This is a genomic window from Corallococcus sp. CA041A (genome assembly GCF_003612075.1).
Lineage (GTDB): Bacteria > Myxococcota > Myxococcia > Myxococcales > Myxococcaceae > Corallococcus > Corallococcus exiguus.
Window position 1 is genome coordinate 1 of record NZ_RAWF01000009.1, and the last position, 83,955, is coordinate 83,955.

At 68.0% G+C, this 83,955-nt stretch carries 82 protein-coding genes and 1 pseudogene; 21 read left to right on the forward strand and 62 right to left on the reverse strand.

Annotated features, from left to right (window positions below; genetic code table 11):
• Window positions 1–123 precede the first annotated feature (123 nt).
• Window positions 124–732 (reverse strand): TetR/AcrR family transcriptional regulator, encoded by a 609-nt coding sequence (locus D7V77_RS02810; RefSeq protein ID WP_120574733.1) that lies wholly within the window; start codon window positions 730–732, stop codon window positions 124–126.
• A 116-nt stretch (window positions 733–848) separates the two neighbouring features.
• Between D7V77_RS02810 and D7V77_RS02815 the strand changes: the two genes are divergently transcribed.
• Window positions 849–2,042 carry a macrolide family glycosyltransferase gene (locus D7V77_RS02815; protein WP_120574734.1) on the forward strand — a complete coding sequence of 398 codons (1,194 nt, stop codon included), beginning with the start codon at window positions 849–851 and terminating at the stop codon, window positions 2,040–2,042.
• Window positions 2,043–2,131: 89 nt separating this feature from the next.
• Here the strand turns inward: D7V77_RS02815 and D7V77_RS02820 are convergent, their stop codons facing one another.
• Window positions 2,132–5,632: an ELWxxDGT repeat protein gene (locus D7V77_RS02820; RefSeq protein ID WP_120574735.1), complete on the reverse strand. Its 3,501-nt coding sequence runs from the start codon at window positions 5,630–5,632 to the stop codon at window positions 2,132–2,134.
• A 111-nt stretch (window positions 5,633–5,743) separates the two neighbouring features.
• Window positions 5,744–6,523, reverse strand: coding sequence for a DUF1801 domain-containing protein (locus D7V77_RS02825; protein WP_120574736.1), 780 nt, complete (start codon window positions 6,521–6,523; stop codon window positions 5,744–5,746).
• Between the two features lie 138 nt (window positions 6,524–6,661).
• Between D7V77_RS02825 and D7V77_RS02830 the strand changes: the two genes are divergently transcribed.
• Both D7V77_RS02830 and D7V77_RS02835 read left to right on the forward strand, forming a co-directional pair.
• Window positions 6,662–7,030 (forward strand): hypothetical protein, encoded by a 369-nt coding sequence (locus D7V77_RS02830; protein WP_120574737.1) that lies wholly within the window; start codon window positions 6,662–6,664, stop codon window positions 7,028–7,030.
• A gap of 71 nt (window positions 7,031–7,101) precedes the next feature.
• The gene (locus tag D7V77_RS02835; RefSeq protein WP_120574738.1) at window positions 7,102–7,860 is read left to right on the forward strand and encodes a 2OG-Fe(II) oxygenase; all 759 of its coding nucleotides are present in this window, start codon (window positions 7,102–7,104) and stop codon (window positions 7,858–7,860) included.
• 14 nt (window positions 7,861–7,874) lie between these two features.
• Here the strand turns inward: D7V77_RS02835 and D7V77_RS02840 are convergent, their stop codons facing one another.
• Both D7V77_RS02840 and D7V77_RS02845 read right to left on the reverse strand, forming a co-directional pair.
• Complete coding sequence (locus D7V77_RS02840; RefSeq protein WP_120574739.1) at window positions 7,875–9,029, reverse strand: YgcG family protein; 1,155 nt, start codon at window positions 9,027–9,029, stop codon at window positions 7,875–7,877.
• Window positions 9,030–9,334: 305 nt separating this feature from the next.
• Window positions 9,335–10,024: a lecithin retinol acyltransferase family protein gene (locus tag D7V77_RS02845; protein ID WP_120574740.1), complete on the reverse strand. Its 690-nt coding sequence runs from the start codon at window positions 10,022–10,024 to the stop codon at window positions 9,335–9,337.
• 530 nt (window positions 10,025–10,554) lie between these two features.
• Between D7V77_RS02845 and D7V77_RS02850 the strand changes: the two genes are divergently transcribed.
• Window positions 10,555–11,943, forward strand: a complete 1,389-nt coding sequence (locus D7V77_RS02850) for a delta-60 repeat domain-containing protein (protein WP_158624287.1) — start codon at window positions 10,555–10,557, stop codon at window positions 11,941–11,943.
• Window positions 11,944–12,299: 356 nt separating this feature from the next.
• Here D7V77_RS02850 and D7V77_RS02860 read toward each other — a convergent pair whose 3' ends face one another.
• Window positions 12,300–13,430, reverse strand: coding sequence for a hypothetical protein (locus D7V77_RS02860; protein WP_120574742.1), 1,131 nt, complete (start codon window positions 13,428–13,430; stop codon window positions 12,300–12,302).
• Between the two features lie 121 nt (window positions 13,431–13,551).
• Here D7V77_RS02860 and D7V77_RS02865 point away from each other — a divergent pair, with 121 nt between their 5' ends.
• Window positions 13,552–14,487: a bestrophin family protein gene (locus D7V77_RS02865; protein WP_120574743.1), complete on the forward strand. Its 936-nt coding sequence runs from the start codon at window positions 13,552–13,554 to the stop codon at window positions 14,485–14,487.
• Between the two features lie 96 nt (window positions 14,488–14,583).
• Complete coding sequence (locus D7V77_RS02870) at window positions 14,584–15,324, forward strand: endonuclease/exonuclease/phosphatase family protein (protein WP_120574744.1); 741 nt, start codon at window positions 14,584–14,586, stop codon at window positions 15,322–15,324.
• Window positions 15,325–15,365: 41 nt separating this feature from the next.
• On the opposite strand, the gene D7V77_RS02875 is transcribed toward D7V77_RS02870, so the two are convergent.
• The gene (locus D7V77_RS02875) at window positions 15,366–16,955 is read right to left on the reverse strand and encodes an endo alpha-1,4 polygalactosaminidase (RefSeq protein WP_158624289.1); all 1,590 of its coding nucleotides are present in this window, start codon (window positions 16,953–16,955) and stop codon (window positions 15,366–15,368) included.
• Between the two features lie 148 nt (window positions 16,956–17,103).
• Here D7V77_RS02875 and D7V77_RS02880 point away from each other — a divergent pair, with 148 nt between their 5' ends.
• The 3 genes from D7V77_RS02880 to D7V77_RS02890 all read left to right on the forward strand — a co-directional run bounded on the left by D7V77_RS02880 (window position 17,104) and on the right by D7V77_RS02890 (window position 18,763).
• Complete coding sequence (locus D7V77_RS02880) at window positions 17,104–17,439, forward strand: metalloregulator ArsR/SmtB family transcription factor (RefSeq protein WP_120574746.1); 336 nt, start codon at window positions 17,104–17,106, stop codon at window positions 17,437–17,439.
• Window positions 17,440–17,444: 5 nt separating this feature from the next.
• Window positions 17,445–17,933: an SRPBCC family protein gene (locus tag D7V77_RS02885; protein WP_120574747.1), complete on the forward strand. Its 489-nt coding sequence runs from the start codon at window positions 17,445–17,447 to the stop codon at window positions 17,931–17,933.
• A gap of 146 nt (window positions 17,934–18,079) precedes the next feature.
• Window positions 18,080–18,763 carry a hypothetical protein gene (locus D7V77_RS02890; protein ID WP_120574748.1) on the forward strand — a complete coding sequence of 228 codons (684 nt, stop codon included), beginning with the start codon at window positions 18,080–18,082 and terminating at the stop codon, window positions 18,761–18,763.
• A gap of 3 nt (window positions 18,764–18,766) precedes the next feature.
• Here the strand turns inward: D7V77_RS02890 and D7V77_RS02895 are convergent, their stop codons facing one another.
• On the reverse strand, window positions 18,767–19,678 hold the full coding sequence (locus tag D7V77_RS02895) for a LysR family transcriptional regulator (protein WP_120574749.1): 912 nt from the start codon (window positions 19,676–19,678) through the stop codon (window positions 18,767–18,769).
• A 151-nt stretch (window positions 19,679–19,829) separates the two neighbouring features.
• Between D7V77_RS02895 and D7V77_RS02900 the strand changes: the two genes are divergently transcribed.
• Window positions 19,830–20,690 carry a haloalkane dehalogenase gene (locus D7V77_RS02900; protein WP_120574750.1) on the forward strand — a complete coding sequence of 287 codons (861 nt, stop codon included), beginning with the start codon at window positions 19,830–19,832 and terminating at the stop codon, window positions 20,688–20,690.
• 23 nt (window positions 20,691–20,713) lie between these two features.
• Here D7V77_RS02900 and D7V77_RS02905 read toward each other — a convergent pair whose 3' ends face one another.
• Window positions 20,714–23,314, reverse strand: a complete 2,601-nt coding sequence (locus D7V77_RS02905; protein ID WP_233596654.1) for a DEAD/DEAH box helicase — start codon at window positions 23,312–23,314, stop codon at window positions 20,714–20,716.
• An 884-nt stretch (window positions 23,315–24,198) separates the two neighbouring features.
• Here D7V77_RS02905 and D7V77_RS02910 point away from each other — a divergent pair.
• Both D7V77_RS02910 and D7V77_RS02915 read left to right on the forward strand, forming a co-directional pair.
• Window positions 24,199–24,399 (forward strand): hypothetical protein, encoded by a 201-nt coding sequence (locus D7V77_RS02910; protein ID WP_120574752.1) that lies wholly within the window; start codon window positions 24,199–24,201, stop codon window positions 24,397–24,399.
• Between the two features lie 188 nt (window positions 24,400–24,587).
• A complete protein-coding gene (locus tag D7V77_RS02915; RefSeq protein WP_120574753.1) occupies window positions 24,588–26,015 on the forward strand; it encodes a hypothetical protein in 1,428 nt (475 codons plus the stop codon).
• 2 nt (window positions 26,016–26,017) lie between these two features.
• Here D7V77_RS02915 and D7V77_RS02920 read toward each other — a convergent pair whose 3' ends face one another.
• From D7V77_RS02920 to D7V77_RS02960, 9 genes are read right to left on the reverse strand one after another with little or no spacing between them, the layout of a single operon-like run.
• A complete protein-coding gene (locus D7V77_RS02920; protein WP_199733725.1) occupies window positions 26,018–27,811 on the reverse strand; it encodes a Vps62-related protein in 1,794 nt (597 codons plus the stop codon).
• Window positions 27,812–27,856: 45 nt separating this feature from the next.
• Window positions 27,857–28,552 (reverse strand): pilin, encoded by a 696-nt coding sequence (locus D7V77_RS02925; RefSeq protein ID WP_120574754.1) that lies wholly within the window; start codon window positions 28,550–28,552, stop codon window positions 27,857–27,859.
• Window positions 28,521–30,131 (reverse strand): AMP-binding protein, encoded by a 1,611-nt coding sequence (locus tag D7V77_RS02930; protein WP_120574755.1) that lies wholly within the window; start codon window positions 30,129–30,131, stop codon window positions 28,521–28,523. The genes D7V77_RS02925 and D7V77_RS02930 overlap by 32 nt, the downstream gene beginning before the upstream one ends.
• Window positions 30,132–30,186: 55 nt before the next feature.
• Complete coding sequence (locus tag D7V77_RS02935; RefSeq protein ID WP_120574756.1) at window positions 30,187–30,960, reverse strand: enoyl-CoA hydratase family protein; 774 nt, start codon at window positions 30,958–30,960, stop codon at window positions 30,187–30,189.
• A complete protein-coding gene (locus D7V77_RS02940) occupies window positions 30,957–32,969 on the reverse strand; it encodes an acetyl-CoA carboxylase biotin carboxylase subunit (protein WP_120574757.1) in 2,013 nt (670 codons plus the stop codon). Before D7V77_RS02940 ends, D7V77_RS02935 begins: the two co-directional genes overlap by 4 nt.
• Window positions 32,970–32,980: 11 nt before the next feature.
• The gene (locus D7V77_RS02945) at window positions 32,981–34,597 is read right to left on the reverse strand and encodes an acyl-CoA carboxylase subunit beta (RefSeq protein WP_120574758.1); all 1,617 of its coding nucleotides are present in this window, start codon (window positions 34,595–34,597) and stop codon (window positions 32,981–32,983) included.
• 1 nt (window position 34,598) lies between these two features.
• Window positions 34,599–35,477, reverse strand: coding sequence for an SDR family oxidoreductase (locus tag D7V77_RS02950; protein ID WP_120574759.1), 879 nt, complete (start codon window positions 35,475–35,477; stop codon window positions 34,599–34,601).
• 11 nt (window positions 35,478–35,488) lie between these two features.
• Window positions 35,489–36,655: an acyl-CoA dehydrogenase family protein gene (locus D7V77_RS02955; RefSeq protein ID WP_120574760.1), complete on the reverse strand. Its 1,167-nt coding sequence runs from the start codon at window positions 36,653–36,655 to the stop codon at window positions 35,489–35,491.
• 36 nt (window positions 36,656–36,691) lie between these two features.
• On the reverse strand, window positions 36,692–38,386 hold the full coding sequence (locus tag D7V77_RS02960; protein ID WP_120574761.1) for an acyclic terpene utilization AtuA family protein: 1,695 nt from the start codon (window positions 38,384–38,386) through the stop codon (window positions 36,692–36,694).
• Window positions 38,387–38,482: 96 nt separating this feature from the next.
• Here D7V77_RS02960 and D7V77_RS02965 point away from each other — a divergent pair, with 96 nt between their 5' ends.
• Entirely contained in the window at window positions 38,483–39,115 is a 633-nt protein-coding gene (locus D7V77_RS02965; protein ID WP_120574762.1) for a TetR/AcrR family transcriptional regulator, read from the forward strand.
• Between the two features lie 30 nt (window positions 39,116–39,145).
• Here the strand turns inward: D7V77_RS02965 and D7V77_RS02970 are convergent, their stop codons facing one another.
• The 3 genes from D7V77_RS02970 to D7V77_RS02980 are packed head-to-tail and all read right to left on the reverse strand — an operon-like array spanning window position 39,146 to window position 41,523.
• A complete protein-coding gene (locus tag D7V77_RS02970) occupies window positions 39,146–39,922 on the reverse strand; it encodes a zinc-dependent metalloprotease (RefSeq protein ID WP_120574763.1) in 777 nt (258 codons plus the stop codon).
• 23 nt (window positions 39,923–39,945) lie between these two features.
• Window positions 39,946–40,746 carry a serine protease gene (locus D7V77_RS02975; RefSeq protein ID WP_120574764.1) on the reverse strand — a complete coding sequence of 267 codons (801 nt, stop codon included), beginning with the start codon at window positions 40,744–40,746 and terminating at the stop codon, window positions 39,946–39,948.
• Between the two features lie 3 nt (window positions 40,747–40,749).
• The gene (locus D7V77_RS02980; protein WP_120574765.1) at window positions 40,750–41,523 is read right to left on the reverse strand and encodes a zinc-dependent metalloprotease; all 774 of its coding nucleotides are present in this window, start codon (window positions 41,521–41,523) and stop codon (window positions 40,750–40,752) included.
• A gap of 375 nt (window positions 41,524–41,898) precedes the next feature.
• On the opposite strand from D7V77_RS02980, the gene D7V77_RS02985 reads away from it, so the two are divergent.
• Entirely contained in the window at window positions 41,899–43,080 is a 1,182-nt protein-coding gene (locus D7V77_RS02985) for a DUF6068 family protein (RefSeq protein ID WP_120574766.1), read from the forward strand.
• Window positions 43,081–43,095: 15 nt separating this feature from the next.
• Here the strand turns inward: D7V77_RS02985 and D7V77_RS02990 are convergent, their stop codons facing one another.
• From D7V77_RS02990 to D7V77_RS03010, 5 genes are all read right to left on the reverse strand, one after another.
• Complete coding sequence (locus D7V77_RS02990) at window positions 43,096–46,149, reverse strand: poly(A) polymerase (RefSeq protein ID WP_120574767.1); 3,054 nt, start codon at window positions 46,147–46,149, stop codon at window positions 43,096–43,098.
• Between the two features lie 114 nt (window positions 46,150–46,263).
• Window positions 46,264–47,658: an EH signature domain-containing protein gene (locus D7V77_RS02995; RefSeq protein WP_120574768.1), complete on the reverse strand. Its 1,395-nt coding sequence runs from the start codon at window positions 47,656–47,658 to the stop codon at window positions 46,264–46,266.
• 11 nt (window positions 47,659–47,669) lie between these two features.
• Window positions 47,670–48,404: a hypothetical protein gene (locus tag D7V77_RS03000; RefSeq protein WP_120574769.1), complete on the reverse strand. Its 735-nt coding sequence runs from the start codon at window positions 48,402–48,404 to the stop codon at window positions 47,670–47,672.
• Window positions 48,401–50,335 (reverse strand): hypothetical protein, encoded by a 1,935-nt coding sequence (locus D7V77_RS44540; RefSeq protein WP_233596655.1) that lies wholly within the window; start codon window positions 50,333–50,335, stop codon window positions 48,401–48,403. Before D7V77_RS44540 ends, D7V77_RS03000 begins: the two co-directional genes overlap by 4 nt.
• A 3-nt stretch (window positions 50,336–50,338) precedes the next feature.
• Window positions 50,339–52,675, reverse strand: a complete 2,337-nt coding sequence (locus D7V77_RS03010) for a DEAD/DEAH box helicase (protein WP_233596656.1) — start codon at window positions 52,673–52,675, stop codon at window positions 50,339–50,341.
• Between the two features lie 644 nt (window positions 52,676–53,319).
• Between D7V77_RS03010 and D7V77_RS03015 the strand changes: the two genes are divergently transcribed.
• A complete protein-coding gene (locus D7V77_RS03015) occupies window positions 53,320–55,113 on the forward strand; it encodes a hypothetical protein (protein ID WP_120574770.1) in 1,794 nt (597 codons plus the stop codon).
• A gap of 77 nt (window positions 55,114–55,190) precedes the next feature.
• On the forward strand, window positions 55,191–56,672 hold the full coding sequence (locus D7V77_RS03020) for a hypothetical protein (protein ID WP_120574771.1): 1,482 nt from the start codon (window positions 55,191–55,193) through the stop codon (window positions 56,670–56,672).
• Between the two features lie 10 nt (window positions 56,673–56,682).
• Here D7V77_RS03020 and D7V77_RS03025 read toward each other — a convergent pair whose 3' ends face one another.
• Entirely contained in the window at window positions 56,683–57,414 is a 732-nt protein-coding gene (locus D7V77_RS03025) for an NAD-dependent deacylase (RefSeq protein ID WP_120574772.1), read from the reverse strand.
• Window positions 57,415–57,486: 72 nt separating this feature from the next.
• On the opposite strand from D7V77_RS03025, the gene D7V77_RS03030 reads away from it, so the two are divergent.
• Entirely contained in the window at window positions 57,487–57,981 is a 495-nt protein-coding gene (locus tag D7V77_RS03030; protein ID WP_120574773.1) for a GAF domain-containing protein, read from the forward strand.
• Window positions 57,982–57,994: 13 nt separating this feature from the next.
• On the opposite strand, the gene D7V77_RS03035 is transcribed toward D7V77_RS03030, so the two are convergent.
• Window positions 57,995–58,912: a pseudouridine-5'-phosphate glycosidase gene (locus D7V77_RS03035; protein WP_120574774.1), complete on the reverse strand. Its 918-nt coding sequence runs from the start codon at window positions 58,910–58,912 to the stop codon at window positions 57,995–57,997.
• A gap of 191 nt (window positions 58,913–59,103) precedes the next feature.
• On the opposite strand from D7V77_RS03035, the gene D7V77_RS03040 reads away from it, so the two are divergent.
• Window positions 59,104–60,030 (forward strand): DMT family transporter, encoded by a 927-nt coding sequence (locus D7V77_RS03040; protein WP_120574775.1) that lies wholly within the window; start codon window positions 59,104–59,106, stop codon window positions 60,028–60,030.
• Window positions 60,031–60,036: 6 nt separating this feature from the next.
• On the opposite strand, the gene D7V77_RS03045 is transcribed toward D7V77_RS03040, so the two are convergent.
• From D7V77_RS03045 to D7V77_RS03055, 3 genes are all read right to left on the reverse strand, one after another.
• On the reverse strand, window positions 60,037–61,773 hold the full coding sequence (locus D7V77_RS03045; RefSeq protein WP_120574776.1) for an FHA domain-containing protein: 1,737 nt from the start codon (window positions 61,771–61,773) through the stop codon (window positions 60,037–60,039).
• Window positions 61,774–61,839: 66 nt separating this feature from the next.
• Window positions 61,840–63,015 (reverse strand): DUF2314 domain-containing protein, encoded by a 1,176-nt coding sequence (locus tag D7V77_RS03050; protein ID WP_120574777.1) that lies wholly within the window; start codon window positions 63,013–63,015, stop codon window positions 61,840–61,842.
• Entirely contained in the window at window positions 63,012–63,626 is a 615-nt protein-coding gene (locus D7V77_RS03055; protein WP_120574778.1) for a deoxynucleoside kinase, read from the reverse strand. Before D7V77_RS03055 ends, D7V77_RS03050 begins: the two co-directional genes overlap by 4 nt.
• Before the next feature lie 214 nt (window positions 63,627–63,840).
• Between D7V77_RS03055 and D7V77_RS03060 the strand changes: the two genes are divergently transcribed.
• The 3 genes from D7V77_RS03060 to D7V77_RS03070 all read left to right on the forward strand — a co-directional run bounded on the left by D7V77_RS03060 (window position 63,841) and on the right by D7V77_RS03070 (window position 66,721).
• On the forward strand, window positions 63,841–64,638 hold the full coding sequence (locus D7V77_RS03060) for a 1-acyl-sn-glycerol-3-phosphate acyltransferase (protein ID WP_120574794.1): 798 nt from the start codon (window positions 63,841–63,843) through the stop codon (window positions 64,636–64,638).
• Between the two features lie 25 nt (window positions 64,639–64,663).
• The gene (locus tag D7V77_RS03065; protein ID WP_217279238.1) at window positions 64,664–66,028 is read left to right on the forward strand and encodes a lipopolysaccharide assembly protein LapB; all 1,365 of its coding nucleotides are present in this window, start codon (window positions 64,664–64,666) and stop codon (window positions 66,026–66,028) included.
• Window positions 66,029–66,160: 132 nt separating this feature from the next.
• Window positions 66,161–66,721 carry a hypothetical protein gene (locus D7V77_RS03070; protein ID WP_120598105.1) on the forward strand — a complete coding sequence of 187 codons (561 nt, stop codon included), beginning with the start codon at window positions 66,161–66,163 and terminating at the stop codon, window positions 66,719–66,721.
• A 130-nt stretch (window positions 66,722–66,851) separates the two neighbouring features.
• On the opposite strand, the gene rplQ is transcribed toward D7V77_RS03070, so the two are convergent.
• From rplQ to tuf, 31 genes and pseudogenes are all read right to left on the reverse strand, one after another.
• Window positions 66,852–67,271, reverse strand: coding sequence for a 50S ribosomal protein L17 (gene rplQ, locus D7V77_RS03075; protein ID WP_014395887.1), 420 nt, complete (start codon window positions 67,269–67,271; stop codon window positions 66,852–66,854).
• A gap of 194 nt (window positions 67,272–67,465) precedes the next feature.
• Window positions 67,466–68,488: a DNA-directed RNA polymerase subunit alpha gene (locus tag D7V77_RS03080; RefSeq protein ID WP_120574781.1), complete on the reverse strand. Its 1,023-nt coding sequence runs from the start codon at window positions 68,486–68,488 to the stop codon at window positions 67,466–67,468.
• A 215-nt stretch (window positions 68,489–68,703) separates the two neighbouring features.
• On the reverse strand, window positions 68,704–69,330 hold the full coding sequence (gene rpsD / locus D7V77_RS03085; RefSeq protein ID WP_120574782.1) for a 30S ribosomal protein S4: 627 nt from the start codon (window positions 69,328–69,330) through the stop codon (window positions 68,704–68,706).
• 69 nt (window positions 69,331–69,399) lie between these two features.
• The gene (rpsK, locus tag D7V77_RS03090; RefSeq protein WP_014395884.1) at window positions 69,400–69,840 is read right to left on the reverse strand and encodes a 30S ribosomal protein S11; all 441 of its coding nucleotides are present in this window, start codon (window positions 69,838–69,840) and stop codon (window positions 69,400–69,402) included.
• 75 nt (window positions 69,841–69,915) lie between these two features.
• Window positions 69,916–70,299: a 30S ribosomal protein S13 gene (gene rpsM, locus D7V77_RS03095; RefSeq protein ID WP_014395883.1), complete on the reverse strand. Its 384-nt coding sequence runs from the start codon at window positions 70,297–70,299 to the stop codon at window positions 69,916–69,918.
• A 56-nt stretch (window positions 70,300–70,355) separates the two neighbouring features.
• Window positions 70,356–70,472, reverse strand: a complete 117-nt coding sequence (gene rpmJ, locus D7V77_RS03100; RefSeq protein ID WP_002633586.1) for a 50S ribosomal protein L36 — start codon at window positions 70,470–70,472, stop codon at window positions 70,356–70,358.
• A gap of 67 nt (window positions 70,473–70,539) precedes the next feature.
• The gene (gene infA / locus D7V77_RS03105) at window positions 70,540–70,758 is read right to left on the reverse strand and encodes a translation initiation factor IF-1 (RefSeq protein WP_002614803.1); all 219 of its coding nucleotides are present in this window, start codon (window positions 70,756–70,758) and stop codon (window positions 70,540–70,542) included.
• Between the two features lie 150 nt (window positions 70,759–70,908).
• A complete protein-coding gene (gene map, locus D7V77_RS03110; RefSeq protein WP_120574783.1) occupies window positions 70,909–71,667 on the reverse strand; it encodes a type I methionyl aminopeptidase in 759 nt (252 codons plus the stop codon).
• A gap of 101 nt (window positions 71,668–71,768) precedes the next feature.
• Window positions 71,769–72,419, reverse strand: coding sequence for an adenylate kinase (locus D7V77_RS03115; RefSeq protein ID WP_120574784.1), 651 nt, complete (start codon window positions 72,417–72,419; stop codon window positions 71,769–71,771).
• 90 nt (window positions 72,420–72,509) lie between these two features.
• The gene (secY, locus tag D7V77_RS03120; RefSeq protein ID WP_120574785.1) at window positions 72,510–73,856 is read right to left on the reverse strand and encodes a preprotein translocase subunit SecY; all 1,347 of its coding nucleotides are present in this window, start codon (window positions 73,854–73,856) and stop codon (window positions 72,510–72,512) included.
• A 134-nt stretch (window positions 73,857–73,990) separates the two neighbouring features.
• Window positions 73,991–74,518 carry a 50S ribosomal protein L15 gene (rplO, locus tag D7V77_RS03125; RefSeq protein WP_014395879.1) on the reverse strand — a complete coding sequence of 176 codons (528 nt, stop codon included), beginning with the start codon at window positions 74,516–74,518 and terminating at the stop codon, window positions 73,991–73,993.
• 16 nt (window positions 74,519–74,534) lie between these two features.
• Window positions 74,535–74,804, reverse strand: coding sequence for a 50S ribosomal protein L30 (rpmD, locus tag D7V77_RS03130; protein WP_120532358.1), 270 nt, complete (start codon window positions 74,802–74,804; stop codon window positions 74,535–74,537).
• Between the two features lie 2 nt (window positions 74,805–74,806).
• Entirely contained in the window at window positions 74,807–75,328 is a 522-nt protein-coding gene (gene rpsE, locus D7V77_RS03135; RefSeq protein ID WP_014395877.1) for a 30S ribosomal protein S5, read from the reverse strand.
• A gap of 22 nt (window positions 75,329–75,350) precedes the next feature.
• Complete coding sequence (rplR, locus tag D7V77_RS03140; RefSeq protein WP_120567151.1) at window positions 75,351–75,707, reverse strand: 50S ribosomal protein L18; 357 nt, start codon at window positions 75,705–75,707, stop codon at window positions 75,351–75,353.
• Between the two features lie 108 nt (window positions 75,708–75,815).
• A complete protein-coding gene (rplF, locus tag D7V77_RS03145) occupies window positions 75,816–76,382 on the reverse strand; it encodes a 50S ribosomal protein L6 (RefSeq protein WP_120574786.1) in 567 nt (188 codons plus the stop codon).
• A gap of 64 nt (window positions 76,383–76,446) precedes the next feature.
• On the reverse strand, window positions 76,447–76,845 hold the full coding sequence (gene rpsH / locus D7V77_RS03150) for a 30S ribosomal protein S8 (RefSeq protein ID WP_120552131.1): 399 nt from the start codon (window positions 76,843–76,845) through the stop codon (window positions 76,447–76,449).
• Between the two features lie 167 nt (window positions 76,846–77,012).
• Window positions 77,013–77,198 (reverse strand): type Z 30S ribosomal protein S14, encoded by a 186-nt coding sequence (locus D7V77_RS03155; protein ID WP_014395873.1) that lies wholly within the window; start codon window positions 77,196–77,198, stop codon window positions 77,013–77,015.
• A 24-nt stretch (window positions 77,199–77,222) separates the two neighbouring features.
• Entirely contained in the window at window positions 77,223–77,876 is a 654-nt protein-coding gene (gene rplE / locus D7V77_RS03160; protein ID WP_014395872.1) for a 50S ribosomal protein L5, read from the reverse strand.
• 176 nt (window positions 77,877–78,052) lie between these two features.
• Complete coding sequence (gene rplX, locus D7V77_RS03165; RefSeq protein WP_120574787.1) at window positions 78,053–78,382, reverse strand: 50S ribosomal protein L24; 330 nt, start codon at window positions 78,380–78,382, stop codon at window positions 78,053–78,055.
• 42 nt (window positions 78,383–78,424) lie between these two features.
• A complete protein-coding gene (gene rplN, locus D7V77_RS03170; RefSeq protein WP_014395870.1) occupies window positions 78,425–78,793 on the reverse strand; it encodes a 50S ribosomal protein L14 in 369 nt (122 codons plus the stop codon).
• 65 nt (window positions 78,794–78,858) lie between these two features.
• On the reverse strand, window positions 78,859–79,185 hold the full coding sequence (gene rpsQ, locus D7V77_RS03175) for a 30S ribosomal protein S17 (RefSeq protein ID WP_169821648.1): 327 nt from the start codon (window positions 79,183–79,185) through the stop codon (window positions 78,859–78,861).
• 83 nt (window positions 79,186–79,268) lie between these two features.
• Complete coding sequence (gene rpmC / locus D7V77_RS03180) at window positions 79,269–79,475, reverse strand: 50S ribosomal protein L29 (RefSeq protein ID WP_014395868.1); 207 nt, start codon at window positions 79,473–79,475, stop codon at window positions 79,269–79,271.
• Window positions 79,476–79,549: 74 nt separating this feature from the next.
• A complete protein-coding gene (gene rplP, locus D7V77_RS03185) occupies window positions 79,550–79,969 on the reverse strand; it encodes a 50S ribosomal protein L16 (protein ID WP_014395867.1) in 420 nt (139 codons plus the stop codon).
• Window positions 79,970–80,033: 64 nt separating this feature from the next.
• On the reverse strand, window positions 80,034–80,696 hold the full coding sequence (rpsC, locus tag D7V77_RS03190; RefSeq protein WP_120523546.1) for a 30S ribosomal protein S3: 663 nt from the start codon (window positions 80,694–80,696) through the stop codon (window positions 80,034–80,036).
• Window positions 80,697–80,737: 41 nt separating this feature from the next.
• Window positions 80,738–81,082 carry a 50S ribosomal protein L22 gene (rplV, locus tag D7V77_RS03195; protein ID WP_014395865.1) on the reverse strand — a complete coding sequence of 115 codons (345 nt, stop codon included), beginning with the start codon at window positions 81,080–81,082 and terminating at the stop codon, window positions 80,738–80,740.
• A gap of 35 nt (window positions 81,083–81,117) precedes the next feature.
• Window positions 81,118–81,405 carry a 30S ribosomal protein S19 gene (rpsS, locus tag D7V77_RS03200; protein WP_014395864.1) on the reverse strand — a complete coding sequence of 96 codons (288 nt, stop codon included), beginning with the start codon at window positions 81,403–81,405 and terminating at the stop codon, window positions 81,118–81,120.
• Window positions 81,406–81,418: 13 nt separating this feature from the next.
• Window positions 81,419–82,264, reverse strand: a complete 846-nt coding sequence (rplB, locus tag D7V77_RS03205; RefSeq protein WP_120574788.1) for a 50S ribosomal protein L2 — start codon at window positions 82,262–82,264, stop codon at window positions 81,419–81,421.
• A gap of 37 nt (window positions 82,265–82,301) precedes the next feature.
• Window positions 82,302–82,595, reverse strand: coding sequence for a 50S ribosomal protein L23 (locus D7V77_RS03210; protein WP_120574789.1), 294 nt, complete (start codon window positions 82,593–82,595; stop codon window positions 82,302–82,304).
• Window positions 82,592–83,215, reverse strand: a complete 624-nt coding sequence (rplD, locus tag D7V77_RS03215; protein WP_120574790.1) for a 50S ribosomal protein L4 — start codon at window positions 83,213–83,215, stop codon at window positions 82,592–82,594. The genes D7V77_RS03210 and rplD overlap by 4 nt, the downstream gene beginning before the upstream one ends.
• A gap of 51 nt (window positions 83,216–83,266) precedes the next feature.
• Complete coding sequence (gene rpsJ / locus D7V77_RS03220) at window positions 83,267–83,575, reverse strand: 30S ribosomal protein S10 (RefSeq protein ID WP_120574791.1); 309 nt, start codon at window positions 83,573–83,575, stop codon at window positions 83,267–83,269.
• A 195-nt stretch (window positions 83,576–83,770) separates the two neighbouring features.
• Window positions 83,771–83,955: pseudogene (gene tuf / locus D7V77_RS03225) on the reverse strand (elongation factor Tu); the annotation flags it as partial.

An 83,955-nucleotide genomic window follows, 5' to 3' on the forward strand; every position in this document is an offset into this window, starting at 1 on the left:
CTCGGCGCTGTGGCACCGTCACTTTGAGGTGGTTGCCGCTTCGGCTCATCCACCGCTCCTCCTGCCCTCCTGCAGGGCAGCGGTGGATGCTACCTCCCTAGGCAAAGATTTACCCCGGATGGCTTAGCGTCCCTTGGGCAGGGGCCGCAGCGCGGCGATGACCAGGTCCACCACGGTGTCTGCGTACGCGCTCGTGAGGGGCGCGGTGCGAAGCAGCCACCGATGGAAGAGCGGCCCGACGAGCAGCTCCACCGCGACGTCCAGGTCCACCCCCTTCGCGACCTGGCCTGCTTGCTGTGCCGAGCGCAGCCGCTCCTGGACCGCCCTCAAGTGGGGTCGCAGCACGGCCTCCACGAACTGCTGGGCCAGCGCGGGGTCCGACTGGGACTCGGCGGTGAGCGCCCGCGAGGGCAGGTCGAAGCGCGGATCCGTGAGCTCTTGCACCGTGGCGCGCAGCACCGCCCTCAGGTCGGACTTGAGGTTGCCCGTGTCCGGCAGCGCCGCGGGCTGGTTGCCGCCGCTCAGCTCCACGAAGGCGTCCAGCACCACCGCCCCCTTGGAGGGCCACCACCGGTAGATGGTCTGCTTGCCCACCCCCGCGCGCGCCGCGATCGCCTCGACCGTCAAACGCGCATAGCCCACCTCCCCAACGAGCTCGACGGCGGCCGTGAGGATGGCCTGGCGGGAGCGCTCACTGCGGCGGGACGGTTCCGGGGTCTTCGGGTCAGCCATCGGCCGCCAGCCTACCGCAAACGAGACGGACCGTCTCGTCTTGACATCCACCCACTTCCAGCGGACCTTCTCGAAACGAGACGGTTCGTCTCGCCAACTTCCGCCAGGAGAGTGCCATGTCTCGCCGTGCCCACATCGCGATGGTCAGCATCCCCGCCCATGGCCACGTCAATCCGAGCCTGGAGCTCATCCGGGAGCTGGTGTCCCGAGGCCACCGGGTGACGTACGCCAACGACGCGGCCTTCGCCGAGCCCATCAGCCGCACGGGCGCGGAACTGCGCCCCTACCGCTCCCTGCTCCCCCGCGAAGGGGCGCCGGATACATGCTGGCCCGACGACCTGATGGGACAGCTGGACATGTTCCTGGATGACGCCATGTCCATGCTTCCGCAGCTGCGCGCGGCCTACGAGCACGACCGGCCGGATCTCTTCCTCTACGACATCGGCTGTTCCACGGCGCGAATCCTCGGAGAGAACTGGGGCATTCCCGCGGTCCAGCTCTCACCCTCCTCCGTCGCCTGGGAAGGCTACGAGCAGGACATGGCCGCAATGGTGGAGATGCTGCGCACCGAGCCGCGCGCCGTGGCGCATTACCAGCGCTACTCCGCCTGGCTGAAGGAGTGCGGCGTTGCGGAGACCGACGCCATGCTCTTCGTCGGGAAGCCTGCGCGCGGGCTGGTGCTCATCCCACGCGCGCTCCAACCCCAGGCGGACCGGGTGGACCGCAAGCGCTTTACCTTCGTGGGGCCGTGCTTCGGGGATCGCTCGGCACAGGGCTCGTGGCAGCGTCCGCCAGGCGCCCGGAAGGTGCTGCTGGTGTCGCTCGGCTCGACCTTTACCCGCCAGCCCGCTTTCTACCGCGCATGCCTCGCTGCCGTTGGAGGGCTTCCCGGCTGGCACGTCGTGCTGCAGATCGGCAAGCACGTGGCGCTGGAGGACCTGGGAACAATCCCAGACAACGTGGAGGTCCACCGCTGGGTGCCACAGCTGGCGGTGCTCGAACAGGCGGATGCGTTCATCACCCATGCGGGCATGGGCGGCTCGCAGGAAGGCCTGTACTGCGGGGTGCCCATGATTGCCGTGCCTCAGGCGACGGACCAGTTCGCCAATGCCGACCAGCTCGTCGCGCTCGGTATCGCGAGGCGGCTCGACACGGATGACGCCACGCCCGACGCGCTCCGCTCCGCGCTGCTTCAGCTCACGGAGGACCCGGCCGTCGCGACCCGGCTCGCGGCCCTTCGGATGGAGCTGCGAGCGGAGGCTGGAGCCGCGCGCGCGGCGGAGCTGCTGGAGAAGGAGTTCCGCCTGTAGATGAACCCGGGGTTCCCATGCGACCTGAGCACGGGGGCCCCGGCCGGAACGGGCCAGGGCATCCCGGGTCCGCACCACTCGAATGGCGCTCAGGAGATGGAGCGCCGCCGGGCCGCCATCGCGCCGAGGAGCCCCAGCATCCCCCAGACAGCGCTCACGGGCACACCACTGCCCGCCGCGCATCCGCACCCCGTGCCACCTGGATCCGGGATGGGCGGCACACCCGCGTCTGGCTTCGTCCCCGCGTCCGACTCCGTCCCCGCGTCCGGCGTCTGCGGGCCAGCGTCCGGCTCCGTCCCTGCGTCCACCTCCGTCCCTGCGTCCACCTCCGTCCCTGCGTCGAACTCCATCCCTGCGTCCGGCTCCGTCCCCGCATCGAAGGGGGACGGCTTCACGTTCACCGACACCTGGAAGTCGCACGTGGCGCGGTTGCCCGCGGCGTCCTCGGCGGTGACGGTGACGGGCGTCGTCCCGGGCGGAAAGGTGCTGCCCGAAGCCCGGCTGTACGTCAGGACGGGCGAGGCCGTGACGAGATCCACGGCGATGGCGGGAGGAAACTCCACGGTGTTCCCAGCCTCGTCCTCGACGGTGACGGAGACGTCCTCCGGACACGTCAGCTGGGGCGCGGTGGTGTCGCGGACGAGCACATGGAAGGTACACGTGGCCGTGAGCCCCTCCTCATCCTGCGCCGTGACCGACACCTGGGTGTCGCCTGGCGGGAAGGTGCTGCCCGACTCGGGGCTGTACGTCACCTGCGGCGGGGCGGTGTCGTCCGAGGCCCGAGCCTCCGGCAGGCTCACGTCCGCGCCCGCGACACCGGTGGCCTCGGCGGTGACATCCTCGGGGCAGGTGACGGTCGGCGGTACGGGGCCGGTCACCGCCCGCAGGGGGATGAGCCAGGGCTCCAAGCCCGTCCAGCCGTCATTCGCGGAAAGGAAGATGCGGTTGCCGCTGCGCGTGAACATGCGCGGGCGCGAAGAGCCTGGCCCCGGCGCAATGTCCGTGATTCGCACGGTGCCCGCCTCCGTCCCGTCCGTCCTCCACACCTCGACACCGGACGCGGCATCCGCGGCGGCGAACAGCAACATGCCTTCGGGTTCGAGCGCGAGAAACGACATCGGGTCTCCGGTGCCCAGCAGGCCCGGCATGGGTCCCTTGACGCGCACGGTGCCCGCCTCGGTGCCATCGCTCTTCCACAGCACGGGGGCGCCTGAAGCGTCGGTGGCGGCGAAGTAGAGCGTCCCGCCCACGCGCGTCAGCAACATGGGCCCGGTGCCGCCATAACCCGGCACCAGCTCCTTCACCTTCACCGTGCCCTCGGGCGTCCCATCGCTCGTCCACAGCTCGTTGCCAGACATGCCGTCGTTCGCGGCGAAGTAGACCCTTCCGTTCAGGCCCACGAACGATGAGGGCTTGGAGCCATAGATGCCGGGCCAGAGGTCCTTCAACTGCGCGGTCCCCTCGGGCGTGCCGTCGCTCGTCCACAGCTCGGAGCCGTAGCTGTAGTCGAACGAGCGGAAGAAGAGCCGGTTCCCCACTGCGGTGAGCTGGTAGGCATCACGGCGCGTATCCGTGGCGAGCTGCTTCACCATCCACGTCCCCGCGTCCGTCCCGTCCGTGCGCCACAGCGCGGTGTAACGGATGAAGTACAGGACGCCACCCATCTGGACCGGCTCGGGGTTGACGCCGCTGGACAGGCCGTAGGGCCAGTCCTGCACCTTCACCGTGCCCTCGGAGGTGCCGTCGCTGCGCCAGAGGTCCACGCCGGACACGCCATCATGGGCCAGGAAATAGAGCATCCCCTGGTAGACCCCGAGCACGCTGCATTCACACCCCTCCGTCCCGGGGCGGATCTCCTTCACCATCACCGTGCCGGCCGCGGAGCCGTCGCTCCTCCACAGCTCATGGCCCGTGGCGGGCGTGTAGGCGAAGAAGAGGAGCGTCTCTCCGACCCGGGTGAGCACCACCGGCAACGAGGCATTCGAGCCCGGTGACACATCCTTGACCAGCACCGTGCCCTCGGGCGTGCCGTCGCTCTTCCACAGCTCGTTGCCGTGCACGCCATCATCCGCGGAGAAGAACACCGTGCCGCCCATGTCCGCGAAGCTCTGGGGAGTAGAGCCGACCGTCGAGGGGCCCCGGTACGTCAGCCGTACGGTGCCGGCCTCGGTGCCATCACTCGTCCACAGCTCCGAGCCCACCGCTGCGTCGAAGGCGAAGAAATAAAGGCGGCCCTCCAGCATCAGCATCTTGCTGGGTCCGCTTCCCTCGGAGCCCGGGTTGATGTCCTTCACCCGCCAGGTGCCGTCGGACGTGCCATCGGTCCGCCACAGCTCGATGCCGGACACGCCGTCATTCGCGACGAAGTAGAGGACCCCGTCCAGCACCACCCGGAAGTAGGACCAGGACAAGGAGGAGTACCCCCCGGGCCAGATGTCCTTCACCAGCACCGTGCCCCCGGGCGTACCATCGGTCCTCCACAGCTCGTACCCGATCCCTTTGCCCTCGGCGATGAAGAGGGTCACCCCGTTCAGCTCGATGAAGGACTGAGGGAAGCTGTTGTCCCACTCGTTGATGTCCTTGAGCAGCCCCGTGCCCTCGGGCGTCCCGTCGCTCTTCCACAGCTCGACCCCCTCGCCCTTCAGCCCATCGCTCCCGAAGTAGTACGTCCCGCCCACGACCCCTGGATCGTAGATGAACAGGCCACCGACCCCGGGGCGCGCGTCCGTAATGAGCACCGTGCCCCCGGGCGTGCCGTCGCTCTTCCACAGCTCGTTGCCGTGCACGCCATCATCCGCGGTGAAGAAGAGCGTCCCTTTCACATCCCTCAGGTTCGTGGGCTGGGAATGTCCCTCGCCGGGCTGGATGTCCTTCACCAGGACCGTGCCTTCGGGAGTGCCGTCGCTCTTCCAGAGCTCCCAGCCGTAGCCCGGCTCGTTCGCGGAGAAGAAGAGCGTCCCGCCCGAGACGGTGGGTTCCCCGATGGTGTCATAGATGGAGCCCTCGAAGGAGCGCACGAGCACGGTGCCCGCCTCGGTGCCATCGCTCTTCCACAGTTCGCTTGTGCGGATGAAGAACAGCTGGTGGCCCACGCGGGAGAGGAAGCTCGGCCCGCCGCTGTCGGGCCCCGGGGCGATGTCCTTGACCCGCCAGGTCCCCTCCGGGGTGCCGTCACTGCGCCACAGCTCGGCGCCGGAGTGGTCGGTGGCGGAGAAGTAGAGGATGCCGTCCATTTCCACGAAGTAGGCCAGGTTCGAACTGTTGGGCCCCGGCCGGATGTCCTTCACCAGGACCGTGCCCTCGGGGGTGCCATCGCTCTTCCAGAGCTCGCCCCCGTTGCTCAGGTCGGATGCGACATAGAAGAGCGTGCGGCCCACACGCAGGCCCTCGCCCCCGCTCTTTCCGTAGGTCGTGCCGGCCGTTCCCGCGTGGATGTCGCGCAGGAGCCGGGCCTGCCCCGCCGCGAGCGCCTGGGCGCGTGAGCTCTGCTTCTGGGACACTCCAGCCCCCGGACGCCCCGCGTCCGAGCACCCTCCCAGGCCCAACCACAGGACCACCAGGAGAGCCCCCCACTTCGTCACGGCCTGCATGTGAGTCCCCTCTTCCACCACCGGCCAGCCCCCCAGGGCGGCGTCTCGGCGGTGAGGGCTTGGAGGTACAGGGTGGGTGGACGCAACGTCAATCCCCCACCCCGGTGGCCTCTACGCAACCCGGGCAAGGATGTCCGACCAGCGCTCGCGCATGGCCTCGCGGGTCTCCGCGTCCGGGAGATTCTCCATCTGCACGAGCAGGGAGGCGCCCTTCGTCTTGGGCGTCACCGTGAACTGCAACGTCGCCGGCTTCGTCCAGCCTTCCGGCTGCCAGGTCATGCGAAGGCGCCGGCCTGAAATCACCGACCGGACCTCGCCACTCACGGAAGGGGCTCCGCGGCGCTTGGGGACCGAATAGGGCGTGCCGGCTTTGGGCTTCAGCGTCGCGCCCGCTCCCAGCCAGGCGTCCGCCCCGGTCGTCAGCCACTTCCACAGCGCGGGGGCCGTCATGGGCAGCGTGCGCACCACGCCCACCTGGAAGCCCTTGGCGGGAGACTTCTTCGCGGCTGCGGGCTTCTTCGCGCTCGCGGCGATCTCCGCGAGCCGCACCTGCACCAGCTTCTTCACCAGCTTCGCCGGGAGCGGTTCGTCCGGGGGAAAGGTAACGCCGCTCTTCGACGTGGTGTAGCCCTCCAGCTCCGACTTCAGCGCCGGCACCACGCTGCCGCTGCCGGGGTAGAAGCCGCAGTTGTTCTTGAAGAACGCGAAGCCCACCACGATGTCCCCGTGCACCTTGAAGGCGGGCATCTGGTAGCTGATGGTCTCGGTGGCCTTGGGGAGCAGCTTGCGTAGCTGCGTGCGCAAGGCGCTCAGGGTCTTCTCCGCCGCTGGATCGGATACGGCCGCCAGGTAGGCGTCAATCGTCTGGGGGACGCGAGTCGTCGTCGCCATGGTCTTCGGGCCTCCGGGGCGTTTCGTCCCGGTCGATGTGGAACGAGAATCTTGGACTGGAGGGGACGCTGTGGGTGTGTGGAATATGGCAACGCCAGGCAAGGGAGCGATGCTCCACGCCCGCTCCAAAGGGGTCCCATGAAGCTCGAGCGCCACGTCGGCGGACTGTCGCTTGCGCGCAAGGTGAACTACCTGCGCGCGCGCGGCTGGCACGAGGACACGGAAGGCTGGTCGAGCGAGCGTTTCCGCCCCGTCCCCATCGCTCGCGCCCTCCATCACCAGCTCACCGACGACCTCAGCCGGGCGCTGTGTCAAATGGGCTGGCAGGTGATGGGCTACTCCCCGCGAGGCTATGTCCAGATGCGCGACGGTGAACGGGGCCAGTCCTGCTCCCTGCCCAAGGCGCTGCGCCTCCAGGCCCGGCGGGAGCGTCGGCCCGTCGCCGAGCTGACGTATGCGTTGTTCCTCGCGGCACTCCTCGAGACCGAAGGCGACGCCCCCGGGTGAGGCCGGAAGAGACGTGCGTTTCGTGCGCATGGCATCATCGGCCGCCAGCACCCCCCCGAGGAAGAGGTCCCGTGAGCGTCGCAACCGTCGATGAAGGCCCGTTGCTGGGCCCGAGCTTCTTCCTCAGCCGGACGGCGCTCCGCTCGCTCGGGTTGGCGCATCGCGACACCTACGGCGCCGCCCGGCCCCACCCGCACGTCGTCATCGACGGCTTCCTGGGAGAGCGGCTGGCGACGGAGCTGGCCGGCGTCTTTCCAGGCGCGACCGGGGCCCCCTGGCTGCGCCGTGATCATCCGGAACAGGCGGCCCGCCTGGGACAGCTTCAGCGCAAGGCCTTCGAGGGCGTGCACGGCGCGCTCCGGCACCTGCTCGCGGAGTTCTCGGGCTTGTCGTTCCTCGACTTCCTGGAGACGATCACCGGCATCAAAGGACTCATCGCGGATCCGCACTTCCGGGGCGCCGGGCTGCACCTCACGCTGCGCGGGGGCCATCTGGCGCTCCACGCCGACTTCAACCGCGATCGCATGCGTGCGCTCACACGGCGGCTCACGGTGCTGTACTACTTGAACCCGGGCTGGGAGCCCGAATGGGGCGGCGACCTGGAGCTGTGGAACGCCGACCTCTCCCGGTGCGAGGCCCGCATTGCTCCGGTCCTGGATCGGCTGGTCGTGATGGCGCACGGCGACACCCACTGGCACGGCCACCCCGCCGCGCTGGCGTGCCCTGAAGGACGGGGCCGGGCCACGGTCGCGGCCTACTTCTACACGGCGGAGGAGTCCCCGGACGCGCCGGAGGCTCACAGCGCCCTCTGGGCGACACCGCGCCCCTGAGCGGCCGGGGGTCCCTACCAGCTCCCGCTGGAGCCGCCTCCCGACGAGCGCCCGCCTCCTGACGACGAGGAGCGGGAGGAACTCGAAGAACTGGAGGAGCTCGACGACGAGGGCCGGGTACGTCGGGGCGTGGAGTGGCGCGAGGTGGACACGAAGTCGCAGTGCCCACAGCGCACCGTCACCTCCACTTCGCCACCGTGGTCGTAGGTCGCGCTCCGCAGCGTGCGCGAGGTCTGCTTGCCCGTCACGTAGCTGCACCGCTTGCAGCGCTTGAAGCCCGAGAAGAACCGGCCGTAGCGCTCGACGCTCGCGTCCTCACACGGACTGCACCACCAGACGTCGTAGTCCACGGAGCCCAGCGCCTCCTCGGACCGCTGGCCCGCGTCCAGGTGGGCATCATCCTCGGCTTCGCCCAACCGCACCCGGAGGGTGCCGCACGTCCGGCACTTGCGCGGACGACGGCGGAGCCAGGCACTGCCCGCGAGCCCCGCCGCGCCAAGCACGCCCGCGGCGCCCGCGAAGAGGCCGACGTTCGGTGAAGAGGAGGACTCCTCCGCTGTGCTCACGTGTATCTGTGGAGTGCTCAGGAACGCCTCCCGGTCCCAGTCCGTGAGCTCGACGTCGTCACTGGCGGCGCTCGGGGCGTCGGCGGCGGCGACAGGGTTGTTGAGCCGCGAGTCCTCGATGAGCTCCTTCAGGCCTTTCGCGCCCCCGCGCACGGCCTCGTTCGGGTCGCCACGCTTGAAGGCAGGCACGATCTCCTCCGCCATCACCACGTCGCTGGCCACCTGGTCGTCGGGCTCATCGACCCCATCTCCGAGGATGATCTCCGCCTTGCGGTCCGCGTACGCGATGAAGAGCAGCGCGCCGTCGTCCCTTCCGGGATGACCGATGCCCCAGTGGTTGAAGAGCTCCAGCGCGAACTCATGCGAGCGCCTGGGCGACGTGGTGTCCACCATCACCACCATGAGCTGGCCAAGCCCGCGGTCGTTCAGCGACCGGGCCATCTCGTCGACCTCCGCCCTCACGGCTGGAGTGAGGACGTGGGACGGCGTGAGGTCCACCGTCCAGGAGCCCGCGGCGGGCCGGGGCACCCTTTCCACCGTGACGCCCAGGGCCGGAGTGCCGAGGGCGCAGAACAGGACCACGAAGCCCAGCCATGCACGCATGGCGCCGAATGTAACAGATGGCGCCATGCCCCGAAGGAACGACGCCTGCGCTGAAGCGCCAACCTGCGTCAGAGAAGGCCGGCAAGGCTCGGGCCTGGGCATCGCTACTCGAAGACTCAAAGCCAGCTGCGCCGAGCAACGTCGGCTGCCATCCATGACGTCCTCGCCCCAGGTTCTGATGGTGGTGTGTGCCGACGATGGCAGCTGCGGGCGCCTCGCTCCTCAACTGTCCTGATGAGCTGGTGGCCGCACGCCCCCCTTTGCGCGCCACCAGGGTACAGGGCTCGTTCCACGCGTCTTCTCAACTACGGCAGGTAATTGGAGGCAAAGAGGGTTCTTGACACTTCAATACCAAACACCTCAATGAGGTCCGGAACCTTGACCCAGCCCAGCAACCCCATCGCCGAGGTGGAAGCTTCAATCCTGGCGCGATAGACGGGCGAATCTGATTCGCCTCCATTCACAACAACAGTCTGCCCGGAAATCGCGACTCCGGACTTACACCAGACGGCAAAGTGCTGACAATTATTACCGAGAAAGGAGTAGTCACCCAAGCCGATTTTTTCGATGGCCCTGGCACAGGTCTCTTTCCCGTTATACACCCGCCGCCCGCAGACTTTTTTGGGAAATCTCAATGTCTGAAATTCCTCGGCATCACCGAGGAATTTCGACATGTTGGTCCGCATGACTCGGTTGTCTTCAGAGGTGTCACTTTCCTCCGAGGTGAAGTGAACCGTTTCATCACCACCGATATATACGCCGTAATGCCAAAAGCCTGTTCTTCCCACCCGAAGGATCGTTCCAGGGCGGAGCTTTCGGTCGGTGCTGACCTTATCCAGGTCTCGCAGGTGTGAATCCTGAAAAACATCGGTTTTGATGGAATTGGAGAACCGCTCGTGAACAGGCGTGTCCATGAGAACATCCACGACGTCCGTTACCAATGAGACAGGTGACGTCAACAGTTCAACCAGGGTGCTGGCCCAATCCTTCGCCATGGTCTGTCCTCACGGTCTTTCAGCTGCACGATAGAGAGCAGGCACCTGGTCCTATGACCGGGTGAAGTCTGCGGGTTGGTAATGGAACTTCGCTCGGGCCTTCGGCACGGTGCATCGCCAGCGAATCCGGAGTTGCTGGCGATTGGCCCACTTCTGCCATGCCTGGCGGCTGTGGGTACTGAGCCACAGCGGAAGTAGGCGTAGTCCCGACGTGCCTCACGCCCGGAGCGGGCGGGCGATGCTGGGCGTACCCATTCCAGCAGCGGCAGCCCGCCCATCAATCTCCACCCAGCCAAGTGCCCTCCGTTGAGACCCACGGAGTCATGAACGACCCTTGAGGCGATGCGAGTGACTGGCACAGCTGGGACTGCAGGAATCATCTTGAAATCCAATTCTCAAAAGTTAATATGAATGAGCAGGCTTCACGGCCCTTGGACTGTTTTGGTGAATCCAGACAGCCATGCGAACGCCGCTCCTGCATAACCCGTAGGCGTCCCAATGGAGTGTCTATGTCGAGAGGAACCGCGTCGTTGCTGGCAACGGCAGCCTTGTCCTTGTCCACGCCAGTGACGACCGCCTTCGCCGAGACGGCGAAGGCACCGCTGACCCTCCATGCGGGCGCTCCGTCCCGTGTCGTGGACCTGAGCGCTTCCGCCGATCTCGCGGGAAGCAGCCCTTCCCTGGCCTCCTTCGTCCCGCCGGGTGACTTCGATCCATCGTTCGGCGCGGGGGGCATCGCCCTCTACGAGCTCAGCGGCGCGACGCTGGGAACCGACTCGGTCCTGGTGCAGCCAGACGATCGGATCGTGGTCACCGGCAGCTTCCGGACGAACACGGGCTGTGGCGTGTACGCCGCCCGGTACAACGCCGATGGGACGGTCGACACAACCTTCGCGGGAGGCATGGGCCTGGTGACGACGACGCTCGCCTCGGGCTTATGCAATGCCAGTTCCGCGCGTGGGGCGCTGCAACCGGATGGGAAGATTGTCATTGCGTCCACGCGAGACCAGGGGGCGGCGACGGACTTCGCCTTGGTCCGCTATACGGCCAGCGGGGCTCCCGACACGACGTTCGGTTCGGGAGGATTGGTCATCTACAATTACGTGATGTTTGACCATGCCATCGATGTGGCCATCCAGCCGGACGGCCGGATCCTCCTGGCGGGGTCTTCCTCCAACAACACCAACCTGGACTTCGTGGTGGCCCGGTTCACGAGCACGGGCGCCCTGGACAGCACGTTCGGAGTCGGAGGCCGGGCAACCTACGATTTCCCCTCGGGCCGCAACGACTCGATGACGGACATGGCCCTGCAGCCGGACGGCAAGGTATTGGCCGTAGGGCTCACCTACGCGATAGGGGCGTCGCCGGACTTTGGCCTGGTGCGATTCACCGCCTCGGGGGCGCTCGACTCGTCCTTCGGAGGTGGAGGCGCTCTGAAGATCGACGTGTTCGGGAGCACCGACCAGGCCATGGCGGTGGCGGTGCAGACCGACGGCAAGATCCTGGTCGGGGGCAATGCCTACTATCCCTCGGGAAGCCAGTACTACATGGCGCTCCTCCGGCTGAACGCGAACGGCACCGCGTTCGACTCGACCTTCAACGGCAATGGGCAGGCCTACCTCAGCTTCGGTCCTACCAACAACATCATCTCCCGGCTGGCAGTCCAGGCGGACGGGAAGATCGTCGCGGGCGGCCACACGAGCCTCACCTCTCGCGGGAACAACTACGACGCGGCCCTGCTGCGGTTCCTCCCGACGGGACCTCTGGACTCCTCCTTCGCGGGCGGCGGTGGGTTCATGTACGAGGGCTTCGTGGACAGCCATGACCTGACCGGGGGCCTCGGCTTCCAGTCGGACGGGAAGCTCATCGCGGGTGGTCTCAGCGACAAATACATCCGGCTCTCCCGTCACGGGAACTGAGCCCTGAGCCGAGGCGCCCTCCGGCCCCAGCGCTCACCAGCCCGCGTTCCGTCCAGGGGCGCGGGCTCCGCAGTCCCATCGGTGGTGGTAGCGGTAAGGCTCTACCAGGAGGGTGGGCGTCAGGGACTCCGAGACAGACGGGAAGGCAACGGACGCGCCAAGATCTCTCGTCAGTGCCTGGGGACGCGGCGCATCCCCACGCTCGACAAGCCTCTCTGCGAAACGCAGGCATGGCAGAAGTGGGCCAATCGCCAGCAACTCCGGATTCGCTGGCGATTCACCGTGCCGAAGGCCCGAGCGAAGTTCCATTACCAACCCGCAGACTTCACCCGGTCATAGGATTAGCACGGCGGCCATCACTCAATCGTGGAGTTCGTCACCCGGATGGGCGTGTCCGAGTGGTTCGAGATCTGCGGATAGGTCACGTACCAGGAGCCGCCCTTGTTGTTCTGGATGACCGAGCGGTCGATGCGAATGTCGCCCGAGTGGTCATTGGTCACGAAGAAGATGGCGCTGCCGTGCGCGTTGACCTCGTTGTGTTCGATTCGCGTGCCACAGAGCGACAGCGTCATCGTGTTGCCGTCGTTGTAGATGGCCCCGCCGCTGCCACCACCCGGCGTGCCCGGCTGGGCGGGATTGGCGCCGTTTCCGATGGCCCGGTTGTGGGAGAAGAGGCTGTTGATGATCGTCCACGACACGCCAATGCTGCTGATGCCGCCGCCGTTGGAGCCGATCCCGCCGTAGCCCTCCTTGCCGCCGAAGGTCGTGTTCACCACGTAGACAGGCCGGTCGTCGTACTGGTCGAACACCCGCAGCGCCGCGCCTCCGACGTCCGGGCCGGTGTCCGCGCACAGGTTGTTGAAGAAGCGGGAGTTGAGGACCTTCACCCGCCCACCGCGCACCCAGACCGCGCCGCCGCCGTCGTACTCCTTCTCACTCTTGGAGCTGGCGTCCACGAAGGTGAGGTTCTGGATCGTCAGCCGCGGGTGGTCCTGGTCCTGGCAGTGAGAGGTCGTCCACACCTGGGCCTGGTCGCAGGTGTTCATGTAGAGGATGCGGTGCTTGCCCGCGCCACTGAGCGTCACCAGCCCCTTGCCGTCGATGACGATCTCCGGCCCCTTGTCATTGAAGACCTTCGCCGTCCGGTCCAGCGTGATGACGACGGGCTCCGGGCCGCAGTCGAAGGTGATGACCCCACCCTTCGCCACGGCATTGACGAAGGCGTCCGAGGTACAGCTGGCCGGCGTCCCCGTCCCGACGACGGTGGTGGGCCGGGACACATCCGCGAGCCCCGCCTCGGCAGGCACGGTGCACGTCGCCTCTGCGTTCGGGTTGCCGGCCGGGGGCCCATCCTTCGGGTTGGTCAGTGGGTTGGGAACGTCCACGCCCTCTTCGTCCGAGCAGCCAGCGGCGCACACCAGCGCGACCCCCACGGTCAGGGAGCGCAACGTGGACATGGGGAACCGGTGAAGTCTCTTCGGGTGCATTCAGCCTCCAGGAGGGAGTCAGTCTAGGGCGACGGCGCACCCGGGATGAACAAGGGTCATTCCCGGCGTCACAGCGAGGACCGCTTGCGGCAGTCGGGGATTTGGGGCACGAGACGCGCCTGTGATCGTCCGTCCCCGTCCTGGCTTCTTCAAGCTCCTGTTCGTCGTGCGCGGCACCATCCTCCCGCGCGTCCTTCCTCATGTGTTGGGGGTCGCGGCGCTCGCCACGTTGGTCGTCCTGACGCTCAAGCAGGGCTACATCCGGCTTCCCATCACCTCGCCCGCACCGCTGTCGCTGCTCGGCATCGCGCTCTCCATCTTCCTCGGCTTCCGCAACAACGCCTGTTACGACCGGTGGTGGGAGGGACGGAAGCAGTGGGGCGCGCTCATCATCGAGGTGCGCGCCTTCACCCACGCGACCATCGCGCTGCTGGACGACGGACGCGCCGAGCTGCCTGTCGTGGGACGGCAGGCGGCACGAAGACTGGTGCACCGCACCATCGCCTTCCCCTATGCGCTCGCCGCGCACCTTCGCTCGCAAGACGCCGGAGAGGCCATTGGCCGCCACCTGGAGGAGCCCGAGCGTTCGCGCGTCCTGGGCAGCGGCAACCGCCCGAATGCCCTCCTGCGCGAGCACCAGTTGGAGCTGGCCCGCCTGCTCCGTGAGGACCGCCTCACCGACATCACCTGGGCCGCCTTGAACGAACGGGTGCACTCCATGATGAGCATCTTCACCGCCTGCGAGCGCATCCGCCTCACGCCCCTGCCCTTCGCCTACACGGTGCTCCTGCACCGCACGGCCTACCTCTTCTGTCTGCTGCTGCCCTTCGGCCTCGCTGAGTCGATGGGTTGGTTCGCGCCGGTGCTCACAGCCATGATCGCCTACACGTTCTTCGGCCTGGACCTCCTGAGCGAGGAGCTGGAGGAGCCCTTCGGAGAAGCTCCCAACGATTTGCCCCTGCTCGCGATGTCCCGCACGGCGGAGATCAACATGCTGGAATCGCTGGGAGAGCCCCAGCCGGAGCCGCTGCGCCCCAAGGACTTCGTCCTCGGCTGACGGAAACATTTTTCGCGGTATTTTCAGCGAATACTGCTTTGGCTAGCTTCCCACGGAAGCGCCAGGAATGACCCTGGCGCGCATTCCGAGGGAACCATGCTCAAGCTCTTGTCGTCGGCCGTCCTCAGCCTGCTGCTGTCGCTGGGGCTCGTGCCCGCTCCATCCGAGGAGCCAGCACCGGCGGCGCTCGCCGCCACGACGACCACGGTCGCGACGCACAACACGTGGCACGGGCAGGCGAACACGAGGCCGCTCGCGGACATCATCGGCTGGCAGGAGGTGGACTCCGCGGAGGGCCACTCCAAGCTCGATGCGATGGATGCCTACGCCCACTTCCGGCCCGGTGACGGCCGGCTGGACGCGCGCAATTCCATCGCCATCTCCTGGCGCAAGAACAAGTTCGAGAAGACGGGCGACGGCTCCCGACTCACGCACGGCGGTGAGGCCAACGTGACGCCGTCGCGCTTCGTGAACTGGGTCGTGCTGAAGAACCTGGCGACCGGCGAGAAGCTGGCGTTCATCAACACCCACTACATCTCCGGCGCCTGGAACGGCGATCACCCGGAGCGTCAGGACCGCTGGCGGACGCACAACACCGTGGTGCGCGAGGTCGTCGCGGAGCTGCGCGGCCGGGGGCTGCCCGTCGTCCTGGTGGGGGACTTCAACCGCGCGCTGTCGCAGGACATCCCCGGGATGAACCACCTGAACACGGCGGGCGTCAGCGGCGTGCCCATTGATCAGATCTACGTCAGCGTGGGCATCGGCACCGGTCCCGCCGAGCGCCTGGAGAAGTACGGCTCCGACCACTTCGCCTACACCGCGACCGTCCAGTACTGAGGAGAAGGCCGGGGCGGGAGGACCGCCCCGGCCCGCCCGCGCTACCAGCAGGTGAACTGGAGGTTGTCGTACCGGACCGACGCGGTGCTGAAGACCAGGGTGCGCATGTCACCCTGGGCGAGGCCGCTCTCACCGCAGGCGCAGGTCGCCCCGGTGCCCGTGCACGACGTCCAGTTGGTGATGTCACCGCCCGAGTCCTTGCGGTACTCGGCGTTGAAGACCGCCTTGTTCTTGTTCGTGAACCAGGTCTTGTACGCGCCGCACTCGTTGAACCTCTGGCACTCCTCGTTGATGGCGAAGTCGAAGGAGTCCGCGAGCGCGGGGACCTGGTCCACGTCATTCTTGAGCGCGATGCCCAGGCACAGGGAGTGGGCGGTGGTGGCCAGCCAGCGGTTGTAGTCGAGCTGGTTCGCCGCCGTCAGGCCCCAGCAGGCCTGGTCGGTGCAGCTGATTTCATCGTCGTGCGAATATCCGTCGATGTTGTCCGGCTCCACCGCGTCGCAGCCCTTGTTCTTCGCCAGCTGCATGCGCGACGTCATCACCGTCCGCACCGCCTGCTTGCGGTGGTCCAACCACCACTCACAGCCGCCACCGGCCGTGCACCAGTCGCCCATGATGTGCACGGACTGCGCGCAGTTCTCCCCGGGGGTGCAGTACGTGTCCTGCGGGAACTGGTTCGCGTCTTCCCGCCAGTCCTCATAGGAGCCCGCGCTGAAGTAGCAGACCACCTTCTTGCCGGCGGTCTTGTACTCCTGGATCTTCGCGGTGCTCGTATTGAAGAGGTCCACGACGTAGACCTGGGCGTTGAGGTTGGTGGGAATGGCGTTGTGCTCCAGGTCCCACATCCAGGTGGTGCCCTTGGGGAAGGCCGCCACCGTGCAGGAGGAAGCCTCACCACAGACGTTCGGAGTGCCGCCACCGCCGCACGTCTGAGGACTCTGGCAGGCGCCACAGCTCGCGACCGTGCGGGCCTGTCCACAGTTGTCGGTGCCGCTCGCCTGACCGCAGCTCGTGCCCTGCCGCGCGCAGAAGGCCGCGTCCGTTTCAGCGGTGCACGTCGTGGAGATGTCCCACGCCACCTGGAGCCGGAGGCTGTCCAGCTGCGCCGCGTCCGTCCCCGCGCCCTTGATGATGCGCGCGCGGATCTCCCCGGTGCTCGACACGAAGTTCGACGCGACCTCGGTGGTGGGGAGCGCGAGCGTCAGGGCCGGCGTCCACACCCAGTCACCGCGCCCCTGTGAGTTGGCGATGCTGACCCAGCTGGAGGTGGAGAACCTGTACAGCTGCCACTGGTAGTAGGACGCGGCGACGCCGGGCCCCTGGTACTTCGTCAGCAGGCTGAGCTGGGTGACCTGGGCCGGAGTGGGCGCGGCCTGGGTGAGGCTGGAGAGATTGAAGGACAGAGAGCCCGTGTAGCTGGGGCTGAACTCGATGTACTGCGCATAGCAGTCCGCGTACGCGCCCACCGTGCAGTTCGCGCTGTTCGTCTTGAGCACGGCCATGCCGCCGCTCTTGCCCGACGCGTCCGTGTTCGCCTGCGTGCTCGCGGAAGCGAAGTCGATGACCTCCGAGCCCGGCAGCGCCTGCTGTTGAGCCTCCGGCTCCCGCACGTCGTCCGCCTCCAATGGCATGCATCCAGGTGTCAGCAAGGCAAGGCAGGGGAACAGCCAGGCACTCCAGTTCGACATTGCGCCTCCAGGGGTTTGGGCCCGGCTATCACAAAAGGCCACTTCATCACTTAGCTCTTGCACTAAGTGTCTGAAGACGTTACTTAGCCTCGTGGAAAAGCATCCGGAAACGCTGAATGGAATTTTCCAGGCGCTCGCGGATCCGACCCGCCGGGCGGTGATTGCGCGTCTGGGAAAGGGCCCCGCCAGCATCAGCGACCTGGCGAAGCCCTTCGACATGGCCTTGCCGTCCTTCATGAAGCACATCCACTTCCTGGAGGGCAGCGGGCTCATCCGCACGCACAAGGAAGGGCGTGTGCGGACGTGCGCACTGGAGAAGAAGTCCTTCGCCGCCGTGGAGTCGTGGCTGTCCGCTCAGCGGGCCCTCTGGGAAGCCCGCACGGACCGGCTCGAGCAGTTCGTCACCGCCGCATCACCCAAGGAGTGAGTCGAATGTCCCCTGCCCTGAATCCCGAGCTCGACCTGAGCATCTCGCGCATCATCAAGGCGCCGCGCGCTGTCGTCTGGAAGGCCTGGACGGACCCTGCCAGCTTCGAGCAGTGGTGGGTGCCCGCGCCGTCGCGGTGCAAGGTGTTGGAGATGGACCTGCGGCCCGGCGGCGCGCTGGTGACGCACTTCAGCGAGACGGCCACCAGCGACTTCGGGCCTCACCTCAGCGCGTGCTTCCTCGCCGTCGACTCGCTCGAGCGCATCGTGTTCACGAACGTGATGGTCGCCGGCTGGCGGCCCGCGGACGTGTCCGGCATGCCGCTCATGACCGCCATCATCACGCTGAAGGATCATCCGCAGGGCACCGACTACAACGCCCACGTGATGCACAAGAACAGCGCGGACAGAAACATGCACCATGACCTGGGCTTCCACGAAGGCTGGGGCACCGTCACGGCGCAGCTCGCGGCGATCGCCGAACGGCGCGTGTGACACCTGTGTCCGGCATCCGCGGGCGCGAGCTCTGACAACCTTGTCGTGCGCGGGCGCGAAGGCACTCTGAGCGGGCCTCAGCCACGCGGGTGGAACGACCCTTGCTCCAGCAAGGGCCCGTCCCCACTCGCAGCAGGAGGCATGCGTTGAACAAGGCGATGCTGATTCCGGTGCTCCTTCTCCTCACCGCGACCCAGGCCCAGGCCGTGGAGCCGCCGGGGCCGCGGTCCTCCGTGGGAGAGCGGCCCGCGCACGCGCTCTGGATCTCGCCGCTGGTGACGGGTTCCCTCCTGCTGACGGGGCCACTCGTGGGCGGCACGCTCCACGTGGCGCTCCCTGTCGGCACGAACCTCCAGCTGTCGGACCAGACCGACCTGGTCATTGAAGTCACGCCCCGGTACGCGCGCCGCCGCTGCACGGATGACATCGGCAACTGCGGCACGGGCCGGGCGCTCACGGTCTCCACGGGCGTGGCCTGGACGCCGTGGCCCCGCGCACGGGGCGACGGCTTCTTCCTCCAGCCCAAGCTGAGCGGCATGGTGAGCAACGAGAAGGACCGGCCCGACGCCGACAAGGGGCAGCCCGCCAATCGAAGCACGACGGGAGGCCAGCTCACCCTGGGCCTGGACCTGGGCTACCGGAAGACGTTCGCACGCACGAACTTCTATCTCGCCGCGGTGTTCGGCGCGGCCGTGGGCTACAGCTGGAACCAGCAGCGCAAGGAGCTGGACCTCGGCGGCCAGTACAGCCTGCCGTGGGGTGATACGCGCAGGAACGGGCGCATCGTGGACATCAACATGGACATCCTGCGGGTGGGCTTCAGCTTCTGATGCTCACGCGTCCAGGACCGCACGCCGGACCAACTGGCGGAAGTACCGCGCCGCCGGGTCCGCATGCGTGCGGTCGTGCCAGCACAGGGCCATCTTGACGGTGTGCGCGGGGACCGGCGCGTTGACGCAGCGAACGCCCAGGCGAGTTCCCTGCGCCGCGACGAGTGACTCCGGCAACGTCGCGACGAGGTCGGTCGCGGCCGCGATCGCCGCCGCCGTCAGGAACGAGGGCACCGTCATGGCGACCTCGCGGCGGATGCCCGCGCGTGCGTACGCGGCGCCAACGAGGTCCCGGAAGCCCTTACCAGGGACCATCTCCACGCCCACGTGACGGAGCGCGCCGAGCGCACGCGCGGACAGACGCTTCGCGAGCCCGGGGTGGTCGTCGCGGGCCACGAGGACGGTGCGTTCGTCCAGCAGCGGTTCGACGTGCAGGCCCGCGCCCCGTCCGGCGAGGCCGATGTGCAGGTCGACCTGTGACGAGGTCAGGTCCCCGAGCGCCACGAGCGAAGCGATGCCGACCACGGCGAGGCGTGCGTTCGGCATCTCTCCAGCCATCCGGGCGGCGATTCGCGGTCCCCATGTGACCTGCCCCGCATCGGCGACGGCGAGCGTGAAGGTGCGCGTGCAGCGGGCCGGCTCGAAGGGGGCCTCTTGCAGCCCGGACTCCAGTTCGCGCAGGCCTCGGGCGATGGCGGGGGCCAGCGCGAGCGCGCGGGGCGTGGGGACGATGCCACGGCCCTTGCGCGTGACCAGCGGGTCGCCCAACGCGGACCTGAGGCGCGCCAGGCTGTTGCTGATGGCGGAGGGCGTGACGTGGAGCCGCTCGGCCGCGCGCACCACGCTGCGCTCGGTGAGGACGGTGTGGAGCACCAGGAGGAGGTTGAGGTCGAGTGCGGCGGTCGAAATGCTCACGGTTGGTGAGCCTAGACCTCACGAACCATCACTACCAGGGAGGTGTCCCCTTCCCCATCATGGGTGCATGCACAGACTGCTCGGCTGTCTCGTCGCGGGCGTGCTCATCGCATGCCACACCTCTCCGCAGCTTCCTTCCCGGAGCACGCCCATGCCCATGGTTCACCAGGTCCAGGTCCTGGATTCGTTCATCTCCTACCGCGAGGCCGGGACGGGCTCGCCCATCGTGTTCCTTCACGGCAACCCCACGTCCTCACACGTGTGGCGGAACGTCATTCCGCCGCTCGCCGGCCGGGGCCGTTGCCTCGCGCCCGACCTCATCGGCATGGGGGATTCGGGCAAGCCGGACATCCCCTACCGGTTCGCGGACCACGCGAGGTACCTCGATGCGTGGTTCGACGCGCTCGACCTGCGGGACGTGGTGCTCGTCGGCTACGACTGGGGCGGTGTGCTGGCCCTGGATTGGGCGCGGCGGCATCCGGACCGCGTGCGGGGCGTAGCCGTGTTCGAGACGTTCCTCCGCCCCATGCGCTGGAGCGACTGGCCTCCCCAGGGCGAGCAGCTGTTCCGCGCCCTGCGCACGCCAGGGGTCGGTGAGCAGCTCGTGCTCGAACAGAACGCGTTCCTCGAGAAGTCCTTCGCGAATGGGGTCCAGCGTGGCCTCGCGGAGGGTGATCGGGCCGTCTACCAGGCCCCCTATCCAGACGCGGCGTCGCGGCGCCCGGTGCTGCAGTGGCCTCGGGAGATTCCAATCGATGGTGAGCCCGCCGACGTCGCCGCGGTCATCGAACGCTATGACGCGTGGCTCGCGCAGCCGTCCGTGAAGCCGGTGCTCCTGCTGACGTTCGGCGACACGGGGCTCAACGCTCCGAGCATCATCGAGTGGGCACGAGCCAATCTCCGGTCCCTCGAAATCGTCCCACTCCGTCGCGCGGGGCACCATGCGCCGGAAGACGCGCCGGAGGACATCGTGCGCGCACTCCAGGCCTGGATGGACCGCTCCGCGTGGTGAGCAACCCGGGCCCGTGCGCCAGGTCAGCGCCTCCGCCTGCCGCCTCCCCGCCTTCCTCCGTACGTTGAGCCCTTGCCATGATGATGGCCCCGGTTGCCCCCACGCTCCGGGTCCTGCACCTGGGGCCGACGCTCGCGGGTGGCCTCGGCGATTTCGTCTGGCATCCAGGGTCGGTCAAGCAGCTCCTGGAGCTCCAGAAGCGAGCGGGCCTGGAGCACACCCCGCCGGCCACGAGCCACGCTGAAGCGCCGGGAGCGGTCGAGCACCGGCAGCTCCTCTTCCACCAGGGTGCGGGCGAGCTTCTCCGGCAGGTGCAGCCGCACCACGCCCCGCAGGGCCCCGTCCGACAGCTCCTCCACGTCGTACTCCAGCGGCACCGCCTGCTCGCGGACCTCCACGTTGTCCGGGAGCGCCAGGAGTGCCCGGCGCGTCGCGGGCGGCACGAGCGCGTCCAGGTCCAGCCGCAGCGGGCGCTCCCGGAAGTCATCGAGCGTGTCCACGCCATCGAGCTGCGCCTCGTAGAGCGCGGTGAGCTCCGGGAACCCGAGCGGCGCGGTCATTCCTCCCGAGCGCCGCCACAGCTCGCGCACCTCGGCGATGGCGACCCGGTGCCGGTCCACCGCGGGATGCGGCGCCTCGCCCCGCGCCAGTGCCTCCGCGAGCGCGTGCCGGGCCGCCGTGGCCAGCTCCGGCCCCCAGGCGCGCAGCACGTCCACTTCCTGCTCCAGCGTGAAGCCGAAGTAGTCCAGCCGCTTGACGAGCACGACCGAGCGGAAGCGCACGTCATACACGGGCGCCACCGCGTGACGTTGGGCGTAGCGGCGCAGCAGCGACTGGGGCAGCTGGGTGCCTTCGATGGCGCCCTGCGACTCGCCGTTGCGGTCGGCGAAGTAGCGCAGCGTGCCCGCCACCGCGCCCAGGTTGCCGCACACGCTCGTCTTCGACACGCGTGTGAGCTCACCCCAGGCCGTGCGCTCGTCGATGACCAGGTCGAAGGGCATGAAGCGCGCGAGCAGGTCGCAGAAGCGATGGTGGATGCTGGGGCTCGCGAAGGGCATGCGCGCGGGCAACGCCAGCCCCACGCTCCGGTACACGCTCGCCATCGCGAGCGCCGCGTCCTCCAGGGCCTTCACCAGCACGCCTCTCCCCTCCGCCCACGCCGCGAGCTTCTCCGGGTCGAAGACGTGGCGCGGCAGCCCCTGCACCTCCCCCACCGTGCCCGCCACCCGGAAGGCCTCGGCGTACAGGTTGTACGCGGTCAGGTGGTCACTGCCCTGCACGAGCACCTCTTCCAGATTCCGCTCCTCGCGCGTCATCCGGTGCAGGGACTCCACCGCGCTGCACACCGCGAGGAACGGCAGCAGCGCGTCCTCCGCGTTGACGATGAGCTCCGCCCACGGACGCTCCACGGGCAGGGCCTCCACCGCCCGGCCATAGGCGGACAATCGCCCGTCCGCGTCCACGATGCCGCGCGCCTCCAGCTTCGCGAGCGCCCTCCGATAGGCGGCGCGGTCCAACGGCACGGGCAGGTCCAGCTCATCCGCCCGCACGCCCAGCGCCGCCGCGGTGAGCGCCACCCGCTCCGGCTCGCCCGCGAGCTGGAACTCAGGCTCGGTGGGCCGCAGCGAGGCGAAGTGGATCAGCCGGTCGCTGAGGATGAAGACACGCCCGCCCGCCACGCGCCCGTGCACGCGCCCAGCCATCTGCAGCAGCTCGTTGTTGCCCAGGTGCACGCGGGTGAGCACGTTGCGGCCGCCCTCCACCACGTTCGTGAAGCGCAGGTCGTCGATGACGACGGTGTCGAGGCCCGGCACGTTGAGCGCGCTCTGCCCCGCCGCCGTCATCGTGAGCACGAACGGCCGGGGCGCCGTGCCCTCCAGGAAGGGGCGGATGGCGCGCAGCGGCTCGCCGCCGTGGTAGTGCGCCGCATGGACATCGGATGAGCGGGCGCGCACGTGGGCCGCCGCCTCCTCCACTCCGGCGCGCGTGGCCAGGAACACGCCTACGCCGCGCCCCTGCCGCTGCACGTCCTGGAGGAAGGCGTCGTCGAGGAAGGACAGCGGCTTGCGGCGCTCGACCTCCACCTGGGCCGCCTTGCCCGGGTCGAAGGTGGACACCTGGAGCACGTCCGCGCTGTCCAGGTAGCGCGCGTAGAAGGCCGGGTCCACCGTGGCGGACAGCCAGATGAAGCGGCAGCCCACGCGCTTGCCCAGGGCCAGGCACAGCTCCAGCTCCGCGGAGGTCTGGTGGATCTCATCCACGATGAGCGTGTCCTCACGCCGGATGGCGCCGCCCTGGAACCAGCGCCGCGCGATGCCGGTGGTGACGATGGCTACGTCCGCGAGCGGCGTCTCCGCGGTGGCCTCCCGCTCGCGGTTGACCACCGCCACCCGAAGGGGCCGCCGGCCCGTGAGCTCCTCCGCGATGGGGCGGATGGCGAGCGTCTTGCCCGTGCCGGTGCCCGCGACAATGCCGAACCCCTGCCCGCTCCGAGCCAGCGCGAGGAGGCGCTCACCGTGGTGCTCTTCCAGGTACGTGCGCAGCTCCAGCCCGAGCGCCAGCTCGATGGTCTCGCACGCGGCGCGCGTGGGCGCGATGATCACCACCCGCCCGCGAGGGAGCATCGTGGAGGAGGAAGCATCAGCGGGAGGTGGCAGGTAACGGTCGGTGGGCGTGCGCACGAAGGCCAGTGATACGCACGGGAGGTGTCCCGGGGAAGCGTTAGATGCGTCCGGGACCGGTCAGAAGGAGGCAGGCAGCCGCGCACGCCAGGGCTTCAGGCATCACACGGACGCCTGGCCCCATGGCAATGCCCTCAACCCACATGAGAGCCCAGGACGCGAATCGCGCGTCCCCGGCGCGTCAGGGTCAGCGGCTCATGTCGCCTCCACCCGAGCCCGAGCCACCCGAGCCCGAGCCACCCGAGCCCGAGCCGCCTGAGCTCGAACCACTCCCACCGGGCCCACAATCACCCGAGCTGCCAGTGCTTGAGCCGCCGCTCGTACCACCTCCGCTAGACGTACCGCCGGTGGTGGAGCTGCCGCCCGTGCTGGAACCACCCGTCCCCTGGTTCGTCCCTGCACCTGATCCGCCAACGTCGCCAGAGCCCGTCTCGGCTCCCTCCGTTTCCTTGGAGCTTCCGACGTTCGTCCTGCCTCCGATTCCTGGCTCCATCGTTCCGGAGCCACCCGTGCCGATCCCCTCACTTTTCGTGGTCTTGCACCCCGCGCCAACGAGCAGCGCCGACACGAGCGTTCCCAGCAGTACCGCCTTGAATGCCTTCATTGCATGCACCTCCCTCACCGGCCCGGGGGAAGGTCGAGAAACAGCTCCTCGGGAGCCACTGACCTTGGGGATGGGTGCGAGGTCGGGAAGGCACACCTCGGATGAGACGGGGAGGCTTCATCGAAGGGGCGTAGGCACCGGCTCCCGGCCCGTGGTGTCAAGCCTCGTCCAATCGAGGACTCGTCTCTAGAATGGACGGGCCGTTCAACCCGGGAGGTCGTACATGCGCAAGGGAATCGCGAAGTTCGTGTTCATGATGGGCGTCGTGGCTGGTGGCGCCGTCGGGGCGCTGATGCCCACCAACTCCGAGGCCATTGGCCTCTGCTCCAACATCTGCATGAACGAAGACTGCTCGTGCTTCCGCCAGTGTGGCGGCGCGGGCGGTGGGCAGTGCGTGTGTTCGGCCGAAACCATCTGCCAGTAGGCCGCAGCGGAGGAACCGCGGCCGGGCCCATCACGGGGCCCGGACGTACCCGCCTCGCCCGGTTACAAACGGCCAGAGCCCCGCATGAAAACAGCGAAGGCCGTGCACCGCCACGCCCTGTCGCGAGAACTCACCGAAGCAACTTCTCGCGCGGCATCCGGCCGGGCACCTGGGTAGCATGCGCGGCCATGAGCCTGTGCCAGAATGAGTTCGTCTCCCGCGCGGAGGCCGTGCGCGCCCGGCTCGAAGGCGCCGTCCTCGAAGCGCTCTCCCATCACGGTGAGCCTTCGGTCTCGGACCTCGCCGCTGTCTTTCGGAAGGACGCGCAGCGGTCTCCGTCCCAGGTCGCGGAGGCGCTATGTCCCGGCCCCCTGTCGCCCATCGGCTTCGCGGCCCTGGTGATGCGCGAGCTGCTGGCGCCCGAGGACTCGGTGCTCGAAGGGACCCTCTCCGAGGTCCGGGTCATCACGGGCAACGCGCGGGCCGCCGGCTTGCTGCGTGTCACCGCGCCCCTCGTCGTCCTCGGGGACCTGGAGGTGGCGGGCGTGCTGGAGGACTGCGGACCGGATTCGACGGTGGTGGTCGTGGGCCGTTGCACGGCATGGGGGCTCCAGACGTCTGGGAACTTCCTGGTGCTCGGCGACCTCGTGGTCCGGGACGCCATCCAGGGCATCTACAACGACGACAGCCTCGTCGTGGCGGGTGACCTCACCACGCGCTTCCTCGACGAGAACGATCACGACGTCACCTGCTACGGCGAGACCCACACCGAGCAGCACCTGGAGAACGGCCGCCCCGGCGAGGAGGCCGCCTCGCTCGCGTCCACCTTCCTGCGCCCCGAGCTGTGGAACCTCGATCTGGGGGAGATCCACCACAACGCCTTGTTCAAGCGCATCCACGAGGGCGAGCCCGTCTTCACGGACACGCTCCAGCCCCAGCAGGTCCGCGAGCCGGATGAACCCACCGCCGAGGAGCTCGAAGGCCTGGACATCGCAGGCATCGCGGCCCAGGCGTCGAAGAACGCGCGCGCGAGGGACGTCGTCTACGCCCAGCGCAAGACGGGCGAGGTGTGGCTGATGCGTCCAAGCAGCCTGCCCCTGCACATCTTCGACGGGAAGCAGTTCCTCGGACAGGGGACGCCCCCGGAGCTCGACGTGAAGCAGCGGGCTTCGGAGCGCGTCACCTTCTGGCGCAAGCGGGGCGACCTCTTCATTGAGATCGAACGCTTCGGCGCCATCGTGCAGTTCCACGCGGGACTCAACAACGGGTCGATGCGCACGTTCCGCTTCGCCTTCGAGACCTCCGACGCCGCCGCACAGGAGGTGCGGCGGCTGGAGGCCCGCTACGAAGGAGACTTCCTGCGCGTCACGACCGTGGTTCCCGGCCGGGGCCCGCTCGAACGGGAGTTCGCGAAGTACGGCGGACCGAAGAACGAGTACACGTCGGCCATCGTGGACGGCACCACGCTGGTCACCCGCGACGACGAGCGCCAGGACTTCGATGACGAGGCCTCCGCCCTGAGCGCCCTCGATGATTGGATCGCCGAGAAGCGCCAGGCGGGGTTCGACCTGAAGATCCTGGAGTGGAAGCCCTTCGGCCTCCTGGGCAGACGCTAGGACTACTCCAGGAGCATGTACTCCGGCTGGTACACCGACCGGTTCCGCAGCGGCGAGGGACCGCCGCTGTTCACGCAGTAGCCGGTCGGATTGTCGCAGCCGGACTCGGGGTTGCCCCAGTACGCCGTGAGGTTCATCCAGGCGAGCGACCCCGTGTACGTCCCCGCCGGCTGCCAGGGAATGACCACCACGTTGTTCCAGGTGTCCCACGCGAGCCCGGCGCCGGTGTCGTCCGCCAGGAAGTCGCCGTTGAAGATGGTTTCGTAGATGTGCCGCGCGGCGTCCGGGTAGAGGCCATGCGAGCCATTGGCGGAGAACACCTCCGGATGCCAGCCGGTGAGGAACACGGCCTTGTCGCCGAAGGTGAAGGTCTGCCCGTTCGCGTGCTGGCTCAGGTAGACCTGCGCGGGGCGCCCGTCGATGAAGCGCACGGTGAGGTGCTCCCAGTCCCCCACGTGGTTTCCGAAGGTGGAGTAGCCGCCCACGCAGCCCCAGGGCGAATACCAGCCAATGCACACGCGCTTGCCATTGTTGTAGGGATAGAAATTCCAATACAGCACGTCCGTCACGTTCGTCGGCAGACCGCCCTGGGTGCGCGTGATGACCTGCGCGTAGACGGGCACCGGCGTCTGGTTGGGGCGCTGGCCGTCCAGGAACTGCGGATCCGTGCAGGAGTCACAACCCAGCGCCTGGTTCGTCACCAGGTGGCCGTTCTCCTCGTGGACGTTGGCCAGGTGGAACTGCGTGGAGGACGGGAAGTAGGCCTCGTCCGGATGCAGCCACACGCGCGGCGCGAACGCAGCGACCGTCTGCGAGTCCACGGGCAGCCCCCGCAGCTCCGCGTTGGACGTGGCGCTCTTGTTGAGGACCCAGTAGCGGTTGCCGCCCGTGTCGCCGTGGCTGGGGCGGGAGATGAAGGTGGACGCGGGCAGGCCGCGGTGGTCGCGCGCCGCCGCCTGCCACACGCCGATGTCGTCGTCCGCGCCGGAGCCCCTGTCGTCCCACACCCAGGCGGGATTGGCGGGCAGCACGTATTCGCTCCGCACGCAGCGGATGAGGTCCGTGGAGGGCTTGGAGTAGCCCAGCACCGCGACGTGGCCCAGACAGGTGTAGCCCGCGGGCGCGACCGGCTCCCAGAAGGAGACGTCGTGCGTTCCACCGGAGCCGGAGTCGTCCCAGATCCAGTTGTAGTTGGACGGACGCGCGAGCAGGTCGCCCTCCCCGCGAACCACGAACGTCGTCGCGGGCGCCTGTCCCCGGTTCGGCATGGCCACGTCGCCCAGCGAGAAGAAGCCCGGCGTCTGGGAGAGGTCCGGGCGCAAGATGGCGATGTCGTTCGTCGCGCCGGTGCCGTGATCGTCGTAGACCCAGCTGAAGCGGCTCGTGGGCCGGACCTCCAGGGCCTTGGGATGGCGCAGCACCCCGGAGTCCGACGCCAGGGTGAACTCGGCGCTCTGGCCCGACAGCGCGGTCGCGGCGACGAGCTGGTAGCTGCCCGGGGCCAGCGTGACGACCAGGCGCGAGTTCGTGCCGCCACCGCCGTTGTTGTCCTGCGCGAGGATGGTGCCGTTCGCATCCAGCAGGTACAGCCAGGCATCCGCGGACGACGTCAGCGTGAACGTCACCGGGTTGCTGGACGTCTGTGAATCCAGCAGGAACACCCGGTTGCCCGGACTGGAGGGGCTCTGTCCTCCCGAGCCCTGCCAGAAGCCGTAGACGGTGTTCGCGTGGGCTGCGTTCGCCACGAGCGAAGACGTGGCGAACGCGACGAGGGATAGGAATCGCCGGAGGACCATGGATACCTGGGGAAGGAGGGAACCCAGGACCCTACTCCGGGACTGCTATTGCCGGACGTCGTTCACGTGGTTGTACGGGGTGCCCAGCTCGATGGTTTCACCGTTGGCGGCCGTGCGATTGACGGTGGAGATGCTCCACACGTCCAGCGTGTCATCGTTGTCCACGTTGCCCACGCACGCGGCCGTCACGACGCAGTCGGGACACGTCCCCTCCACGCCGGGCTTCACGCCCGCCTGAGCCAGGGCCGCCTGGATTTCAGCCGGATCGATCGCGGGGAAGGCCGCCCCCACGGGGATGACTTCCTCCGGCATCCGCAGCAGATAGGCATAGCGATTGCGCGGTCCCGGCTCGATGCCCATCGCATCGAGGCTGACCAGGGGCTGCTCGTCCACCATGCTCACCCTCGCCGCGGTGAAGACCGCCTTCAGGTTGACCTTGCACTCCGCCTGCTTCGAGCGCGCCTGGAACCTGATGAAGTTGGGGATGGTGATGGCGGCCACGATGCCAATGACGAAGGGCCCCAGTCCCGCCACGATGAGGGCCGCGATGGCGAGCCCCCTGCGCCCGGCATGCTCCGGATTGCCTGTCTTCACCATCGCCATGATGGCCAGCACGAGGCCCACGGGCCACAGGAAGACCACGCACAGGCTCGTGATGGCGAAGCCCAGTGCGACTCCAGGCAGGACGGTCTTCTTCGGCGCGGCGGACTCAGGGGGTCTGTGGGTCGTCACGCCCCGCATCGTAGTGCCGGGCGTACTGCTGACGGAGCACGAACTTCTGGGCCTTGCCCGTGCTGGTCTGCGGCATGACCGGGAGCAGGACGATGGCCTTCGGCACCTCGAACCCACCCAGGTGCTGGCGGCAGTGGGCGTTGATCTCCGCCTCCGTGGCGGAAACGCCGGGCTTGAGCACGACGAAGCCCGTCACCGCCTCCGCCCAGCGTGAGTGCGGCAGACCCACCACCGCGACCTGAAGCACGGCGGGGTGACGCAGGAGGACCTCCTCGACCTTGATGGACGGGACGTTCTCTCCGCCTGTCTTGATCATGTCCTTCTTGCGGTCCACGAAGAGGAGCTGGCCGTCGGCGTCGAACATGCCCAGGTCGCCGGTGTGGTGCCAACCGAAGGCGCTCGCCCGCGCGGTCGCCTCCGGGTCCTTGTAGTAGCCGAGCATCACGTTGGGCCCGCGGTGGACGATCTCCCCCACCTCGCCGCGCCCGAGCAGCCGGCCCTCGTCGTCCATGATGGCCGTCTCGTTCGTCACGACCGAGTCGCCCCAGTACGAGCCGAACCGCTTGAGCTGCTGCTCCGGCTTGAACATGGTCGTCGCCGGGTACATCTCCGTCTGCCCTGATGCGAGCGCGAAGCCGCCCGGGCAGAAGTGCTCGATGAGCTCCACGAGCATCGTGCGCGCCATGGGCGCCATCACGTAGAGGCACAGGCGCAGGCTGGACAGCTTCGTGGCCGGACGCGCCGGGTGCGCCAGCATCGCGCCGTACATCACCGGCAGGCCCAGCAGGAACGTGATGCCGCGCCGTTCAATGGTCGCGAGCATCGCGCCCGGGTCGAAGGCCCGCCGCACGACGACCGTCGCCCCGGCCAGCAGGAGCGTCATCACGATGGCGTGCTGCGCGCAGTGGAACATCGGGAGCACGCAGATGGTCGAGTCCGACGGGCGCATGCCCAGCTCGAACAGGTTCCCACTCAGCGCCGCCTGCACCGACGCATGCGAATGCATGACGCCCTTCTGCTGGCCGGTGGTGCCGCTGGTGTACATGATCTGCGCGAGCTGGCCGCTCTGGATGTCCACCTCCGGCAGCGTGCCGCGCTGCCCCTTCAGCGTGTCCAGGAACGCGACCGCGTCCCCGCCCGGCGCCGCCTGCCCTTCCGGCACGCAGACGATGACGCGGGTGCCCAGCGCATCGAGCATCGCCCGCAGCCCGGGCTTCGCGAGGAGCTCGGCGTCGACGACGGCGTGCGTCGCCTCGGCGTGTTCGACGATGTACTGGACGGCCTCCACGGAGAGGCCGGTGTTGATGGGCACCCAGACGAGCCCTGACTTGTAGATGCCCACGAACGCGGTGAGCATCTGCGCGGAATTGCCGCAGAGCATCGCGATGCGCGCACCCTGGGGCAGGCCCTGTGCGAGCAGGTAGTGCGCGAACGCGTTCGAGCGCCGGTCGAGCTCCGCGTAGGAGAACTCGAGGTCCCCGTCGACGAGCGCCGTCCGCTCCGGCCAGCGCAACGCCGACCGGTGGACGATGTCTCCCAGCGAGACGCGGCTGATGCGCGGGGCCTGAGGTGCCTGGATCGCGGACATCGTGTGCTCCATTCCGCCCGTTCGGGCGTCGGGTCGAACCGGGTGCTCCCGCAGCCTATTTCGGCGCGGCCCACGCGGGAGGCCGGCGCTCCAGGAAGGCGAGCATCCCCTCCTGGGCCTCCTCGGAGGCGAACAGCCGGCCGGAGAGCGCGACCATCTCCGCACCCCCGACATCGATGCGCGCGCGCAGGCCAGAGGCCACCAGTTGCTTGGTCTCGCGCAGGCCCTGCGGAGACGACACCCGGAACGTCTCCAGGATCTGCTCGACGGCGCCATCCAGTGACGCGTCCGGCACGGCGGAGGTGATGAGCCCGATGCGCGCGGCTTCGGCCGCGTCGAACGCCTCACCGGTGAGGAAGTAGCGGCTCGCCGCCCGGCTGGTCAGGTGCGGCAGGGTGGTGAGGGAGATGACCGCGGGCGTCACGCCAATGCGCGCCTCCGTGAAGGCGAACTTCACGGACTCCGCGACGACCGCCACGTCGCACGCGCCCACGATGCCGATGCCGCCCGCCCTCACCTGCCCCGCCACCTTCGCGACGACAGGCTGGGGCAGCGTCACGATCGTGCGCAGCACGTCGAGCAGCACGCCCGGCGCCTTCGCGGCGCCTCCGTCCGCCATCTCCGAGAGGTCCGCCCCCGCGCAGAACGCGGGGCCGGTGGCCGCGAGGACGACCGCGCGCACGCTCGAGTCGGCGCCCACGGCGTTCAGCCGCTCCAGCAGCTGCGTGACGAGCGCCCGCGAAAGCGCGTTGCGGTTGCGCGGCGAATCGAGCGTCAGGGTCGCGACGCCACGAGAGACTTCGTACCGGACGAGCGGTGCTTCACTCATGCTGCCTCCTTCGCTGCGGGGGAGACGACCGCGACGACATGCCGTGCCGGCACCTGCGCCCCGACCGTGACGTTCACCGCCGTGACCACGCCATCCGTGGGTGCGATGAGGGACGACTCCATCTTCATCGCTTCGAGCACCACCAGCACGTCGCCCTTCTTCACGGTCGCGCCGACTTCGGTGCTCACCCGGATGATGCGGCCATCCATGGGCGCCCGCAGGCGGCCGTCGCTGGCGCGCTCGCGTTCGGAGGGCAGCCGGAAGGAGACGTCGCGCAGCTGGCGCGTGATGCCGTCCAGCGAGCACCACAGCGTGCCACCCGCCCGGCGGTAGCGGACCGCGCGACGGCGGCCCGCCACCTCCACCTCCGCGCGTTCGGCACCGAGGCCGCGCAGGGAGAGCGCGAACGAGGTATCACCGACGCGGACCTCGTAGGCCTCCGGAGCGACGGGGCGCACCGAGGCGCGGAACTCCGAAGCACCGTCATGCAGGCTGACCGGCACCGGCAGGGCATAGGAGCTGCTCCAGCCGGTGAGCGTCGCGTCGAAGCCCCCCTTCCGCGCGAGCGCCTGCGCGTCGTCGTGGAAGAGCAAAGCGGCCAGGATGGCCTGGTCCTCCAGGGAGGCCTTCCCGAGCTCTTGCAGCATCTCCGGCGGCGTGTGCGCGCCGACGAAGCCCGTGTCGTACCGGCCGGAGCGGAACGCCTCATGCTCGAGGACGTGCTGGATGAACGCACTGTTCGTCGTGACGCCGAACACCGTCAGCTCGCGCAGCGCCGCGGCCAGTCGCTCACGCGCCGTCTCGCGGTCCGGTCCGTATGCGATGAGCTTCGCCTGCATGGAGTCATAGAACGGCGTGATGTCCTGCCCCTCGCGCACGCCATGATCCACGCGGACGCCCTCCCCCGACGGCGGCTCCCATGCGAGGAGCCGGCCCGTCTGGGGGAGGAAGCCCCTGGCCGGATCCTCCGCGCACAGGCGCGCCTCGATGGCATGTCCGCGCCAGGTGATCTCCGGCTGCGTCAGCGGGAGCGGCTCGCCGTCCGCGACGCGCAGCTGCCACTCGACCAGGTCGAGTCCGGTGATGAGCTCCGTCACCGGGTGCTCCACCTGGAGGCGCGTGTTCATCTCCATGAAGAAGAAATCGCCGTTCGGAGCCAGGAGGAATTCGATGGTCCCCGCGCCGCGATACCCGATGGCGCGGATGGCCTGCACCGCCACGGACCCCATGCGCTCGCGCAGTTCGGGCGTGACGGCCGGAGACGGGCTCTCTTCAATCACCTTCTGGTGCCGGCGCTGAACGGAGCAGTCGCGCTCGCCCAGGTGCACCGCGTTGCCATGCGCGTCCGCGAAGACCTGCACCTCCACGTGACGCGCGCCTTCAATGGCCCGCTCCAGGATGAGCTCGCCGCTGCCAAACGCGTTCGTCGCCTCCGAGCGCGCCGAGCGGATGGCGTCGAGCAGCGCGCCCGGCTCGCGGACGAGCCGCATGCCACGCCCGCCACCACCCGCCGCTGCCTTCACCATGATGGGGAACCCGACGCGCTGCCCCTCACGGACCAGGGCCTCGTCTTCGAGTGACTCGCCAGGGCGCGCCGCCTCATAGCCGGGGATACAGGGCACGTCCGCTGCCTGCATGCGCAGCTTCGCCTGCCGCTTGTTCCCCATCAGCTCGATGGCTTCCGCGGGCGGCCCGACGAAGACGAAGCCAGCCTCCGCGCACGCGCGCGCGAAGTCCTCGTTCTCCGACAGGAAGCCGTACCCGGGATGGATGGCATCCGCGCCGGAGGCCTTCGCCGCGGCGAGGACCCGCTCGATGGAGAGATAGGACTCCCTCGCGGGCGGAGGCCCCAGGTGCATGGCCTCGTCGGCGAGCCGCACGTGAGGGGCATCGCGGTCCGCGTCGGAGAAGACCGCGACCGTGCGCAGTCCGAGGCGGCGACATGTGCGCAGCACGCGCACGGCGATCTCACCCCGGTTCGCCACCAGCACCTTGTGGATGCGTTTCATGATTCTCCTCGCTACAGCCGGGCGACGCCGAAGGAGTTGGGCGACAGCGTGCGGCGCGAAGCCTCGTCGCACGTGGCCAGGATGAACCCGAGCACCCGCCGCGTGTCCCGGGGGTCGATGACGCCGTCGTCGAACAGCCGCGCGCTGCATTGGAAGGCGTCCGACTCGCGGTCGAACTGCTCGATGAGTGGCTTCGCCATCCCGTCCAGGAACTCCTGGTCAGGCGGCAGCCCCGCGCGCCGGGCCTTCTCCGTGGCGACGATGGTGAGCACCTTCGCCGCCTGCTCGCCGCCCATCACGGCCGTGCGCGCGTTGGGCCAGGCGAAGATGAAGCGAGGGTGGAACGCGCGGCCGCACATGCCGTAGTTGCCCGCGCCGAAGGCACCGCCCAGCAGCAGCGTCATCTGCGGCACGGTCGCGTTGGCCACGGCCTGAAGCATCTTCGCGCCGTGCTTCACGATGCCGCCCTGCTCCGACTGCGTGCCCACCATGTAGCCCGTGGTGTTCTGCAGGTAGATGATGGGTGTGCGCGCCTGGCAGCAGAGCTGGATGAACTGCCCCGCCTTCGTCGCGCCCTTCGCGGTGATGGGCCCGTTGTTGCCGATGAGGCCCACCGCCCGGCCCTCGATGCGCGCCCAGCCGCAGACGGTGAGCGCGTCGTAGTCGTCCTTGAACGGCGAGAAGTCCGATCCATCCACGAGCCGCGCAATCACCTCGCGGCAGTCGTAGGGCTTGCGGTGGTCCATGGGCACGACACCGCACAGCTCCTCCACCGCGTAGCGGGGCGGCTCGAAGGCGGGACGCGCGGACGCCAGCAGGGCGTCATTCCACCCGAGCGACGCGACAATCTCCCGCGCGATGCGGATGCCATCGGCGTCGTCCTCGGCGAGGTGGTCGGAGGTGCCGGCCACGGTGGTGTGCATCTCCGCGCCACCCAGGTCCTCGTCCGTGGCGACCTCGCCCGTGGCCGCGAGCAGCAGCGGCGGTCCAGCGAGGAACACCTTCGCCTTGCCGCGCACCATGACGACGTGGTCGGACAGGCCCGGGATGTACGCGCCGCCCGCGGTGCTCGAACCGTGGACGACGGTGACCTGGGGGATGCCGGCCGCGGACAGCTTCGCCTGGTTGTAGAAGGTCTCTCCGCCCGGGATGAAGATCTCCTGCTGGTAGAGCAGGTTCGCCCCGCCGCTCTCCACGAGCGACACCACGGGCAGCCGGTTCTGCAGGGCAATCTCCTGCGCACGCAGCGCCTTCTGGACACCCCAGGGCGTCGCCGTGCCGCCCTTCACGGCGGAGTTGCTCACGAACACCAGGCAGCGCACGCCGGACACGAAGCCAATGCCGATGATGGTGTTCCCACCGGCCAGCGAGCCGTCGCTGTCGTCGTGGTGCTTGTAGCCACAGAGCGTGGAGAGCTCCAGGAAGGGCGAACCCCGGTCGAGCAGCAGCGCCAGGCGCTCACGCGGGAGCAGCTGCCCGCGCTGCTTGAACTTGTCCCGGGCCAGCTGTTCGGTGTCGCGCGACTTCTGCTCGATGGCGCGCAGCTCCGCGACGCGGGAGAGCATCTCCTGGCGCTGCGTGGTGAAGGTGGCGGAGGCCGGTTCGACCTGGGAGATGAGCGTGGGCACGTCACTTCTCCTTCGGGCCGTCGAGGATGGCGGGCCCCTTGGCCAGATGGAACCCGTCGTAGGGCTTCGAGTTGGAGTGCTCCGACAGCGGGAACGCCTTGGTGTTGCAGGACGCGCCGCCGTCGATGCGGATGACCTCGCCGGTGATGAACGCCGCCACGTCGGAGAGCAGGAACACGATGGCGCCGCTCACCTCCGCCTCGGTGGCCAGCCGGTGCAGGGGCACCTGCTTGCGCAGGAAGGGGATCATCTCGCGGACGAAGGGGTCCTCGTAGGTGTCCAGGCCGCTGGAGGCCACCCAGCCGGGCGCGACGGCGTTCACTCGAACGCCGGAGGCGGCCCACTCGACGGCGGCCGTCTGCGTCAGGTTGAACATGCCGGCGCGCGCCGCGCCCGAGTGCCCCATGCCCGGCATGCCGTTCCAGGCATCCGCGAGCATGTTCACGATGGCGCCGCCGTGCTCGCTCATGGACTGGGTGAACACCTCGCGCGCGACCAGGAAGCCGCCGGTGAGGTTCGTGGAGACGACCGCCTCGAAGCCCTTCTTGGAGATCTGCGACAGCGGCGACGGGAACTGCCCGCCAGCGTTGTTCACGAGCCCGTGGATGCGGCCGTGCTTCTGGACGACGGCGGCGACCATGTCGCGCACCGCGGCCTCGTCCCGGATGTCCACGGCGTGCTGCGTGGACGCGTGGCCCTCGGCGGAGAGCTCGCCAGCGACCTTCTCGAGCTTCTCCGTCTTGCGGCCCACGAGGACGATGTGCGCGCCGAGCGACGCCAGCTCATGCGCGGTGCACCGGCCAATGCCACTGCCGGCGCCGGTGACGATGATGGTGCGGCCCGCGAAGGAGTTCGGGGCGAAGACTGAACGGTATCCCATCGTATTGCTCCTCAGCCGCGCACCTTGCGGGGCAGCGTTCCCATGGCCTTGCTGATGATTCCGAGCATCACCTCGTCGGCGCCGCCGCCGATGGACCCCAGACGCAGGTCCCGGTAGGCGCGGGCGACGGGGTTGTCCCAGGTGAAGCCCATGCCGCCCCAGTACTGGAGGCAGCCATCGACGAGCTCGCGAGCAAGCCGGCCCGACTTGAGCTTGCACATCGAGGCGAGCTTCACGACCTCCGGGTCGTCCTTGTTCTCGATGTACATGGCGACGGTCCGGTAGATGAGCGCCCGGAGCGACTCCACCTCCGTCTGCAACTCAGCGAGCCGGAAGTGCACGCTCTGGTTGTCGAGGATGGACTGGCCAAAGGCCTTGCGCTGGCGCGTGTACTCCGCCGTCTGCGCGATGAGCCGGTCGAAGGTGACCAGCGTGCTCGCCGACACGAACAGCCGTTCCTCCTGGAACTGCTGCATCTGCATCGCGAAGCCGCGCCCCTCGTCGCCAATGCGGAAGCGCGCCGGGACGCGCACGCCGTCGAAGAAGAGCTGCGCCGTGTCTGACGCCCACATGCCGAGCTTGCGGATCTTCGACCGCGTGATGCCGGGGCTGTCCATGGGCACGATGATGAGCGACTTGTTCGCGTGCGCGGGCCCGTCACCCGTGTTGGCGAGCAGGCAGATCCAGTCCGCCTGCATGCCGTTGGTGATCCACATCTTGCTGCCGTCGATGACGTAGTCGTCGCCATCGCGGCGCGCGGTGGTCGTCACGCTCGCCACGTCGGAGCCGGCACCGGGCTCGCTCACCGCGATGGAGCAGACGCGCTCGCCTGTGAGCGTGGGCGCCAGGAACTCCCGTCGCAGCGCATCACTGCCGAAGCGCGCGAGCGCGGGCGTCGCCATGTCCGTCACGACGCCGATGGCCATGGGCAGCGCGCCGCAGGTGCAATGGCCCAGCTCCTCCGCGAAGGCGACGGAGAACGACGCGTCCAGCCCCAGCCCGCCGAACTCCGTGGGCTTGGTGATGCCGAGCAGCCCGAGCTCGCCCAGCTTCTTGAAGACCTCTCGCGCCGGGAAGATCTCCGCCGCCTCCCAGGCGTCAATGTGCGGGTTCAGCTCCTGTTCCACGAACTTGCGGACGGTCTGGCGGATGGCGCGGTGTTCCTGGGTCTGCTGCATGGGCTTCCTCGGTGGGCTCGGGCGCGTGCGAAGGCGCTACAGAAGCGATTCAGGGACGTCGACATGGCGCGAGCGCAGCCACTCGCCGAGCGCCTTGGCCTGTTGATCGAAACGGGTGGAGGACGAGACACCTTCGCCGAGCAGGCCCTCGATGACGAAGTTCAGGGCGCGCAGGTTCGGCAGCACGTGCCGCTGGACCTTGAGCTCCCGCGCCTCCGGAAGCAGCTTGCGCAGCTGCTCCTCCGTGAGCGTGTGCACCAGCCAGCTCCAGGCCTCGTCGGTGCGGACCCAGACGCCGATGTTCGCGTCTCCGCCCTTGTCTCCGCTGCGAGCCAGGGCCACCTGGCCGAGCGGCACACGCCGGGTGGGGCCCGCCAGCAGCGGCGCGGGCAGCGACGGCGCGGGGACGGCTTCGAGCCCCCGCGTCTCCTTCGTCGGCAGCACGTCGATGCGCCGGCCATCCGGGAGCACCGCGACGTGCGGCACCTTGCGCGCATCCACATACGCCGGCGTGTAGACGCCGAAGGGCGAAGCATCACCGGGCAGCGAGGGGAGGAAGAAGCCGGGGTAGCTGGACAAGGCGAGCTCCACCACGGCGCCGCTGAAGGCACGGCCGGCGACCTTGGGGTCGGCATCCTTCACGGTGACCCGCAGCGTCGCCGACGCCTGCTCCTCGCTCGGAGCGTCGGCGTGGTCGGTGCGCGCGAGCGTGTAGAGGACTTCGGCGGGCCGGGGCTCGAGCGTCGCGTCGAGTTGGGCGCGCACGAGCGCGGCCTTCTCCTCGATGTCGAGGCCGACGAGCATGAACTGGGCCTCGCTGCGGAAGCCGCCGAGCCGGTTCAGACACACCTTCACGTCCGGAGGAGGCGGCTCACCGCGCACGCCAGACAGGCGCACCCGGTCCGTGCCGTCGGCGTCCACCACGATGGTGTCGAAGCGCGCCGTCGCGTCCGGGCCTGCGTAGCGGGCACCGCCAATCTCATAGACGAGCTGGGCCTTCACGGTGTCGACGGTGACGGCGCCGCCGGTGTACGGATGCTTGGTGATGATGCTGGACCCGTCCGCGAAGATCTCCGCGAGCGGGAAGCCGGGACGGCGCGCGTCGAGTTCACCGAAGCGCGCGAAGTTGCCGCCGGTCGCCTGGGCTCCGCACTCCAGGACGTGGCCCGCGACCATGGCGCCAGCAATGCGGTCCCAATCGTCGCGCTTCCATCCAAAATGGGCGGCCGCGGGACCGACGACGAGCGATGCGTCCGTCACACGCCCCGTGACGACGATGTCCGCGCCCGCTTCCAGGCACGCGGCGATGCCCCAGCCACCGAGGTACGCATTCGCGGTGAGGGGCTGCTCGAAGCCCAGCTCGTCCGCGCGTCCGACGAGGTCATCGCCTTCGACGTGCGCGACGCTGACGGTCAACCCAAGCTTCGTGGCGAGCGTGCGCAGGTCGTTCGCGAGCCCCTCCGGGTTGAGGCCACCGGCGTTGGCGACGATGCGGACCTTGCGCTCCACCGCGAGGCCGAGCGTCTCCTCCAACTGGCGCAGGAACGTCTTCGCGTACCCACTGGACGGGTTCTTCAGCCGATCCCTGCCCAGAATGAGCATGGTCAGCTCCGCCAGGTAGTCGCCGGTGAGGACGTCCAGCGGGCCGCCCTCCAGCATCTCCCGGAACGCGGAGAAGCGGTCGCCGTAGAAGCCGGATGCATTGCCGATACGCAGCGAACGCGCGTCCATCGCACCTCCAGAACCAGGGAGCGGCGAGTCTGTCCCCCACGTCCAAATAAAGCAATCACGATTGCTTTTTTCTTCCCGTCGCAACACTGTGGCCGCATGAGCGGCACGGCGAGCGGAACGACACGGCAGGAGCAGGAGCGCAGCCGGGTGACGCGGCAGAAGCTGATGACGGCCGCCATCGAAGTGCTGGTGGAGAAGGGCTGGGCGGGGGCGACCATGGGCGCCATCGCCGAGCGCGCGGGAGTGTCACGCGGCGCCTGCCAGCACCACTTCCCGACGCGCGCGGCCCTGGTCGCGGCCGCCGTCGAGCACGTCTTCCGCCAGCAGGTCGAAGAGCTGGTGCGGCGCGCGAAGGGCCTGCCGGAGAGCCGGCGGCGCGTCGAGCCGCTGCTGAACCTGCTCCACGACGTCTACGCCGGCCCGCTCTTCACCGCCGCGACGCACCTCTGGGTGGCGGCCGTGGCGGATGAAGAGCTGAAGGCCATCCTGCTGCCGTTGGAGACGCACGTCGGCCGTGAAGTACACCGGCTCACCGTCGAGCTGCTGGGGCTCGATGAGCGCGACCGCGACGTCCGCGACGCCGTGCGTGCGACGCTGGACCTCCTCCGCGGACTGGCGTTGGCGAACCTGCTCCACGACGACACGGCCCGGCGCCGCAAGGTGTTGGCCCACTGGGCGCGGACGCTCGAAGCGCAGCTCACGCCCAAGCGCGCGACGCAGGCGGACTGAGCCTGGTCGCGCGCCGGACTCTCGCCAGACTCAGCAGCGGTAGAGGTACGTCAGCGCGGTGATGTCCGTGCTGGTGAACTCACCGGTCGGGTTCGCCGGGAGGCAGGCGTTGAAGATGGACCCGTTCACGTAGGACGTGGAGGGCGTGCCAGGGATGAGGATGGCGCCCACGCCCGCCGTGCCCTCGCTGCCGCCCGTGCCGCAGCTGATGACCTGGGAGTAGTAGTCCGAGTGGCGCATGCCGACCGCGTGCCCCAGTTCGTGGGTCATGATGTGCTCGACCGTGTCGAGCGGCGAGGTGTTCCACCCCGTGCCGATGTTGATGGTCCCGTAGGGAAGGCCGCCGGAGGGGTAGCCCGAGCTGTAGACCATGCCCGCCGCGGTCGCCGCGGTGATGTTCGCGTTGCAGCCGGTGGTCGGGCCCCGCACCATCGTGAAGCAGAGACCCAGGGCGTTGTAGTTCTGGATGGCCAGGTCCAGGCCCTGGCTGAGGCGGCTGTAGGTGTTGAACGCGGACGTAGGGTTGATGCAGATCTTCCTCACGACCGCTTTGTTGATGACGTTCGTCGTCCGGTACTGCTCCTCGCTGTCCCCACCGGACTGGAGCATCTCGCGGGACGCTTCGACGCTCACCTGCGCGTCGCCGCCCACGTAGACGGACTCGTCCACGACCTTGATGTCGCGGGCCTGGAACCCCGCCTCGATCAGGTTGGAGATGGTCTCCTGGTGCTCTGGCCCCAGGTCGGTCCCACAGCCGGACAGCAACGCACCACAGCCCACCACGAGCACTGCCGCACTCTTGAACATGGTCGTCTCCCCTCGGTCTGGCTTCAGCGCGCGACGATGTCGGCGTCCACCAGGTACGGGGACGCAGCGACAATCGCTTCCATCGTCCAACCCCGGTTGGCGCCACGGCCGGTCGCGTCGCAATCGCCGTCGGTGTGGACGCCCACCAGGTGGCCCTGACGGTTGATCACGCCCGCGCCGGAGCTTCCGACCAGGGTGTCCAGGTCCACGTAGTAGACCAGTGAGTCGCAGGCATCCAGGTAGTCGCCTTCGGCGATGACCTTGGGCTTGCCCCGGGGATGCTGGATGATGGCCAGCCGCTCGCTGGGAACGGCTGAAAGCAGGACCGGCGTCACCTGGGGAATCACGTCCAGTTTGATGAGCGCGTAGTCGGGTTCGAGCGACTGCTCGATGACAGTGCCCTCGGTGATGAGCGGGTCTCCGTCAGCCTGCTCCTCGAAGTTGAAGACGAGCAGCGGCCGGTCACCGAGAGAGGCACAATGTCCCGCCGTCACCACCACGGGACCCGCGCTCGCTTCAATCAATGTTCCGGTGCAGCGCCCGTCAATCAGGACGACCGCGTCCTCGACCGTCTGCGCGACGTCCGCGAACTCGCCCTGGTAGCTGTTGATGGGAGTGAAGTTCTCGGTCGGGCCACACTGCGTCTGGCCGCGAACCTCCGGAGGCTGGCGCACCCGCGACGCCGCGGGGCTCTCACACACCACCGGATGGGACTCCGCGGGCACCTCTTCCTTTCCACAGGCCGTAAGGCCCAGGAGGATGAAGGTGCCCGCGAGGATGCGACCCCTCGGACTCATGAAGGACTCAAGGGGTCGCAACGCCATTGCTTAGTAGATGGCGTTCAGCGCCGTGATGTCGGAGCTGGTCCACTCGCCCGTCTCCGTCGAGCGGAAGCAGGAGTTCATGATGGAGCCGCCGACCGTCGCGGTGCTCGGCGTGCCGCTGATGAGGATGGCGCCCACGCCCGCCGTGCCCTCGTTGCTGGCGGCGCCGCCGCAGCTGATGGCGCGGTTGTAGTAGTCCGAGTGACGGAAGCCGACGCAGTGGCCGAGCTCGTGCGTGATGACGTGCTCGTTCACGTCCACGCTGTAGGTGTTCAGGCTGGTGCCGATGTTGATGGTGCCGTAGGGCTTGCCGCCCGACGGGAAGCCCGCGGAGCCGCCGGCGCCGGAGGTCACCGTCGCGGTGATGTTCGCGCTGCAGCCCGTGGAGGGGCCACGCACCATCGTGAAGCTCAGGCCGCGCTGGTTGTAGTTCTGGATGGCCAGATCCAGGCCCTGGCTCAGGCGGGTGTAGCTGTTGAACGTGGACGTGGGGTTGATGCAGATCTTCGTCACGCTCGAAGCGACGACGTTCGTCGTGCGGTACTGCTCCTGGGTCTCCTTGGCCGCGGGCTGGAGCATCTCGCGGGACGCCTCCAGGGTGACGTGCGCGTCACGGCCCACGTACACCTGACCCTCGGCGACCATGATGTCGTCCGCGGGGAAACCGGCCTCGACCAGGTTGGAGACGATCTCCTGGTTCTCGGTCTCCAGGTCGGTACCGCAGCCAGACAGCATCGCACCACAGCTCGCCACGAGGACTGCCGCCTTCTTGAACATTCGTCGTTCCTCTGGTTCGGGGGAGATCCGCTGCCGCCTGACCTTCCCGTCAGCCGCGGACAGCTTGCCCAGCCACTGAGCAACTGCCGGGCCAGCCGCGCTCCAGAGGGAATAACCCGGTTTTGTTGAATTGCTTGGAGCGCCAGCACTCCAGCTTCCAAGAATGTGAGCGTAACGTCACGTGACGCTTTCAATTCCAAGTGGCTGTTGTGACAGAGTTTTTACTCGTCACCCTGGGATTCACTGATTTTCGGACACGGGTGACTTCTTATCGGTCACCCTCCCCAGGGTCGCATTTACTCCCACTATTCCGGAAATCCTCACTGAACGTGCGATAGCTGCGAATTGAATCCACTCCCGGTATTTCCCGTCCCCATGACCATGCGCCCTTCCCTTCCCCTTGCCGCGCTGTTGGGTGCGGCCCTGTCGTTCCTCCCCGGCTGCGAGAGCACGAAGTCGAGCGGCCCTTCCGCATCCGACACGCGAGCCGACAATGCGGCGTCCGTGCAGGCCGCCGAGGCCTGGTCGCGCGCACGCGTGGGAGACCGCGTCACCTATTCCTTCAGTGCGACGCGGGGTCCCGAGCCTCGCGGTGGCGGCACCGCGCGCACGGTCCAGGGACAGCTGACGCTGGAAGTGGTGGCCGTGCAGCAACCCTGGGTCTGGGTGCGCGCGGCCTACAGCGATGAGGGCGGCAAGCCACTGCCCCAGGCGAAGCTGGCGAAGGATCTGATCATCCCCGTGCGCGCGGACATGACACGCGCGCTCGACGTGCCGCACGGAGGCACGGCCACCGCGGAGGTCGCCTCCAGCGCGGGACGCAACTGGGAGGCCGTGCGCTACGTCACCGACCAGCGCTCCTTCGATGGTCCCCTGCGCACGCGCGTGTATGCCAATGCGCCGGGCCCGCTGTACCTCGCCCGTGGCCTGATTGAAGGGAGCACGGAGTCCGCCGGCTTCCGCGTGCCGGGGGGATACCAGCTGAAGCTCAAAGAGGTCCGTGAGGGCTCGGCCGATGCCAGCGCCCCGGTGCCCGCGCTGGAGCGGCCCCTGGGCCCGGGCGCGTACTACGAGCGATACGTGGACGTGGGTCCTGGCCCCGGAGTGCAGCGCGTGTGCTTCACCGCGGAGCGCGGTTACCTCCTGCGCACCGAGGGCCCCGTCGACGCCAATGCAGCCCCCTGCTCCGACTTCTCCCAGGCCGAGCCGGAGCCCCTGGAGGAGCTGCTGATGGGCATCCCCTCGGAGGTGGTGTTCACGGAGGACTGGCCGCCCGCCGCGGCGGCCAACGGCGCCCGGGGCACGTTCAGCGCGGAGGGCCACAATGTTCCCGCGCTCATCACCCAGAGCAGCGAGGACGTCGAAGGCACCCAGCGCGCCTTCTCCGAGACCTACGCGGCCGACCCGTGGGCGCCGGGGCTCGCGGGCCTGCCGTATGAAGCGCGCTTCCAGCCGCTCGCCAACACCACCGAGCGAGTGGTGCCGGGCGGCAAGAACGAGCCCGAGGGCGGCACGAAGATCGTGCGCTGGGGCTCGTGGCTCGCGGGACAGAAGTAACGCGGGTGACACGCGTCACGGAGCGGGAGTGTCGCTCCGTGCGCTGTCATTGCCACGCACCCATTCGACCTGGAGCACCGCGCCAGATGGGCGGTGAGTCCATTCCTGGAAGGACGCGCGGAACGCCTCCACGGCCGCGAACAACGGACTGGACGGATGCCAGGACAACGCAGCCGCGTCCCGTGCTTCACGCACCTCCAGACCGATGAGCAGCGCTCCTGAAGCCTGTGCGGGTTGCAGCGGACGAACGGAGAGACGGCGGTCTCCTTCCAGCCGATACACCAGGGCCGTGACGTGTCCGAGGATCCACCCCGCGACGACCTCCCGGTCCTCGGCGGTGGGCGCGTCGACGGACAGGCGCAACATGACTGGTGGGGTCTCATTGGCGCCCAGAGGCTGGAAAAGCGTCGCCCAGGCGGAAGGCGTGCGTGAGGCCCGGGCCTTGGCCACGAGCTCGCGAGCACGGAGCAGTTCCTCCCGGATGACGCGGTAGGTGGATCGCGACACGTTGCGCGCGGTGTTTCGAGCAGGGAGCGCGGGGGCGATGACGGGCAGGAGATCGCGCTTTCCTTCAGGCCGGTAGCGCGCGGTTTCGGGCGTGAGCGTCACGGGTTGCGGCCACGGCCAGGAGGCGAAGGTGCCGAAGAAGTGCGCGAGCAGCGCCGCGTCGGACCGCATGGCCTCCGGAGTCGCGCGGGTGCAGGCCCAGGCCGCGAGCAGCGTCCACGACAACCCACCGAGATAGCCCAGCGCGTGTGAGTAGATGCCCCGGGCCCTGGCCCAGTCCTTCACCGCGAGCATCAAGGTCTGGAACCGCGCGGTCCGCTCGGCGTCACGAGCAACGGCGTTCATCAGGCCCAATGTATCGGCCAGGCCCAACACAGCGCGGAGGCCCGCGGGGTCGAGCCGCTCGCCGTGCTGCTCAAGCAGCGTCAGGGGGGCCTCCGGGGGCACGCCCTCCGGACGGCTCGCATAGGCCAGGTCGAAGCTCACGCCTCCGAGTGATAGCTTCACCAGCGGGATGGCGGCGTCCGCCACATAGCGGGCCGTGCCCGGTGCCAGTTCCTGGAGGAGCGCTCGCGCGAAGTCATCGCGGGGCAGGATCGCCGGTCCGATGGCGACCGCGTCCACGTCACTGCCCGCGCCATCCGTGCCCAGGAGATAGGAGCCATACGGATGCAACGTGGCGCCGATCCGTTCGCAATGCTGACGCAGTTGAGCCACCGCCGCGGTCCTGGCGGCGTGTCCTTCGTGTGACTCGGCGGCGCCGATGGAGGCCAGAGCATCGCGCAGCGGAGCGTCTTCGTACTCCGGGATTGCGCGGGGCGCCTGTGCCAGGGGAATGCGCCGGATGACCTCGAAGGGAGTGTCACCCTTCCTCCGGATGAGGCAGAGCTCGCCCACGCGGAACTTCAGCGGCCGCCATGCGCGCTGCCACTCGCCGAGCATGCGGATGATGTCCGCGGAGAGCGGAAGCTGTCCCACGGAGAGATGGGGCGTGAAGCCACCGTGAGCGGACGAGGCGCATTCGGGAAGGGCCGCCACGAGCTTCGCGTGCAGGGCCGCCAGCGCGTCGGAGGGCTGGTCGTCAGGGCGGAGCCACGCTGTCGCATTGGCGCGGTGCTCGAAGTGGCCGAACGTGGAGAGCGTCACGTCGAAGGGTTCGACGCCCTGAAGGGCATCCAAGAGGATGGCTTCCGCCGTCTCGAAGTCCTCTTCCGGAACGAAGGGATACAGCAGCGTGATGTGAGGCATCCACCGCTGGAACTTCGCGTCGTGCTTCTTGCGCAGCGCCTGGATGGGGCCCCAGACGTCGTCAGGAGGGATGAGTACCAGGGCCGTGTGATGGACCAGCGCCGTGGAGGGCGCCTCGCGAGACTCGATAGCCTTACGGCGCAGGACACAGCGCAGGCCGAAGTGATCCGAAGCGAAGAGGGCCTGTCCGATGGGCCCGGGCGGTCCCGCCAGGGGCGCTTCGCCGAAGAGTTCCACGGACTCAGGAGCGAGCCGGCCCGAAGGAGACACCACCAGCACCCGGTCCAACCGCCGGAGCGTTCCCGAGACGGTGGTGAGCGCCGCCAGGCTGTTCAACCGAGGGTTGAATGTCTCCCCCGCTTCCGAAGGTCTCAGCGAGGACCACGCATCCACGAAACCAGCGCGCGCGAAGGACTCTGCTTCCGGCGCACCGTCGCCAAAGTTGAAGTCACCGGCCAGCACCAGGTCCGGGGCCTCGGTCTCGCTCGTGGAGCCGAGCACGCGGGCCCACTCAAGGAGGGCCTCGACCTGGACGGCGCGCGCGGAGGCTCCGGACGCATCCCGGTCGCTCGTCAGGTGCGGAGTGGCCACCCACAGCGTTCCGTCCGACAGGTGCAGTTCGGCGGCGATGATGCGCTTGTCGCGGGAGAAGACGCGCTGCCACAAAGAGGCGAACGGCACGCGCGATAGGAGCACCTGTCCGTAGGGCGTCACGGTCTGCGCGCCGGGACCATCAGACATCCAGAAGTGTTCGCGCACCCAGGGTTCGGAGAGCAGGGCTTTGAGGAACGACGGGGTGACTTCCTGGAGCGCGATGACGTCCGCGTCGGTCTCACGGAGCAGCGCGAGCGCCGCCGGGATCCTGCGTTCGGTCGCCAGCAACTGCGCGTCGTACAGGTCGAAGAGGACGTTGAAGGTGGCGACGGTGAGCGGCGCCGCGGCGGGAGGCGCGTTGCCCGGCTCACGAGAGGCCTGGGTCCACGATCCAGCGCGCGCGTCGTACCGCCATGCGGGCAAGGGCGTGAACCCAGGCACCGTGACGGGCTGGGGTGGCGCGGTCTCTTCCGCGGGCCGGGTATTGCTCAGCAGATCGATGCGCGCCTTGCGGTCCCACACCACCAGGGTCCCGCGCTTGAAGTACCAGACGCGGTGCCACGGAATCTCGCCGTCGGGGACGAACGCCTCGAAGGGCATCTCCTCCAGCGCGCCGCGGTGAGCGTCGTAACCGACGACGAACTCGCGGGCGTCATGCCGCGAGTCCCACCGGATCCGGTGATACACCTCGCGGCTGGTCGTGAAGCGTTCCTGGGACATGGCGGGGCTCGTGGCGAAGGGTACTGGAAGGCACGCCAAGATGGGCCGCGCACGCGCCGCGTTGACGCGACGGCGTGAGTCCGCCTGACAGGCACCATCACAAGGTCCGGCGGCTCAGCGCACGTTGCGTTTCACACGGCGGTCCTTCGCGATTCCCAGATCCAGGAGTGCCTGCTCGAACCGGAGTTGCCACCCGGGCGTATGGACCAACCGTAGCGCCCCCTTGTGTTTGAGATGGCCTGCCTGTTCAACGGCCTTGCGCCTCAGCACCTGGGTCGACTCTCCATGCTCGTAAATGTAGGTGGCGTTTCCAGTCCTTGAGAACTCCACCGCCACGTGCCTCTCGAAGGACAACTCGAACGCGCTGGTATCGCCCTGTGGAAGCCGCTTCGCCCGTCGGAACGCGGCTTGCTGTTCGACGGGCAGCGTCGCGACCCTCGAGTGCAGGGCGTCATACGTCACGGAGTCGAGCCAGCAGGTCGTCCGGCGGATGGACCCCAGGTAGTTCAACCAGAACTTCCGCCGGTCCTGCTCGTGCATCGCGCGCTCGAAGAAGAACTCCAGGTCCTGCTGGATGAGCGCAGTCAGGAACTCATCGAACGCCGGCTTCCCCAACGCACGTACGGCCTGCCACGCCTGGGTCAAGGTCGTCAGCCGGGGATCCCCGAAGACACTGTCCCTGGCGATCAACCGTTCCTCAAGCCGCCCCCGCACGTCAGACGAAACCTGGCCATTCCCCCAGCACGCCAAGGTGGCGGCGACCACCGCGACACGGGCCTCCAGCGGAGCCGAGACCGCGACCTCATCCGTGTTGTTGTGCGGCATCCACGACCGCCCCAGGGGCGCATCCACGAGGAACTTCAATCCCTCCGCCACGTCCTGCCGGGCCTGAAGCCTCCGCAGCAGGTACTTCGCGATGACGTGCCCCGCGTAGGAGTTCCCAGGCTTGAGACCGGCGTTCTTGAGCATCTCGACCACATCCACCAGGGGATGGGCCAGCCAATGCTTCGCGAGCGTGCCCGGCCCATCAGGGCCCAGTGCCTCTTCGACGGCCATGGGAAGCGCCCACCGCAAGGCGCTCTTCGCCAGGGGACGCTGGCCCACCAGCTTCGCCCAGTCGCGCTGAGAAGCGGCGTCCTCGGATGAGCTCCAGTCACGGAGGCGCTGCCGCACCAGCCGGGGCAGAGTTTCCGGGCTCTGGTCGAGGAACCAGGCCATGCGCTCCGGGCCCACCTCACGCCATAGACCCGGCACCGCGCGTCGCTCCCGGCGGGTCAGACTGGCGAAGTCCTGCGCATGCAGCTTCTTGAGCACCGCCGGGACGTCCAGCGTCTGCCGCATCCTGACGAGGCGATCGGGCTCACGGTCATCCGCACGCTGCTGGGCTGTCTCCACGCGAAGGAAGAGCTGCTGCATTCCCTCTTCCACCTGCTGCTGGAATGTCCCGAGCCCGGCCAGGACGACCTTCTGCCGTTCGCCTATCTCATCAAGCCAGTCGTCCAGTCCCATGGAGCCCCCCGCTACAATCGCAAGTCGCCGCGAACGCGAAGCACGAGCCGGCGGTTGGACGGCTCACTCCCGACGGTTCCAGTCCGGGGCGCGGTCTGACCTCGTCCCGAAACCACGAAGTTCGCATCCAGGCAGTCGCGCTCGTAGCCAGCGTCCTTGAGCTGGTCCCGCACCGTGAAGAACACCTCCTGCGCCCGAGACGCACTGGCCCGGACGTTGTTCTCGAAGCTGAAACGGGCAATCCCGTTGCGCACGCCGCACTCGCCGCTCGTTCCCAGGAATGGGCGGTCGTCCGTGTGGCCTTCGAGGATGATGGACGGCTCGGCTCCGGCGTCACGCATGGCATCCACGGCCACGCAGACCCGATGGATGAGGGGAACCGCGCCTTGCTGAAACTGCTCCACGTACGCAGGAGGTGTGCGGCACTCTCCCAGACCGAACTGGAGGTTCTTGAATTCGATCTCCAGCGCGTTCACGCCGCCGTCCAGCCCACTCAGCGCGATGAAACCGCCGTCCAGGTCCGCGTTCAGGACGACAAGGTCCTCCCGCAGCGACACCAGCGAGGCCTGCACCCCATCCTTCTGGGAGTCCACCTTGCCGATGGCGACCTCCTTGTCCCGGATGGCCTCCTCGCGCTGCTTGCGCGCTTCGAGGATGAAGATGACGGCCAGGAGCAGGAAGACCACCGCGACGCCCGCCATCAGGTCCGCGAGCGACCTGTCACTGCTTTCGCCCGAGGAACTCATCGCCGCGCCACCTGCGGCCTCAAGGACTCCTTGAGCTGCTGCACTGTCTCCGTGAGATCATCCACGCCCTGGACGAGCTCTCCGGAAGAGCGATCCACCACGGAGTCGAGCCGGCGCATGACCTCCGTCCACTGGCTGCTCAGGATCTGGGCCTGTCGGCTGACGGAGTCCTCATAGGTCTTGGTCAAGGCATTGAGCACCGGGCCCACCCGGTCCACGGCCTCGCGTTGAGCAATGAGGAGCGTCTGCTCCTGCTTCACGACGCTCGATCGCTCCTGGGACAGTCGCTGGAAGGCATTGGCCGTATCAATCAACCGCTGAGCCACTTCATCCATCTTCGCGGAGACCACGCCCGCCTTGTGATGGGACTCCCCCACGCCTCGGGAGGCGGCAGCCAGCTTGTCCGCAGTGTCACTCATCTGCTTCGTCAAGGTGCGAAGTCCGTCCTGCGTCTCCCTCATGACCCTGACGAACTCCTGCGACTGGGCCTGGAACTGCCCCATGTCCGATTCGGAGCGGACGCGGAGTTCCTCCATCTGATTGCGAAGGGCTCCGGACTGCTGCACGGAGTTCGACTGCATGTTCAGGGAGGCCTGAGCCGCGAGGCGAACCATCTCGCTGGAGCTCTCCCGCATCCCGGTGAGCACGTCCTTGAAACTGCTCACGATGTTGGAACCGCTGCCCTCCAGCCTGTCCCGGACGCCGTCGAAGCTCCCCACCAGCTCGGACACCTTCTCGCCCAGCGCCTCGACGGCGCGCTGGTTCTCGCTGCCCCACTGCCGCGCATGGCTGCCCAGGCTCTGCGTCATCACCTCGAACTGTTGCTCCAGCCGAGGCAGGACCTCCACGAGTCCCGCCATCTGGCGAGCCATGTCCTGGGACTGGGTATGGAAGCCACCGGACACGGTGTCGCGAAGCTGTTCGAGGATCCGCCCCAGGTCATGTTCCTGCTGTCCCGCGAGCGCCTGCTGGATGGCGTCCAGATGCGCGCGAACGCCGGCCATCTCCAATTGCAGGGCCGCCGTGAAGCCCATCGAGATGGAGCGCTGGAGGTCCGTCGCGATGTCGCGAACCGCCTTCTCGACGGAGCCCAACTGCCGCGTGATGACGTCCCCGACCTGCTCCTTCATCATCGTCCCGAAGTTCTTCTGGACCTCTGTCCCGATGTCCTGGAGGGACACCTCCACGCTCTCCAGGTGGGACAGTCGGTCGGAGAGGTCCTTGCGGGTCTGGACGATTTCCGTCTTCAGCGCGCCCAGTGCATCCCGGCGGGCCGCAGCCAGGGAGATCTCGTGCGCGTCCAGGGTGAGCGTGATGCGCTCGAAGCTCGCGCGCATCGCATCCAGCCGCATCAGGAGCCGTCGCTCGGAGGAGAAAGCGAACGCCTGGAAGAAGAGCGTTCCCAGCAGGCCCGCCGCGGAGATGAAGAATTTGGCGCCCATCTTGCCAATGGCTTGAGAGAGCAGGTCCGTCTGCGAAGCACCTCCCGCGCCCGTGCTCGTCAGGGCCGCCTGGACCGGCCCCACCAGCACGACACCCAGCAACCCGAAGGTCATGACCAGGGCGATGCCCGTCAGGTTCCTTCCAATCCCATGCCCCATGGAGTGCCGGAACAAGGCGCGGCAAGTCTCACGCAGCTCTCGCGAGGGCGACGAGCGCATGAGGACGGGACCTGGAAGCTCCTGCTTCCCCGGAGGAAAGACGAGCTGCTCACGGACGGCCCGCCACAGCGCGCGGCTCTCGTCCCGCGCGCCTGGCTCATCACGCCGCCCCGCCAGCAGGTCCCCCAGGTGGACCTCCACGTCCTGGATGGCCTGCGCCAACCGCTTCCTCCGCCATGCCACGGAGCCGAGCGATACGAGCGTCAATGACACGATGATCAGCAGCGGGATCCGCAGGGACTCATCCTGCAAGACCGACAGGTCGAACATGGTTCAGCCCTCCCCCTCTTGAAACACGCCCGCGAGTTGCTGGGCCTCTTCTGGAGCAGGCGCCAGGAAGTCGCGGGCCAGCGAGCGCTTGCGCTCGACGAGTTCGTGGAGCCGCATGTCGAACCCCGCTTCCGCGCGGCCCTGCCGGTGCAGCAGCGGGTAGTAGACGTGGACGGGCCGGAACTGACCGATGCGGTGGGCCCGGTCCGTGGCCTGGTCCTCCTTGGCGGGATTCCACCAGCGCCCGTAATGAATGACGTGGTTCGCGGCGACGATGTTGAGCCCCGCGCCCGCGGCAAGAGGACTCAAGAGAAGGACCTGGAACCCCCTGGCTTGCGAGAACGTCTGGATGGACTCCAGCGCCACGCGGCGGTTCTCCGGCTCTCCATTGATGATGGGGACGGACGTCAGCCGGAACCGCTCTTTGATGAGTCCCGACAGGAGCTCTTGCATGGCGCGGGAGAGGACGAACACGAGGGCCTTCTCCGCGCTCCCGTTGCTCGCCCTCCCCGCCACCTGTTCCAGCAGGTCCAGGCAGAGGCGCGTCTTCGGACTCTCCCGGAGCGCGGTCGCCGCGTTCATCCCCCGCGCGTCCGTCAACAGCGCGGGGTGCTGGTAGAGCTTCTGGAGCGCCGCGAGTGCCCAGAATGCTCCGCGCTTCGAAGCCTGCCGGGCGATGAGCCGCTCCTGCTCTTCCTGAAGCGCCGTCATCTCGACGGCATGACGCTGGTAGCGCTTCTCCGGAAGGTCCTTGAGGGCATCCGCCTTCTCGCGGCGCATGAGGGTGCTGTCGTTGGACGGGTACCGCAACCGGGTCCGGAGCGTGGCGGCCCCCTGCTCGCCGCCGTGTTCCTCACGGAAGGAGGTACGCGGACCGAAGACCCTTGGCGCACGGCTCTGGATCGCATCGTAGATGGCCCAGACATCGAACAACTCGTTTTCGACCGGCGTGCCCGTGAGCGCGACGGCGAAGGAGCGCTTGAGCGCCCTGGCGGCGCGCGAACGCAACGTGTCCGGGTTCTTGAGGTTGTGCGCCTCGTCGAAGACGACAACGTCGAAATCCACCTTCAACAACGAGCGCTGGTAGGCCCCCAGCGTTTCGTAGTTGGTGAGGATCAACCGCTGCTGCGCGAGGAACTCGGTGTTGAGCCCGTCCCCGCGCTTGATGGCCCGGAGTTCCGCCCCATGAAGGATGAAGGGCGTCCGCCAGAGGTCCTCCTGGAAGAAGCGGGCGAGTTCCTGCTTCCAGTTGTCGAGCAGGATGGTCGGGCAGACCACGAGCTGGGGCCGCTCCATTCCCCCCGCCGTAAGCAGCCTCAAGGTCATGAAGCACGCGACCTGCAGGGTCTTGCCCAATCCCATGTCGTCCGCGAGCAGGACGCCAGGGGACCCCATCTGGGCGTGCCGCCACAGCCACGCCAGGCCCTCTTCCTGATGCGGCTTGAGGGCCACTCCAGCCTGGAAGGCACCGCGCAACTGCTCCCAGGGAACGGGAGGCGGCTCGGGTGACCGCTTCCCACCTTCCGCGGGAGTCGCCACGTCCCGAACGATGGCGCCAACCTTGCCTCCGGGCCGAGTCGCGCCAACAGCCACCTCCGTGCCGTCACCCTCTTCCGAAGAGGGCTCCAACAGGTTGAGCGCGATCCGGAGCTGGCGGCCCAGTGCTTCGCTCGGCACCAGTTGCTGTCCCCCTACCGTCAGCGAGCTGGGACTCTTCTCCGCCAGCGCGGCATCGTTCTTCTGGAGGACTTCCAGCGCCTCCTCGCGCGAGTTCAACTGGATCCGCAGAAGCTCCTCATCGACGTGGAGGGTCACCGCGAAGCCTTCAGGCGCGGTGGTCGGCTCGAACCAGTCGAGCCCCGTCGCTTCACGCCCCTCTCCGGGCTGTCGCCCGCGCAGGACTTCGAACCCCGCGACCCGGGGTGAGTACTGCGAGAGGTCCAGGCTGGAATCGAGGTTCCGCCCCTCCGGAATCAGGAGCGAGGGGTCGTGCATCTCCCGCGTCACATCGACGGACAATCGCTTCTGCAGGGGCCGGGTCCGCGCCAGGACCTCATCGGTGCCTTCAGGAAGCAGCAAGGGTCGCCGGCTGTCGTTCCCCGCGATGCCTCCAGGCCGCACCGAGGCGAGAGGAAACGAGGCCTGGGTTCCATCCTCGAAGACAGCGAAGGGCTGCAAGGAGACGAGCTCCGTGGCTTCGGGATCGGACTCCCAGCGCAATCCCAGCCGGGCCACTGGGCGAGGCTCGAAGGTCTTCAGAAAACCAGAGGGGCTGAACTGGATCCGGTTCCCGAGCAGCCCGGTGACGTCCTCCAGCAGGCCCCGCAGCCGGATGACCACCGCCAGTTGCTCCTGCGCGGATGCATGGGTCGCGCTGCGCGCTTCGGAGCAAGCCCAGGCGGCAGTGGGCGTCAGAGGGAGAGGCGCTCCCTCCTGAGGGGTCATCACCCAGGGGAAGACACTCCCCGTCACGAGGACAGGCTCATCGTCGACCCGGACCTTGTACTGAGCCCTCGCGCCACCGGGAATGCCCACGACGTCCCAGCGAATGGACTGTGTCTCAAGTCCAAGCAGATCCATCAGCAGATGCTGCAAGGAGACCCATTCCTCGCGCAGACACCCGCGCTCCTCGTCGTCCGCGCCCCCATCGCTCGGGCGCCCCAATGCAAGCCATTGCTCCCGGGAGAAGCACAGACGTTGCGGGTCACCCCACCCTTTCGACCTCCACTCGTCCCAGCGAAGCTGGACGCGGGAGGACAGCTCCGGGGCAAGAGCGGTCAACGCGATGCACAGCCGGTCGTCTTCAATGGACCAGCGTGGGTTCTGAGCGCGAGAGCTTGAGTTCACGGGGAAGGCCCTCCGCGGGAAGTAGCCTGCCCGGGCTCCGCCGAACCATTACCCGTACGGGTTATTGCGTGCCTTCACGGCATGAGGCAGGCCTGAAGGCGCCGATTGAGTCCCCTGTTTCCGATATACGGCGCCCCATGAGTGAATGGGGACAGGTGACGCTCTTCCGGACGAACGATCTCGACGCGCTGGGACGTGTCATCCGAGATATCTGCCTGACGGAAGGGCTTGTGGCGGTGCCCTATGTGCGGCGCAAGCGCGAGACATGGGACCGGATGGAGTACGGAACCGGCGCTACCTCCGACCGGTGGTCCCTCGCGCTCGGGGCCGGCCTTGGAGGCTGGTCCGTCGTCAAGACGGCTCCGTTGGAACTGCTCGCGGAACCCGGTGCCTCGGGCGAGCACAGGCTGGGTGTCATCGCGCGCAGGCTCGGGTGCGAAGCCCTGCACGTCTCTCTGTATGACGGCACGGCGATGGTGATCGTTCAGGCTGCGCCGACGGGCGAAGTCGTGCTGTCCGGATACTCGATGGACGGTGCAAGATTCCACGGCGTCGAAATCGAGGAGCAGCGTCTTGAGCCCAGGATTGAGGGCCCTGGCATTCCACCTTCCGTTCAGGAAGCACTTGAGCACTTCCTCTCCGATGGCTTTGACGAGTTGATCGAAAAGCTCGCCGGACAGCGCTGGGTCGATGTTTCGCTGAAGCTCGTCGACGGCGAAGAGATCCCGTCAGCACGCGTACTGTCATTCATGCGCCACGCGCTCGAAAAGAAGCCTCCGCTCCGGGTGAAGCTCTCGGTGGAGGAGCATCCACTCGGCACGCGCTACGTGCTCGATGAGGGCGTATGGCTCACCAGCGGCAGCATTGAGGCGGCCACCTCAGCGTTGGGCGCCGCGTTCGTTGATAAGGTCGCTCGCTGGCTTGAGGTTCCTGTGGCGCTTGAACCCGGCGTGCCACGCTCCTTGTTCTGCGTACGTGCGCCTCCGAGCGAGTACACCCAGCGCGCAGGCGTCGAGACGGAGCTGATTTCTCTCGGCGACGACGGAGGAAGCGAGTTCCTTCTGCACGCCTCGCGCGGCCTTGGTAGCGCGGAGATCGAGGAGCGCAGTCCCCATCAGCGACGACACCTTGTCGCACGACTCACCCGCGCCCTCGTGGGTGCGCGTGCGAACAACAACGCGGTGTACCGAGACTTCGACCGCGTGTTCGATGAACCGACAACGCATGCAGTGGGCGCATTCGCGGGCGAGCGGCTCATCACGGCATGGTGGCGGCGGGGACGTTCAGCAGTTGCGATTGAAGGTCGCGGCATCTTCGAGTTGCCAGGGCTTTGCACCGCCATCGCCGGTACTGCGCGACAGTTCGCACTTGCGCTCGCCACCCCCATGGTCAGCAATGGAAATTCCCAGGGCTACGGACAGGAGGACCGCTCGGTCATTGTCGTCATCGACGTAGACACGGGCGCAGTACGCGAGGTGCTCCACAGCGACGAGCACCTGACCTTCGGCTTCACACGACTGTTCTTCGCGGGCGAGGTGCTCGGCGTTCGTGCGGAACGGGAAGGTGAGCCCACCGTCGTGATGATTGAAGGCGAGGCCCGGACGGAGTCGCCAGGTGATTTCAGGGAGTGGATGCGAAACGCGATGCAGCCGCCCCTTGGCGTTGACGGTCTCTATTCATCGTATGAACTGCCGATGCTCTGGGCCGGACCGGATGCTGTCGTCGTGGTCGACGAGCACGCACGTGAACCAAGGCACGCGGAGACAGGGGCGGCCCTTGCCGTGCTTGACCTGAGAACCCGGGAGCAGCGCCCTTTCTGTGACGCGGCGGGCCTCGAACCTGTCGCGTGCTCCGCGAGCGGCGCACGGTGCCTCGCGCAAATCGACACGCGCAGACTCTTCGTCGGGCATCGCGCGGGACGCGACGAGTAGGCCTTTAGCGGGCAGCAAGCTCGCGACACACGCTGGCCCGTGTCTTGCCATGAAGCCCTCATGGAGGAAGACACGGAATGGGTATTCGCGCAGGCGTGGTGGGGGCGGGGTTGGTGTTCATGTCTTTGCTATCGGTGGGTTGCAGCGACCAATCCCCGACAATCGATCCGCAGGAGGGGCCCGTCACGGATCCGTCCGATGGAAACGAAGTTCCCTCGCTCCCCCCTCCGGGTTCCCTTCCGGACGCCGGCACGCCCCCTCCGGATGAAGATGGCGGGACACCCGATGCCGGCGAAACTCCCGACGCGGGGACGCCGCCGGATCCCGATGCCGGCACCGGCGAGACGCCCGACGCAGGGCCCTGGCCCACGGACGCGGTGCTCGACTACACGCGCTCGTTCGGCGCCGGCACTCCCCAGAGCGTCGGCGTTGATGAAGGCCTCAACCTCTGGCTCCTCGACGGCCGCCGCATCGGAGTGCTGCGCCCGGGCGACACCCGGCCGACGTGGAGTTCAAACGTCGGGCAGGCGGCGGAGCCGTTCGGCCCGGACACGCTCGCGACGGGCTCCACCGTCATCTGCGGCGGTGAAGCCGGACGCGCATACGTGGGCTATTCCGCCAACGAGATGAAGCGTGCCGAAGGCATCGAGCAACGCACGTACATCCCCTGGAGGGGCGAGGCGGGCTACTCCGCCGAACGCTTCGCCGAGTACCGGAAGGGAGACCTCGACGCGGTCCGCCTCCAGACTGACGGCAGCGTCAAACTCGAGGAGCATCTCTGGCGCACCACCGGCGCGTCGAACGCGGGCCGCGAGGCGGGCATCCACAACACCAATGACTTCCACTACGAGGAGGACCGCTCCGTCCTCAACTGCGCTCGCGTGACTCGTGGCCGCGACCGCGGCGACCTCTACATCACCACCAACCACGGCGTGACGCGCGTCCAGGGGCTCACCTACAACAGCCACCGCCACCCGGGCTGGTACCTCTTCGAGGACGGCTCGGAATGGGGCTCGCTGCAGTGCCCCTACATGCACGGCCTGGGCATCGGGCAGAACGGTGACGTGCTCGTCGCCAACGAGCAGATGGTCGGCGTGCTCGTGCCCAGCCCCAAGCTGGAGGATTGGGACCGCGAGCAGACCTGGGAAGGCCCCACGCCCTGGTCGTTCAAGAGCTACAACGACGCGCTCAACGGTCAGGCCACCGACGACTACTGGCGCGCCTTCGAGCAGGTCCGCTCGGGCCGCTACTATCTGGGCAGCGAGCAGTACGGCGTCTGGGCGATGACGCCGAAGAACCGCTCCACGGGAAGCTGGTCGAAGCTGGCGGGGCTGCCGACCAACCGCATCCGCTCGCTCAAGGCGACGGACGACGGCGCGCTCTACATCGGCACGGACGGCGCCGGCCTCTGGCGGCTGGAAGCGGATGGCACCACGCTGGCCCAGGTGCGAGACGTGTCCGGCCAGCGCGTGCTGCAGATGGTCTACGAGCCCACCGTGACGCCGAGCATGCTGCTCGTCCTCACCGACAAGGGGCTCACGGTCCTCCGGGGACCGTAAGCCCGGGCCCTCAGGCGAGCTTCGCCAGGGTGGGCAGCACCTGTCCGCTCTGTCCCTGGACGAAGTGGTGGAAGCGCTCCGTGTTCGCGGCGGACTCGTAGTTCACGAGCCACGTGTCCCCGCGCACGGAGCGCACCTCGTCCACGATGCCCGCCGCGGGCCACACCGCGCCGGACGTGCCCGCGGCCAGGAACACCAGCCGCGTGCCGTCGTTGCGCGTGATGAACTCGCCAATGCGCGCCAGGTCCTTGGGGTCCAGCATCTCCCCGAACCAGACGATGTCCGGCCGCAGCCGGCCCCCGCAGCCGTCGCACTTCGGCACCGTGCCCGACGGGTGCACGGAGGTGTCGGCGAAGGGCGCACGCTGGCAGTCCGCGCACTTCGTGCGGAAGAGGTTGCCGTGCATGTCCACCACGCGCTGGCTGCCCGCCTTGGTGTGCAGGCCGTCCACGTTCTGCGTGGCCAGGAGGAAGCGGTCACCCAGGTGCTGCTCCCAGCGCACCAGCGCGTCGTGGCCCGGGTTGGGCTTCACGTCCGCCGCCCCCGTCCGGCGCTGCGAGTAGAAACGCCAGACAAGCGCGGGGTTCGCCTCGAAGCCCTGCGGGGACGCCACCGCCTCCACGGGGTGGTTCTCCCACAGCCCGTTCATGCCCCGGAAGGTGGGCACCCCGCTCTCCGCGGAGACTCCGGCACCGGTGAGCACGAGCAGGCGGGTTTTCGAATCCAGGACGAGCGGTTCCACACGACCTCCAGTGCCAGCCGGCACGAGGGTTGTTAGAAGGGGCGAGACTGAATTCCTGACAGAGGACCCATCATGGCCGAAGTCACCCTGGATCTGCGCGGTCAGCCCAAGACCGAGGCATACGCCGAGCTGAAGACCCACGCGCTCGCCATCCTCGAAGGCGTGGATGACGACATCTGCGCGATGGCGACGATGAGCAGCCTGCTGCACAACGCCTTCGGCCACCTGTGGACGGGCTTCTACCGGGTGGTGACGCCCGGGAAGCTGCTGCGCGTGGGCCCCTACCAGGGGACGCTCGGGTGCCTGGAGATCACCTTCGGCAAGGGCGTGTGCGGCACGTCCGCGGCGAAGGGCGAGACGGTGGTGGTGCCGGACGTGCACGCCTTCCCGGGCCACATCACCTGCGACGGCCGCTCCGCGTCGGAAATCGTGGTGCCGGTGTACGGGCGCAACCGCGAGCTGCTCGCCGTGCTCGACATCGACTCCGAGCACAAGAACACCTTCGACGACGTGGACCGCGCGGCGCTGGAGGACCTGATGTCCTGGTTCCAGCACCGCACGGCCTGATTCCGCGCGGCGTTCAGCGCTTCGAGAGACGGGCGTAGGCCACGGCCAGCGCCCCCGCGAAGCGCGCGTTGTTCTCCAGGAGCGCCAGGTTCGTCTTGAGGGTCTTGCCCCCGGTACGCTTCGCCATCTCGCCCAGGAGGAACGGCGTCACGGCCTTGCCGCGCACGCCCTGCCGGTCCGCGTCCGCCAGCGCCGACGCGATGTGCAGCTCCACGTCGTTGCGAGGCAGCGCGGCCTCCACCGGAGGCGGCACGGTGTAGAGCACGCCGCCCTGCCCCAGCATCTCGAAGCGAGCGTGAGCGATGCGCGCGGCGGCCTCCGCGTCGTCCGCGCGGTGCTCCAGGGAGAGGCCGGACTCGCGGCTGTAGAAGGACGGCAGCTCGTTCGTGCCCACGCCGATGACGGGCACGCCCGCGGTCTCCAACAGCTCCATCGTCTTGGGCAGGTCCAACACGGACTTGGCCCCCGCGCACACCACGGCGACGGGGTAGCGAGACAAGGCCGCGATGTCCTGCGAGATGTCCCAGTGCTCGGAAGCGCCCCGGTGCACGCCGCCGATGCCACCGGTGGAGAAGACGCGGATGCCCGCCGCCGCGGCCAGCTCACACGTGGCGCTCACGGTCGTGCCGCCGCTGGCCCGGGTGGCCACCGCCACGGCAAGGTCACGCGAACCCACCTTGAGGAGCTTCTCCTTTCCCTCGGCCAGGCGGCGCAGCGTGGCGTCCTCCAGGCCAATCCACACCTCGCCGTCCACGAGCGCGATGGGCGCGGGCACGGCGCCGGCGCGGCGGATGGCCTCCTCGCACGCGCGAGCGGCAGCCAGGTTGTCAGGGTACGGAAGGCCCTGCGCGACAACGCTCGTCTCCAGTGCCACCAGCGGCTGCCCGGAGTCCTTCGCGCGCCGCACCTCGTCCGAATAGCGGAAGTCCATGGGCGGGCATTTACGCCACGGCCGGGGCGGACGGACAAGCACGGGCGTGGGGAAACGTCGGCGTGACATCGCCACACCCGGCCCGGAGCACCGCGCGTGCGTGTCACCTGACAGGGAAGCGCGCGGACGCGGGTGTTCGTTGCAGCCCCGTCGGTTGCATCTGGACTCGCGCCGCCCTATGCCCCGCCGCCGTGAGCACCTCGTCGCCCGCGGTCGCAGCGCCTGCCCGTCTCCTCTCCGCCTCCGACCTGGCGATGATCGCCGTCGTGGTCGTCTGGGGGACGAACTACACCCTGGTGAAGGACGCGCTGGAGGGCATGCCGGCGCGGGCCTTCATGTCGCTGCGCTTCGGGCTCGCCGCGCTCGCGATGGGGCTCGTGTTGCTGGCGGTGGAAGGCCACAAGCCGATGCCGTGGAAGACGTTCCTGCGGCTCACCGCGCTGGGGTTCGTGGGCAACACGCTGTACCAGCTGTGCTTCATCGAAGGCCTCTCGCGCACCACGGCGGCCAACAGCGGCATGCTCACTGCGGTGAGCCCGGTGGTGACGGCGGCGCTTGGCGCGGCGCTGGGCATCGAACGGCTGCGACGCCCCGTCGTCGCGGGGCTCTCGCTCGCGGTGGTGGGCACGCTGCTCGTCGTGGGCGCGCGAGGCCCGAACCTGGGCGCGGAGACATGGACAGGTGATGCGCTGATTGTCGGCAGCTCGCTGTGCTGGTCCATCTACACGGTGGGCACACGCGCCGTGGGAGAAGGCATCTCCGCGCTGCGCGTCACCGCCATCACCATGCTCACGGGCGCCCCTGGGGTCGTGCTGGCCGGCGCGTCCCAGGTCGTCGCGATGGACGCGTCGCGAGTGAGTGCCGCGGGCTGGGTGGCGCTTGTGTACTCGGCGCTGGTGCCGCTGGTGCTCGCGTACTTCGTGTGGTTCCGCAGCGTGCAGCAGGTGGGCACCAACCGCACGACGCTCTACGGCACCGGCATCCCCGTGGTCGCCGCCCTCACCGCCTGGGTCGTCCGCGGTGAACGCCCCACCCTGTTCCAGATGCTCGGCGCGGCGCTCATCCTCACGGGCGTGTTGATCAGCCGCCGCAAGGACAGCACCATCACCAAGGCCTGACCGCGCTCAGCCGCGAGTCCCCCGCTCCAGCGTCAGCCCGTACTCCTCCATCTTCCGGTCGAGTGTGGGCCGGCTGATGCCCAGCAACTCCGCCGCGCGGACCTTCTTCCATCCGGACTCGCGAAGCGCCTCCGCGATGGCGTCGCGCTCCAGACGGGCCACCTGCTCCTGCAACGTGCGAGGCGCCTGCCCCACCGCGCCCTCGCGCACCTCCGGAGGCAGCTGCGGGATGCCCACATGGCCCGCCGCGTACACGCGTCCCAGCCGCTCCGCGACCAACTCCAACTCGCGCACGTTCTGCGGCCACGGATACTCCGCCAGCAGACGCCGGGCCTCGGGTCCCAGCACCGGCGCTTCCCGCCCGCCCTGCCGGGCACCGCGCAGCGCGAAGTGCTCCAGCAGCACCGGCACGTCCCCCCGCCGCTCGCGAAGGGGCGGGACCTCCAGCTCGAAGCCCGTAAGCCCCCGGGCCAGCGCCGCGTCGAACTCTCCCCGGGACGCGAGCCGCGACACCGGCGAGCCACTGGTGGCGACGATGCGCACGTCCACGGGCTCCTCTCCGCCCTGCCGCGCCGGAGCCGCGCGCCGGGCCAGCATCCGCGCCAGGCGCTCCGCCGCCGGCCGGGGAAGCGCCTCCACGTGGCGCAAGAGCAGCGTGCCCGCGTCCGCGCGTAGCACCGCGGACGTCACCGGAGGCTGGCCGGGCGCACCCGCTCGGCCGAAGAGCGCCACCTCCACCGCCTCCAGGGACTGCCGGCACTCCACCGTCACCCACGGCCCCAGCGCACGAGGGGACTTCCCATGGAGGAAGTGCGCCAGCAGCGCCTTGCCCGTGCCCGGCTCGCCATGCAGCACCACCGGGGCGGCACTGCCCGCCGCCCGCCGAGCCTCCTCCACCACGCCCCGGAACGCCCGCGACGTCCCCAGCGGCGTCACCCACGGCGTCTCCGCGGCCTCCGCCTCGCCGCGAGAGCGCACCGCCGTGTAGGCCTCGCCGCCCAGCCGCCCCAGCGACGCGAGCAACTGGCCCTCGCCCTCGGTGAACGGCGACGCCTCGCGCTCCACGTACAGCACGCCAAAGGGCATCCCGCCCGAAGCCACCAGCGGCGAGCACAGCGCCGTGTCCGTCCGCCCCAATTCCTTGCGCTCCAGCGCCGCCTGAACCAGCGCGCGAGGAACCTCCACGGACGCCGCGCCGGACACCGCCGCCGTGCGAAGCCCCTCCGGCCCACTCAGCAGCGCCGCGGCGCGGTCCGCGTTGAGCGCGTGCGCCATCTCCTCCGATAGCCGCCGCAGCACCATGGCCTCGCTGGTGGCCCCCAGCAGCGCCGTCCCCGCCGAGTACATCGCCGCGGCCGCGCCCACGTGCGGCAGCACCTCTTCGATGGGCACGTGCGCCGGCTCCGGAACGACCACGCCGGAGGGCTCGTCGACGATGGACACCGGCGGCGGCTCGTACACCGCGATGGTGGCGCCCACGCGCATCCGGTCACCCGGCCGCAGCACCGCCTCTTCCTGGAGCGCCAGCCGCTGCCCGTTGAGGAGCGTGCCATTGGTGGAGCCCAGGTCGCGCAGCCGCACCTGTCCCGCGACGGTGTCCAGGAACAGCTGCGCGTGGCGGCGCGACACCTGGTCGTCTTCCAGCGGGATGTCGCAGGAGGGACTGCGGCCGAGGGTCAGCTGGGAGACGACCTCGTACCGGCGCCCCGCTGACGGGCCTGTGAGCAGCAGCAATGCCGGCATGCGGACGGGCAGCCTAGCAGCGCCCCTCGGGGCGCCCGCAAGACGCGTCGGGTTGGACGCGCAGCGCTACATGGGACGTTCGGCGTTCAAAAGAGCGCGCAGCTCGGACTCGTTGAGCGCGCGGCCCTCTCGGGCGATGGCCAGGGCGTTGATCTGCTTCTCCTCCACCTCCACGTGGGCCCCCTTGCGCCACTCCGTGGTGTGCACCGCACCGTCCACCAGCCGGCCCACGACGGAGCCCTCGTCCCGGGCCACCGCCTCCAGCCACAGGTTCTCCACCACCACCTCGCCCTCCGGGTGTGTCTCGAAGGGGGCCCGCACCAGGAACGTGAGGGGCTCCATCAACCCCTTACGCTGGAAGCGCGCCAGGAACGCGGGCAACAGCGCCTGCGCCTCCTCGTGCATGGCCTGGGTCTGCTCGGCCGGCTCCTTGGCGAAGCGCTCCCGGTACGTCGACAGGAGCTCCGCCGTGTTGTGCCGGCCCAGGGGCGACACCACCGTGAGGAACAGCCCCTCGTGGCCATCGAAGGCATCCAGCGGCACGCCCAGCAGGTTCGCGCGGGCCTCCTCCGACGGCACCAGGGTGAAGCTCTGGCCCTCGCTGGTGGCCACCTCCGAGCGCAGCGCCGGCCCCTGCGCGAACGCCAGGTCCGTGCACAGCTCGTGGAGGAAGCTCTCCGCGGCCAGCAGGTCGCCCTCGCCCAGGTGGAAGATCTCCACGTCGCGCGCGCCGAACTTCTCCATCCCGTGCGAGTGCACCCACAGCGGCGTGTCCCCTTCCGCCAGTTCGATGGCGTGCAGGTGCACGTGGTCGCGGATGTCGAAGTCCAACTCGGTGATCTCGACCACGTCCTCGGGCTCGTGCAGCTTGAACGCCGTCAGGTCCACGAGCACGCCCGGCGCCTGCTCCATCAGCGTGCGCACGGTCCACAGCGCCTCGAAGACGGGCAGCGTGGGCTGCGCGCCGCCCGGCTCCAGGAGGAACGCGAAGCAAGCCTGCGACTTCTCCACGCGCGCGAAGGCCTCCGGGCTGCCGCTGAACAGCTCCTGGGGGACGCGAGGACGGCCGTCGCTCAGGGGCTTGAGCACCACCTTCACCTCCGAGCCGTCCGCACGCACGGTGAAGCCCCAGTCGCCCTCGTGCGGCACGAACTCCACCTCGTCCGTCGCGAACGCCGCGCGCAGCGCGTCCAGGGCTGGCGGCACGGACTGCTCGGTGGCCAGGACGTAGACCTCCTTCACAAGTGCTTCTCTATCTGTCGGAAGAGGTCCACGCGGTCCACCAGGTTGGTGAGGTAGTCCAGCTTGTCCGTCCCCAGCACCAGCACCGGTGACAGCGAATAGCCCTCGAACCACTCCTCGTAGAGGGCGTTGAGGCGCTTCAGGTAGGCGGTCGGGATGTCCTTCTCCATGGTCCGCCCGCGCAGGCGGATGCGCTCCTTCAGGGTGATCACCGGGCAGCGCAGGTAGATCATCAGGTCGGGCGGCCGGAGCGACTGGGAGATGGTCTGGTACAGCTCCCAGTAGGTGGACCAGTCGCGCTTGTCGATGAGCCGCTGCCGGTGGAGGTTCTTGGCGAAGATTTCCGCGTCCTCATAGAGGGTCCGGTCCTGGAGCACGGTGCCCGGCGTGCGCTCCAGTTCCCGGTGCAGGCGGAACTTGTGCGTCAGGAAGAAGAGCTGTGAGCGGAACGCCCACGTCTTCATGTCCTTGTAGAAATCCGCGAGATAGGGGTTCTGGTCATTGGGCTCGAAGGACGGCGTGAGGCCGTACTTCCGGCACAGGAAGGACGTGAGCTCCGTCTTTCCGGCTCCGATGTTGCCCGCGATGGCGATGAGCTTTTTCCTGGCCACGCCACCCTTGCTTGTAACCCCAGCGAGCGGCATTCACCAGAAACAATGGCGGGGGGAGCCATGGTAGATAAAGTGCATGCCCCCGCCCCGTTCCGCACGTCCAGGAGCCCGTGCCGGCGCCCGCGCCGCGCCGCCTGGCTACCCGACCGGTGAGCGGCACCCCCAGGGCCCTTCCGGCGCTCAGGCCCCCCGGTAGGAGGAAAGGCGACGCATGTTGCGCAAGCTGTGGTGCATCCTGGTGGTCACGGTGTGGTCCCCGATCTGCTTCACCCTCGCATGCCTCGCGATGCTGGTGACGCTCAACCCGTCGCGCTCGGTATGGGTCGCCCGATGGATCTGGTCGCCCGTGCTCCTGTGGGCCGGTGGCGCGAAGCTGGAGGTCATTGGCGGGGAGAACGTGGACCCGAAGCGGCCCACCATCTACGTCGGCAACCACATGTCCACACTCGACATCCCGGCCCACTTCTTCGCCGTGCCGGTGGACTTCCGTTTCGTCGCCAAGTCGCAGCTGCGCTTCGTGCCGTTCATCGGCTGGTACCTCTGGCTCGCGGGCCACGTCTTCATCAACCGCGGAGACCGTTCGTCCGCCATCGCGTCGCTTGAAAAAGCCGCCCGGAAGATCCGCGCGGGCACCAGCATCTTCCTGTACCCGGAGGGCACCCGCTCCCCGGACGGCCGCGTGCTGCCCTTCAAGAAGGGCCCCTTCGCGCTCGCGCTCAAGGCCCGCGTGCCCATCTGCCCCGTCACCATCGAGGGCACCGACAACGTGATGCCCAAGAACTCGTGGAACATCTCCCCGGGTCCGGTGCGCGTGAAGATTGGCCGCCCCATCGACACCAGCGGCTTCGCGGACAACGACCGCGAGGGCCTGGCCCGCGCAGTGCGCGAACAGATCATCGCCGACAGCCTCTCCCTGGGCGGCAAGGGCGGTGACCCGGACACCGCCGTCGCCGCGCCGAACCGCGAGGGCGTCGCGCAGCTTCCCTCCTCCGTCACCTCCCAGGCCTCCTGAGCTCCCCGTGCCCCAGACGCTTCCCTTGAACCGCCTCCGCACGCTCCGCTGGCCCGCCGCCCTCCTGGGGCTGGGGCTGCTCGCCACCGGCTGCGGCCATGGCCAGTCACAGGCCCCCGCGCTGTCTCCCCAGGCCCAGGCGCGCGCCTACCTGGACGGCAACCAGCCGGATGAGGCGGGGAAGCTCCTGCGGGAGCTGCACGCGCGCACGCCGGACGACGTAGACGTGGCCCGCGCCCTCACCGAGGCCCAGGTGAAGGCCGGCCGCGCGGACGCCTGGGCGGAGGAGCTGCGCCAGGCCATCGCGAAGAACGAGCGCGCGGTGGACCAGTACATGCTGGGCCTGACGCTCTTCTCCCGGGCCCGGGACGCGGGTGCCCCCACCGTGGCCGCCTTCGAGCGCGCCATCGCGCTGTCTCCCACCACCGCGGAGTTCCATTACCGCCTGGGCGTGGCGCGCCTGGAGTCGGAGCAGTACGCCGCCGCCCTGGGCCCGCTGCGCAAGGCCGTGGAGATGGCCCCGGAGCGCGCGGGCTGGAAGCTGCCCCTGGCCAAGGCCCTGGCCCGCACGGGCGACACGGCGGGCGCCGTGGAGGCCCTGGGCACCGTCGTGCGCGGCAGCCCTACCCCCGCAGAGGTTGCCACCGCACGGGCGCTGATGAACCCGCTGGCGGACCCGTTCCAGAACTTCCCCAAGGCGGCGGAGGCGAAGCTCGAGGAGGGCATGCGCTACCTGCACGAGCTGGACGCGCCCCAGCACGCCCTCATCGCCTTCGAGGAGATCCTCCACGACTACCCGGACCTGGCCGTGGTGCACGCCCTCCTGGGGCTGGCCTACCAGCGCCTGGATGACGCCGGCCGCGCCGTGGACGAGTTCAAGCAGGCCATCGAGCGCGCCCCCCAGGACGGCAAGAACCAGCTCTACCTGGGGGAGCTGTACCTGTCGCGCCAGCGCACGGAAGCGGCGCGCACCGCCTTCGAGAAGGCCGCGGCGCTCAACCCGCTGCTGGACCTGGCCTGGTTCCGCCTGGGCGACATGCGCCTGGAGGCCCGGGACCTGGACACCGCGAAGGAGGCCTTCCAGGTGGCCGTGACGCTGGCGCCGGACTCGGCGGCCGCGCGCGGCAAGCTGTCGCTCGTGTACCAGTTGCAGGGGGACTACGCGGCCGCGCAGCGCGAGCTGAAGGCCGTGGCGGACAAGGACCCGGAGAACACCGAGTTCGCCCTGCGCCTGGGCCTGCTCTACACCGAGGAGGCCCAGAAGGCCCGCCGTCCCGAGGACCGCCAGAAGGCCGCGAACGAAGCGGAGCGCTGGCTGGGGAAGGTGCTGGAGACCCAGCCCGACAACGCGGTGGCCAGCAAGGCGCTGCAGGTGCTCAAGGGCCAGTAGCCACCGGCGCACCGGCCCCTCTACACTCCGCCTCCGATGAGCGACGCGCGCAAACCCGCCCCTCCCAGCACCCCGCCGCCCCGGACGCCGTCCAATCCCGGCACCCAGCCTCGTGCGGCCACGAGCCCTGGCATGCGCGCCGTGAGCGCCGCCCGCATGGCCCCGCTGGAGAAGGCGAAGCCGGAAGGCCCCCTGGGCAAGCGCGTTGCCGCGGAGACGTCCAACGTCGTCCTCAACGCCTTCTCCATCCTGAAGGAGCAGTTCGCGGACTTCCGCGCGAGCAACCGCTTCTTCAAGTACAAGGCCGGCATCGTCGCGGGCTGGCTCGTTCTGTCCGTCGCCAGCTTCGGCATCGCGTGCCCGGGCAGATCCCTGGACACCGGTGACATGGACGCGCGCCTGGTGCTCAGCGACAAGCTGGACCGGCCCTCCGTCACCATCTGGAACGAGAGCAAGGACGTCTGGCGCGACGTCATCATCACCGTGAACAACGAGTACAAGGCGGTGGTGGCGGAGGTGCAGCCCGGCAACTTCGTCACCATCACGCCCAAACAGCTCCTGGGGAAGACCGGCGGCGCCGCGCCCGCGGACCTGCGCTTCCAGGCGCTGACGATGAAGAGCGCGGATGACAAGGCCGACCTCACGCCTTCCCTCCAGGAGGAGTGGCAGCGCCTCCTCGCGCCGAAGAAGTAGCCCGCCGCGGGGCGCGCCCCTCCAGACGCCGGAAACACGAAGGGCGCCCTCCTGAAGCAGGAAGGCGCCCTCGGTGCTTCTTCAGCCCGTCCGGGCCTCACTCACGTGAGACCCGGGCACGGGGAACGGCTCAACCCTCGGACTTCGCCTCGGCGGGAGCCTCGGTCGTCTCAGCGGCGGCCGGGGCCTTCGCGGGACGGTCCACCAGCTCGATGAGGGCCATCTCCGCGGCGTCGCCCCGGCGGAAGCCCAGGCGCACGATGCGGGTGTAGCCACCCGGACGGGACGCGTAACGCTCCTTGTACTCGCTGAACACCTTCTGGAGGACCGTGCGGTCCTTCACGGTGCGGGCAGCAAGGCGCACGTTGGACAGGCCACCGCGCTTGGCGAGCGTGATGATGCGCTCGGCCAGCGGACGGACTTCCTTCGCCTTGGGAACGGTGGTGCGGATGGCCCCGTGCTCCAGCAGGGACGTGACCATGTTGTTCAGCATCGCGAGACGGTGGCTCGTGGTGCGGTGCAGCTTCCTTTGTCCGACCTTGTGGCGCATGCGCGTGCTCCGGGGTCTCTTCTTGAGAACCCCACCACTCCGGCCGTATCAGGTACCGGGTGGGAAGGACGGCCCCGACACCGGGGGCCGCCGTTGAATCGGGCCCTGTGTACCACAGGGCCCCCTGCCTTCGCGCCACCGTGAAGCCGTGTCGGTGGGATGCCAAGGCAGGTGCTTCAGGAAACAACGACGCTTCAGGCCTTGGGGGCCGCGGGAGCCGGCGCGTTCTTCGGCGGCCAGTTCTCCAGCTTCATGCCCAGGGACAGACCCATCTCCGCGAGGATCTCCTTGATCTCCTTCAGAGACTTGCGGCCGAAGTTCTTCGTCTTGAGCATCTCCGCCTCGGTGCGCTGGACCAGGTCACCGATGGACTTGATGTTCGCCTGCTGCAGGCAGTTGGCCGAACGCACCGACAGCTCCAGCTCGTCCACCGAGCGGAACAGGTTCTCGTTGAGCTTGGCCTCTTCCTTCGGCGCCTCGGCGACGACCGGCTCCTCGGTCTCGTCGAAGTTCACGAACACCGTGAGCTGCTCCTTGATGATCTTCGCCGCGTACGCCACCGCGTCCTGCGGCACCACGGAGCCGTCCGTCCAGACCTCGAGCGACAGCTTGTCGAAGTCCGTGACCTGACCGACGCGCGCGTTGGTGACCTGGTAGTTCACCTTGCGGATGGGCGAGAAGAGCGAGTCGATGGGGATGGTCCCGATGGGCGCGCCCGCCACCTTGTTCGTGGACGCCGGCACGTAGCCACGGCCGCGGCGGCACATCAACTCCATGCGCACCTTGCCACCCTCGGACACGGTGCAGATGTGGTGACCCGGGTTCAGGATTTCGACGTCCTGGTCCGCGATGAGGTCGCCCGCCTTCACTTCCTTGGGGCCTTCCACCTCGATGCGCAGCGTCTTCGTCTCGTTCGTGTGCATCCGGAGGAGGACCTCCTTCAGGTTCAACACGACGTCCGTGACGTCCTCGGCCACCTCGGGGATGGTCGTGAACTCGTGGTCCACGCCCTCAATCTTCACGGAGGTGATGGCCGCGCCCTGCAGCGACGACAACAGCACCCGCCGCAGCGAGTTGCCCAGCGTCGTCCCGAAGCCGCGCTCCAGCGGCTCCGCCACGAACTTGCCGTACGTGGGGCTCAGCGAGTCCTGGTCCACTTCCATGCGGCGCGGCTTGATGAGGTCGCGCCAGTTCTTCGCAACAAACGTGTCGGCCATGGGGACTGCTCCTCTGGTCGTGCGCCATCACCCACTTCCCCGCCAGATTGACGGGAGGACGGGCACGCGGGGGGGACTGCTAACAACCTCGCCCGGCGCGCGCAGAACGCGGCCTCCAGGCGAAACGACAGGCGACAAAGCGACAACGCCCCGGCCTTGTCGGCCAGGGCGCCCACCGCGGGAGGGGCCCACCGAAGCGGGCCCTGCATCCCTGCTTACTTCGAGTACAGTTCGACGATGAGCTGCTCCTGGATGGGCATGGTCAGGTCCTCGCGGTTCGGGACCGTCTTGACCGTGCCCTTGAACGACTTCTTGTCCAGGTCAATCCACTGGGGAACGCCACGGCGGTCCACCGTCTCCAGCGCCTCGGAGATGCGGAGCACCTTGCGGCTCTTCTCCACCACTTCCACTGCGCTGCCCGGCTTCACGGAGAACGACGGGATGTTCACCCGGCGGCCGTTGACCTGGAAGTGACCGTGACGCACCAGCTGGCGCGCCTCGTTGCGCGTGTCCGCGAAACCCATGCGGAACACCACGTTGTCCAGGCGGAGCTCCAGCTGCTGCAGCAGGTTCTCACCCGTCTTGCCCTTGGCCGCGGACGCGCGGTGGTAGTACCCGCGGAACTGGTTCTCGAGCAGGCCGTACATGCGCTTGACCTTCTGCTTCTCGCGCAGCTGCACGCCGTAGCCGGAGAACTTCACGCGGCCCTGGCCGTGCTGACCGGGGGGATAGGGGCGGCGCTCGATGGCGCACTTGTCCGTGTAGCAACGGTCGCCCTTGAGGTACATCTTCAGGTTCTCGCGCCGGCAGATACGGCAGGCGCTCGCGGTATAACGAGCCACGGAAACTCTCCTTGCAGATGGTCTGGAGCCGGGCCCGCCGCGAGGCGGGTCCCCGGCCCGAAGCGGTAATTAGACGCGGCGGCGCTTGGGCTGACGGCAGCCGTTGTGCGGGATGGGCGTCACGTCGCGGATGAGGCTGATCTTCAGGCCGGCGGCGGCCAGCGCGCGCAGCGCCGACTCACGGCCCGCGCCCGGACCCTTCACGAACACCGTCACGGTCTTCAGGCCGTGCTCCATCGCCTTCGCCGCGGCGTCGCCAGCGGCCACCTGCGCCGCGAACGGCGTGGACTTGCGGCTGCCCTTGAAGCCGCGCGCCCCGGCCGACGACCAGGAGATCACGTTCCCGGACACGTCCGTGATCGTGATGATGGTGTTGTTGAACGTGGACTGGATGTGGACCACGCCGTTGAGGATGTTCTTCTTACCCTTGCGCTTGCTCTTCTTCGCCGCAGGGGTCTCGCCACCCTCGGCACCGGCCGGCGCGGCGGCGGTATTGATCTCGTCAGCCATGTGAATCGCTGCTCCTGGGAGTAGGTGATCAACGCCCGCGCCTCACACGAAGCGAGGCAGCGGGCGCCAGAGGGTTTAGCGGGCCGGAGCGGCCGGCTTCGCGCGAACGATGCCGCGCTTGGGACCCTTGCGGGTGCGCGCGTTGGTGTGGGTGCGCTGGCCGCGGACCGGAAGACCCTTGCGGTGACGCAGACCCCGGTAGCAACCCAGGTCCATCAGCCGCTTGATGTTCATGGTCACCTCGCGCCGGAGGTCACCCTCGACCTTGTAGTTGGCCTCGATGATCTCGCGGATCTTTCGAGCCTGGTCCTCGGTGAGGTCCTTGGTCCGGGTGGTGAGATCGATGCCCGCCGCCTCGATGATGTCGTGCGCGGTCTTGTTACCGATCCCGTAGATGTACTGAAGCGAGATCACCGCACGCTTGTTGGGCGGCAGATCGATGCCGGCGATACGAGCCATCTTCGGTCTTCCTTGTTGTGGAGTTGGTCTGAGGCTGAAGAGTCCCTGGGGACTCTCTAGCCCTGGCGCTGCTTGTGCCGGGGGTTGGAAGCGCAGATGACGCGCACGATGCCCTTACGGCGAACAACCTTGCACTTGTCGCAGATCTTCTTGACGGACGCCCGAACCTTCATGGAGCGAACTTCCTTCCTTCAGCGGAGAAAAGCACAACAGCCGGTCCGCACAGGCGGCCGGCGCGAATTACTTGGCCCGGTACGTGATCCGTCCACGGGTCAGGTCATACGGCGACAACTCGACCTTCACCTTGTCGCCCGGAAGGATACGGATGAAGTGCATCCGCATCTTACCCGAGATGTGCGCGAGCACCTTGTGGCCGTTGTCCAGCACCACGCGGAACATCGCGTTCGGTAGGGGCTCCATAACGGTCCCCTCGACTTCGATGGAATCATCCTTCGGCAAGCGTCAACCTTCTTCCCGGACCACGAACCTTCTGGAAGCGCGGCGGGATAACACTTTGGTCCGTAAGTAGCAAGCGCCGCGCGATCTGAAATCTGGACCTCTATCAACACCTTCTGACATCACCCTATTTCACCCTGTGGCCGGGGGCCCTCATCGACGCCGGGTCAGCACTTCCGGCCCCCGCTCTGAGATCAGGATGGTGTGCTCGAAGTGGGCGGACAACTTGCCGTCCACAGTGACGGCCGTCCACTCGTCCTCCAGGACCTCCACGTCGGGCGTCCCCTGGTTCACCATTGGTTCCACAGCCAGGACCATGCCTGGCCGCAGCTTCATCCCTGACCCCGCCTGCCCGTAGTTGGGCACCTGCGGCGGCTCGTGCAGCTTCCGGCCAATCCCGTGCCCCGTGAAGTCCCGGACCACGGAGAACCCCCGCGCCTCCACGTGGTTCTGCACCGCGTGACCAATGTCGCCAATCCGGTTGCCCGGCTGCATCGCCTGGATGGCCTTCTCCAGGGACTGCCGGGTAACGTCCACCAGGGCCTGGGCCTCTGGCGTCACCTTCCCTACCGGCACCGTCCGCGCGGAGTCCCCGAAGAAGCCGCGGTAGACCACCCCGAAGTCCAGCTTCATCAGGTCCCCCGCCACCAACCGCCGCTTCCGGTTGGGGATGCCATGGACGACCTCCTGGTTCACGGAGGCGCAGAGGACACCCGGAAAGCCGTGGTAGCCCTTGAACGCCGACCGGGCGCCCTTCTTGGCGATGAGCTGCTCCGCCAGGGCGTCCAAATCCCAGGTGGAGACACCGGGGGCCACTGCCTTCTCCAGTTCGTCCAGGATCTCACAGACGATCCGCCCCGCTTCCCGCATCAGGGCAATCTCATCCGGGCTCTTGATCTCCACCGGGTTCATGCGCCCCTTTCCCTACCAGCCCGCTGCTCTGTCGGGAACCCATGAACGGTGGGGCGGCAGTCCAGACCGGCCCTGCCCTCGCCTCACTGGCTGCCCCAGGCTCAGGCAGGACGGCCAGCGGCCTTCTTGATCTCCTCGTAGATGCCCTCCGGAGACCCGACGCCGTCCACGCTCTTGAGCAGCCCCTTCTTCGCGTAGAAGTTCTTCAGAGGGGACGTCTCGGCGTCGTACTTCTGCAGGCGCTTCTCGATGACCTCCGGCGTGTCATCCGGACGCTGCACGAGCTCCGTGCTGCACTTGTCGCACAGGCCCGCGCGCTTCGGCGGGCTCTGGGTGACGTGGAAGACGGACCCGTCATTGGGGCACACGCGCCGGCCGGAGCCACGCTCGACCAGCGTCGAGTGAGGGACCTCGAGCGACACGACCGCGTTCAGCTGCTTGCCCAACCGCTCCAGCATCCGGTCCAGCGCGTCCGCCTGTCCCGGGGTGCGGGGAAAGCCGTCAAGCACGAAGCCCTGGGCTACGTCCGGCTCCTTCAGCCGCTCCTCCACGATGCCGATGACGACGTCGTCCGGGACGTACTGCCCCGCGGCCATCAGCGGCCCGGCCACCTTGCCCAGCGGCGTGCCATCCTTCACGGCCTTGCGCAGGATGTCGCCGGTGGAGATCTGCGGGATCTGGAAGTCCGCGTAGAGCTTCTTCGCCTGGGTTCCCTTCCCGGCGTTCGGCGGCCCCAAGAGGATGAGGTTCATGTCGCTCCTTTGTACCTACGTCCACCCTTGAACGACGAGGCGCCCCTCCCCACCATTGGGGAGAGGCGCCCGGAACACAACCGACCGCTGTCAGGCCGCCACGCGAACCCGGCCGCGGATGCGCGGACCGCGCGGACCCGCGAAGCCTTCGTAGTTGCGGCTGATGAGGTGGCCCTCAATCTGCTGCACCGTGTCCAGCGCCACGCCCACCACGATGAGGAGCGCCGTGCCGCCGAAGGTGAACTGCACCCCGAGCACGCTGCTGATGACGGACGGAATCACGCAGATGATGGCCAGGTAGATGGCGCCACCGAACGTGAGGCGGTTGAGCGTGCGCTCAATGAACTCCGCCGTCTGACGGCCCGGGCGGATGCCGGGGATGTAGCCACCCTGCTTCTTGATGTTGTCCGCCACGTCATCCGGCCGGAAGGTGAGCGCCGTGTAGAAGTAGGAGAAGAACACCACCAGCAGCACGAACAGGCCGTTGTAGACCCAGAGGTTGCCCTCGATGCTGCGCTGGAAGCCCTGCAGGAAGGGGAACCACGCGCCCAGCGTCGCCGGGAAGGACAGCACCGCGCCGGCGAAGATGGGGGGAATCACGCCCGAGGCGTTCACCTTCATGGGGAAGTACGTGGCCTGGCCCGCGAACATGCGACGGCCCGCCATGCGCTTGGCGTACTGGATGGGCACCCGACGCATGCCCCGCTCCACATAGACCACCACGCCGATGATGAGGAGCATGAAGAAGAGCAGGCCCAGCACCGCGGCCACGTTCACCACTTCCTGCGACGTCAGGTCCAGCAGCGTCTTCGCGCCGGGCAGCACGCGCGCCACGATGCCCGCGAAGATGATGAGCGAGATGCCGTTGCCGATGCCGCGCTCGGTGATGCGCTCGCCCAGCCACATGATGAAGGCCGTGCCCGCCGTGAGGCTGACCACCGTCATGAAGGTGAACCAGAGGTTGTCGTTGGGTACCACCACCTGGTTGAAGCCGCCCTGCCCCGCGTCGGAGCGGCCCAGCGAGGCCAGCCACCGCGAGATGCCCACGCCCTGCACGATGGACAGCGCGATGGTTCCGTAGCGCGTGTACTGGTTGATCTTCTGGCGGCCCGCGGCGCCTTCCTTCTGCAGGCGCTCCAGGCTGGGCACCACCACCGCCAAGAGCTGGATGATGATGGAGGCGCTCACGTACGGCATGATGCCCAGGCCGAAGATGGACATCTGCTCCAGCGCGCCGCCGGAGAAGAGGTTGAACAGCGACACGAGGCCGCCCGATTGTTTCTGGGCGTCCATGAACGCGTTCATCGCAGAGCGGTCCACGCCCGGCGTGTTGATGAAGATGCCGATGCGGTAGACGGACAGCAGCACGAGCGTGTACGCAAGCCGGCTGCGCAGCTCCGCGATGCGGAAGACGTTGGCGAAGGCGTTCAGGGCCACGGTAATGCCATCCTCTTCAAGAGGTTCTGCCAGCAACAACAAACGCCCCTCTCCGGTTCCGGAAAGGGGCGCGGAAGCCTACACAAGGCTGGGGGCGCGCACCACATCACTGTGATGCGCGCCGCCGGTCACGCCTACGCCCGGGGCTGGCGAGGAGCCTTGACGCCCTTGCCAGCGTGGGCCTTGGCGGCCGACTCCGGCTTGTGCGCCACCAGGGGAAGCTCCTCCACGGAGCCGCCCGCCTTCTCGATGTTCTCGCGAGCCGCCGCGGACACCTTGTTCACCTTGACGGTGAGCTTCTTGGCGAGCTCGCCGTGGGCCAGGACCTTCACGCCATCATAACGGCCCTTGACCAGGCCCGCCTGCTTCAGCGCGGCCTCGTCCACCGTGGCGCCAGCGTCGAACGTGTGCTCCAGGTCGCCCAGGTTCACCACCGCGTAGGTGGTGCGGTTGGGCGGGTTGAAGCCGAACTTCGGCAGGCGGCGCTGCAGCGGGCTCTGGCCGCCTTCGAAGCCCTCGAACCGCATGTTGCCGGAGCGGGCCTTCTGGCCCTTGCCGCCGCGGCCGGCCGTCTTGCCCAGGCCGCTACCCTGGCCACGGCCCACGCGCTTCTTGCGGTGCCAGGAGCCCTCAGGGCGCTTCAGATTGGTCAGGATGCTCATGTTGGATCCTCAGTTCTCAGGCCTTGGCCTTGGCGGCCAGGCGCTCCAGGGCGCGGTCCCGGGCGACAATCTTCCGGGGCTTGCGGCGCTTGGGCGCCGGGGCCTCCTGGCTGACCGTCTCCAGGGAGACCAGGTGCTTTACCTTGAACACCATGCCGCGCACCGCCGGGGTGTCCTTCAACAGCCGCTCGTCGCCGAACTTCTTCAGACCGAGGCCCTTGATGGTGGCCAGCATGTCCTCGGAAGACCCCGAGAAGCTCTTCGTCAGCTTAACCTTGAGCGCCATGACTAGCCCCTCGCCTCGCCCGCGAGCTTCTGGGTCTCGACGTCCTTGCCACGCAGCCGCGCGACCTGCTCGGCGCTGCGCAGCAGCTTCAGGCCCGCCACCGTGGCCTTCAGCACGTTGTGCGGATTCCGCGAACCCTGGCTCTTGGTCAGGATGTTGCGGATGCCCGCCGCCTCCAGCACCGCGCGCACCGCACCACCGGCGATGACGCCCGTACCTTCGGAGGCCGGCTTCAGGAGCACCCAGCCGGCACCAAAGTGCCCCAGGATCTCGTGCGGGATGGTGTGGCCCATGCGGGGAACGCGGAACAGGTTCTTCTTCGCGTTCTCGCCACCCTTGCGGATGGCCTCGGGGACTTCGTTGGCCTTGCCCAGGCCCACGCCCACGTGCCCGTTGCCATCGCCCACCACGACAAGCGCGGCGAACGAGAACCGGCGGCCACCCTTCACCACCTTGGCCACGCGGTTGATGTTCACCACGCGGTCGGTCAGGTCCAGATCGTTCGGATTGATCGGAGTTGCCACTTGAGGAATTCCTTTCTGGTACCTAGAACTTCAGGCCGGCCTCGCGCGCGGCGTCAGCCACGGCGGCGATGCGCCCATGGTAAGGGAAGCCGTTGCGGTCGAACACCACCGCATCGACGTTGGCGGCCTTGCACTTCTCCGCGATGAGGGAGCCCACGCGCTTCGCGTCGGCCTTCTTGTCGCCCTCGTCCTTGCCCTTCAACTCCTTGGACAGGGACGACGCGAACGCCAGCGTGCGGCCGGTGGAGTCGTCCACCACCTGCGCGTAGATGTGCTTGAGGCTCTTGTAGACCGACAGCCGCGGACGCTCCGTGGTTCCGGAGAGCTTCTTGCGGATGCGGTTCTTCCTCTTGAGGCGCTGCTCGACAGTCTTGGACATGGCTGCTTCCTTTTCCGTCCGGCGGCGATGCGGCCTTCCGCCGCCGGATGATTCCGCCAGACCTCAAGGCCCGACGGGGTTGAATGCTCGGCGAAGACGCGGCGACGACTAGGTCGTACCGGTCTTGCCCTCCTTGCGACGGATGCGCTCCTCGGCGTACTTGATGCCCTTGCCCTTATAGGGCTCCGGCGGACGCAGCGAGCGGATGTTCACCGCCGTGGCGCCCAGGGCTTCCTTGTCCGCCGAGCGGAGCGTCAGCCCCACCGTGGGAAGGCTGTCCTCGGTGCGGGAGGTCTTGTCGACTTCCGCCGTCACACCCTCCGGCAGGTTGAACACCACCGGGTGGGAGTAACCGAGCGAGAAGTGAATGGCCTTGCCCTTCACTTCCGCGCGGAAACCGACGCCACGGATGTCCAGACGCCTCTCGAAGCCTGCGGACACGCCCTTCGCCGCGTTGGCGAGGATGGTCCGCGTCAGGCCGTGCAGGCTGCGGGCCTCACGCGAGTCATCCTCGCGCTGCACCGTCACCTGGCCGTCCTTGACCTCCACCTTCACCTTGGCGGGGAGCTTGACGGACAGCTTGCCCTTGGGGCCTTCGAAGTTGACCTGCTGGTTGGCGACATTGACCTTCGTCTTGTCACCAAGCTTGATCGCCAGTTTTCCAATCCGACTCATGATTGCCTCGTGCTGTCGTCGCCCGGGGCGCGCTCCTCGCGGGGCGCTTCACCCAGGCTCCTGGCTAGTAGACCGTGCAGAGCAGCTCGCCGCCGACCTTCTGCTTCCGGGCCTCGGTGTCCACCAGGATGCCGCGCGAGGTGGAGAGGATGGAGATGCCCATGCCGCCGAGCACCGGCTGGATGTCGCGCACCGCGACGTAACGACGCAGGCCGGGCTTCGACACGCGGCGAATGCCGGTGATGGCCGGGCTGCGGTCCGGGCCGTACTTCAGCTGGACGGTGATCTCGTTCTGGGGCGCGACCTCGTGGATGGCGAAATCCCCGATGTAGCCCTCGTCCTTGAGGACCTTGACGATCTCCACCTTGAGCTTCGAGTGGGGGATGACGACCTTGTCGTGCCGCGCACGCGAGGCGTTGCGCAGGCGGGTCAGCATGTCGCCGACGGGATCATTGACCGGCATGAAGCACCTTCAAGCAAAGCAGCGGTCCCCATGGGACACACCGCGTTCGCGGCCACCGCGCCTGCCGGGCCCATCCCGGGGGTTCGCGACGACCGCTACTTCTTTCTACTTCAACCGGGTACCGCCCTGCCCTCTTCAGGACAGGGACGGGGCTCCGGGTCCAACGCCTACCAGGACGACTTGGTGACGCCGGTAATCTCACCACGCAGGGCGCGGTGACGCAGGCAGATACGGCACATCTTGAACTTGCGCAGGAAGGCGCGAGGACGACCGCAGAGACCGCAGCGGTTGTACTGACGCACGGGGAACTTCAGCTTGCGCTTTGCCTGGGCAATCTTGGAGAGCTTGGCCATGATCGATGGGAGTCCTGGGCTCGGTTACTGACGGAACGGCATGCCGAAGTGACGCATCAGCGCGAGGCCCTGCTCGTCGTTCCGGGCGGTGGTGACGAAGCTGATGTTGAGCCCCTTCACCTTTTCGATCTGATCGTAGTTGATTTCCGGGAAGATGATCTGCTCACGCACGCCGAGCGTGTAGTTGCCCTTCCCGTCAAAGGCCTTGGGGGACACGCCCTTGAAGTCACGCACGCGAGGCAGCGCGACGGTGATGAGGCGGTCCATGAACTCGAACATGCGGTCGCCGCGCAGCGTGACAGCGGCACCGATGGCCTGGCCCTGGCGCAGCTTGAAGTTCGCGATGGACTTGCGCGCGCGAGTCACGACCGGCTTCTGACCGGTGATGGCAGCCAGCTGGTCCACCGCCGACTCCAGGATCTTGTTGTTGGCGAGCGCCTCGCCCAGACCCATGTTGACGACGATCTTCTCCAGCCGCGGCACTTCCATGGGGTTTCCGAGCCCCAGTTCCTTCATCAGCGCAGGAACGCCTTCCGCGCGGAAGCGGTCCTTGAGGCGCGCCGAGCGGGCCTTCAGGCCCTCCTCGATGTTCGCGGCGAAGCCAACCTTCTTGGCTTCTTCTTTGCCGCGCTTCTTGCTCTTCTTTTCCTTCGAGTCGGCCTTCTTCTCGTCAGCCATCTTTCATTCCCCTGCTTCGGGGCGCCGTCATGGACCCAGCGCGTCCGATCAGTCCTGCGTCTAGAACGTGGAAACACCCGGAGAACTCAACCATTTCAGCTCTCTGGACGTGCACGCCCGCTTGCCCCACCACGGGGTGGGGCAAGGGGCGCGCATACATGCCCGAACACCGACCCCTAGTCAATCAGGGCGTCACACTGCTTGCAGAACCGCTTGGAGGTCTCCCCCTCCTTGCGGATGCCGACGCGGGTCGGCTTGTCACACTTGGCGCAGACCACCTGGACGTTCGAGAGCGCGATGGTGCCCGGCTTCTCGATGATGCCGCCCTCGGGGCTCTGCGGCGTCTTGCGCATGTGGCGCTTGACCAGGCGCAGGCCCTCGACCGTCACGCGGCCCGCCTCCCGGTCAACCTTCAGCACCTTGCCGCGCTTGGTCGCCGGCGTCTTCTCCGAGCGCTCAGACCCGGAGATGACCTGGATGGTGTCACCGACTTTCAGCTTCTGCATGGCTTCCTCACTCTGGCTGTTCGCCGTCAGGCCTGCGTCCTCTTAGAGGACCTCGGGCGCCAGCGAGATGATCTTCATGAACTTGCGGGCACGCAGCTCACGGGCGACCGGCCCAAAGATGCGCGTCCCGATGGGCTCCAGGTCCTTGTTGATGAGGACCGCCGAGTTGCCGTCGAACTTGATGTAGCTGCCATCCGCACGACCCACCTCGCGACGGGTGCGGACGATGACGGCCTTGGCCACGTCACCCTTCTTCACCTTGGAGTTGGGCAGGGCCTCGCGGATCGACACGACGATGACGTCGCCGATGGAGGCGTACTTGCGCTTGGAGCCGCCGAGAACCTTGATGCAAAACACCTTCTTGGCGCCCGAGTTGTCGGCCACATCGAGCACACTCTGCATCTGAATCATGTGAAGTCTCCTCTTGCTCGAACCCGTCCACGCGCTTCATGGCGCACGGACGCGGTGTGACCTACCTAGACGTTCTTGCTCTTCTCCAACACCTCGACCACGCGCCAACGCTTGTCCTTCGAAGCGGGCTTGGTCTCGGCGATGCGCACCCGGTCACCCTCGTTGATGGTGACCTTCTTCGGGTAGTCGTGATCCTCGACGTGCGCCTTGTACTTCTCGCGCAGGCTCATGATCTTCCCGTACTTCGGGTGGGGAGCACGACGCTGGACGGTGACGACCACCGTCTTCTGCATCTTGTTGGAGGTGACGATGCCCACGCGGGTCTTGGGACGACCCCGGGTGGAGGTCTCGGCAGCGGGCGTTTCGGTCGCTTCAGCCATGTTGGTTCTCACTGTCTGTCATGCACCCGGACCCTCTGCCCGGATGGCCACGGACACCCGGGTGAGCCCGGATGCCCGCGGATGCACTGCTACTACTACCCCGCCTTCGCGGCCCGGGCCTTTTCGCCCAGGACGGTGAGGATGCGGGCCAGATCACGGCGGTGCTGCACGCCCTCAGCGGGGCTGTCCAGCGAGCCGGTCCGACGCTTGAGCCGATCCTGGACCAGCGTATCGCGCAGTTCCTTCGCGCGGTTCTGCAGGTCGTCCGTCGACAGTTCCTTCAGTTCCTTCGCAGTCGCCATCTTGGTCTCCTCGGCGCGGGATGCGGGCGCCCTCCCCTGTCACCAGGTGGAGCGCCCGTCCCGGCGGTGCGTGACTACAGCGAGAGCTCGCTGCGGCGCACGATCTTGGTGAGCACCGGCAGCTTCGCCTGCGCCAGCTTCAGCGCACCGGTGGCGATCTCCTGCGTCATGCCCTCCATCTCATAGAGCACGCGTCCCGGCTTGACGACCGCGACGTAGTACTCCACGCCGCCCTTACCGGTACCCATACGGGTTTCGGCGGGCTTCTTCGTGATGGGCTTGTCCGGGAAGATCCGGATCCAGATCTTGCCGCCGCGCTTCACGTGGCGGGTCATCGCGATACGGGCCGCCTCGATCTGGCGCGAGGTGATCCAGCCCGGCTGGAGGCTCACCAGGCCGAACTCACCGTAGGTGAGGTCGCTGCCGCGGTGGGCCGAGCCGAACATGCGGCCCTTCTGCATCTTGCGGTATTTGGTTCGAGCAGGCTGAAGCATGGTCGATGTCCTTCGTGCCTTCCGTGCAGGGCGGGCTTCTTAGGGCCCGCCCCACAGGGGCGTCTTACCGGTTGGTGGGCATGGGGGCCTGGCCACCCTTGCCGGGGAGGACCTCGCCCTTGCAGATCCAGACCTTGCAGCCAATCTTGCCGTAGGTCGTCTTGGCCTCGGCGAAGCCGAAGTCGATGTCCGCGCGGAGGGTGTGCAGGGGCACGCGGCCCTCGCGGTACCACTCGTAGCGGGCCATCTCGGCACCACCCAGGCGGCCCGAGCAGGCCACGCGGATGCCCTTGGCCCCGAACTTCATCGCGGTCTGCAGCGCCTTCTTCATGGCGCGGCGGAAGGCGATACGGCGCTCGAGCTGCGTGGCGATGTTCTCCGCCACGAGCTGCGCGTCGGTCTCGGCCTTGCGGACCTCGACGATGTTCAGGAAGACCTCGTTCTTGGTGAACTGCTGGAGGTCCTTCTTGACGGTCTCGATGCCAGCGCCACGCTTGCCGATGACGATGCCCGGACGCGCGGTGTGGACGTTGACCTTCACCTTGTTGGCGGCGCGCTCAATCTCCACCTTCGACACGCCCGCGTGGTTCAGCGACTTCTTGACGAACTCGCGGATGCGGATGTCTTCGTGGAGCCACTGAGCGTAGTTCTTGTGCTCAAACCACTTGGAGTCCCAGGTCTTGATGACGCCGAGCCGGAACCCAATCGGATGTACTTTCTGTCCCAAACTGAATCTCCTTGGTGCGTCCGGGCAGGGCCCGACGGGTCCTACTTCTTGGCCTCGGCCAGCACGACGTGGACGTGGGCAGACTTCTTCTGAATGGGCGTCGCGCGCCCCATGGCGCGCGGCATGAACCGGCGCTGGGTGGCGGCCTGATCCACGGAGATGGTCTTGACGTAGAGGGTATCCACGTCGACCTGGCCCTTGGACAGGTCCGTCGCGTTGGCGACGGCGCTCTTGATGAGCTTCTCCACCGGCCGCGCAGCAGCGCGCGGGGTGAACTTCAGGATGTTCAGGGCAGCCTCGACAGGCTTGCCCCGGATGAGCGCCGCGACGAGGGACAGCTTGCGCGGGCTCATGCGCAGGTGACGCAGATGTGCAGTCGACTCCATGGTCATCTCCTCAGGCTCTCAGGCGTAGGTACGGGCTACTTGCCCGGGGCCTTGGCGACCTTCTTCTCCGCCGAGTGCCCGCCGAAGGTGCGCGTAGGAGCGAACTCGCCGAGCTTGTGGCCCACCATGTTCTCCGTCACGAACACCGGAATGAACTTCTTGCCGTTGTGCACGGCGAAGGTGTGACCCACGAACTCAGGGAGAATCGTGGAGCGCCGGGACCAGGTCTTGACGACCGCCTTCTTGTTCGCCGCAATCATCCCCTCGATCTTCTTGAGGAGGTGATCGTCGACGAACGGACCCTTCTTGATCGAACGAGCCATGTTTCAAATCCTCTTACTGGCTGCGCGCGCCCTGGCGGCGGCCGCTCACGATGAACTTGTCGGTGCGCTTGTTGGTGCGCGTGGTGAGGCCCTTGGTCTTCTTGCCCCACGGAGACACCGGGTGCGGATTACCCTGGCCGGACTTACCCTCACCACCACCGTGCGGGTGGTCGACAGGGTTCATGGCCAAACCGCGGACGGTGGGCCGAATGCCCAGCCAGCGGCTCTTACCCGCCTTACCGATGCGAATGATTTCGTGCTCGATGTTGCCCACCTGGCCGACGGTGGCACGGCACTCGATGAGCACCTTGCGCACAGCACCGGAAGGCATGCGGACCTGAGCGTAACGGTCTTCCTTGGCCATCAACTGGCCGGAGGTGCCCGCGGAACGGATGACCTGGGCGCCACGGCCCGGCTTCAGCTCCACGTTGTGGATGACCGTACCCACCGGGATGTTCTGCAGCGGCAGGCTGTTGCCCGGCCGGATGTCGGCGGTGGAACCGGCGAACACGGTGTCGCCCACGGCCAAGCCCACGGGGGCCAGGATGTAGCGCTTGTCGCCGTCCGCGTAGTGCAGGAGGGCGATGTTGGCCGTGCGATTCGGGTCGTACTCGACCGCGACCACCTTGGCCGGCACGCCGTCCTTGTCACGACGCTTGAAGTCGATGGTGCGGTAGCGACGCTTGTGACCGCCACCCTGGTGACGACGGGTGATGTGGCCGTGAACGTTGCGGCCACCCGAACGCTTGAGAGGCTCGGTGAGGGCCTTCTCCGGCGAGTCCTTGGTGATGTCCGCGAAGTCGGACACCGTCATCAGACGGCGGGCGGCGCTTGTCGGCTTGTACTTCTTGATGCCCATGGTGTGTTCCTCTCAGGCGGATCTGTCGCCAGTGGCGTCAGACCGCTCCCCCTTCGAAGAGTTCGATCTTGTCACCTTCCTTGAGGGTGACGACCGCCTTCTTGAAGTTGGGGCGCTGGCCGATGCTCTTGCCCACCCGCTTCGTCTTGCCACGCACGATGTTGGTGCGAACAGCCTCCACCGTGACCTTGAACAGGGACTGGACCGCGCGGGACACGTCGTGCTTCGTGGCCTTGCGGTCCACGATGAACGAGTACTGGCGGAACTTCTCACGGGCCTTGTCCAGCTTCTCCGTGATGAGCGGGCCCTTGATGACGTCGTTCAGATTCATGACAGGGACCCCTCAAGCGCCTTCGCGGCGGCGGAAGTCAGGACGACGTGCGAGTGCTTGAGCACGGACTCGAGGTTGAGACCCTCGGGCGGCAGCACGTCGAACTTCGCCAGGTTGCGCACGCTGCGGTGCAGGTTCGTGTTGCCGCGCTCGTCGATGATCAGCGCGTTCTGGAGCTTCAGGCGGCGGGTGAGCACCTCGAAGGCCTGCTTCGACTTCGGGGCGTCCAGCTTGAAGCCGTCCAGGATGATGAGCTGCTTCTCCCGGGCGCGCAGGGACAGCACGGCGCGCAGGGCACCGCGGCGGACCTTGCGGGGAGGCCGATAGAAGTAGTCACGGGCCTTGGGAGCCATCGCCTTGCCGCCGCCCACCCAGTGGGAAGCGCGGATGGAACCCTGGCGAGCACGGCCGGTGCCCTTCTGCTTCCAGGGCTTCTTGCCGCCGCCGCTGACGAGCGAGGTGTTCTTCACCCCGACCGTGCCGCGGCGCCGGTTGATCTGCTGCATCTTCGCCACCTCATAGAACAGGTGGGTGTTCGGCTCGGCGCCGAAGATCTCGTCGGAGAGCTCGATCTCCGACACCTTCTTCAAATCCAGGTCGACTACGTCAAACTTCGCCATGGCACTTTCCTCGGGGGTCAGAGTGAAACCACTCCGACGCCATCCCGCTTCCTAGGACTTGATCTCGACGTCAACGCCGGCAGACAGATCCAGCTTCATCAGCGCGTCCAGCGTCTGCTGGGTCGGCTCGAGGATATCGAGCAGGCGCTTGTGCGTGCGGATCTCAAACTGCTCGCGGCTCTTCTTGTCCACGTGCGGCGAACGCAACGCGGTGAACTTGTTGATGCGCGTCGGCAGGGGGATCGGACCGGCCACCTTGGCGCCCGTGCGCTTGGCCGTCTCGACGATCTCCCCAGCACTCTGGTCCAGGAGCTTCGAGTCGTACGCCTTCAGCCGGATGCGGATCTTCTGTGTCGCCATTCGCAAGAACCTCTTTGAACGACCTCTGGGAACCGTGAGGCGGTACGCCCGTCAACGCCTGGATTTCAGAGAACCGTTTCTTCGGAACGAAGGGGCGCGGTGTGTACCACCACACCCCATGGGTTGCAACTGGATTTCCACCGGCTCCCCGGAACCGCCCACAAGGGGCCTTCCGGAGAGCTGGTGGGCTGAATACTACGCGATGATTTCCGCCACAACGCCCGCGCCCACCGTGCGGCCGCCTTCACGAACAGCGAACCGGAGCTCCTTCTCCATCGCGACCGGGGTGATGAGCTCCACCTCGATGGCGATGTTGTCGCCCGGCATGACCATCTCGACGTTGTCCGGCAGCTTCACCGTGCCCGTCACGTCCGTGGTGC

Excerpts from the sequence above, each read along its gene's own strand:
- D7V77_RS02810 (WP_120574733.1), bottom strand. The coding sequence starts at position 732 with ATGGCTGACCCGAAGACCCCGGAACCGTCCCGCCGCAGTGAGCGCTCC.
- D7V77_RS02815 (WP_120574734.1), top strand. The coding sequence starts at position 849 with ATGTCTCGCCGTGCCCACATCGCGATGGTCAGCATCCCCGCCCATGGC.
- D7V77_RS02820 (WP_120574735.1), bottom strand. The coding sequence starts at position 5,632 with ATGCAGGCCGTGACGAAGTGGGGGGCTCTCCTGGTGGTCCTGTGGTTG.
- D7V77_RS02825 (WP_120574736.1), bottom strand. The coding sequence starts at position 6,523 with ATGGCGACGACGACTCGCGTCCCCCAGACGATTGACGCCTACCTGGCG.
- D7V77_RS02830 (WP_120574737.1), top strand. The coding sequence starts at position 6,662 with ATGAAGCTCGAGCGCCACGTCGGCGGACTGTCGCTTGCGCGCAAGGTG.
- D7V77_RS02840 (WP_120574739.1), bottom strand. The coding sequence starts at position 9,029 with ATGCGTGCATGGCTGGGCTTCGTGGTCCTGTTCTGCGCCCTCGGCACT.
- D7V77_RS02845 (WP_120574740.1), bottom strand. The coding sequence starts at position 10,024 with ATGGCGAAGGATTGGGCCAGCACCCTGGTTGAACTGTTGACGTCACCT.
- D7V77_RS02860 (WP_120574742.1), bottom strand. The coding sequence starts at position 13,430 with ATGCACCCGAAGAGACTTCACCGGTTCCCCATGTCCACGTTGCGCTCC.
- D7V77_RS02870 (WP_120574744.1), top strand. The coding sequence starts at position 14,584 with ATGCTCAAGCTCTTGTCGTCGGCCGTCCTCAGCCTGCTGCTGTCGCTG.
- D7V77_RS02875 (WP_158624289.1), bottom strand. The coding sequence starts at position 16,955 with ATGCCATTGGAGGCGGACGACGTGCGGGAGCCGGAGGCTCAACAGCAG.
- D7V77_RS02885 (WP_120574747.1), top strand. The coding sequence starts at position 17,445 with ATGTCCCCTGCCCTGAATCCCGAGCTCGACCTGAGCATCTCGCGCATC.
- D7V77_RS02900 (WP_120574750.1), top strand. The coding sequence starts at position 19,830 with ATGCCCATGGTTCACCAGGTCCAGGTCCTGGATTCGTTCATCTCCTAC.
- D7V77_RS02905 (WP_233596654.1), bottom strand. The coding sequence starts at position 23,314 with ATGCTCCCTCGCGGGCGGGTGGTGATCATCGCGCCCACGCGCGCCGCG.
- D7V77_RS02910 (WP_120574752.1), top strand. The coding sequence starts at position 24,199 with ATGCGCAAGGGAATCGCGAAGTTCGTGTTCATGATGGGCGTCGTGGCT.
- D7V77_RS02915 (WP_120574753.1), top strand. The coding sequence starts at position 24,588 with ATGAGCCTGTGCCAGAATGAGTTCGTCTCCCGCGCGGAGGCCGTGCGC.
- D7V77_RS02920 (WP_199733725.1), bottom strand. The coding sequence starts at position 27,811 with ATGGTCCTCCGGCGATTCCTATCCCTCGTCGCGTTCGCCACGTCTTCG.
- D7V77_RS02925 (WP_120574754.1), bottom strand. The coding sequence starts at position 28,552 with ATGCGGGGCGTGACGACCCACAGACCCCCTGAGTCCGCCGCGCCGAAG.
- D7V77_RS02930 (WP_120574755.1), bottom strand. The coding sequence starts at position 30,131 with ATGTCCGCGATCCAGGCACCTCAGGCCCCGCGCATCAGCCGCGTCTCG.
- D7V77_RS02935 (WP_120574756.1), bottom strand. The coding sequence starts at position 30,960 with ATGAGTGAAGCACCGCTCGTCCGGTACGAAGTCTCTCGTGGCGTCGCG.
- D7V77_RS02940 (WP_120574757.1), bottom strand. The coding sequence starts at position 32,969 with ATGAAACGCATCCACAAGGTGCTGGTGGCGAACCGGGGTGAGATCGCC.
- D7V77_RS02950 (WP_120574759.1), bottom strand. The coding sequence starts at position 35,477 with ATGGGATACCGTTCAGTCTTCGCCCCGAACTCCTTCGCGGGCCGCACC.
- D7V77_RS02955 (WP_120574760.1), bottom strand. The coding sequence starts at position 36,655 with ATGCAGCAGACCCAGGAACACCGCGCCATCCGCCAGACCGTCCGCAAG.
- D7V77_RS02960 (WP_120574761.1), bottom strand. The coding sequence starts at position 38,386 with ATGGACGCGCGTTCGCTGCGTATCGGCAATGCATCCGGCTTCTACGGC.
- D7V77_RS02965 (WP_120574762.1), top strand. The coding sequence starts at position 38,483 with ATGAGCGGCACGGCGAGCGGAACGACACGGCAGGAGCAGGAGCGCAGC.
- D7V77_RS02970 (WP_120574763.1), bottom strand. The coding sequence starts at position 39,922 with ATGTTCAAGAGTGCGGCAGTGCTCGTGGTGGGCTGTGGTGCGTTGCTG.
- D7V77_RS02975 (WP_120574764.1), bottom strand. The coding sequence starts at position 40,746 with ATGGCGTTGCGACCCCTTGAGTCCTTCATGAGTCCGAGGGGTCGCATC.
- D7V77_RS02980 (WP_120574765.1), bottom strand. The coding sequence starts at position 41,523 with ATGTTCAAGAAGGCGGCAGTCCTCGTGGCGAGCTGTGGTGCGATGCTG.
- D7V77_RS02985 (WP_120574766.1), top strand. The coding sequence starts at position 41,899 with ATGACCATGCGCCCTTCCCTTCCCCTTGCCGCGCTGTTGGGTGCGGCC.
- D7V77_RS02990 (WP_120574767.1), bottom strand. The coding sequence starts at position 46,149 with ATGTCCCAGGAACGCTTCACGACCAGCCGCGAGGTGTATCACCGGATC.
- D7V77_RS02995 (WP_120574768.1), bottom strand. The coding sequence starts at position 47,658 with ATGGGACTGGACGACTGGCTTGATGAGATAGGCGAACGGCAGAAGGTC.
- D7V77_RS03000 (WP_120574769.1), bottom strand. The coding sequence starts at position 48,404 with ATGAGTTCCTCGGGCGAAAGCAGTGACAGGTCGCTCGCGGACCTGATG.
- D7V77_RS44540 (WP_233596655.1), bottom strand. The coding sequence starts at position 50,335 with ATGTTCGACCTGTCGGTCTTGCAGGATGAGTCCCTGCGGATCCCGCTG.
- D7V77_RS03015 (WP_120574770.1), top strand. The coding sequence starts at position 53,320 with ATGAGTGAATGGGGACAGGTGACGCTCTTCCGGACGAACGATCTCGAC.
- D7V77_RS03020 (WP_120574771.1), top strand. The coding sequence starts at position 55,191 with ATGGGTATTCGCGCAGGCGTGGTGGGGGCGGGGTTGGTGTTCATGTCT.
- D7V77_RS03030 (WP_120574773.1), top strand. The coding sequence starts at position 57,487 with ATGGCCGAAGTCACCCTGGATCTGCGCGGTCAGCCCAAGACCGAGGCA.
- D7V77_RS03035 (WP_120574774.1), bottom strand. The coding sequence starts at position 58,912 with ATGGACTTCCGCTATTCGGACGAGGTGCGGCGCGCGAAGGACTCCGGG.
- D7V77_RS03045 (WP_120574776.1), bottom strand. The coding sequence starts at position 61,773 with ATGCCGGCATTGCTGCTGCTCACAGGCCCGTCAGCGGGGCGCCGGTAC.
- D7V77_RS03070 (WP_120598105.1), top strand. The coding sequence starts at position 66,161 with ATGCGCGCCGTGAGCGCCGCCCGCATGGCCCCGCTGGAGAAGGCGAAG.
- rplQ (WP_014395887.1), bottom strand. The coding sequence starts at position 67,271 with ATGCGCCACAAGGTCGGACAAAGGAAGCTGCACCGCACCACGAGCCAC.
- D7V77_RS03080 (WP_120574781.1), bottom strand. The coding sequence starts at position 68,488 with ATGGCCGACACGTTTGTTGCGAAGAACTGGCGCGACCTCATCAAGCCG.
- rpsK (WP_014395884.1), bottom strand. The coding sequence starts at position 69,840 with ATGGCTGACGAGATCAATACCGCCGCCGCGCCGGCCGGTGCCGAGGGT.
- rpsM (WP_014395883.1), bottom strand. The coding sequence starts at position 70,299 with ATGGCTCGTATCGCCGGCATCGATCTGCCGCCCAACAAGCGTGCGGTG.
- rpmJ (WP_002633586.1), bottom strand. The coding sequence starts at position 70,472 with ATGAAGGTTCGGGCGTCCGTCAAGAAGATCTGCGACAAGTGCAAGGTT.
- map (WP_120574783.1), bottom strand. The coding sequence starts at position 71,667 with ATGAACCCGGTGGAGATCAAGAGCCCGGATGAGATTGCCCTGATGCGG.
- D7V77_RS03115 (WP_120574784.1), bottom strand. The coding sequence starts at position 72,419 with ATGAACCTCATCCTCTTGGGGCCGCCGAACGCCGGGAAGGGAACCCAG.
- rplO (WP_014395879.1), bottom strand. The coding sequence starts at position 74,518 with ATGAGCATCCTGACCAATCTGAAGCGCCCTGAGGGCTCCTGGCACCGC.
- rpmD (WP_120532358.1), bottom strand. The coding sequence starts at position 74,804 with ATGGCGCTCAAGGTTAAGCTGACGAAGAGCTTCTCGGGGTCTTCCGAG.
- rplR (WP_120567151.1), bottom strand. The coding sequence starts at position 75,707 with ATGTCCAAGACTGTCGAGCAGCGCCTCAAGAGGAAGAACCGCATCCGC.
- rplF (WP_120574786.1), bottom strand. The coding sequence starts at position 76,382 with ATGAGTCGGATTGGAAAACTGGCGATCAAGCTTGGTGACAAGACGAAG.
- rpsH (WP_120552131.1), bottom strand. The coding sequence starts at position 76,845 with ATGCCGGTCAATGATCCCGTCGGCGACATGCTGACCCGCCTGCGCAAC.
- D7V77_RS03155 (WP_014395873.1), bottom strand. The coding sequence starts at position 77,198 with ATGGCCAAGCTCTCCAAGATTGCCCAGGCAAAGCGCAAGCTGAAGTTC.
- rplE (WP_014395872.1), bottom strand. The coding sequence starts at position 77,876 with ATGGCTGACGAGAAGAAGGCCGACTCGAAGGAAAAGAAGAGCAAGAAG.
- rplX (WP_120574787.1), bottom strand. The coding sequence starts at position 78,382 with ATGCAGAAGCTGAAAGTCGGTGACACCATCCAGGTCATCTCCGGGTCT.
- rplN (WP_014395870.1), bottom strand. The coding sequence starts at position 78,793 with ATGATTCAGATGCAGAGTGTGCTCGATGTGGCCGACAACTCGGGCGCC.
- rpmC (WP_014395868.1), bottom strand. The coding sequence starts at position 79,475 with ATGGCGACTGCGAAGGAACTGAAGGAACTGTCGACGGACGACCTGCAG.
- rplP (WP_014395867.1), bottom strand. The coding sequence starts at position 79,969 with ATGCTTCAGCCTGCTCGAACCAAATACCGCAAGATGCAGAAGGGCCGC.
- rplV (WP_014395865.1), bottom strand. The coding sequence starts at position 81,082 with ATGGAGTCGACTGCACATCTGCGTCACCTGCGCATGAGCCCGCGCAAG.
- rpsS (WP_014395864.1), bottom strand. The coding sequence starts at position 81,405 with ATGGCTCGTTCGATCAAGAAGGGTCCGTTCGTCGACGATCACCTCCTC.
- rplB (WP_120574788.1), bottom strand. The coding sequence starts at position 82,264 with ATGGGCATCAAGAAGTACAAGCCGACAAGCGCCGCCCGCCGTCTGATG.
- D7V77_RS03210 (WP_120574789.1), bottom strand. The coding sequence starts at position 82,595 with ATGAATCTGAACGACGTCATCAAGGGCCCGCTCATCACGGAGAAGCTG.
- rplD (WP_120574790.1), bottom strand. The coding sequence starts at position 83,215 with ATGGCGAAGTTTGACGTAGTCGACCTGGATTTGAAGAAGGTGTCGGAG.
- rpsJ (WP_120574791.1), bottom strand. The coding sequence starts at position 83,575 with ATGGCGACACAGAAGATCCGCATCCGGCTGAAGGCGTACGACTCGAAG.